The sequence below is a fragment of the Pandoraea eparura genome (assembly GCF_902459725.1).
Lineage (GTDB): Bacteria > Pseudomonadota > Gammaproteobacteria > Burkholderiales > Burkholderiaceae > Pandoraea > Pandoraea eparura.
The window spans coordinates 1-115,343 of record NZ_CABPSH010000012.1; the positions used below are offsets into that span (position 1 = coordinate 1).

General features: G+C 64.1%; 100 protein-coding genes (1 of these 100 running past the window's edge). 60 read left to right on the forward strand and 40 right to left on the reverse strand.

Annotated features, from left to right (window positions below; genetic code table 11):
• Nucleotides 1–82 precede the first annotated feature (82 nt).
• Nucleotides 83–1,633, forward strand: coding sequence for a gamma-glutamyltransferase family protein (locus PEP31012_RS19365; RefSeq protein ID WP_150591052.1), 1,551 nt, complete (start codon nt 83–85; stop codon nt 1,631–1,633).
• 59 nt (nt 1,634–1,692) lie between these two features.
• A complete protein-coding gene (locus tag PEP31012_RS19370; RefSeq protein ID WP_150590934.1) occupies nt 1,693–2,583 on the forward strand; it encodes a LysR substrate-binding domain-containing protein in 891 nt (296 codons plus the stop codon).
• Nucleotides 2,584–2,691: 108 nt separating this feature from the next.
• On the opposite strand, the gene PEP31012_RS19375 is transcribed toward PEP31012_RS19370, so the two are convergent.
• The 4 genes from PEP31012_RS19375 to PEP31012_RS19390 all read right to left on the reverse strand — a co-directional run bounded on the left by PEP31012_RS19375 (nt 2,692) and on the right by PEP31012_RS19390 (nt 5,882).
• Nucleotides 2,692–3,531 (reverse strand): bifunctional allantoicase/(S)-ureidoglycine aminohydrolase, encoded by an 840-nt coding sequence (locus tag PEP31012_RS19375; RefSeq protein WP_150590935.1) that lies wholly within the window; start codon nt 3,529–3,531, stop codon nt 2,692–2,694.
• A gap of 147 nt (nt 3,532–3,678) precedes the next feature.
• A complete protein-coding gene (locus PEP31012_RS19380; RefSeq protein ID WP_174978318.1) occupies nt 3,679–4,221 on the reverse strand; it encodes an AidA/PixA family protein in 543 nt (180 codons plus the stop codon).
• A 79-nt stretch (nt 4,222–4,300) separates the two neighbouring features.
• Complete coding sequence (locus tag PEP31012_RS19385) at nt 4,301–4,804, reverse strand: inclusion body family protein (RefSeq protein ID WP_150590937.1); 504 nt, start codon at nt 4,802–4,804, stop codon at nt 4,301–4,303.
• 424 nt (nt 4,805–5,228) lie between these two features.
• Nucleotides 5,229–5,882: a GntR family transcriptional regulator gene (locus PEP31012_RS19390; protein ID WP_150590938.1), complete on the reverse strand. Its 654-nt coding sequence runs from the start codon at nt 5,880–5,882 to the stop codon at nt 5,229–5,231.
• A gap of 253 nt (nt 5,883–6,135) precedes the next feature.
• On the opposite strand from PEP31012_RS19390, the gene PEP31012_RS19395 reads away from it, so the two are divergent.
• The 3 genes from PEP31012_RS19395 (at nt 6,136) to PEP31012_RS19405 (ending at nt 9,822) form a co-directional block, all read left to right on the forward strand.
• Nucleotides 6,136–6,603, forward strand: a complete 468-nt coding sequence (locus PEP31012_RS19395; protein WP_246171387.1) for a VOC family protein — start codon at nt 6,136–6,138, stop codon at nt 6,601–6,603.
• A 285-nt stretch (nt 6,604–6,888) separates the two neighbouring features.
• Entirely contained in the window at nt 6,889–7,938 is a 1,050-nt protein-coding gene (locus tag PEP31012_RS19400; RefSeq protein WP_150590939.1) for a porin, read from the forward strand.
• An 81-nt stretch (nt 7,939–8,019) separates the two neighbouring features.
• The gene (locus PEP31012_RS19405; protein WP_150590940.1) at nt 8,020–9,822 is read left to right on the forward strand and encodes an LVIVD repeat-containing protein; all 1,803 of its coding nucleotides are present in this window, start codon (nt 8,020–8,022) and stop codon (nt 9,820–9,822) included.
• A gap of 136 nt (nt 9,823–9,958) precedes the next feature.
• Here the strand turns inward: PEP31012_RS19405 and PEP31012_RS19410 are convergent, their stop codons facing one another.
• Nucleotides 9,959–10,942, reverse strand: a complete 984-nt coding sequence (locus tag PEP31012_RS19410; RefSeq protein WP_246171388.1) for a 2-hydroxyacid dehydrogenase — start codon at nt 10,940–10,942, stop codon at nt 9,959–9,961.
• 160 nt (nt 10,943–11,102) lie between these two features.
• On the opposite strand from PEP31012_RS19410, the gene PEP31012_RS19415 reads away from it, so the two are divergent.
• From PEP31012_RS19415 to PEP31012_RS19455, 9 genes are all read left to right on the forward strand, one after another.
• The gene (locus PEP31012_RS19415) at nt 11,103–12,059 is read left to right on the forward strand and encodes a fumarylacetoacetate hydrolase family protein (protein ID WP_150590942.1); all 957 of its coding nucleotides are present in this window, start codon (nt 11,103–11,105) and stop codon (nt 12,057–12,059) included.
• Nucleotides 12,060–12,096: 37 nt separating this feature from the next.
• Nucleotides 12,097–13,167, forward strand: coding sequence for an ABC transporter substrate-binding protein (locus PEP31012_RS19420; protein WP_150590943.1), 1,071 nt, complete (start codon nt 12,097–12,099; stop codon nt 13,165–13,167).
• A 34-nt stretch (nt 13,168–13,201) separates the two neighbouring features.
• Nucleotides 13,202–13,759 carry a VOC family protein gene (locus tag PEP31012_RS19425; RefSeq protein WP_150590944.1) on the forward strand — a complete coding sequence of 186 codons (558 nt, stop codon included), beginning with the start codon at nt 13,202–13,204 and terminating at the stop codon, nt 13,757–13,759.
• 28 nt (nt 13,760–13,787) lie between these two features.
• Nucleotides 13,788–14,531: an ABC transporter permease gene (locus tag PEP31012_RS19430; RefSeq protein WP_150549924.1), complete on the forward strand. Its 744-nt coding sequence runs from the start codon at nt 13,788–13,790 to the stop codon at nt 14,529–14,531.
• On the forward strand, nt 14,528–15,391 hold the full coding sequence (locus PEP31012_RS19435; protein WP_150590945.1) for an ABC transporter ATP-binding protein: 864 nt from the start codon (nt 14,528–14,530) through the stop codon (nt 15,389–15,391). The genes PEP31012_RS19430 and PEP31012_RS19435 overlap by 4 nt, the downstream gene beginning before the upstream one ends.
• Nucleotides 15,391–16,335, forward strand: a complete 945-nt coding sequence (locus PEP31012_RS19440; protein ID WP_150590946.1) for an alpha/beta hydrolase — start codon at nt 15,391–15,393, stop codon at nt 16,333–16,335. Before PEP31012_RS19435 ends, PEP31012_RS19440 begins: the two co-directional genes overlap by 1 nt.
• A 136-nt stretch (nt 16,336–16,471) precedes the next feature.
• Nucleotides 16,472–17,377, forward strand: coding sequence for a dihydrodipicolinate synthase family protein (locus tag PEP31012_RS19445; RefSeq protein WP_150590947.1), 906 nt, complete (start codon nt 16,472–16,474; stop codon nt 17,375–17,377).
• Between the two features lie 6 nt (nt 17,378–17,383).
• On the forward strand, nt 17,384–18,745 hold the full coding sequence (locus PEP31012_RS19450) for a porin (RefSeq protein WP_150590948.1): 1,362 nt from the start codon (nt 17,384–17,386) through the stop codon (nt 18,743–18,745).
• A gap of 30 nt (nt 18,746–18,775) precedes the next feature.
• The gene (locus tag PEP31012_RS19455) at nt 18,776–20,173 is read left to right on the forward strand and encodes an amino acid permease (RefSeq protein ID WP_150590949.1); all 1,398 of its coding nucleotides are present in this window, start codon (nt 18,776–18,778) and stop codon (nt 20,171–20,173) included.
• A 25-nt stretch (nt 20,174–20,198) separates the two neighbouring features.
• Here the strand turns inward: PEP31012_RS19455 and PEP31012_RS19460 are convergent, their stop codons facing one another.
• From PEP31012_RS19460 to PEP31012_RS19525, 14 genes are all read right to left on the reverse strand, one after another.
• Nucleotides 20,199–21,527, reverse strand: coding sequence for an NAD(P)/FAD-dependent oxidoreductase (locus PEP31012_RS19460; RefSeq protein ID WP_150590950.1), 1,329 nt, complete (start codon nt 21,525–21,527; stop codon nt 20,199–20,201).
• A 30-nt stretch (nt 21,528–21,557) separates the two neighbouring features.
• On the reverse strand, nt 21,558–22,325 hold the full coding sequence (locus PEP31012_RS19465; RefSeq protein ID WP_150591054.1) for an ABC transporter ATP-binding protein: 768 nt from the start codon (nt 22,323–22,325) through the stop codon (nt 21,558–21,560).
• A gap of 71 nt (nt 22,326–22,396) precedes the next feature.
• Nucleotides 22,397–23,167, reverse strand: a complete 771-nt coding sequence (locus PEP31012_RS19470; RefSeq protein WP_150591055.1) for an ABC transporter permease — start codon at nt 23,165–23,167, stop codon at nt 22,397–22,399.
• A gap of 67 nt (nt 23,168–23,234) precedes the next feature.
• The gene (locus tag PEP31012_RS19475; protein WP_150590951.1) at nt 23,235–24,239 is read right to left on the reverse strand and encodes an ABC transporter substrate-binding protein; all 1,005 of its coding nucleotides are present in this window, start codon (nt 24,237–24,239) and stop codon (nt 23,235–23,237) included.
• A 111-nt stretch (nt 24,240–24,350) separates the two neighbouring features.
• Nucleotides 24,351–25,313, reverse strand: coding sequence for a LysR family transcriptional regulator (locus tag PEP31012_RS19480; RefSeq protein WP_150590952.1), 963 nt, complete (start codon nt 25,311–25,313; stop codon nt 24,351–24,353).
• A 503-nt stretch (nt 25,314–25,816) separates the two neighbouring features.
• Nucleotides 25,817–26,779, reverse strand: a complete 963-nt coding sequence (hutG, locus tag PEP31012_RS19485; protein ID WP_150590953.1) for a formimidoylglutamase — start codon at nt 26,777–26,779, stop codon at nt 25,817–25,819.
• A gap of 26 nt (nt 26,780–26,805) precedes the next feature.
• Nucleotides 26,806–28,029 carry an imidazolonepropionase gene (hutI, locus tag PEP31012_RS19490; protein ID WP_150590954.1) on the reverse strand — a complete coding sequence of 408 codons (1,224 nt, stop codon included), beginning with the start codon at nt 28,027–28,029 and terminating at the stop codon, nt 26,806–26,808.
• Nucleotides 28,030–28,036: 7 nt separating this feature from the next.
• The gene (locus PEP31012_RS19495) at nt 28,037–29,416 is read right to left on the reverse strand and encodes an amino acid permease (protein WP_150590955.1); all 1,380 of its coding nucleotides are present in this window, start codon (nt 29,414–29,416) and stop codon (nt 28,037–28,039) included.
• A 141-nt stretch (nt 29,417–29,557) separates the two neighbouring features.
• The gene (gene hutH, locus PEP31012_RS19500) at nt 29,558–31,099 is read right to left on the reverse strand and encodes a histidine ammonia-lyase (protein ID WP_150590956.1); all 1,542 of its coding nucleotides are present in this window, start codon (nt 31,097–31,099) and stop codon (nt 29,558–29,560) included.
• A 40-nt stretch (nt 31,100–31,139) separates the two neighbouring features.
• Nucleotides 31,140–32,819, reverse strand: coding sequence for a urocanate hydratase (gene hutU / locus PEP31012_RS19505; RefSeq protein ID WP_150590957.1), 1,680 nt, complete (start codon nt 32,817–32,819; stop codon nt 31,140–31,142).
• 183 nt (nt 32,820–33,002) lie between these two features.
• On the reverse strand, nt 33,003–33,758 hold the full coding sequence (gene hutC, locus PEP31012_RS19510; protein ID WP_150590958.1) for a histidine utilization transcriptional repressor HutC: 756 nt from the start codon (nt 33,756–33,758) through the stop codon (nt 33,003–33,005).
• 197 nt (nt 33,759–33,955) lie between these two features.
• On the reverse strand, nt 33,956–35,113 hold the full coding sequence (locus PEP31012_RS19515; protein ID WP_150590959.1) for a DSD1 family PLP-dependent enzyme: 1,158 nt from the start codon (nt 35,111–35,113) through the stop codon (nt 33,956–33,958).
• Nucleotides 35,114–35,575: 462 nt separating this feature from the next.
• Nucleotides 35,576–36,871, reverse strand: a complete 1,296-nt coding sequence (locus PEP31012_RS19520) for an MFS transporter (RefSeq protein ID WP_150590960.1) — start codon at nt 36,869–36,871, stop codon at nt 35,576–35,578.
• A 61-nt stretch (nt 36,872–36,932) separates the two neighbouring features.
• Nucleotides 36,933–37,907: a LysR family transcriptional regulator gene (locus PEP31012_RS19525; RefSeq protein WP_150590961.1), complete on the reverse strand. Its 975-nt coding sequence runs from the start codon at nt 37,905–37,907 to the stop codon at nt 36,933–36,935.
• A 145-nt stretch (nt 37,908–38,052) separates the two neighbouring features.
• Between PEP31012_RS19525 and PEP31012_RS19530 the strand changes: the two genes are divergently transcribed.
• Together PEP31012_RS19530 and PEP31012_RS19535 are read left to right on the forward strand one after the other, a co-directional pair.
• Complete coding sequence (locus tag PEP31012_RS19530; protein ID WP_150590962.1) at nt 38,053–38,787, forward strand: SDR family NAD(P)-dependent oxidoreductase; 735 nt, start codon at nt 38,053–38,055, stop codon at nt 38,785–38,787.
• An 81-nt stretch (nt 38,788–38,868) separates the two neighbouring features.
• On the forward strand, nt 38,869–39,078 hold the full coding sequence (locus tag PEP31012_RS19535; RefSeq protein ID WP_150590963.1) for a tautomerase family protein: 210 nt from the start codon (nt 38,869–38,871) through the stop codon (nt 39,076–39,078).
• 69 nt (nt 39,079–39,147) lie between these two features.
• Here the strand turns inward: PEP31012_RS19535 and PEP31012_RS19540 are convergent, their stop codons facing one another.
• Nucleotides 39,148–41,340, reverse strand: coding sequence for a TonB-dependent receptor (locus tag PEP31012_RS19540; protein WP_150590964.1), 2,193 nt, complete (start codon nt 41,338–41,340; stop codon nt 39,148–39,150).
• A 304-nt stretch (nt 41,341–41,644) separates the two neighbouring features.
• Entirely contained in the window at nt 41,645–42,946 is a 1,302-nt protein-coding gene (locus PEP31012_RS19545; protein ID WP_150590965.1) for an aspartate aminotransferase family protein, read from the reverse strand.
• A 93-nt stretch (nt 42,947–43,039) separates the two neighbouring features.
• Here PEP31012_RS19545 and PEP31012_RS19550 point away from each other — a divergent pair, with 93 nt between their 5' ends.
• The 3 genes from PEP31012_RS19550 to epsC all read left to right on the forward strand — a co-directional run bounded on the left by PEP31012_RS19550 (nt 43,040) and on the right by epsC (nt 45,499).
• Nucleotides 43,040–43,930, forward strand: coding sequence for a LysR substrate-binding domain-containing protein (locus PEP31012_RS19550; RefSeq protein ID WP_150590966.1), 891 nt, complete (start codon nt 43,040–43,042; stop codon nt 43,928–43,930).
• Nucleotides 43,931–44,014: 84 nt separating this feature from the next.
• Nucleotides 44,015–44,242 carry a hypothetical protein gene (locus PEP31012_RS19555; protein WP_150590967.1) on the forward strand — a complete coding sequence of 76 codons (228 nt, stop codon included), beginning with the start codon at nt 44,015–44,017 and terminating at the stop codon, nt 44,240–44,242.
• A gap of 315 nt (nt 44,243–44,557) precedes the next feature.
• The gene (gene epsC, locus PEP31012_RS19560; RefSeq protein ID WP_150590968.1) at nt 44,558–45,499 is read left to right on the forward strand and encodes a serine O-acetyltransferase EpsC; all 942 of its coding nucleotides are present in this window, start codon (nt 44,558–44,560) and stop codon (nt 45,497–45,499) included.
• 62 nt (nt 45,500–45,561) lie between these two features.
• Here the strand turns inward: epsC and chrA are convergent, their stop codons facing one another.
• The gene (gene chrA / locus PEP31012_RS19565; RefSeq protein WP_246171393.1) at nt 45,562–46,722 is read right to left on the reverse strand and encodes a chromate efflux transporter; all 1,161 of its coding nucleotides are present in this window, start codon (nt 46,720–46,722) and stop codon (nt 45,562–45,564) included.
• Between the two features lie 437 nt (nt 46,723–47,159).
• Here chrA and PEP31012_RS19570 point away from each other — a divergent pair, with 437 nt between their 5' ends.
• From PEP31012_RS19570 to PEP31012_RS19600, 7 genes are all read left to right on the forward strand, one after another.
• A complete protein-coding gene (locus tag PEP31012_RS19570; RefSeq protein WP_150590969.1) occupies nt 47,160–50,471 on the forward strand; it encodes a deaminase domain-containing protein in 3,312 nt (1,103 codons plus the stop codon).
• Nucleotides 50,472–50,819: 348 nt separating this feature from the next.
• Nucleotides 50,820–54,581, forward strand: a complete 3,762-nt coding sequence (locus PEP31012_RS19575; RefSeq protein WP_150590970.1) for a nitrate reductase subunit alpha — start codon at nt 50,820–50,822, stop codon at nt 54,579–54,581.
• Entirely contained in the window at nt 54,578–56,104 is a 1,527-nt protein-coding gene (gene narH / locus PEP31012_RS19580) for a nitrate reductase subunit beta (protein ID WP_150590971.1), read from the forward strand. Before PEP31012_RS19575 ends, narH begins: the two co-directional genes overlap by 4 nt.
• 1 nt (nt 56,105) lies before the next feature.
• On the forward strand, nt 56,106–56,831 hold the full coding sequence (narJ, locus tag PEP31012_RS19585; protein WP_150590972.1) for a nitrate reductase molybdenum cofactor assembly chaperone: 726 nt from the start codon (nt 56,106–56,108) through the stop codon (nt 56,829–56,831).
• A gap of 24 nt (nt 56,832–56,855) precedes the next feature.
• Nucleotides 56,856–57,539, forward strand: coding sequence for a respiratory nitrate reductase subunit gamma (gene narI / locus PEP31012_RS19590; RefSeq protein WP_150590973.1), 684 nt, complete (start codon nt 56,856–56,858; stop codon nt 57,537–57,539).
• 92 nt (nt 57,540–57,631) lie between these two features.
• Nucleotides 57,632–58,435: a peptidylprolyl isomerase gene (locus tag PEP31012_RS19595; protein WP_150590974.1), complete on the forward strand. Its 804-nt coding sequence runs from the start codon at nt 57,632–57,634 to the stop codon at nt 58,433–58,435.
• 10 nt (nt 58,436–58,445) lie between these two features.
• Nucleotides 58,446–59,714, forward strand: a complete 1,269-nt coding sequence (locus tag PEP31012_RS19600) for an MFS transporter (RefSeq protein ID WP_150590975.1) — start codon at nt 58,446–58,448, stop codon at nt 59,712–59,714.
• A 22-nt stretch (nt 59,715–59,736) separates the two neighbouring features.
• On the opposite strand, the gene PEP31012_RS19605 is transcribed toward PEP31012_RS19600, so the two are convergent.
• Nucleotides 59,737–60,036 (reverse strand): DUF1488 family protein, encoded by a 300-nt coding sequence (locus PEP31012_RS19605; RefSeq protein WP_150590976.1) that lies wholly within the window; start codon nt 60,034–60,036, stop codon nt 59,737–59,739.
• Complete coding sequence (locus PEP31012_RS19610; RefSeq protein ID WP_150590977.1) at nt 60,026–61,483, reverse strand: MBL fold metallo-hydrolase RNA specificity domain-containing protein; 1,458 nt, start codon at nt 61,481–61,483, stop codon at nt 60,026–60,028. Before PEP31012_RS19610 ends, PEP31012_RS19605 begins: the two co-directional genes overlap by 11 nt.
• A gap of 285 nt (nt 61,484–61,768) precedes the next feature.
• Here PEP31012_RS19610 and PEP31012_RS19615 point away from each other — a divergent pair, with 285 nt between their 5' ends.
• The 5 genes from PEP31012_RS19615 (at nt 61,769) to PEP31012_RS19635 (ending at nt 65,533) form a co-directional block, all read left to right on the forward strand.
• Nucleotides 61,769–62,272, forward strand: coding sequence for a universal stress protein (locus PEP31012_RS19615; RefSeq protein ID WP_150590978.1), 504 nt, complete (start codon nt 61,769–61,771; stop codon nt 62,270–62,272).
• A gap of 4 nt (nt 62,273–62,276) precedes the next feature.
• Complete coding sequence (locus PEP31012_RS19620; RefSeq protein WP_150590979.1) at nt 62,277–62,744, forward strand: universal stress protein; 468 nt, start codon at nt 62,277–62,279, stop codon at nt 62,742–62,744.
• Nucleotides 62,745–62,910: 166 nt separating this feature from the next.
• Nucleotides 62,911–63,555, forward strand: a complete 645-nt coding sequence (locus PEP31012_RS19625) for a response regulator (protein ID WP_150590980.1) — start codon at nt 62,911–62,913, stop codon at nt 63,553–63,555.
• A 161-nt stretch (nt 63,556–63,716) separates the two neighbouring features.
• Nucleotides 63,717–64,505: a helix-turn-helix domain-containing protein gene (locus tag PEP31012_RS19630; RefSeq protein WP_150590981.1), complete on the forward strand. Its 789-nt coding sequence runs from the start codon at nt 63,717–63,719 to the stop codon at nt 64,503–64,505.
• A gap of 35 nt (nt 64,506–64,540) precedes the next feature.
• A complete protein-coding gene (locus tag PEP31012_RS19635; protein WP_150590982.1) occupies nt 64,541–65,533 on the forward strand; it encodes a zinc-dependent alcohol dehydrogenase family protein in 993 nt (330 codons plus the stop codon).
• Between the two features lie 6 nt (nt 65,534–65,539).
• Here PEP31012_RS19635 and PEP31012_RS19640 read toward each other — a convergent pair whose 3' ends face one another.
• Nucleotides 65,540–67,525 carry a PAS domain-containing sensor histidine kinase gene (locus PEP31012_RS19640; RefSeq protein WP_150590983.1) on the reverse strand — a complete coding sequence of 662 codons (1,986 nt, stop codon included), beginning with the start codon at nt 67,523–67,525 and terminating at the stop codon, nt 65,540–65,542.
• Between the two features lie 231 nt (nt 67,526–67,756).
• On the opposite strand from PEP31012_RS19640, the gene PEP31012_RS19645 reads away from it, so the two are divergent.
• Complete coding sequence (locus tag PEP31012_RS19645) at nt 67,757–68,599, forward strand: universal stress protein (RefSeq protein WP_150590984.1); 843 nt, start codon at nt 67,757–67,759, stop codon at nt 68,597–68,599.
• A gap of 76 nt (nt 68,600–68,675) precedes the next feature.
• On the opposite strand, the gene PEP31012_RS19650 is transcribed toward PEP31012_RS19645, so the two are convergent.
• Nucleotides 68,676–69,584, reverse strand: coding sequence for a ribose-phosphate diphosphokinase (locus PEP31012_RS19650; RefSeq protein ID WP_150590985.1), 909 nt, complete (start codon nt 69,582–69,584; stop codon nt 68,676–68,678).
• Entirely contained in the window at nt 69,581–71,185 is a 1,605-nt protein-coding gene (locus tag PEP31012_RS19655; RefSeq protein WP_150590986.1) for a thymidine phosphorylase family protein, read from the reverse strand. The genes PEP31012_RS19650 and PEP31012_RS19655 overlap by 4 nt, the downstream gene beginning before the upstream one ends.
• Before the next feature lie 422 nt (nt 71,186–71,607).
• Between PEP31012_RS19655 and PEP31012_RS19660 the strand changes: the two genes are divergently transcribed.
• The 6 genes from PEP31012_RS19660 (at nt 71,608) to PEP31012_RS19685 (ending at nt 77,814) form a co-directional block, all read left to right on the forward strand.
• The gene (locus PEP31012_RS19660; protein WP_150590987.1) at nt 71,608–72,018 is read left to right on the forward strand and encodes a hypothetical protein; all 411 of its coding nucleotides are present in this window, start codon (nt 71,608–71,610) and stop codon (nt 72,016–72,018) included.
• A gap of 181 nt (nt 72,019–72,199) precedes the next feature.
• Complete coding sequence (locus PEP31012_RS19665; RefSeq protein ID WP_150590988.1) at nt 72,200–72,907, forward strand: ABC transporter ATP-binding protein; 708 nt, start codon at nt 72,200–72,202, stop codon at nt 72,905–72,907.
• Entirely contained in the window at nt 72,904–73,989 is a 1,086-nt protein-coding gene (locus tag PEP31012_RS19670; protein ID WP_150590989.1) for an HlyD family secretion protein, read from the forward strand. Before PEP31012_RS19665 ends, PEP31012_RS19670 begins: the two co-directional genes overlap by 4 nt.
• Nucleotides 73,990–74,020: 31 nt before the next feature.
• A complete protein-coding gene (locus PEP31012_RS19675; RefSeq protein ID WP_150590990.1) occupies nt 74,021–75,163 on the forward strand; it encodes an ABC transporter permease in 1,143 nt (380 codons plus the stop codon).
• Between the two features lie 214 nt (nt 75,164–75,377).
• Nucleotides 75,378–76,415: an Acg family FMN-binding oxidoreductase gene (locus PEP31012_RS19680; protein ID WP_150590991.1), complete on the forward strand. Its 1,038-nt coding sequence runs from the start codon at nt 75,378–75,380 to the stop codon at nt 76,413–76,415.
• 76 nt (nt 76,416–76,491) lie between these two features.
• Nucleotides 76,492–77,814, forward strand: a complete 1,323-nt coding sequence (locus PEP31012_RS19685; RefSeq protein WP_425494977.1) for an NRAMP family divalent metal transporter — start codon at nt 76,492–76,494, stop codon at nt 77,812–77,814.
• A gap of 122 nt (nt 77,815–77,936) precedes the next feature.
• On the opposite strand, the gene PEP31012_RS19690 is transcribed toward PEP31012_RS19685, so the two are convergent.
• A complete protein-coding gene (locus PEP31012_RS19690) occupies nt 77,937–78,764 on the reverse strand; it encodes a universal stress protein (RefSeq protein WP_174978322.1) in 828 nt (275 codons plus the stop codon).
• A gap of 313 nt (nt 78,765–79,077) precedes the next feature.
• Here PEP31012_RS19690 and PEP31012_RS19695 point away from each other — a divergent pair, with 313 nt between their 5' ends.
• The 3 genes from PEP31012_RS19695 to PEP31012_RS19705 all read left to right on the forward strand — a co-directional run bounded on the left by PEP31012_RS19695 (nt 79,078) and on the right by PEP31012_RS19705 (nt 80,779).
• Nucleotides 79,078–79,731 carry a BON domain-containing protein gene (locus PEP31012_RS19695; RefSeq protein ID WP_150590993.1) on the forward strand — a complete coding sequence of 218 codons (654 nt, stop codon included), beginning with the start codon at nt 79,078–79,080 and terminating at the stop codon, nt 79,729–79,731.
• A gap of 66 nt (nt 79,732–79,797) precedes the next feature.
• Nucleotides 79,798–80,271 carry a pyridoxamine 5'-phosphate oxidase family protein gene (locus PEP31012_RS19700; protein WP_174978323.1) on the forward strand — a complete coding sequence of 158 codons (474 nt, stop codon included), beginning with the start codon at nt 79,798–79,800 and terminating at the stop codon, nt 80,269–80,271.
• Nucleotides 80,272–80,317: 46 nt separating this feature from the next.
• Entirely contained in the window at nt 80,318–80,779 is a 462-nt protein-coding gene (locus PEP31012_RS19705; RefSeq protein ID WP_150590995.1) for a universal stress protein, read from the forward strand.
• Between the two features lie 76 nt (nt 80,780–80,855).
• On the opposite strand, the gene PEP31012_RS19710 is transcribed toward PEP31012_RS19705, so the two are convergent.
• Nucleotides 80,856–81,815: a universal stress protein gene (locus tag PEP31012_RS19710; protein ID WP_174978324.1), complete on the reverse strand. Its 960-nt coding sequence runs from the start codon at nt 81,813–81,815 to the stop codon at nt 80,856–80,858.
• A 167-nt stretch (nt 81,816–81,982) separates the two neighbouring features.
• On the opposite strand from PEP31012_RS19710, the gene PEP31012_RS19715 reads away from it, so the two are divergent.
• Nucleotides 81,983–83,233 carry an MgtC/SapB family protein gene (locus PEP31012_RS19715; RefSeq protein WP_174978325.1) on the forward strand — a complete coding sequence of 417 codons (1,251 nt, stop codon included), beginning with the start codon at nt 81,983–81,985 and terminating at the stop codon, nt 83,231–83,233.
• 126 nt (nt 83,234–83,359) lie between these two features.
• On the forward strand, nt 83,360–83,788 hold the full coding sequence (locus PEP31012_RS19720; RefSeq protein WP_150590998.1) for an Hsp20/alpha crystallin family protein: 429 nt from the start codon (nt 83,360–83,362) through the stop codon (nt 83,786–83,788).
• Between the two features lie 60 nt (nt 83,789–83,848).
• Here the strand turns inward: PEP31012_RS19720 and PEP31012_RS19725 are convergent, their stop codons facing one another.
• Nucleotides 83,849–84,292 carry a hypothetical protein gene (locus tag PEP31012_RS19725; RefSeq protein ID WP_150590999.1) on the reverse strand — a complete coding sequence of 148 codons (444 nt, stop codon included), beginning with the start codon at nt 84,290–84,292 and terminating at the stop codon, nt 83,849–83,851.
• Between the two features lie 594 nt (nt 84,293–84,886).
• Between PEP31012_RS19725 and PEP31012_RS19730 the strand changes: the two genes are divergently transcribed.
• A complete protein-coding gene (locus PEP31012_RS19730; protein WP_150591000.1) occupies nt 84,887–85,534 on the forward strand; it encodes a response regulator in 648 nt (215 codons plus the stop codon).
• Nucleotides 85,535–85,599: 65 nt separating this feature from the next.
• Here PEP31012_RS19730 and fnr read toward each other — a convergent pair whose 3' ends face one another.
• Nucleotides 85,600–86,385, reverse strand: a complete 786-nt coding sequence (fnr, locus tag PEP31012_RS19735) for a fumarate/nitrate reduction transcriptional regulator Fnr (RefSeq protein WP_150591001.1) — start codon at nt 86,383–86,385, stop codon at nt 85,600–85,602.
• A 384-nt stretch (nt 86,386–86,769) separates the two neighbouring features.
• Between fnr and PEP31012_RS19740 the strand changes: the two genes are divergently transcribed.
• The 10 genes from PEP31012_RS19740 to PEP31012_RS19785 all read left to right on the forward strand — a co-directional run bounded on the left by PEP31012_RS19740 (nt 86,770) and on the right by PEP31012_RS19785 (nt 96,133).
• A complete protein-coding gene (locus tag PEP31012_RS19740; protein WP_150591002.1) occupies nt 86,770–87,396 on the forward strand; it encodes a phosphoribosyltransferase in 627 nt (208 codons plus the stop codon).
• Nucleotides 87,397–87,492: 96 nt separating this feature from the next.
• Nucleotides 87,493–89,283 (forward strand): DNA polymerase/3'-5' exonuclease PolX, encoded by a 1,791-nt coding sequence (gene polX / locus PEP31012_RS19745; protein ID WP_150591003.1) that lies wholly within the window; start codon nt 87,493–87,495, stop codon nt 89,281–89,283.
• 177 nt (nt 89,284–89,460) lie between these two features.
• A complete protein-coding gene (locus tag PEP31012_RS19750) occupies nt 89,461–89,835 on the forward strand; it encodes an ElaB/YgaM/YqjD family protein (protein ID WP_150591004.1) in 375 nt (124 codons plus the stop codon).
• A gap of 13 nt (nt 89,836–89,848) precedes the next feature.
• Nucleotides 89,849–90,226 (forward strand): TraR/DksA family transcriptional regulator, encoded by a 378-nt coding sequence (locus PEP31012_RS19755; protein WP_150591005.1) that lies wholly within the window; start codon nt 89,849–89,851, stop codon nt 90,224–90,226.
• Complete coding sequence (locus tag PEP31012_RS19760; RefSeq protein WP_425494978.1) at nt 90,223–91,020, forward strand: polysaccharide deacetylase family protein; 798 nt, start codon at nt 90,223–90,225, stop codon at nt 91,018–91,020. The genes PEP31012_RS19755 and PEP31012_RS19760 overlap by 4 nt, the downstream gene beginning before the upstream one ends.
• Nucleotides 91,013–92,281, forward strand: coding sequence for a putative glycoside hydrolase (locus tag PEP31012_RS19765; RefSeq protein WP_150591007.1), 1,269 nt, complete (start codon nt 91,013–91,015; stop codon nt 92,279–92,281). Before PEP31012_RS19760 ends, PEP31012_RS19765 begins: the two co-directional genes overlap by 8 nt.
• 330 nt (nt 92,282–92,611) lie before the next feature.
• Entirely contained in the window at nt 92,612–93,115 is a 504-nt protein-coding gene (locus PEP31012_RS19770) for a BCAM0308 family protein (RefSeq protein ID WP_174978326.1), read from the forward strand.
• A 15-nt stretch (nt 93,116–93,130) separates the two neighbouring features.
• Nucleotides 93,131–94,936, forward strand: a complete 1,806-nt coding sequence (locus tag PEP31012_RS19775) for an adenosylcobalamin-dependent ribonucleoside-diphosphate reductase (protein WP_150591008.1) — start codon at nt 93,131–93,133, stop codon at nt 94,934–94,936.
• 168 nt (nt 94,937–95,104) lie between these two features.
• Nucleotides 95,105–95,758 (forward strand): nitroreductase family protein, encoded by a 654-nt coding sequence (locus PEP31012_RS19780; protein ID WP_150591009.1) that lies wholly within the window; start codon nt 95,105–95,107, stop codon nt 95,756–95,758.
• Nucleotides 95,759–95,860: 102 nt separating this feature from the next.
• The gene (locus PEP31012_RS19785; RefSeq protein WP_246171389.1) at nt 95,861–96,133 is read left to right on the forward strand and encodes a dodecin family protein; all 273 of its coding nucleotides are present in this window, start codon (nt 95,861–95,863) and stop codon (nt 96,131–96,133) included.
• Nucleotides 96,134–96,167: 34 nt separating this feature from the next.
• Here the strand turns inward: PEP31012_RS19785 and PEP31012_RS19790 are convergent, their stop codons facing one another.
• From PEP31012_RS19790 to PEP31012_RS19830, 9 genes are all read right to left on the reverse strand, one after another.
• Nucleotides 96,168–97,778: a methyl-accepting chemotaxis protein gene (locus tag PEP31012_RS19790; protein WP_150591010.1), complete on the reverse strand. Its 1,611-nt coding sequence runs from the start codon at nt 97,776–97,778 to the stop codon at nt 96,168–96,170.
• Between the two features lie 329 nt (nt 97,779–98,107).
• On the reverse strand, nt 98,108–98,878 hold the full coding sequence (locus PEP31012_RS19795; protein WP_150591011.1) for an ABC transporter permease: 771 nt from the start codon (nt 98,876–98,878) through the stop codon (nt 98,108–98,110).
• Between the two features lie 3 nt (nt 98,879–98,881).
• Nucleotides 98,882–99,712: an ATP-binding cassette domain-containing protein gene (locus PEP31012_RS19800; protein ID WP_150591012.1), complete on the reverse strand. Its 831-nt coding sequence runs from the start codon at nt 99,710–99,712 to the stop codon at nt 98,882–98,884.
• 39 nt (nt 99,713–99,751) lie between these two features.
• Nucleotides 99,752–100,690 carry a DUF2950 domain-containing protein gene (locus tag PEP31012_RS19805; RefSeq protein WP_150591013.1) on the reverse strand — a complete coding sequence of 313 codons (939 nt, stop codon included), beginning with the start codon at nt 100,688–100,690 and terminating at the stop codon, nt 99,752–99,754.
• On the reverse strand, nt 100,690–101,892 hold the full coding sequence (locus PEP31012_RS19810; protein ID WP_174978327.1) for a DUF3300 domain-containing protein: 1,203 nt from the start codon (nt 101,890–101,892) through the stop codon (nt 100,690–100,692). The genes PEP31012_RS19805 and PEP31012_RS19810 overlap by 1 nt, the downstream gene beginning before the upstream one ends.
• Nucleotides 101,893–102,032: 140 nt before the next feature.
• Nucleotides 102,033–102,839 (reverse strand): polyphosphate kinase 2, encoded by an 807-nt coding sequence (ppk2, locus tag PEP31012_RS19815; protein WP_150591015.1) that lies wholly within the window; start codon nt 102,837–102,839, stop codon nt 102,033–102,035.
• Nucleotides 102,811–104,757, reverse strand: a complete 1,947-nt coding sequence (gene ftsH / locus PEP31012_RS19820; RefSeq protein ID WP_150591016.1) for an ATP-dependent zinc metalloprotease FtsH — start codon at nt 104,755–104,757, stop codon at nt 102,811–102,813. Before ftsH ends, ppk2 begins: the two co-directional genes overlap by 29 nt.
• Nucleotides 104,758–105,264: 507 nt before the next feature.
• Entirely contained in the window at nt 105,265–106,635 is a 1,371-nt protein-coding gene (locus PEP31012_RS19825; RefSeq protein ID WP_150591017.1) for an APC family permease, read from the reverse strand.
• 228 nt (nt 106,636–106,863) lie between these two features.
• Complete coding sequence (locus tag PEP31012_RS19830; RefSeq protein WP_150591018.1) at nt 106,864–107,784, reverse strand: LysR substrate-binding domain-containing protein; 921 nt, start codon at nt 107,782–107,784, stop codon at nt 106,864–106,866.
• Nucleotides 107,785–108,044: 260 nt separating this feature from the next.
• On the opposite strand from PEP31012_RS19830, the gene PEP31012_RS19835 reads away from it, so the two are divergent.
• The 6 genes from PEP31012_RS19835 to tcuC form a co-directional block, all read left to right on the forward strand.
• Nucleotides 108,045–109,469: an aldehyde dehydrogenase family protein gene (locus PEP31012_RS19835; RefSeq protein WP_246171390.1), complete on the forward strand. Its 1,425-nt coding sequence runs from the start codon at nt 108,045–108,047 to the stop codon at nt 109,467–109,469.
• Nucleotides 109,470–109,589: 120 nt separating this feature from the next.
• Nucleotides 109,590–110,918, forward strand: a complete 1,329-nt coding sequence (locus tag PEP31012_RS19840) for an NAD(P)/FAD-dependent oxidoreductase (protein ID WP_150591020.1) — start codon at nt 109,590–109,592, stop codon at nt 110,916–110,918.
• A gap of 170 nt (nt 110,919–111,088) precedes the next feature.
• On the forward strand, nt 111,089–112,042 hold the full coding sequence (locus PEP31012_RS19845) for a LysR family transcriptional regulator (RefSeq protein ID WP_150591060.1): 954 nt from the start codon (nt 111,089–111,091) through the stop codon (nt 112,040–112,042).
• 63 nt (nt 112,043–112,105) lie between these two features.
• Nucleotides 112,106–113,515, forward strand: coding sequence for an FAD-dependent tricarballylate dehydrogenase TcuA (gene tcuA, locus PEP31012_RS19850; RefSeq protein ID WP_150591021.1), 1,410 nt, complete (start codon nt 112,106–112,108; stop codon nt 113,513–113,515).
• A complete protein-coding gene (tcuB, locus tag PEP31012_RS19855) occupies nt 113,502–114,725 on the forward strand; it encodes a tricarballylate utilization 4Fe-4S protein TcuB (RefSeq protein WP_150591022.1) in 1,224 nt (407 codons plus the stop codon). The genes tcuA and tcuB overlap by 14 nt, the downstream gene beginning before the upstream one ends.
• 53 nt (nt 114,726–114,778) lie before the next feature.
• Nucleotides 114,779–115,343 carry the 5' end (the start) of an MFS transporter gene (gene tcuC, locus PEP31012_RS19860; protein WP_150591023.1) on the forward strand. 755 nt of this gene lie beyond the right edge of the window, so the window shows 565 of its 1,320 coding nt (coding positions 1–565); the start codon lies at nt 114,779–114,781; its stop codon lies off the right edge, out of view.

The window sequence follows — 115,343 nt, forward strand, 5'->3', positions numbered from 1 at the left end:
CGACGCCGCCCAAGCCGCAAACGCGGCCCACACCGACGCGCGCGCCGACGGCGGCCCGCGTCTCGCGCAATCGACGCGCGGCATGGTCACCAGTCCGCATGCGCTCGCGAGCGAGGCGGGGCTCGACGTCCTTCGCGCGGGCGGCAACGCCATCGAAGCCGCGATTGCCATCGGCGCCGTGCTGAGCGTGACGTATCCGCATTTCACCGGCCTGGGCGGTGATGCCTTCATGGTCATCAGCGACCGGCACGGCAACGTGCGCACGCTGTCGGGCATTGGACAAGCCGCCGCGCAGGTGCCTGCCTATCGCGGTGCCATCCCCGTGCGAGGTCCGCTGGCGGCGCTCACCACGGCGGCGACGGTCGCCATCTGGGACAAGGCATTCGAGATCAGTCGCCAGCAATGGGGTGGGCAACAGTCGTGGTCCTCGTTGTTCTCGCGCGCCACCGAATATGCAGCGAACGGCTTTCCGGTCACGGCGTCGCAACACTTCTGGCAGACGTTCCGTGCGGGCGAGCTGGCCGGCTGGGAAGGATTTGCCTCGGTCTTCATGCCGAATGGCCGCATTCCGCAGCCGGGCGAGCGCTTTTATCAACCCGCGTTGGCGCGCAGCCTCGATCGTATCGCCACCCACGGCGGGCGCGAGTTCTACGAAGGCGATCTGGCCGGTCGCATCGCGGCGGGTCTGAAGCAAGTCGGCTCACCGCTGCGCGCCGACGATTTGTCGAGGGCGCAGGCGCGCGAGGAAGTGCCGCTGCGCGTGGCGTATCGCGACGGTGAGTTGCTCGGGCTGCGTCCGCCGACGCAGGGGGTAACCACGCTGGAGATCATGGGCATTCTCGATCGCTTCGATCTGAAGTCGATGCCCGAGGGCAGCGCCGACTACTACCACGTGCTGGTCGAGGCGGTGAAGCTCGCATTCATCGACCGCAATCGCTATGTCGCCGATCCCGATTTCGTCGATGTCCCGGTGGATCGCCTGTTGGCGAGCGCGCATCTCGACGCGCACGCCCGCAGCATCCGCATGGATCGCGCCATGCCGTGGCCGCACGTGTTCAAGACCGGCGACACGGTGTACATCGGCGCGGCGGACGCCCAGGGCAACTGCGTGAGCATGTTGCAGACAGTCTACTTCGACTGGGGCAGCGGCGTGGTGCTCGGGGACACCGGTGTGCTGTGGCACAACCGGGGGGCATCGTTCAGTCTCGATGCCCGGAGCCCGAACGTGCTGCGCGGTGGCAAGCGTCCGTTCCATACGCTCAATCCAGGGATGTACCTCAAGCAGGGCCGCCCGCAACTGCTCTACGGCACGCAAGGCGCCGACGGGCAACCGCAGACGTTGGCCGCCGTGCTCACCCGCCTGATCGATTACGAGATGGATCCGCTCACCGCGCTGGGACGGCCGCGCTTCCTGCTCGGCAGGACCTTCTCCGACGGCCGCGACAGCCTCAAGCTCGAACAGGACGCCGGCGCCGGGGTGTTCGCGGCATTGGCGGCGCGTGGGCATGAGATGAGCGAGCTGCCGCCGCAGAGCCAGTTGGCGGGGCATCCCGGCGCGATTCGCCTTGGGGCGCAGGGGCAAATGAGCGGTGCGCATGACCCCCGCAGCGACGGCCGGGCACTGGGGCTTTGACGGTCGGTTGTCGCGCGTGATACAAGTGCTGACATCCATTGGCAATGTAAATACTTCACATGGCTGGCAGTGCAAAATCGAATCGCCCGCTCTTCGATCTGGATCTGCTGCGCGCGATCATCATGGTGGCCGATTGCGGCAGCTTCACGACGGCGGCAGCCCGCCTGCATTCGACACAATCCACCGTGAGCCAGAAGGTGCGGCGTCTCGAAGACCTGGTCGGGCACAAGTTGCTAGAGCGCGGCAATCGCGACATCCATGCCACCGATGCAGGCGAACGTCTGCTCGGTCATGCGCGTCAGATGCTCGCACTCAACGACCAGATGTTCGAGGCGCTCTCGGGGGCGGTGGTGGTCGTGACGGTGCGGCTGGGCGTGCCGGAGGATTTCGCGACGGGCGCCACGACGCAGGTCCTCGCCCGTTTCAACCGCCAGTATCCGCAGGTCAAGCTCGAAGTCATGAGTGGCCTGAGCCGTGATCTGCTCGCCAGCTACGATCGTGGCGAACTCGATCTCGTGCTGGTCAAGCAGCGTCGCGGCAGTCGCGAATCGGTGGCGAGCCGCCCCGAGAAACTGGCGTGGATCGACAGCGCAGCGCATCCGTCGTTCGGATGCGATCCGGTGCCGCTCGTGACGTTTCCTGCGCGCGGGTTATATCGCGACGACATGATTCAGGCGCTCGAGACGATGGGGCGCGACTGGCGCATCAGTTTCACCAGTTCCAGCCTGAGCGGCATTCAGGGGGCGGTGGCCGACGGGATGGGCATCAGTCTGGTGCCACCGCGCGCCGTGCTGCCGCGGCATGCGGTGCTTGGCCGGGCGCAAGGGCTGCCGGTCGTGGACGCCTTCGAGCTGGCGATCTTTCACCGGCCGGCGGCGGACGCCATGGTGATGGCGCTTGCCAAAGTGCTCGTGGGGATGCTGGCGGCGAAGCCGCGCGCGACGAAGTGAGCGACGCACGCGGAGATACGTGAAGGCGATGCGTGCGGGGGATGCGCGCTAACGGGCGCGCAACCGAGACGCCGACTTCGGCGCTTGTTCCAGCACCTGCTACGGCACCTATTTCAGCTGGGCGCCCAGCGTCAGGTTCATGTGACGGTTCACGTCCTTGTACAGCAAGTAACGGAACGGGCCGGGGCCGCCTGCGTAGCAGGCCTGCGGGCAGAAGGCGCGCAGCCACATGAAGTCACCGGCCTCGACTTCCACCCAATCCTGATTCAGGCGATAGACGGCTTTGCCCTCGAGCACATACAAGCCGTGCTCCATCACGTGGGTTTCCGCGAACGGAATCACGCCGCCGGGTTGGAACGTCACGATGTTCACATGCATGTCGTGGCGCATGTCCTGGATGTCGACGAAGCGCGTCGTCACCCAGCGGCCGTCCGTGCCCGGCATCGGAATCGGTTCGACGTCCTGCTCGTTCTTCACGAACGGCTCGGGTGCCGGCAAGCCCGCCACGGCTTGATAGTGCTTGCGAATCCAGTGGAAGCGGGCGGGGCTCTGGCTGTGGTTGCGCACTTGCCAGTCGGTCGCGGGCGGAAGGAATGCATAGCCGCCCGGGGTGAGGCGGTTTGCCTTGCCCTCGATCGTCACCGTGATCTCCCCTTCGACGACGAACAGCACGCCCTCGGCCTTCTCGTCCTGCTCGGGCTTGTCACTGCCGCCGCCGGCACCGACTTCCATGATGTATTGCGCGAACGTCTCGGCGAAGCCCGAAAGCGGACGGGCCAGCACCCACAGACGCGTGTTGTCCCAGAACGGCAGATGGCTCGTGACGATGTCGCGCATCACGCCCTTGGGAATGACGGCATACGCCTCGGTGAACATGGCGCGGTCGGTGAGCAGCTCCGTTTGGCCCGGATGCCCGCCCTGCGGCGCGTAATACGTAGTCTTCGACATGATTGATGGCTCCTGTGTCGATCGGGTCGCGGAGTTTCGTGGGGGCGAAACCATCGGGAAAGATGCACAAGATAGCGAACCGGCCATCCATCGACAAATTAAATATCGAAATGCGTGGCATTCGTTTTTTGAATGGAAGCCGGACGCTCAGGGCACGACCAGGCGCATCGGCCAGCGCAAGCGGCCGAGCACGTTGGCATCGCGGTCCGTGACGATGGCGTCGATGGTCAGTGCGGCCGTGCCACTGCCCACGACATCGGCTTGCCAAAAGGCGTCCGGGGCGTCGCGCGTGACGGGCGTCTGTAGTGAACCAGACTGCGGCGCGTAGCGCGTGGCGTGCTCACGCAAGTGCAATTGCAGGCCGCTCAGCGTTGTCTCGTCATTGAGGGATAGCTGGAGCAGCACGGCGTGTTCGCCACGCATGGCGAGCGGCGTCCAGCGCAGGCGCAAACCGTCGCCGGTGCGAACGGCGACACGCCATGGCGCCGCGTTGACGCCATCGAGTGCAGCGCTATCCGGCGCGAGTCCATAGCAGTCGTGGGCGTCGACGCTCACGGGCACGTCGGTCGCTTTGGCGGCGTCAGCCGCGTCGGGGTGCCGGTCGAGCAGTGTCACCGTATCGATGACCAGCAGGATGTCGATGATCGCGCGGCGTTCGCCGTCGCCGTCGGAAGTGTGTGCGTCGGACATGGGCATTCCTTGCCGTGGGCCGGAGCGGCCGCGATCGGGCGCCCGTGCTGGCGCGTCGTGGGTCGCGGCCCGGCGTTCGTCAATGGTTGCGAATGGTAATGAACGGGTCCCACTGGTAGCAGCCGCACAGATTGCCGCTGCGATCGAGGATCATGAACTGGAAGTGATAGGTGACGCGTCCGGTCTTGAGCGTCTCGCACGACCAGAAGTAGTTCGAACACGTTTGCTTCTTCGGATGCGTCGGATCGGGCGGATTCGGCACCGGGATCGTGACCTCCGCTTCACGCGGCGAGGGTGGCGAGATCAGGTCGTTGCCCTGGTTGCCGATGAACTTGTAGAAGATGCACGATTGCTCGAAGCCGAGCGACAGGGAGCATTCGCGCCAGCGAATGACGTCCCCGACCGTGGCGGCGACGTCCAGCTCGCCGCCTGCCTGTCCGCTCACCACATTGCCCTGCGCTACGATCATGAAGACGTGTTTGAAGTCGATGACTGGCGGATTCGCCATGCTGGAGTTCTTGCCATACCGGTCGACGATCGTCTTGGTGTCGATGCTGACCAGCACATCGGTAATTTGCGACATGTGTTTCTCCACGAAAGGCTGAGTTGAATGCCGTCCATCGGGCGATGGCGGTCTGCGAGCCAGCGGCCTGTGGGCCGCGCGCGAAACGCGGGAACGCGCTTCACCGATGGAGCCTAGAAACGGCGGAGGCAATGTTCAACCTCGCGAGGGGTGCGCCTTATGAGTGACATTTGCTGACCGAGCGGCGCCGCAACTGGCGTTGCGCGGCGCAGCGCGTGCGCACCAATCGCCGAATTGGAGCGGTACGACCAGAAATCATCGCGCGCGATCGCGAGGCGTGGGAGGCGTGGGGACGTGAGGGACGTGAGGGACGTGGGGGACGTGGGGGACGTGAGGGACGTGCGCGAGGCGACACCATCGGAAAAGTGCGGGCCGGTCGTGCGAACGACGCCGGCCTGGAAGCGGCGAGACGATCCGGCGGTGCTTAGGTTAGCTTACGGCTGTGTTGCAGGCGTTCGAGCACATGAATGCTCAGCCTCGCCGTGTGGCTGCGCATGGCGTTGTAGGCGGCTTCGGCATCGGCGGCGAGCACGGCCTCGACGACGCGCTCATGCTCGTCGAACGATACCGTGAAGCGTTCTTCGACATCGGCTTGCGCGGCGCGAAAGGGCGCCAGACGCTCGCGGTGACTGTCGATCAACGCCATCAACGTCTTGTTCTGCGTGCCTGCGCTCAGCAACTGATGGAACTCGCGGTTCAGGGCGAGGTAGCCCGCTTCGTCGCCCGCGTCCATGCACTGCTTGCTCTGCAGGTGAATCATCTCGAGCTGCTTCTTCTGCATCGCGCTCATGCGCTGGGCGCTCAGGCGGCAGCACAGGGCGTCGAGTTCGCACATCGCTTCGAGCATGTCGGACAGGTCGTCGACGCTGATGCTCGCGACGACGCCGCCCTTGTGCGGGGTGAGTTCAATGAGACCGCGTGCGTTGAGTTCGCGCAGCGCTTCGCGAATGGGCGTACGCGACGCCTTGAAGCGCTCGGCCAGCGCAACTTCCTCCAGCTTCTGTCCCGGCGGCAGGCGTCCGTCGATGATCTCGCCCGTCAACACCCGGCAGATTCGTGCGGCAATGGTTTCGGCCATGCTTGTCTATCTCGCTCCGTGGATGTGTCTTTCTGAACCGATTGTATACATGGCGATTATACGAGTATTTTCCGTGGCGATTATGTCTGGAGGCGTCATTCGCGAGGGCATTCTCTGATGGAAAGCACAGGGGGTTGGCGTTATTGCATCCAAAAATACGTTTTTGGATGCAATTTGCTGAGATAGTATACATGAGCGCTTGTCGGATGGTCCGACAAGCGTCGACACCTCAACTCGAAGGAGACATCTCATCATGGCCAAACTGCGTCACATTGCGCTCTCGGTGCCCGATCCGTGGAAGGCGGCGGAGTTCTATATGCAGGCGTTCGATTTCAAGAAAGTGGGCGAGACGGACTCGTCGCTCGCCCGGGGCGTTTATCTGTCGGATGGCGTCATCAACCTGGCGTTGCTCAACTACAAGAACGATGAAGCCGCCGGCGATCGTGGCCGCGAGTATGTCGGGCTGCATCACATCGGCATCTGGGTCGAGGATGTCGCGACCACGCGAGCGAAGATCGAAGCTGCCGGGGGCCGCTACTACATGGGCGAAGTGCCGGTGAAGAGCAACATTTTCTATGAAGTGAAGTTCTTCGATCCGAATGGCGTGATCTTCGATGTGACCGCCCACGGCTGGGGAGGCGCCTCGAAGGACGGCACCGGCAAGGACAACGCGCCGGCGCTGCGTCACGAAGGGCTGCAAGCCGATCGCACGGGACTCTGAAATCGCACCGTTCGCGCGCGGCGTCACGCGCCACAACGCTTGCCTCTGCCCGCCGGACGCTTCGCGCCGGCGGCGGCCAGTCCGCACGGATCGCACGGTTCACACGTCAGCGACCATCCGGGGTAACCCGCTATAAAAAAATCGGACGTTTGTATAAACAAATAGCAGTAGAAATTCAATTTCTTTGCTATGTATAATAATTCGACTGATTGTATACATGTAGCGCGGGCGGCAGACACCCAATCAGGGGCGCCGCGACGAAAACGAGAAAACTCAGGAGACAGCATGAAGAAGCGAGTGTTGTGTGCATTGTTGCTGGGCGCAATGCAGAGCGGTGCGTACGCGCAATCCACCGGGGGCGTGACGCTTTCGGGGTACGTGGACATGAACATCGAGCAGTTGTGGGGATCGGGGGCCAATGGCGGCAAGGTCGCGCGGGTCTCGAGCGGCGGGCTGAACAACTCTCGCTTCAATCTGAGCGGGTTCGAGGACCTGGGCGGCGGCAACCGCGCATTCTTCACGTATGAGCCCATGTTCTCGGCCGCGAACGGCACGCAATCGGCGCAGGCGCGCCAGTCGTTCGTCGGCCTGAAGGGGGCGTGGGGCGAAGTGTCGCTGGGCCGTCAATTCACGCCGTCGTATTGGATCGCCGGCTACGCCGATCCGAGCTGGGCGGCGGACTTCAGTATGGTCAACAACATGGAGTTCTTCTACGCGTCGTACCGCGTCGATAACTCCATTCAGTACAACACGCCACGCTGGCATGGGCTGATGGGCCGCTTCATGGCCACGACCGGTGTCGGCGATGGCACGCGCTCGGGCCGCTTCTATTCAGCCGGCCTCGATTACCGCAACGGCGGCATCTTCCTGGGCGCCGTCAGCGAGTTGCAATACACGCGCGACATCTACTCGTCGAGCCAGATCCACTCGTCGCGCGACAACTACTTCTCGGCCACCTACAAGTTCGGCAGCGTCGAGCCGACCCTGATCTATCACACGTACAACGGCTACTACGCGTACCCGCCGTATGTCGCATTCAACGTGCGCGGCTGGGACATTCAGGCCGGTGTGCGGTATGCGCTGACCGACCGTCATCGCTTCTACGCGAGCTTTGTCCATCGCCAGGACGACGACAACAAGGCGCTCTCGAACGGCAACGGCTTCGTGATCGGTTACATGTACGGCCTGTCCAAGCGCACCACGCTTTACGCCACCTATGCCCGCGTACAGCACAGCAACAACACGTCGGTGCATTACCCGGTGACGTTCCAGGTCACGCCGACCGGCACGCAGAACCCGTCGGGCGTGCAGTTCGGCATCCGCCACGCGTTCTGACGCGTTCGGATCAGTGATATCACGCCGCCAGCGCCTGACTGACGCGCCGGCGGGACGATTTTTGAGACGAAGGAGGAAGACATGTTTCGCAAGCAGACACTCGGCGTTTCGTTGAGCGCCACTGCGGTGCTCGCGGCGCTCACGATGGCGCTCGCGGCCCACGCGTCGGCGCCGGAAAGCGCGCCGGCGGCTCCCGCGGCCACGCCGTCTGACGCACAGCCCACCGGTACGCCCGGTGCGCCGAACGTCAAGGATCCGTACCTGGCGGGATGGTTGCGCCTCACGCCGGATCGCGAGCCAAAACCGCTCAAGGCGGGTGTCGATTACGGCATGGATCCGGCAACGGGCAAGTTCATCTGGCCGAAGGCCACACCGGAAGTCCACACCGGTCAGCGCTTTCCCGGCGAACTGACCTCGTGGGACAAGAAAAGCTACACGAAGAACGTGAAGGTGCTGGCGTTCTACCCGGGCGTCAATTCGCCGTTCCACGCGTGGAACAACATCGCCGACTTCAACGGCAAGCGTTATCTCTACATTCACGATCGCGACTACCTGCGCATCATGGATGTGACCGATCCCGCGCATGGCAAGGTGGTGTATGCGACCGGCGGCGTGTGGGGGCCGAAGGGATCGAGCGAGAAGTTCGATCCGAACAACGTGCATGGCTACCTGGGCGGCGCCACCATCGTGTGGAACAAGGCGCTGCGCAAGCCGATCCTCGTGGCATCGTTCGAAATCGGCCGCTACGGGTTGATGACCGACAAGTCGAAGCAGCCGGACAAGGTGGCCGCGCAACGCCACTACAACTCGCTCAAGGGTTTCAAGGTCTTCGAGATGAATGGCCCCTTGCCGTCCGACTGGAAGCTCATCGCCACGCGCACGACCGACTATCAGCATCCGAACGCACCGGTCGGGCAGCAGCAAGGCTCGGGCTCGCTCGATTCGCCGGAGTTCTACGGTGGCAAGTACATGATCCTCTCGTCCGCCCCGGACGACAGCTACGCGCTCACCGAATATCCCAACTATCTCTACTCGCCGGGCTATCAGGTGTGGGATATGTCGAACCCGGCCAATCCGAAGTTCGTCTCGCAGATTTCGGTGCCGGGGCAGATTCTCGGCAATGCGGCGCACGAGCAGGCCTATTTGCAGAATCCGCGGGCGGGCAACCGTACCTCGTGGATGGGCTCGCGCATGCCGATCTTCCTGCCCAAGCCGCTGGAGCAGGGCGGCAAGGTGGGCTTCGGCGCGATGGGCGGTCTGGGGCTGTGGTCGTTCGACTTGTCCGATCCGGCCCATCCGAAGGTGCTGGGCAACGTCAATACGGCACCGAGCTTCGCGGGCACCGAGTACGACAACGCGGACGTGAGCCAGTACGAGCGCACGGGGTATGTGTTGACCAGCGGCTACCCGATGAACCGCGACTGCTATGAGCCGTACAAGGACATCTTCGTGGTCGACGCGCGCAACCCCGCCAAGATGAAGGTTGCGGCAAAGCTGCCCGAGCCCGAGGTCCCCGAAGGCGCGCCGTTCACCAGCTTCTGCCAGCGCGGCGGCAACTTCGGTCCGAAGCGCTCGAACTCGATCGGCCAGCCGGGCACATGGCGCCAGGGCATCGTGCCGTATTCGTTCTACAACGCGGGCGTGCAGATCTTCGACGTGAAGGATCCGGCCAAGCCGCGCATTGCGGGCTACTTCGTGCCGGGGCTGGCCGACGAGACCGAATTGCCCGTCTACACGCTGGGCAAGGGGGTGTTCGCGATGTACACCGAGTACGACCGCAACATCATGTGGGCCTTCACCGAGAACGGCGCCTACGCGCTGTCGAGCCCGTTGCTGGGTGAGCCCGTGATGGGCGAGCCGGCGAAACCCTGGCCGGCACGGTAAGCACAGCGTCAAGGCGGCACGACACGTCGTGCCGTCGACGCTCACGACTTCACAGGGCCTCCAAAGCGTGAAGTGTTGAGGCGGGCAACCCCCGAAGGTCTCCTGGTTGCCCGCTTCTTTTTTTTACCTGAACGCATTATCGCGCGATGTGCCGCGCCACCGTATTGACGGGGGCCGCCAGCGGCGTGCCCATGAGATGGGCGTGAAGGCTGGCGAGCAGCGCGTCGATCTGTGCATGCAAGGCGGCCGGCGAGCGTCCCGAGACATGCGGCGTCAGCACAACGTTCTCCAGCATGCGCAATGCCGACGGCACCTCGGGCTCGTGCTCGAAGACGTCGAGCGCCGCACCCGCAATCACGCCGTCGCACAGCGCTTCGATCAGGGCCACGGTATCGACGACGCTGCCGCGCGACACGTTGACAAGAAATCCGTCCGCGCCGAGCCGCGCCAGCACATCGGCGCTCACGAGGTGATGCGTGGCGGCGCCGCCCGGACAGGCGAGCACGAGGAAGTCGCTCGCATCGGCCAAGGCGCCGATGTCACTGACATGTCGCCAGCGGCAGTCGTGGCGCGGCGTGCGTGTGTGATAGCTGACGGACATGCCGAAGCCTTCGGCACGCGTCGCAATCGCGTGACCGATGTGACCGAGGCCGACGATGCCGAGTCGCGCGCCATGCAATGTCGGGCGCGGTGCGCGGTGTTTCGCCCAACCGCCGGCCTTCACGGCGCGGTCGAGCGTGATGAGGCCGCGCGCGGTGGCGAGCATGAGCGCCAGGGCGTGATCGGCGACGGTCTCGCCGTTGGTGTTGGGCGCGTGCGCGACGGCGATGCCACGTGCGGTGGCGGCGGCGACGTCGATGTTCTCGTAACCCGCTCCGAAGGCGCAGACGAGTTCGAGCCGCGGTAGCGCGTCCATCTGCACGGCCGTGAGGCCTGTCGTGCCATTGGTGAGCACGAAGCGAACGTTGGACGCATTGGACATGAGGCGGATGGCGTCGGCCCGATCGACAGTCTCGCTGCCGGCGTCGATCTCGTGCAGACGCAAGCCTGCGGCGATCAATCGTGAGCGGGTGATCGGCGCAAGCGGGATGAGGGAGAGGAGTGGCGAAGCATCGTTCATGGCGGCCTTCATCGTAAGGATCGTTTGGATAGGAAAATAAAATACAAATCAGTTGCTATGTATACATATGCTATGTATTGTATCTTCACATGGCAATCAATAAAACGACCGATGCGCAACGCGCGACGTCGGTTCCCTGAGGGAAGACAAGGAGGAAGGTGTGACCTGGTTTGGACTTGCAACTTATGAATCGCTGGCGCCGGGCGCCGTTGCCGCGCGGCGTACGGCGCTCGTGCAACACGGGCACTTGTACGATCTGGAGGCTGTGCTGCGCCACGTGGGCACGGACATGGACGACGCGCTGCTGGCGGCGCACGATCTGACCGCGCTGCTCTCGGACTGGTATGTGCACGGCGAAACGATCAACGCCGCCGTGCACCGTGCGTTGGACGCGGGCGTACCGGCGAAGGTCGGCGCGCTGGCAAGCGATGCCTATCGCCTGTGCGTGCCTTATCAGCCGGGCCGCATCTTCGCGACGGCCTCGAACTATTACGAACACGCGGCTGAAATGGGCACGAAGCTCGCGCCGCGCAGCGAGAGCTCGCCGTACATGTTCATGAAGGCGGAGACGAGCGTGACGGCGACCGGCACGGACGTCGTGCTGCCGCCGCATGCGCAGCGCGTGGACTGGGAGGTAGAGCTGGCGGTCGTCATCGGCCGTCCGGGACGCCACATTCCGGTCGAGCAGGCGCATGAGTGGATCGCGGGCTACACGGTCATCAACGATGTCAGCGCGCGCGATCTGAACCGCCGCACCGACTATCCGTTCACGCACGACTGGTTTCGCGGCAAGAGTTTCGATACCTTCGCACCTCTGGGGCCGTGGTTTGTGCCGCGCGAGGTCATTCGCGATCCCCAGCAACTGCGCATGACGCTGTCGGTGAACGGCGAAACGATGCAAAACGACACGACGGCGGGGATGATCTTCAACATTGCGGAGCAGATCGCCTACCTGTCCGGCATTCTCACGCTCAAGCCCGGCGACCTGATCGCCACGGGCACGCCGACCGGTGTGGGTATGGGGCGTGGCGTGTATCTCAAGGCGGGCGACGTGATGGTGGCGGGCATCGAGGGCATTGGCACCATCGAGAACCGCGTCGTGGCGCAGCATCGATAACAACGGTCGCTCGGGTAGCGGCCAGGAGGAGGCGGCAATGGAGCAGTGGCAGTGGGCAAGGCGGTGGTGGACGGTGCTGGCGTGTGCCGGATCGATCGGTGTGACCGGCGCGCTGGGGGCGGTCAGTGCGATCGGTGCAATCGGTGCAATCGGTGCGGGCGCGATGTGGCCGACGCCGGCCGCCGCGCAGGAGAAGGTCAAGTTCAACCTCTCATGGCTGCCGCAGGGCAGCACCGGCGGCGTGCTCGTCGCCATCCACGAGGGCTTTTACCGCGAAGCGGGACTGGAGGTCTCGGCGATTGTCGGCCATGGCGGGCAACGCACCGTCAATGAAGTCGACCAGGGCCTGTTCGAATTCGGTTACGGAGATCCGATCAGCGTGATGCTCAATCGGGCGCAAGGCGGCAAGACGAAGATGGTCGGCGCGATCAACGCGGTCTGGCCCGGCGCGATCTGCTACCTCGTCAAACCGGGGCGGACCATTGCGAAGCCCGCAGACCTCAAGGGACTGTCGATGGGCGGTGGCGGGGCGTCGCCGTTGCAGAACATTGTGCCGGCCTGGCTCAAGGCCAACGGCCTGCCGCCGACGGCGGTCAAGCTGTTGCGGCTCGACCCGTCGACGATCAATCCGTCGTTCCTGCAAGGGCGCGTCGATCTGACCGAATGCTGGGAAGGGGCGAACCTGCCGGTGCTCAAGTCGCTCGCGGCGAAGCAGGGGCGCGAGATCGGGGCGCTGCGGTATCGCGACTTCGGGCTCGACATGGTCGGCAACGGCATCGTCACGACCGAGACGATGATCGCGCAGAAGCCGGACGTGGTGCGCCGCTTCGTGCAGGCTACCTATCGGGGCTATGCCTGGATGCGCGAGCATCCGGACGCCTCGGCGGGCGTGATCGTGTCGCAATACCCCATGCTCGACAAGCAGGTCATCGTCGAGCAAATTCGACAGATCGGCGCGCTGGAGACCGACCGCGAGACGCAGGGGCACAAGCCGGGCTGGCTGCTGGTGTCGCGCATGACGGCGACCGCCAAGTTCGTTCGCGACGCCTTCAACCTGCCGCCTGCGATCAAGGCCACCGATCTTTATACCAACCAGTTCGTCGAATGACGGTGGTGCAACCGACGCCATGCAAGGAATCGAGATGACAAGCCTCAAACCCAAGCTCAATCCGAAGCGCCTTGGCCACCTGGTGCTGGTGGTGCGCGATATCCAGAAGTCGGCGAAGTTCTACACCGACGTGCTCGGCCTGACGGTGTCCGACTGGATCGGCGACCAGATGGTCTTTCTGCGCGCGGGCAGCGATCACCACGACCTGGCGCTGTCGCAAATTCCGAAGGATTCGCCGGACATCGACGATCTGCCACGTTACAGCCGTCCCGGCATGGAGCACTTCTCCTACCTCGTCGAGAGTGTCGAGGAGATGGAGCAAGCCGTGGCGGTTCTGCGCGCTCATGATGTCGAGATCGTGCGCGGGATCGGGCGCCACGGGCCGGGTGCGAACTATTTCCTCGTGTTCAAGGACCCGGACGGCAACAACGTCGAGCTGTACTGCGAGATGACGCAGATCGACGACGACCACCCGTATGAAGCGAAGGTGTGGGAGCGCTCCATCGAGAGCTTCGACCGCTTCCGCTTCGAACGCTTTGTCGTGCCGCCCCCGCCGGGCATGGTCAAGGACAAGTCGGGCGGCAAGACCTAGCCACCCGAGATTCCGGAGGAGACAACGAATGAAACGCATCGCACAGACGATCGTATTTTGGGGCGTGCTGCTCGCCCTGTGGGAATTGGCCGTGACGTACTTCAAGGTGCAGTCGTACCTGATGCCACCACCGTCGGCGATCTTTCGCGCCGCCTGGGAAGTGCATCCGCAGATGCTGGACGACACCTGGGTCACGACGGTCGAAGTGCTGACCGGCTTCGTGGCAGCGGTGGCGGGCGGGCTCGTGATCGGCGTCGTCATCAGCTACAGCGCGTTTGCGCGTCGCACGCTCTACCCGCTCGTCACCGCCTTGCAGAGCATGCCGAAGATTGCGCTCGCGCCGCTGATGATCGTGTGGTTCGGGTATGGCTTTGCGTCGAAACTGGCGTCGACCTTCCTGTTCGCATTCTTCCCGGTCGTCGTGGCGACGATGGGCGGACTCGCCAGTGTCGCGCGCAACCTCGACGAGCATTTCCGCGCGTTGGGTGCGAGCCCGTGGGACACCTTCTGGCGCCTGTACCTGCCGGCCGCGCTGCCCGCGTTCGCCGATGGCCTGAAGATCGCCATGCCGCTTGCGGTGATTGGCGCCATCGTCGGCGAGTTCATCGGCTCGGAAGCGGGGCTGGGGCATCTGATCGTGTTCGCGTCGGCGGCGGCACGCACTGACGTGATGTTCGCGGCCATTCTCATGGTGACGCTGCTGGCGGTGGTGCTCTACTGGGTCATCGAGCGTCTGGCGCGCTTTGTCTGGTGGCGAGGGATCAACGTATGACTATCTTGACGAATACGGTGACGCCGTTTCCTGCGCCGTCGCGACTCGCCGGCGACACGGAATCGGCGCCGGCGGGCGCTGCGCAGGTTCAGGACGCGATGATCGAAGTGCGCCACATCGACAAGACTTTCGCCGCCAAGCAACGCAAAGCTGCGCCGGTGAGGATTCTCGACGACGTTTCACTGTCGATTGCGGATCGCGAGTTCGTGTCGATTCTCGGCGCGAGCGGTTGCGGCAAGAGCACGCTGCTGCGCATCGTTGCCGGCCTCGTGCCGCACGACGGCGGCGAGGTGCGTGTGGCGGGTCAGCGCGTGACGCGGCCGGTTCCCGAGATCGGCGTGGTGTTCCAGACGAGCAATATGCTGCCGTGGCTCACCGTGCGGCAAAACCTGCTGCTCGGCACGAGCCTGCGCAAGATTCCGAAAGCCAAGAGCGAGCCGCGCGTGGCGGCGCTGCTGGAGATGCTGGGGCTGGCCCAGTTCGCCGATCATCATCCGCATGAGTTGTCCGGCGGCATGCGCCAGCGCGCCTCGATCGGCCAGATCCTGGCGCTCGAACCGAAAGTGCTGCTCATGGACGAGCCGTTCGGCGCGCTCGACGCCCTCACGCGCGACAACCTGAACGTCGAACTGCTGCGCATCTGGCAGGAGCATCGGCAAACGGTGTTGCTCGTCACGCACAGCATCGAGGAGGCGGTGTTCCTGTCGGATCGCGTGATCGTTATGTCGGCGCGTCCGGGAAAGGTCCAGCAGGAAGTCGTGATCGATCTGCCGCGTCCGCGCTCGCCGCAGACGATCAAGCAGCACCCACGTTACGCCGGGTATGTCGCACAACTCTCACAATTGATGGGGGTCTATTGATGACCGGGCAGACGATGGCGGCGACCCTGGACGGATGGGCGAGCGCGCGGGCACGGATGCGCGCGCTGGGCCCGCGCTGGGCCGATGATATCGCTGCCGGACGGCGCCTCGTGCTGGAGACCTACACGCCGCTGCTCGCGCAGGCGTCGACCGACGCGTACACCGTTGTGCGTGATCTGGCGTATGGCCCGCATGCGCGACATCGGCTTGACGTCTATCGGCCGGCGTCGCGTCCACTCGGGACGGCACCCGTCGTCATCTTCGTGCATGGCGGCGGGTTCGTTCGCGGTGACATGAACGCCAATGCGCAGATCTACGGCAACGTGCCCCGGTATTTCGCGCGTCACGGTTGCGTGGCGGTCAACGTGGAGTATCGGCTCGCGCCCGAGGCGCCGTTTCCGGGCGGCGCGCACGACGTGGGCGCCGCCGTGCGCTGGGTGCGCGAGCACATTGGCGAGTATGCCGGCGAGGGCGGGGCCGACGTGAAGCGCATGCTGTTGATCGGCCATTCGGCCGGCGGCTCGCACGTCGCCAGCTATCTGTGCGACCCGCGGGTGCGGCCGGCGCAGCCCGAGGTGGCGGGAGCCGTGCTCATCAGCGCACGACTGCGTGCGGACGTGCTACCCGACAATCCGAACGCGCCTGGGGTGGTGGCGTATTACGGCGAAGCGCCGGCGCGCCACGAGGCCGACGCGCCGATGGCGCATGCCGAAGCCATGCCGGTGCCCCTGATGACCGTCGTGGCGGAGTTCGAGAATCCCCATCTCGACACCTATGCGCTCGAGTTCTGTCATCGGCTGTCCCTGCGCGACCGGCGGGCGTCGCGTTTCGTCCAGGTGCGCGATCACAACCATACGTCGGTGGTTGCGCACCTCGATTCCGGCGACGAGTCGCTCGGTCGCGAAATCCTGCAATTCCTGCACGACATCGACCCATCGCCCTGATGCGGTCCGCGCCTGCCTGCGTCGTTGCGCCGGTGAGCCCGTGAGCCGTTGATCGAATCAGCGGCGGATCAGCGGCAAATCGGCGGCGCTTGGCACAGGCAGCGCCGTTCATCTCTCCCTCCCTTTAGGAACTGTCATGGTCGATCACGAATTGACCGGGGCGTTTGCGCCCGTCGTCACGCCGTTTCAGGCGGATATGACGCCGGATGCCCCCCGTTTTCTCGCGCATTGCGAATGGTTGCTTTCACACGACGTGGGCCTGGCCCCGTTTGGTACGAACAGCGAAGCGAATTCTCTCGACGCCGGCGAACGCATGGCGTTGCTCGATCACCTGGTCGACAACGGTCTCGACGTGCGGCGCATGCTGCCCGGCACCGGCTGCTGCTCGTTGCCCGAGACCGTTACGCTCACGCGGCATGCAGTCGAGCGCGGCTGCGCGGGGGTACTCATGCTGCCGCCGTTCTTCTACAAAGGCGTCACCGACGACGGCTTGTATGACTACTACGCGCGTGTGATCGATCAGGTGAACGATGCGCGTTTGCGGCTGTACCTCTATCACATCCCGGCGCTCTCGGGCGTGCCCATCACGCTACCGGTGATCGAGCGGCTCAGGCGCAACTTCCCACAGACGGTAGCGGGCATCAAGGACAGCTCGGGTGACTGGAATCACCTGAATGCGATGCTCGACGCCTTCCCGGGATTCGGCATCTTTCCAGCGTCGGAGTCGTTGGTGTCGCGTGCGTCGGCCAAGGGCGCGAAGGGCTGCATTTCCGCGACGGTCAACATCAATGCGCCCATGATCGGGCGGTTGTGTCGCGAGTGGGCGGGAGACTCCGGTGCGGCGCTCCAGGCGCAGGCGGACGTCGTTCGCGGCATCGTGCAGTCGTTCCCGATGATTCCAGCGCTCAAGGCGGTGCTGGCGTCGCATCGCGACGATCCCACGTGGGCACGCGTGCGCGCGCCGCTCACGCCACTGACGAGCGACCAACACGCGCGGCTGCATGCGCAGTTGGCCGCTTGCGGTTTTACGTTGGCAGGGTAAGCCGACATGCGCGGCACGTTGCGGTATCCCGGGTCACGTCGCGGCTGGCCGTGTGCGGGCGCGGCACGGGCCCAGGCGGGGATTGCGGGCACGAGGCGGGCGGCGGCATTGGGGCTCACGCTGGCGCTGGGTCTGGGCGCTTGCGAGGCGACATACGCCCAGGTGCAAGTCTACGGCCACCTCACGCCGATGACCGACTGGGTCAGCGTGAGCGGGCGTCAGGCGAGCGCGTCTGCGCCGCGTCCGACCCAGGCGCCGTCGGGGGCGATCCATGCGCCGACAGCGAACGGCGCGCGCATGCTGTCGAGCATTTCGTACTTCGGCATGCGCGGCAAGGAGGATCTTGGTGGCGGGTATGCCGCGATCTGGCAGATCGAGACGCCCGTCGCGCTCGACGGCAAATCGACGGGCAGCATCGCGGGACGCAATACGAATGTGGGCCTGGCCGGGCCGTTCGGCACGGCGTTTCTGGGCAACTGGGACACGCCATATCAATGGTCGACGCTCGCGGTCGGCTCGCCGGTGCGCAATCCATACACCGGTGACCTGAGCACGATCCTGAGCAATCCCGGTTTCAACGTGCCGAACACGACGACGCAATCGGGGCGCCTGGGCAGTCCGGCCGATGCCACGTTCAATCGTCGGCAGGGCAACAGCCTTCAGTACTGGACACCGACGTGGGCGGGGCTGCATCTGCGGTTCTCGTACTCGCCGTCCAACAGCAAGGTCGTCACACCGGCGGGCGAGATCTCGCCACAGGTGTTCGGCGCCGGACTGGAGTACCTGAACGGCCCGCTGCGCGTGCGTTATGCGTACGCGCTGCACAAGGACTACTTCGGGCTGGCGTGGCTAGGCTCGCCGTCGTCGGCCAATCCGTCCAATGCCGGCTCGCGTGCCACCGGCTCGCGCGACGACGCGCACAAGCTGCTGATCGTCTTCACCTATGCGCAAACCAAGTGGGTCGCGGGCTGGGACCGGCTGACCTACCGCACGAACGACGGTACCGCCGGCAATCTCAACCGCTACCGGCGTGATGCCTTCTACGCCATGGTCCAGCACTGGTTTGGCGGCGGACGTCATTCGGTCTGGCTCGGCGGGGGCTACGCGATGAACGGCGCGTGTTCACGCACGGGCGGGGCGTCGTGCAGTACCGACGGGCTCGGCGCGACGCAGCTCAATCTCGGTTACCGCTACGACTTTTCGCGGCGCACCGACGTGTACGTCGCCTATTACCAGGTCATCAATCGCGCCTGGGGCAGCTATGGCGTGTCGCCGCGCCCGACGCTCAGCGCGGGCGCGACGGGCGCAAGCGCACCGCCGGGCGCGCATTACCGAGGCATCGGCTTCGGCATCGAACACAGCTTTTAAACACCACCATCCGACTCACAGGAGACGAAATTGAAGACGACACAAGCGGGCTTCGACAGCATTGTCGAGCGAGAAAAGGGGCTGCATCGCGGCCTGAGCAGCGGGCAATTGTCGATGATTGCCATTGGCGGTGCGATTGGCACGGGCCTCTTCCTGGGCAGTGCGTTCGCCATCGGCTTTGCCGGACCGAGCGTGCTGGTGAGCTATGCGATTGGCGGCCTGATTGCGCTGCTGCTGATGGGGTGTCTGGCGGAGATGACCGTGGCGCACCCGACCTCCGGGTCGTTCGGCGCCTATGCGGAGCACTACATCGGACCGCTGGCCGGCTTCCTGGTGCGTTACGGGTATTGGTCGTCGATCGTGTTTGCGGTCGGTACCGAGGTCACGGCGATCGCTGTCTACATGAAGTACTGGTTTCCGGCGGTGCCCGGCTGGTATTGGATCGTCGGCTTTTCTGCCGGACTGATCGGCATCAACGCGGCGAGTGTGAAGGTGTTCGGCGCGGTCGAGTATGGGTTCTCGATGCTCAAGATCGCGGCCATCGTCGTGTTCCTGATCCTCGGTGCCTACGTGGTGTTTCGGGCGCCGGTGGACAGCGGCATCGGGTTGGCCAACTACACGTCGCACGGCGGATTCTTCCCGAAGGGGGCGTGGGGCATGTGGGTCGCGGTGATCGTGTCGATCTTCAGCTATCTGAGTATCGAGATGATCGCCGTGGCGGCCGGCGAGGCGCAGGACCCGCAACGGGCGATCACGCGCGCTTTCCGGGCGACGATGTTCCGTCTGGTGTTCTTCTACTTGCTGACGCTTGCGCTGACGCTTGCCATCGTGCCGTGGAATGCCGCGGGGGAAGATGGCAGCCCGTTCGTCAAGGTGATGGCCGCGACGCACATACCGGGGGCGGCGGGGGTGATCAACCTGGTGATTCTGGTGGCCGCGCTCTCCGCGATGAACAGTCAGCTCTACATCACCACGCGGATGATGTTCAGTCTGTCGCGGGCCGGGTACGCGCCGCGCCGGTTCGGCGAGGTGAGTCGCAACGGCGTACCGGTCGCGGCGCTCATGCTCTCGACCATCGGCATTGGGTTGGCGGTCGCGCTCAACGTGTTCGTGCCGAAGGCGTCGTTCACGCTGATGATGTCCGTGTCGATGTTCGGCGCGATGTTTACGTGGCTGATGATCTTCGTCACGCACCTGTACTTCCGCCGTGCGCATGAGGCGTCGAAGCTGAGCTTTCGCATGTGGGGTTATCCGTATGCGAGCCTGGCGGGCGCGCTGCTCATGCTGGCGACACTCGTGACTACCTATTTCACCGACGAATTCCGCCTGACGCTGGTCTACGGCGTGCCGTTTGTCGTGGCGCTGTCGGTGATTTATGCGGTGTGGTATCGCCGGCGCGCGGACGTGGCGGCGGCGCAGACGCAATAAGCCGCGACCGCCGTTGTGCGTCGGCTTACCGTTCCCGTCCGGCGCGGTGCTTCTGATAGTGAATCGCGCAGAGGATCGCCACGCGTCGGATCGGCTCGGGCGGCAGCCACGTCGGCCGCTCGAACCCCAGCGCATCGGCGAGTTCGGGCGACTGCTGGCCGCAGGCCATCTCGCCGAGCAGCTTGCCGAACATGCTGCCCTTGAGCACTCCCGCGCCATTGCAACCGAGCGAGGCGAACAGGCCCTTGCGGATCTCGCCGAAGTAGAGCGCACCATTGCGAGTGAGCGCCGTCACACCGCCCCAGACAAACGCGAACTTGTGCGAGTCCATCTGAGGATAGCGACGCCGATACGCGTCGGTGAGCATGGCGCTCACCTCGGCCATCGGACGTTCCTTCTCGTACGAATAGGCGCTGCGCACGACAAAACGGCCGCCGTGGGTCTTGCGCAGCGTCGTGCCGAGCCGATTGGCCGGGATCACGCCCCATTCGCGCGCGGGGCCGAGCTTGGCCAACTCGTCGGCGGGCAGCACCTGGGTCATGGCCGCGTACGTGTAGATCGTGAAGACGCGGTCGCGCGCCAGACCGAGCTTGCGCGCGAAGCCGTTGTTCGCGACGATGACTTGCGCTGCCCTCAGCTGCGTGCGCGCCGTCGTCACGGTGAAGGGGCCGGTGCCGTCGAGCGACATGACAGGCTCGTTTTCCCACAGCCGGACGTTGGCGGGCAGGCTATCTGCCAGACCGCGCACGAGCGCGGCAGGCTGCACGAAGACATTGTTGTCCGAGTGATAGCCGTAGCCGTAATAGTCGGTGCCGATCTCGCTTTGCAGGGCATCGCGCGACAGTTCCCGGTAAGGCACCCCCCATTCGCGATACTGTGCGAGCGTGTCGCGCAGGCGCTGCTCACCATCGGGCGTGGCGGCCGCGTGGTACTTGCCGACCGGGTTCCAGTCGCAGTCGATGCCATGTGTGGTGACGAGTTCATGCAGCCACTTCAGGCCGATGTCATAAAGCCGGATCTGCTTGCGCGCGACCTCCATGGGGCTGCCGTGCCCGCCCATGCCCGTGTTGTGCGGGAGGTTGATGAGAAAGCCCGAATTGCGGCCTGCGGAACCATTGCCGACCGTGGTGGCGTCGATCACAAGCACCGACGCCTCGGGACGCAGTTCCGCGACGCGCCGTGCGGCGGCCAGTCCGGTAAACCCCGCACCGATGACGATGACGTCGAAGCTGCGGGCGATGGGCGGCTGCGTATGCGGCATGCGCGCCGGCAGCAGGGCGTTCCAGCCGGCCCCCGCCTGATAAGCCGGGGAAGTGTTCCGCGCGTCGCGGGAGGAAGTGACTTGATTGGACATGACGATAGAAGGACGGGGGCTTGCCGAGCGTTATGCGGCCTGGCTTTCCAGGCTGCGCATGACTTCGGTTTGCACGGTGTTCCAGATTTGCGACTTGAGTTCGTTGTAGCGCGGTGAGAGCTGAACCTGGGCGTCGCGCGGCATCGGTAGATCATTCGGCAGGTCGCAGGCCACCCGCCCCGGCCGCGCGCTCATGATCACCATGCGCGTCGACAGCATCAGGGCTTCATCAATGGAGTGCGTGATGAAGACGATGGTCTTGCCGCTCTTCTGATAGATCTGGAGCAACTCTTCCTGCAGCACCTGACGCGTCATCGCATCGAGTGCGGCAAACGGCTCGTCGAGCAGAATCACGTCCGGGTCGTTCGCGAGCACACGGGCGATCGACACGCGTTGACGCATCCCGCCCGAGAGCGCCTTCGGATAGCGATCCTCGAAGCCCTTCAGTCCAACCATCTCGATGAAGCGTCGTGCCGTGGCGTAGCGGGTCGCCTTGTCGATGCCCTTCATCTTCAGGCCGAACGCCACGTTATCGAGCACGCTCAGCCAGGGGAACAGCGCGTACTGCTGGAAAACCATGCCGCAATGCGGGTCGATGCCCTTGACCTCGCGGCCGTTCACGCGGATGTGCCCGGTTGTCGGGGCATCGAAGCCCGTGATGAGGTTGAGCAGCGTCGACTTGCCGCAGCCCGATGCCCCGAGCAGCACCACGAACTCGCCGCGGGCGATATTCATGTCCACGCGCTCGAGTGCCTGAAAATCGCCGTAACGCTTCGACACGCCATCGATGGCGATCATGGTCTCGGCGTGGCTTGCTGACGCGGCACCGGACGTGTGCGCCGCCCCCACGTGGGAATCGATTCGGTCGTTCATGCCTGCCACCTCAATACCTTGCGCTCGATGGCGCGAAATACGATATCCGTCACCAGCACGGTGACGCTGATCATCACCATGCCGAGCACGACCACTTCCGTCTGGAAGAACTCCTTGCCGTTCATGATGAGAAAGCCCAATCCCTCGCGCGCGGCAACAAGTTCGGCGGAGATCACGCACGTCCAGGACAGGCCGAGAATGATCTTCATCCCGCTGAGAATCTGCGGCAGACTCGCGGGCAGGATCACCTCTCGCATGACCTGCGCGTTGCTTGCCCCCAGGTTCTTCGCGGCGCGGATGAGCAGCGGATCGACATTGCGCGTGGCTTCGATGACATAGACGAGCGCCGGGGCGAACGTCCCCATGAACACGATGCTGTACTTCTGCGTCTCCGAGATGCCGAACCACAGTAGGGAGAGCGGAATCCAGCTCATCGAAGGCAGCGGTCGCAGGAACGACAGAATCGGGTCGAACGCCGCGCGGGCGTAGCTCGACGTGCCGAGCACGATCCCCAGCGGAATGGCCACCACGGTCGCGGCAATGAAGCCCGTCATCACGCGACGGGCAGAGGCGAGCACGTTCGCGAGCAGCGTACCGTCGGACAACATGGAAACGATGCGCCCGCCGACGGCCGACGGGGGAGGCAGGAACAGGGGGTCGACGATCCCGCTGCGGCAGGCCGCTTCCCAAGCAAGCAGGAAGACGACCACGGACACAAACCCCACAGCCAGCAGCGTGGCGCGGGACGGTTGATGATGACTCACAATCAGACTCCTCGAGCGTGCGCCGGCACCGCGATGGACCGGCACCGGCGCACTGATCCATCCGTGGGGCTTACAGATACGACGTGTTGATCCACTGGCGCACGGCCGGCGCCTTGTCGATCTGCTTGTACGTGACGAGCATCTCCGCCAGCCGTTGCAGGCCGTCGACATAGCTGCCCGGCGCCTTGAGCAACTGCGTTTGCTGGGCGAGGCCGTACCACTCCGCGCCCTTGATCGTCTCGACCTGATCGAGCGCTGACATGCCGGTCAGCGCAATCAGCGAGCGCGCGGCGTCGTCCGGCTTGTCGCGCAACATCTGGCAGGTATCGAAATACACCTTGAGGTACTTTCGAACGGCGTCGGCGTTCTTCTCGGCCCAGGCATTGCGAACGATGAGTACATCGGGGCCCGGCGTGACGTTGTACTTCTTGTAAAGCGAAAACTGCGTATCGTCGGCCAGCAGCTTCATGCCCGACATGGCGCGGATGCGATTGAACTGCGGCGTCCACGCGGCGGCGGCATCGATCTGGCCCGATTGAATCGCGCCGGGCAACTCAGGGGCGGGCACGTTGAGCACCGTGACGTCGTTCGACAGACCGGCGTTACCCAGCAGATCGAGCACGAGCAGGTGCGCGCTCGAGGCGAACGTGACGCCTAGCTTCTTGCCCTTGAGGTCCTGCAACGAATTCACTCCCTCGCGCACGAACAGCCCCTCGACGCGGCCGAAGCTCTCCGGTACCGCGACGATCGAGAAGTGTTTGGCGCCGCGCGCCATCAGCGCGAGCGCCGACACGATGCCGGTACAGGCGATATCGATGCCGCCTGAGAGCACCGCGCTCATGCGCGCCGACGAGGTGCCGAACGACTGCCATTGCTGGTCGATGCCTGAGGCGGCGAGCGCCCCCGACTTCATGGCGAGGTAGGCCGGGTAGTGGCCCAGCCATGCCGAACCGCCATACTGAACCGGGGTCGCGTTCGCCGCACGGGCGATACCCGGGAGGGACAGACCGCCCGCGGCGGCGGCGGCCGACAGGGCGGCACCGGTGTGAAGGAAGTTGCGTCGTGACAGGTTCATGCGTGTCTCCTTGGTAGGTTATGTGTTATTCGCGTTGAACGATGGGCGCGCTTCAGGTGAAATTCATCTGGCCCGGCGCCCGGGGCGGTGGCTGACAATCGTTGACCAGCCTCAGCAAAGCGCCAGCCGTTCTCCCAGCCAGGGCATGACGCGGCGCAGTTCCGGAAAAGCTTCCTGTGCGAGCGCCATGCGCCCGGCGAGAAAGCACTGCGAGGCCATCTCCGAGACTTCGCCCTCGCGCGATACCTGATAGATCGTGCGCGACAGGGCCGGGCCCGGCAGTGGCAATGCGGCCACCTGCGGCAGCGACGCACGGCCCTGCAACACGCACAGCGGCGTGGCAATCGTAAAGCCGAGGTCGGCGGCGACCATCGACATCACGACATCCGACGTATCGATTTCGAGATGCATGCGGGGCGAATGGCCGGTGCGGCGCAAGTGCCGTTCGATCACGGCGCCGAAGTGCGAGCGGCCCGAAAAGCGAATCAGCGGCAACGTGCGGATCAGCTCACTCAGATCGGCCTGCGCCAGATCGGCTTCGCGGGCCTTGGGCACGACGACGATGAACGGCTCCGTGAAGATCGGGCGGCGCACCAGGCGCTCCATGTCATGCATCGGATCGCTCGTCACGATCAGATCGAGCTGGCGGGCGAGCAACGCCTGCGCGTGGCCGTTGGCAAGGCCCGACCAGAGCAGCAGCTCGCTGGTGCTGTCCGACATCTGCCGCACGATGGACGGGCCGACCGTCGCGGCGAACGAATCGATCATGCCCACGCGCACGGCGGCACGGCTGGCGACGTCGGCGTCCTGCACCTGTGCGATGAGCCGGTCCATGTCGTCCACGATCTGACGGGCATGGCGTGAGAGCGCGAGCCCGGCCGGGGTGAGCTTGAGTGGGCGGCGCGACCGATCGAGCACGCGCGTGCCGACCGTCTGCTCGATTTGCGCGATGGCTTGGGAGATGGCCGATTGGGTGACGCCCAGGGCATCGGCGGCGACGGAGAGGCTGCCTGCCGACGCGACGGCCTCGAAGATTCGAAGCGATCTGACGTCGAGGTCTGCGCGCTTTTTCATCGGCATGTCTCCAGTTCGGGCGGTGCGTCTCAGCGGGCGGAAATGGCTTTTCTGGCGCGTCGCGACGAATCGATATAAGAATTTTTAAGAATTGTAGGGATTGGAGGCCATAAAACAAAATCAACATAAGAAAAACTAATACTTTGTATTAGGGCGAGAGGATTTTGGGCCAAAGGTGGCAACGGGTGCGGGACGTTCGTCTCGGTGTGTGAAAACCGTGGGCATTAGACGGAGGAGGTATCGGAGGAGGGCGTGGGGCGAGGCGGTGCGGTGAGCGGCGGTGCGGTGAGAGGAGGTGGGGTGAGAGGAGGTGGGGAGGTGAGAGAGACGGACCGGGGCCCCTTTCTGCAGCGAGTTGGGTCTATGTCTGAGAGGCGGAAAGGGGCTCCGGTCCGTCTGACTGTGGGAGTGTGAAGCGGGTGAAGTGGGTGAAGTGGGTGAAGCGGCCGCGGCGCCGCCGGGATGTGCCCCAACGCGCCGGCGACTGCATAGTGCAGACGTTGTTAGAGCAGACGATAAGCGAGCCGGGCGGCCACGCGAGCCCCTGCGCCCTGCGGGTCGAAGCGCGGGTTGTACTCGGCCAGATCGGCCACGCGCAGTTTGCCGGAGTGGTGCACATGCGAGACGATGGCTTCGACGACGGGCATTGGCACGCCGTACGCCGCGGGCGCGGAAACGCCCGGCATGACCGGCGCCGGAAGCACATCGAGATCGATCGTCAGATAGACGTGTGAGACGTCGGCAATCAATGCGTCAACCTGTGCGAGACGCGCTTCCAGATGCCGCTCTTGCATTTCGGTGTCTTCCACGTGGATCACGTTCAACTCGCGCGCCCGGTCGAACAGCGATGCTGTATTGCTCAACCGGCTCACACCCAGACACGCGTAGTCGAACGGAAGTCCGGCCGCTTCGCAGGCTTGCGCGATCTGATCGAACGGCGTGCCTGACGTGCCCGGACGCGCCGTGCGCAAGTCGAAGTGCGCGTCGAGATTCAGGATCAACACGCGCGAGCGATCGCCGCGGGCGTCGAGATGCGCGCGCAGTCCTTGCCACGTGCCCCACGCAATTTCGTGACCGCCGCCGAGTACCACCGGTTGCGCATTCGCGTCCAACTGACGACGGACCGCATCGGCGAGCGCGGTTTGGGCTGCCTCGAGGTCATCGCCTTCGCATGTGACGTCACCCGCGTCGAACAGGTGCGCGATGTCGTGCGCAGGCAGGTTCGCCAGCGCACGCCGGATCGCGTGCGGTCCCTCGGCGGCGCCAACTCGCCCCTGATTGCGTTTGACGCCGGCATCGCACGCGAAGCCGAGCAGCACGGGCGCACCGCTGGCCGCCACTTCCGTGCGCGAATCGATCTCGCGCACCACGTTGAAGAGCCGCCGCGTATCGCCGCGTTCGCCGGCATCCGTGCGCCCATGCCAGAGCGGGGGATCGCCGGGGATCGGCTTGAATGGCGTCACCATGAGAGTCTCCTGTTGGAAGGGACGGATCAAACCGCCGAAAGGTCGCGCCACTCGCCGTGGCGCACAGTACGCGAGGGCAGTTCGCCTCCCAGCCAGTAGGCCAGTTCCGCCGGCCGCTCGATGTCCCATGCCACGAAATCCGCGGTTTTCCCGGCTTCGAGCGTGCCGTGCGTGTCGAGCATGCCCAGGGCTTTGGCCGCATTGCGCGTGACGCCCGCCAGCGCTTCTTCCGGGGTCAGGCCGAACAGCGTACAAGCCATGTTGAGCATCAACCGCAGCGACAGCGCGGGCGAGGTGCCCGGGTTCAGGTCGGACGCCACCGCAATATCCACCCCGTGGCGGCGAAGCAGATCGACCGGCGGACGGCGCGTTTCCTGCAACATGTGGAACGCGCCCGGCAGCAGGACGGCGACCGTGCCCGCGCGTCCCATCGCGGCCGCATCGTCGGCGCTCATGTATTCCAGATGATCGGCCGATAGTGCCCCCAGTTCCGCCGCGAGACTTGCCCCCCCGAGCGGGGAGAGCTGCTCGGCGTGCAGCTTGACGGGCAGCTTCAGCTTCTGCGCACGCAGCAGCACGCGCATGACCTGCGACGGTGAGAACGCAATCGTTTCGCAGAACGCATCGACCGCGTCGACCAGACCCTCGTCGGCAAGCGCCGGCAGAACGTCATTGCACACGTAATTCACATACTCGTCGGCCTTGCCCGCGAACTCCGAGGGCACCGTGTGCGCTGCCAGGCACGTGGTTTTTACCGTGACCGGCAACGCCTCGCCCAGCCGACGCGCCACGCGCAACATCTTGCGTTCGCTGTTCAGATCGAGGCCGTAACCGGACTTGATCTCGACCGTGGTGACGCCATCGCGCATCAGCGCAAGCAGCCGTTTGCGCGCCGAGTCGAAGAGCGCATCCTCGGTGGCATCGCGCGTGTGCCGCACGGTGTGCTTGATGCCGCCGCCCGCGGCGGAGATGTCCGCGTAGCTCACCCCTTGCAACCGTTGTTCGAATTCGAGGCTGCGGTTGCCACCGAACACCAGGTGCGTGTGGCAATCGATCAGGCCGGGCGTGACCCACGCCCCTTGCAGGTCGATGCACGCATCGGCATCTGCGCCCGAGACCGGGCGCTCGCTGCGCGCGCCAATCCACTCGATGTGCTTGCCGTGCGTGACGATCGCGGCATCGTCGATGGCGTGATAGCGGCCGTTGCGCATCGTGGCGACGCGGCAGTGCTTCCAGTAGGTACGTTTCATGAGAGGCTCATTCCAGGCTCATCGGACTGCGCACCTGCGCTTCCTTGGGTTTGACGCCGAACTGATAGGCCGCCGACATCAGTACGATCCAGCTGGCACCGACATACAGCGCGACACGGGTGTCGTCCAGGTAGCCCAGCACCCCGATCACGAACAGCATGAACGCGATGGCCAGCGCCGGGCCGACCGGCCAAAGCGGCACCTTGAACTTGAGCGCGGCGACTTCCGCAGCCGACAGACGACGGCGCATCGCCACCTGCGAGAGGAGGATCATCAGCCACACCCACACCGTCGCGAACGTGGCAATCGACGCGATGATCAGGAACACGCCCTCCGGGATCAGGTAGTTGAGCACCACGCCGCCGAGCAGCGCGGCCGTCATCACGAGCACCGTGACCCACGGCACGCCATGACGCGACGTCGCCGAGAACGCGGCCGGCGCCTGACCGTGTTCGGCCATGCCGAACATCATGCGGCCCGCGCCGAAAATGTTGCTGTTGATGGCGGAGATGGCCGCGGAAATCACAATCACGTTGAGGATCGCCGCTGCGGACTTGATGCCGAGCCCCGAGAAGATCTGCACGAACGGGCTGCCCTGGCTGCCGATGCCGGTCCAAGGGAAGATCGCCATGAGCACGCACATCGTCAACACGTAGAACAGCAGAATGCGCATCGGCACGGCGTTGATGGCGCGCGGAATCACGGTTTCCGGATTCTTGGCTTCTCCACCGGTGATGCCGATGATCTCGATGCCGCCGTAGGCGAACATCACCACGGCCAGCGACGCCACGAGTCCTCCCCAGCCGTTGGGCAGGAAACCGCCGTGCGACCAGAGATTGCTCACCGCCGGCGCATGTTCGCTATGGAGTTGCACGCCGGCGAAAAGAATCACCCCGCCGCCCACGATCATCGCGGCGATGGCGAGAATCTTGACCAGCGCCAGCCAGAATTCCATTTCCCCGTACACCTTCACGTTGCACAGGTTCAGCCCGCAGATCAGCATCACGATGCCGAGTACCCAGATCCACTGCGGCACGTCCGGGAACCAGAACCCCATGTAGATGCCGAACGCCGTCACGTCCGCCAGACAGACGATGACCATCTCCAGGATGTACGTCCACCCCGTGAGGAACCCGGCCAATGGGCCGAGGTTGTCGCTCGCATAGCGGCCGAACGAGCCGGAAACGGGCTGGCGCACGACCATCTCGCCCAGCGCGCGCATCACCATGTAGACGGCGGCACCGCCCAGGATATAGGCCAGGATCACGGCCGGACCGGCCAGTTGGATGGCGGACGCCGAGCCGTAGAACAGGCCCGTGCCGATGGCCGAGCCGAGCGCCAGAAAGCGGATGTGCCGCGCGCTCAGATTGCGTTGCAGGGTTTTCAAGCTGTCTCCTGAAGGCGTGATGAGCCGGCCCGCGTTCGCGGGCGGCAAGGGAATGCGCGGGGACGGGTGACCCTGTCCCCAACCGCCGGTGGCGCGAATCGCAGTTCGCTTTGCCCCGGCGGGGGAAAACGGCTATGCGATTTAAACGACTGGCGCGCTAGGCAACGTACCGGCCGGCACCAAGTCGCTGAGCTGGCGCTGCGCGATCAAGGCGCTGGCCCCCTCGATGTCGGGCGCAAAATAGCGGTCCTTATCGTAGAACGGAACCGACTGGCGCAGCAGGGCGCGGGCGCGCTCAAGCGCCGGAGTCGACTTGACCCCCTCGCGGAAGTCCAGCCCCTGGCAGGCGCCGAGCCATTCGATCGCGATAATCCCCTTGACGTTATCGGCCATCTCCCAAAGCCGCTTGCCGGCGTTGGGCGCCATCGACACGTGGTCTTCCTGGTTGGCTGAGGTCGGCAGACTGTCGACGCTGGCCGGATGCGCCAGAGCCTTGTTCTCTGAGGCGAGTGCCGCGGCCGTCACCTGCGCGATCATGAACCCGGAGTTCACGCCGCCGTTAGCCACGAGAAACGCGGGCAACTGCGACATGTGCTTGTCCATCATCAGCGAGATGCGGCGCTCGCTCAGCGCGCCGATTTCGGCCAGCGCCAGCGCGAGATTGTCCGCGGCCATGGCGACCGGCTCGGCGTGGAAGTTGCCGCCGGAGATCACGTCGCCCTGTTCCCAGAACACGAGCGGATTGTCCGACACCGCATTCGCTTCGACGGCCAGCACTTCCGCGGCCTGACGGATCTGCGTGAGGCACGCGCCCATGACCTGCGGCTGGCAGCGCAGCGAGTAGGGGTCTTGCACCTTTTCGCAATGCGCATGGGATTCACCCACCTCACTCGTCTCGCCGAGCAGATGGCGATAGAGCGCGGCGGCATCGATCTGGCCACGTTGGCCGCGAGCGGCGTGAATGCGGGCGTCGAACGGGGCGCGCGAGCCGAGCATCGCTTCCACGGTCAAGGCACCGCAGACGCTGGCGGCGGCGAACATGTCCTCCGCTTCGAACAGCCCCCGCAGGGCGTAGGCTGTCGAGACTTGCGTGCCATTGAGCAGCGCCAGGCCTTCCTTGGCCGCGAGCGTGAGCGGCTCGAGTCCGGCCACCGCGAGGGCTTCACGGGCGCTCATCCACTGACCGCGATGACGTGCCTGGCCTTCGCCCAGCAACAGCAGCGACATGTGGGCGAGCGGGGCGAGATCGCCCGACGCGCCGACCGATCCCTTGAGCGGGATGCGCGGATAGACCTCGGCGTTCACCAGCGTGATGAGGGCATCGATCACCTTGCGACGAATGCCCGAGAGGCCACGCGCCAGGCTGTTGATCTTGAGCACCATGATGAGGCGCACCAGCGCGTCGTCGATCGGCGCGCCCACGCCGGCGGCGTGCGAGAGCACGAGCGAGCGTTGCAGGTTCTCGAGATCGTCTTTGGCGATGCGCGTCGTGGCGAGCAGACCGAAGCCGGTGTTGATGCCGTAAGCCGTGCGGCCTTCGGCAATGATGCTTTCCACGCAGGCCACGCTGTTGTCGATGGCCGCATAGGCGGACTCGTCGAGGGTCAGGGTGGTCGGGTGTTGATAGACGTCGCGCAGTTGGGCGAGCGTGAGCGCGCCGGGCGTCACAAACAGGGTTGCCATGGACGGATTTCCTTGATTCGAGAGGTTCTTGGGGGCTCGCTTACTTCGCGTCGCCCAGCATGGGCAGGTTCAGGCCGTGCTCGCGCGCGCAGTCGACGGCGATGTCATAACCGGCATCGGCGTGGCGCATGACGCCCGTCGCCGGATCGTTGTTCAGCACCCGCGCGATGCGCGCGGCAGCGGCGTCGGTGCCATCGCAGACGATCACCACGCCAGAATGCTGCGAGAAGCCCATGCCGACGCCGCCGCCGTGATGCAGCGACACCCACGTCGCGCCGCTAGCGGTATTGAGCAGGGCGTTGAGCAGCGGCCAGTCGGACACGGCGTCCGAGCCGTCGCGCATCGCTTCCGTCTCGCGGTTGGGGCTGGCGACCGATCCCGAATCCAGGTGGTCGCGGCCGATCACGACCGGTGCCGAGAGTTCTCCCGAGCGTACCATTTCATTGAAGGCCAGTCCGAGCTTGGCGCGCAAGCCCAATCCGACCCAGCAGATCCGGGCGGGCAGGCCCTGGAAGCTGATGCGCTCGCGCGCCATGTCGAGCCAGCGATGCAGGTGCGCGTCGTCGGGGATCAATGCCTTGACCTTCGCGTCGGTCTTGTAGATGTCTTCCGGGTCGCCAGAGAGCGCGGCCCAGCGGAACGGTCCGACACCGCGGCAGAAGAGCGGACGGATGTACGCGGGCACGAAGCCGGGGAAATCGAAGGCGTTCTCGACGCCTTCTTCCTTGGCCATCTGGCGGATGTTGTTGCCGTAGTCGAAGGTCGGTACGCCCATCGCCTGGAAGTCGAGCATGGCCTGGACGTGAACGGCCATCGACTGCTTGGCAGCCTTGACGACCTCGGCGGGCTTCGAGCGGGCGCGTTCGCGGTAGTCGTCCCACGTCCAGCCGATCGGCAGGTAGCCGTTCAGGGGATCGTGGGCGCTGGTCTGGTCGGTCACCATGTCCGGACGCAAGCCGCGGCGCACCAGTTCCGGCAGAATTTCGGCGGCATTGCCGCACAGGGCGATGGACACTGCCTGACCGGCGGCGGTGTATTTGGCGATGCGCGCGAGGGCGTCGTCGAGATCCGTGGCTTGCTCGTCGACGTAGCGCGTGCGCAGACGGAAGTCGATGCTGGCCTGCTGGCACTCGATGTTCAGCGAGCAGGCGCCTGCCAACGTGGCGGCCAGCGGCTGCGCGCCGCCCATGCCGCCCAGACCGGCGGTGAGCACCCAGCGACCTTTCAGGTTGCCGTCGTAGTGCTGGCGGCCGGCTTCGACGAAGGTCTCGTAGGTGCCCTGCACGATACCCTGGCTGCCGATGTAGATCCACGAACCGGCGGTCATCTGGCCGTACATGGCCAGACCCTTGGCATCGAGCTCGTTGAAATGTTCCCAGGTCGCCCAGTGCGGGACCAGATTCGAGTTGGCGATGAGCACGCGCGGCGCGTCGGCATGGGTCTTGAACACGCCCACCGGCTTGCCCGACTGCACGAGCAGCGTCTCGTCGTCGCCCAGCGTCTTGAGCGTTTCGACAATCTTGTCGTAGCACTCCCAGTTGCGCGCGGCGCGGCCGATGCCGCCGTAGACGACGAGCGCCTTCGGGTTTTCGGCGACGTCCGGGTCCAGGTTGTTCATCAGCATGCGCAGCGGGGCTTCGGTGAGCCAGCTACGGGCATTGAGCTGCGTGCCGCGCGGGGCGCGGATCGTGACATCGCGGTATCGGGTGGATTGGCTCACAACGGGTTCCTCTAATTCGGAGCGGAGAATGACTTGTACAGTATTGTATATACAAGTTGTCGTGAACTAGGGTTTTCACGCAGTGGGGTGACGCGTGGGAGGAGACGTTTCGGGACTTCGGAGGGGCTCGCTTGCAGCGATCGCTGGGTTGGCGCGAAGGTGCAAAGGCGCGTCGGCGCTGGCTTACGCCGGTTCGCCGAACCGTCCCTCGAGCCGATGGCGCGAGCCGGGGTGCAGCAGTCGGGCGACCGAGACGATGCGCTTGCCCGTCCAGGTGCGACGACGAATGAGCAGGCACGGTTCCGTGCGCGCAATGTGCAGCAGTTGCGCTTCCTCCGGCGTGGCCGTCACAGCTTCGACGACATGTTCGCCCGAGGTGAGCGGCGATAGCCGCTGCAGGTAGGCGTTGGGGGTGAGTTGGGTGAAGTCCTGCTCGAGATAATGCGGCGCGAGGGCGGGATTGACGAAGCGGTCTTCGATCTGCACCGGCACATTGTCCTGGTAATGGACGATCAACGAGTGGAACAGATTTTCACGCTCCTGCACGCCCATGGAGAGCGCACGTTCGGGGCCGGCGAGTTCTTCGCGCAGCAGCTTCACTTCGGCTCGATGTCGGTGGCCGTGTTCGGAGATCTCGTCGGCAATATTGTTGACGGCGAGCAGCGGCGAGTGCGATTTCGGCTCGGCGACGAACGTGCCGACGCCCTGCATGCGCACGAGCCGCCCCTCGGCGGTGAGTTCGCGCAGCGCGCGGTTGACCGTCATGCGACTCACGCCCGAGAGGTCGACCAACTCGTTTTCCGATGGCACGCGATGATGCGGCGGCCAGACGCCACTGTCGATCTGACGGCAGATGAACTGCTTGAGTTGCAGATAGCGCGGTGCCGGCCCTTGTTCGTTGAGCGTTTCGACAGTCGGTTGGGCAGATTGACGTGGCACCTTGATGGCTTCTCCGGTCACGGGCGTGCGGGTGGGAAAGCCTGAAGCATAAGCCAATCGCTTGCTGCGCAGGAGAAAAAAGCGGAGCGTCGCACAAGGCACTGAACCAGACGAGGTCGCGCGCGAGCCGCACCAAGACGTGCCCCGCGTCGAAATGCCCCCGCATCGAAACGCCACCCGATGACCGACTTTCTCGCTCACCAACCGTGCAATCGTGGCCAGACCGCCAGGTCGCGATCCGGGGCGATGGCGTGGTATTCCGGGAACTGCGCGCCTGTTGCGCAAGCGTGATTGGGCAGGATGCGCAACAGTGTGCCGATGGGGAATCGCGCGACGATGTCGAGGTCTGGTTCGCCTTCGCGCGACAGGATGCCGTGCTCCTGGTTCACGCCGCTCAACTGATATCCGGGCATGAGGCTGCCGTCGATGCGGCACACCTGTCCATAGCCGAAATCGCGCTTCTGCTTCTGCGTGCCCCGGTCGCGGCTCATGGCCATCCAGCCCGCGTCGACAATGGCCCATCCCTTGTCGGCCTGATGCCCGATCACGGTCGTGAGCACGCTCAGCGCCAGGTCGTCGGTCGTGCATACGCCGATGTTGTGCATGACGAGATCGAAGAACACATACACGCCCGCGCGCACTTCGGTCACGCCCTCGAGATGCGCGGCGGTGAGGGCGGTCGGTGTCGAGCCGACGCTGACCACCGGGCACGGCAGCCCGGCATCGCGCAAACGCGTGGCGGCGCGCACGCAGCCGGCGCGCTCCTGCTCGGCGATCGCGACGAGCGCTTCGGGCGTGTCGACGTCATAGCTGGAGCCGGCATGGGTCATCACGCCGCCGAGGTTTGCGCCGCCGTCATGGAGCACGCGCGCAACATCGAGCAGGGCGTCTTCGTTGGGCGCGATGCCCGAGCGGTGACCGTCGGTGTCGATCTCGATCCACACGTCGAATGTCGCGCCGAACTCGGCGCCGAACGCCACGATGGCCTGCGCCGATGCGACGCTGTCCGTGAGGATCTTGAGGTCGCAACCGCGGCGTCGCAGGGCGAGGGCGGCGGGCAACTTGCTGGCGACCATGCCCACGGCGTAGAGGATGTCGGTCACGCCATCGTCGAAGAAGCGTTCGGCTTCCTTGAGGGTCGAAACGGTGATGCCCGCGGCGCCCGCGTCGATCTGTGCACGGGCCACCTCCACGCACTTGCTGGTCTTGACGTGGGGACGCAAGCGTACGCCCAGCGTGTCCATGCGGGACTGCATACGACGAATGTTGTGCTGCATGCGGGGCACGTCGATCACGGCGGCCGGTGTGTTCAGCGTTTGCAACGAGGCCAGGGGAGCGTTTTGCTTCGTAGTCATGGTGATGAATCTCGGGCGATGGTGTGAACGTGACGAGGCCTTTTGCGCGCCGCGGCGAGCGCAGGGCGGCCATGACACCGGAAGCGTCTTGCCGTGCCGGTTGTCACCGTTGCGTCGCGCGGCTGAAAGCTGGCACGCGACGCTGTCGTCACGCGAGGCAGTGTAGGGACAACAGGGTGGCGCGTGGTTAAATGCCGCAACATCCAGCATTAAGCGCAAGTGAATGATCCAGATCGAGGACCTGCGTCTGGTCGAGGCGCTGGCACAGTCGGCGTCGCTCAGTGCGGCGTCACGCCGCCCGCGTTGTCGGCGCGCTTGAGACAGCGCGAAGCCACGCTCGGCTGGCGCTTTCATCGACGGGCGACGTCATCGGTCTCGACAGATTGGCGTGGATCGACGCCCAACAGTGTATGCGCCGCGCCCGCCTGCACGGGCAGCGATGGCAACGTGCCTGTTGCGCCCTCAGGCGAGTCGATGGGCGCGTTCGGCACTTCTGGTCCGCGCGCCGTTCGCCAACAGACTGCAAGCAAGGAGTAACGCTGCCGTCATGAAAAACACCGACGGTAATCCGAATGCGACGGCGATCTGGCCGCCGACGACGGGCCCGATCACCTGGCCGCTGAATTGTGCCGACTGAAGATAGCCGAGCATCTTGCCGGTGTCGCGCTCGCCGACCGCGTGACGGGCGAGTTTGCCGATGGCGGGCAGCAGTCCCGCGAGCGTCATGCCCATGAGCACACGCAGTGCGGCCAATTGCCACCATGTGGTGACGAACGCTTGCGGCACCATCACCAGTGCTGTCGCGACAAGGCATCCAACGATGACGCGCCAACTCCCGACGCGATCCGCGAGCGCCCCCAAGCGCGCTGCCGTGAGAATGCTACCCAGCGCCGAGCTTGCCATGACGACGCCGGCGACGCGCGTGAGATGCGCGCTGTCGACGCCCAATTTCGCGATGTAGACCGTAATGATCGGTTCGATGGACATGTTAGCCAGCAATACCATCATGGCCGTCGCGAGAATGGCCGCGATGTTTGCGGCGTGCGGCGAATGATCGTTGGTGAGCGTCGCCGATGGGGCGTGGCGTTTGCCGTCGCGCGACGCATCGAAGTCTTCGCGAACCCCGAAAATTGTCAGCAGTGCCGTGACCGCTATCATCGCGCCGCCGGCGAAGAAGGTGCCGCGAATCCCCAATAGCGGTGGCAGCAATCCGCCGACCAGCGGCCCGACCAGACTGCCAGCGAGGGCGCCCGTCGACAGAACGCCCAGTGCCCAACCTGCGCGTTCGCGCGGTGCCTGTGTGCCCACCATCACCGTCGCCGCCGACGCATAGCCGCCGATCAGCCCGGCGATCAGACGCAGCCCCACGAGTTGGTAGACGTTGTGCGCGACGCCGATGAGCGACATGACGATGGCCATGCCGACGGCCGCGCGGATCAGCATCGGCTTGCGGCCAAAACGGTCCGCGAGGTGGCCCCAGAGGGGCGCGGTCACGGCGGTGCCGAGAAACGTCGCACTGAACGCGACGCCCGACCACTGGATGACGGCGGACTCCGATGCAACGCCAAGCTGCTGGACATAGAGCGGCAGGAACGGCAGCAGCATGCTCAAGCTGACTAGCGTGGTAAATGACCCGAACACACCAATGACCAGATTACGGCGCCAGTACCGGGCGTTACGGTCGGTGTAACTGGCGGCACGGGGGGCGTGGGCGGTATCGGCACTGACGAATTGGGACGAGTCGGCGGGGGGCTTCACAGCAACCTCTGCATTGCGCAATGTGTTCGTGGATGACCGGGGAACGGCGCTACTGCCGAGTCTAGTCCGAGCCCCGCGGCGCTGGAATGGCCGCCGTGCGGAAGTCAGTGTTGCGAGGCGCGGACGAATGCGCCAACGTTTGCAGCAAGAAATCGACGAAGGCGCGGGCACGAGACGGCAACGTCTTGCCGTGCGGGTACATCAGACTCACCGGGCGCGAGCGCCCCCCGTAAGCGGCCAGCACCTCCACCAGGCGCGCGGCGGCCAAATCTTCCTCGACGATGAACCGGTAGGTCTGGAAAAGCCCGGCGCCGGCCTTGGCGAGCGTGACGCCAGAGAGCACGTCGTCACTGCAACGAAAGTTGCCATTCACCGCATGCTCGATGTCGCGGCCCGCCTCGCAGAACAACCACGGTATCGCTCGCCCCGTGCTCGGCAGGTCGAATTCGATGCAGTCGTGCTCGGCCAAATCGTCAAGCGTCCGCGGTGTTCCCGCGCGATTCAGGTAATCCGGGTGGGCGACGACAACGAGCGCGGCGTCTTCAAGCGGGCGGGCCACCATGCTTGACTCGGGTTGGGCGCGAAAGCGGATGGCGAAGTCGAAGCGCTCCTCACGCAGATCGACGTTGCGGTTGCTCACGTGCACGTGCACCTTGATGCGCGGATATTGCGCCTGGAACGCGGGCAACAGCGGCAGCAGGCGATAGTGCGCGTAGGTCGTCGGCACGCTGATGCGCACGGTGCCGGACGGCTGCGATTGGGCGCCCGAGACACGGTGTTCGGCTTCCGCGAGCATGCCAAGGGCGGAGCGGCATTCCTCGTAGTACGTGCTTCCGCCTTCGGTGAGGCGGATGCGTCGTGTCGAACGGACAAAGAGTCGTACCCCCAGGCGCTGCTCGAGACGGGCGATCGACCGGCTGACCGCGGCCGGCGTCACGCCCGCCAGGTTCGCTGCCGCCGTGAAGCTGCCCGCTTCGGCGGCGAGGCAGAACAACTCGATGCTGCCAAGCAGAATGTCGCCGAATTGCCGTTGCATATCGATTGGTTACATCATGTAAAAAGACAAGTGTATCCGCATGTGTTTTTTGTGTCTTCGTTCACGAATAGAGTGGTGCTCAACCCGCGGGGCGTGTGGATGCGCCGCCGTCCCGGCAGGCCACTTCAAGTTGAGGATAGACATCATGAGCAAGTCGGAACGCACGGTCATTATCACGGGTGCCTCAAGTGGCATCGGACTCGGGTTGGCGGAAGCTTTCCTGAAGGATGGTTTCAACGTCGTCGGTACGGGGCGCAGCAGTGCAAGGCTCGACGCGGCGCACACCGCGCTGGGTGTGGGCGAGCGATTCCTGCCGGTCGCGGGGGATGTTGGCGATCCTGCGGTAGCCGAAGCTGCCTTCGCCCGCGCCATCGAGGCGTTCGGTCACGTCGACGTGCTCGTCAATAACGCGGGAATTTTCTCAGCCAAGCCGTTCGTGGATTTCACGCCGGACGAGATCGACGAGCAGATCGCGACCAATTTGAAGGGCACGCTGTACTTCTCGCAAGCGGCGGCGCGTCACATGAGCGAGCGCCGTCACGGTGCGATCGTCAATGTCACCGCATCGATCGCCTTGCAGGCACACGCCGGGGTTCCCGCCTTGATGGCGGCCGCGCTAAAGGGCGGCCTCAATCAGGCGACGCGCGCACTGGCGCTGGAATTGGCGCCCTATGGTGTCACGGTCAACGCCGTAGCCCCCGGGGTCGTGGACACGCCGATGCATGCCCCTGAAACGCACGACGCGCTGGGGCAGATGCATCCGCTCGGACGCATTGCAGATGTCGCGGACATTGCGCGGGCAGTGCAGTACCTCGTGCAGAGCGACTATGTGACGGGGACGATTCTTCCGGTGGACGGCGGTTTTAGCGCCGGACGATGATCGACGCGGCGTTTTGCCGTGGTTTTGCATGGAACGACGGTCCGGCGGGTTCGCCGGCCGCGCCACTTTGAGGAGTCAGTCATGCCGTTCGTCAGCATTCGTATCACCCGGGAAGGAAATACCGCCGAGCAGAAAGCACAGGTGATCCGCGAAGTCACCGAAACGCTGGAGCGCGTGTTGCACAAGCCGCCACACCTCACGCACATCGTGATCGAGGAGATCGACACGGACAACTGGGGCTATGCGGGCCAAACCACGACGGTCGTTCGACAACTGCCACTCGAAGCGTGAGTCCTGTCGTAACGAGGCGGGCTACGCAACGCGCCGCCGCCCGAGCGGCGGGCAGCGGCGCGTGCGTCATCAGAACGGCTTGGACATGGCCAGATAGAACGTGCGGCGAGGTCCGAACTGCGGCGCCCCCACGCCGATGCCGGTGCCGTCGCGAAGCTCGTAGACACGGTCGAAGAGGTTGATGACCGAGAGCTTTACGTTGAAGCGGCCAAGCCCCGGCAGGTCCACCTTTTGCCCGACACCTAGGTTGATCTGGAGGTACGCCGGCAGGTGTTCCGCGTTGGCGAACCCGCTACGCAGGCCAGAGCCGAAGAGCGCGTCGGCCGAGAGCAGTGTCGGCCCCCACTGATACGACACGCCGGCCGACGCCGTCACTTGCTGGTCGTGATCCAGGTGCACCCAATGGCTGTTGATGTAGGCCAGTTCGTCGGCGTCGAAGTTGAATTGGCCTGTTTCAATGCCTTGCCCCATCGCGCGCGAGAGGGCCACGTTCAGATACGCGCCGACGTTGCCCTGACGATAGTTGAGTGTGCCTTCCACGCCGTAGATGCGGCCTTTGTTGTAGTTGAACGTGGAATAGATCAGGGCGTTGCCGAATTGCCCTTCGTCCTGCAGATGGCGCACGCGGCGGTAGTAGGCGTCGAGGCCGACGGTGATCGACGACGTCAGCTGATGCGAGATACCAAGATCGAAGTAGTCGGAGCGCTCGGCAAGCACTGCGGTGTTCGCGTCGGATGGCAACGCGTTGGTGGTGTTGAGGAATTTCGAGACCGAGGTCGTATCGATTTTCTCGGTGGCCGGCGGCGTGAAGTACCGGGCGTAGCCCGCATGAACCCGGGTGCGGCTTGTCAGGTCGTAGGTCAGGCCCAGTCGGGGCGATAGCTGCCCCTCGTCGGTGACCGTGTTGACGTGATCGTAGCGCGCGCCGTAGTTGACGGTGAGGCGATCGGTGGCCTTCCATTCATCCTGCAGATACATGCCGTAGGTGGTGCCACGCGCGCTGGCGTTGTCGACAATGGTCAGCGGGGTGCCGCTCGACTGCTGGCCGTCCACGGCAGGAAACACACTCGACGTATTGTTCACGCCGAACTGTTCCTGCTGCAAGAACAGACCAGAACGCAATGTGTGTCGATCGGTGAGCTTGTAGCTGCTGTCGGCTTGCAAGCCGTAGGCTTCATTGCGCCGCGCGATATTGGCCGCAACCCCGTTGTAGGCGAGATCGCCGATGGGATCGGGCGTGTAATCGACGCGGCTCGTACGGTGGAACAGCGAGATCTGCGTGTCAAGCTTCGACGACAGATGGCTCTGCCAGGACAGCACCTGGAAATCGGTGCGTTCCTGTTGATGGGCATTAAGACTTGCCGAATCGGGAATCGAGCCGTTGTCAAGCGTATACGCAGGTGCAACGCCCTGCAGGTTCGGGATCTCGAAGCGATTGTTGGCCGTGCCGAAGATGAAGGAGACGCGGTTATCGGTATTGAGCAGATAGGACATCACGCCGAACGCGTTCGTCTGATTCGTGTGGTCGTGAATTGCGTTGCGATCCCCTGTCGGATTCTCGATGCCCATGTCGTTGGCGGACACACGGGTGCTGAAGTAGTAGCTAAGCGCCCCCTTGGTCCCGTAGAGCTGTGTGTTGGCCTCGCGGTCGGCATGACTGCCGAACACGACACCGACTTCGCCCCCGAAGGCCTTGGGAGGCTCGCCCGTCTCATCTTCCAGGCCGGGGGAGCCTTTGGTGCGGATGTCGACGATGCCCGCCGTCCTATACCCGAACTGCGCGGGGAGCGCCCCGGTGATCAGGTTGATTTGCGACGCAATGCGAGCATCGATAGCTTGTCCGAAGCCGCTGATGGCCTCCGGAATGATCACGCCGTCAATGCGGTACTGCAGATTGGCGTGGTCGCCGCGCACGTGCAATTGACCATACGAGTCCTGCACCACGCCCGGCGCCTGCAGCATGACTTGATTGAGCGGGGTATTCGCGCCGAGCGGCAGCGTCTGGATATCCGTCTGGTCGAAGTTGTAGACGGAACTACCGGTCTCGGGTGAGAGCGCGTTGCGGGCTGCGTCGAGGCGCTTGGCCGAGACGGTCGTGGTCGCTAGGGAAGCGTTTGCGTTGCCCGTAGGCGTGGCGTCGGTGACCGTTGGTGGCGAAGCGGTTTGCGCGAATACATGGGTGGCCAATGTGGAAGCTGTCGCTGCAACGAGGGCGCGACGGGTGAGTGCGCCGAAGCGCGGACGTGTGGGGCTGGCAAGCATGCCGATCCTCAATGTGCTTTGGGTGTGGATGCCGTTCGCCCCGAACGCACACGCGAACGCGGGCGCGCCGGTCGCGGCGACGGCGAATGTTTTGATTCAGACGGGAAACGCGTGGCGGGAATAATATATGCAACTCAATTGCAATGCAACTGAGTTGCAAATTTTGGCGCAACCGCAGGAGCTTTGCCAGGTGCGCGAATCTGGATGCGAGAGAAAACGGAGGTGCGGGAGCGGGGCGGTGAATTATCGGGGGGTTAGGTGGCGTGGCGTTGGCCACGCGGACCATAGTGCGGGATGACGGGCGTTACAGTGAGTGTTCGATGGCCTGACTGAGCCGGGACAGTCCTAGATCAATTTCTTCCTCGCTGACCGTGAGCGGCGGGGCGATACGGAAGACCCCACCCATGCCGGGCAATTGCACGATGTTCATGCTGAGGCCGAGGTTCATGCATTCGCGGGTAATCTTTGCGCCGAGTTCGTTGGCGGGGGCTTTGGTGCGCCGGTCCTTGACGATTTCCATCCCGAGCAGCAAGCCGCGGCCACGCACATCTCCGACGCAGTCGAATTGTTGCATCAGGCCGAGCAATCCATTGCGCAAGCGTTCGCCCATGACGTTGGCGCGCGCCACGAGCGCGTCGCGGGCGACCACATCGAGCACGCGCAGGCCGACGGCGGCGGGCAGTGGGTCGGAGACGTGCGTGGTGTAGAAGAGGTAGCCACGTTCGTGGGCGCGCTCCTCGATCTCGGCAGACGTCACGATGGCGGCGAGCGGCAGTCCGGCGCCGAGGGTTTTCGAGAGCGTCAGGATGTCGGGAGTGACGCCGTGGCGCTCGAACGCGAACATCGTGCCGGTGCGGCCGACGCCGGTCTGCGCTTCGTCGAGAATGAGCAGCATGCCGCGTTCCTCGCACTTGCGCTTGAGCGCCGCGAGATAGCCCGGCGGCAGTTCGATGATGCCGCCCGAGCTGAGGATCGGTTCCGCGATGAAGGCTGCGAGGTTGCCGCTGGACTGTCGATCGATCAGGTCGAACGCGTAGTCCAGTTCGGCGAGGTAGTCGTACTGGCCGGCCGGGCCGAAGCGGGGACGAAAGGTGAACGGCGCGGGAATCGCAAACGAGCCGACGGCGGCCGGGCCTACGCCTTTGCGTCCTGCGCTGTAGGTCGCGGCGGCGGCGCCACCGGTCATACCGTGCCAGCTTTGCGCGAACCCGACGATTTCGAATTTTCCGGTGACGAGTTTGGCTATGCGAATGGCCGCTTCGTTCGACTCGGCGCCGGTGCTCAGCAGCATGACCCGGTCGAGACCCTCGGGGGTGATGTCGGCGAGCCGTGTGGCGAGATCGACCACGGGGCGGGAGAGCATGCCGCTGAACAGGTGATCGAGGGTGGCGATGGACTCGGTGACGACAGCGACGATGTCGGGGTGGCTGTGGCCGAGCACGGCGCTCATCTGCCCGGAGGTGAAGTCGAGAATCGCGCGGCCGTCGGCGTCGTAGACGAAGCTGCCTTGCGCCCGCTCGATGATCATCGGCTCGAAGGTGCCGCCGTAACGGATCAGGTGCTGCCGGGCGTTGCGCCAGAAGTCGGCGTCTTGGTTCTTGGACATGCAGGTGTCTCCGATGGGCGACGGCGATGGGGAGAGGCATTTACCGCTTGCAGTCTAGGCAGCGCTCTGATTTCATGGAAGCGAATAATGCTAATGAAAGCTAGAAGCGAGGCTAATATCTTGGGCCTGTCCCTCGAAATCGATCTGCTGCGTTCGTTTGTCGCCATTGCGCAGGCAGGGTCGCTCAGCGTGGCGGCGCTGCGCGTCGCGCGAACGCAGTCGGCGTTGAGCCAGCAGATGAAGCGTCTGGAAGCGATCGTCGACCAACCGCTGTTGCAGCGTACGGGGCGTGGCGTGGTGTTGACGAGTCCTGGAGAGCGTTTGCTGGGGCATGCCCAGCGGATTCTGCGGACGCACGACGAGGCAATGGCCGAGATGTCGGGCCGGGGGTTGCGCGGCACGATACGCTTCGGTTGTCCGGACGATTACGCTGCCGCGTTCTTGCCCCACCTGCTGCGTGAGTTTGCGGTGGCGCATCCGCTGGCGTTGGTCGAGGTGATTTGCGAACCGACGCCGCGTCTGGCGGAGCAACTGGCGCGTCATGCGCTGGATCTGGCGTTGATTTCGCTACCGGCGGGCGTGGACGAGGGCGGCGTTATCCGGCGAGAGCCGCTGGTGTGGATCGGTAGTCCGGGGCTGGAGGGGGTGATGTCCAACCCCGACGTGCCGTTGCCGCTGGCGCTATCGGACCCGGACACGCTGGATCATATGGCGGCATGCGAGGCGCTGACGCGGGCGGGCAGGGCGTACCGCATCGCTTATGCGAGCAGCAATCTGGCGGGATTGACGGCGCTGGCGCGCTCGGGGCAGGCGCTCGCGGTCATGACGCAGACGGCGGTGCCCGCGGATTTACGCATTGTTACAGGTGATACGTTGCCGACGTTGCCGTCGGTCGGGATTACGGTAAAGTTCGATCGCGCGCGTCCGAACCCGTTGAGTGTTGCGTTTGCCGATCACATCCGGCAGACGCTGGCGGTGTTGTAGGGCGGGGACGCGGGGTATTCACGTTTGCCCCGGTCCAGGCGAATTTGACGCACAATTGCGCAACGTTTTGAGGGGGGGGGAGTCGTGTCCCTGCTCATCAACAAGAAGCCGGGTGCCGGGCCTTGGGAGGCTCCGAGGGTGGCCGGAAACTCGTGGTTATTTCGTTTTTGTCTTGAGGTCGATATGTTGGCGCGTATTTTGGCGGTTTTCCTGGTGGTTGGTTCGCTGCTCTCGTTGGCGGGCTGCAATACGGTCGATGGCGTCGGGCAGGATATTTCGGGCGCGGCGCGCACCGTCAAGCGGGCGCTGTAAGGGGCGGCGCCGGGCGAGGGCGGGCGCTCCCGCCTTCGCCAAAATCGATCAGCATGCCGCGTCCGGCGTGAAACTGCTCGGCATGCTTGGTATTCACCCAACTTCCGCCGCCGTCATCGGTCCGTCCCCCTCCACGCCCGCTGTCCCTCCACCCAACGACTCAAGCCCCGCACCGTCCGGAGAAACCACTTCGACACTGGTGCTTTGGAAACCCGTTATCCTTCTTTGGTCCGTGCGCTTTCCGGCACTCCGTTTTCTTTCGCTTTTCGGCGACGACACCGTCCCCGGTACCCGCTTTTCAGGAGTTCCCCCCTCGTGGCCGCTTTCGACATCGACGATATCGTCTCCTCCCTGCATTCGGCTCGCCTGCGCTGGCGCGACGGCCAACGCCGCCTCCTCGAATCCGGCGGACGCGATCTGCCCTCCCGTGAACACCTCGCCGACATCATCGGCGCCCTAAAAGGCGTGCTCTTTCCGATGCGCCTCGGGCCGCCCGACCTGCACCAGCAAGGCGAGAACTATTACGTCGGTCACACACTGACCAGCGTGCTCAACGGCCTGGCCGAACAAGCCCGCATGGAATGGCGCCACAAGGCACGCCATGACGCCAACCTCACGCCCGCGCTCATCGAGGAACGCGCCCACGCCACCATTCAGCAATTTGCCCAACGGCTCCCGGCGATCCGCGAATTGCTCGACCGTGACGTGCTCGCCGCCTATCAAGGCGATCCCGCCGCCGGCAGCGTCGACGAGGTGTTGATCTGCTACCCGGGCATCCACGCGATGATTCACCACCGCGTCGCCCACGAACTCTATCGACTCGAATTGCCACTGCTCGCCCGTATCATCGCCGAGCAAGCCCATTCGGAAACGGGGATCGATATTCACCCAGGCGCCCAAATCGGCGCCGGCTTCTTCATCGATCACGGGACGGGGGTGGTCATCGGGGAAACCGCCATTCTCGGCGAGCGCGTGCGTGTCTACCAAGCCGTCACGCTCGGCGCCAAGCGCTTCCCGGCCGACGACGACGGCAATCCGCGCAAGGGCCTGCCGCGTCACCCGATCGTGGAAGACAACGTGGTCATCTACGCCGGTGCCACGATTCTCGGTCGGGTCACTATCGGACAAGGCTCGGTGATCGGCGGTAACGTCTGGCTAACACAAGACGTTCCGCCGTTCAGCAACATCACGCAAGCGCGATCGCGTACGGAGGCGGGCTCGCCCCCGGTGTCCGGCTGCGATAACGAATCGTCCTGATGCCTCCCGCGTGGCCCACGCCACGCACGGACCGGTCAGGCCGTATTCAACCTCGATGCCCGTCAGGCAAGTCCCGCCGCCCCCGCGACAGCGCATAGCGCAACGACGGCCAGCGGCGGGGCCTTCCAGCGCGTCAACAGCATGAAGGCAATGGCCGCTACCGCGAAATCTGCGGCACTGTGCACCGCGCTCGTCCACACAGGGGAGTACAACGCCGAGGCCAATATGCCCACGACGGCCGCATTCACCCCGGCAAGCATGGCCGCCGTCGACGCACGCTCACGCAACGCCTGCCAATGCGGCAGCGCAGCCACGACGAGCAACAGCCCGGGAAGAAAGATTCCCACCGTCGCCAGCACGGCCCCGAGCCACGGATGCGCAGGGCTCCCCGATAGCCACCCGAGATATGTCGCGAACGTGAAGAGCGGGCCAGGCACCGCCTGCGCCGCGCCATACCCGGCCAGGAAGTCGCCGTTCGACAGCCATCCCGTCGCCACGGTCTGCGCCTGAAGCAACGGCAGCACGACATGGCCTCCGCCGAACACCAGCGCCCCGGATCGGTAAAAGCCGTCGAATATGGCCACGGCCCGCTCGTCGGTGAGATGGCGCACGAATGGCAATCCCGCCAGCAGCGCGCAGAAGAGGATCATCGCCACGGCGCTCGCCGTGCGTGAGATTCGGAATCGCGCCGGCAACGGCAGCGGCAACGGCGGCGCCGCCATGGCATGGCCCGAGCGCAGCAGCAGAACCCCAAGCCCCGCACCCAGCACGATCACGATGAGCTGCGCAAACTGGGTGGTCGTCAACGCGAGCACTGTCATGGCGGCCAACGCGATCCCCGCGCGTCGCGTGTCGGGACACAGTCGTCGCGCCATGTCCCAGACGGCCTGCGCGACGACGGCGACCGCCACGAGCTTCAAGCCATGCAGCACGCCATCGCCCACCGGACCGCCCAGGTGCGGCGCCACAACGGCAAAGGCGAGGAGCAGCAGCACCGACGGCAACGTGAACCCGCACCACGCGGCGATGCCGCCCAGCCACCCGGCCCGCTGCAGGCCAAGGGAGAAGCCGACCTGGCTGCTCGCCGGCCCGGGCAGGAACTGACACAACCCGACCAGATCGATGAAGCTTGCGTCGTCGAGCCAGCGACGCCGCTCCACGAATTCGCGGCGGAAATAGCCGATGTGGGCGACCGGCCCGCCGAAGCTGGTCAGGCCCAGCATGAGAAACGCGCGTAGTACTTCGAGGGCGGCGCGAGGATGCGTCGTGGAGGGGCCAGGGACAGTCTCGATGTCGGTTTTCAAGGGTTCCAGCTCATGTTATCCAGCAGCACAAAGTTCGCCATCATAGCGCCGGTGCGGTGACCTCAGCATGACGTCGGCATGACGCGAGCACGCTGGGGGCATCGCAAGCTTACGCCACGCCAGCCGCAGGCGCTGTCGGTCAGCGCCGTTCATCGCAAGAATGAGATTGGCGGCACGGACGGCGATTTCCGAATTTCGCCCCAGGGGCGGTGACAGCGGTGAAGCCTGCCACAACCGCCGGTTCGTTTCAGGAATCGCCGCTTCGCGGGCCGCGTTAGCGTTCCCCCTCGCTGCGGATGTTGTCTTTCGCAATCTCGCGATCGCACAACGCCGCGGAATTCACGGAGAAACGCTGAATGACTCGATTGCATCATGCAATGCCGCACCACGCGCATCGACCGGCCGCCAATACGCACCCTACAAGACGGGGCATCGCTCGCCCCGCATTCGTCGACGATTGGCGGGCCGGTCTGTCGATGCCCTGTCGTCGCGCCGTCCAGACGCAGGCGCCTCTGCGTCCGGCCCCGCAACCGCTGTCGACCGAACCCGTCGCTCGCGCAGCGGTTGGCGCAACGCGCCGCGAGATCCCCAATGCGGCCTTCGCGCTGGGCTTGCTGGCCGTTGTCTGTACGACCGGCGTGGCGGTCGCGGCCGTCGCCCCGGGGGCATCCGTTGCCGGGCCACGGTCGATCAGTCGTAGAGAGGTTCGTATCGAAGCGGGTCCAGCCACCGCACCGATAGCATTGCCGCATTCGGACGCAGTGTCCGGCATTCATGCGTTGCTGCGCGTATGGCCTTACCGCCCCGACGGCGGTGGTGTGATGGCGCAGTGCCTGCCGGCGCCGCACGCCAGGTCGCTCGGTCGGCCGCCAGCGCCAGCCGACAGCCGCGAGGCCCTGAGAGCGGGGCTCGAAGCGTACCGAGGGGATATCCAGTGCGCCATCGTCGCGCTGATTCGGGAATCCGTCGCCGCGTCGGACGCGCAAACGCGTGCGGCGTTTGCCGATGCCGAGGTCCTGCGCCCAACCCGCAAGTCGATGTACGTCGAGCGTGCGCGGCGGCCGGGTTCGCCACCGAAGCTTATCGTCTACGACGCATCTCACGCGATTTCTCTGCACTTGCGGGGCGCGGACGGCATCTGGCGCGAGTTTGCGCTCTCGCTCTCGCACGACGCACCTGCGATCATCACACCGTTGCATAACGTCGGTTCGGCGGACAGCGTGGGTGAGAGGCGTCTTGCCGAGACTTATGGACCCATATTCTGGGGCGAGCGATGGTTGTCGATCGAGTCCCGGATCGGCGAAGGTGACAAGATCCGGTTCGCGTTGGCCGTCGCGGGCGCCACTGTCTCGGCGGGTTGGCCGCATCCCGATTCGTCGGTCCTGGATTCGCCGGACATGGAGGAAATCGCCGAGCTACTGATCGAAACCGTTGTGAAGCGTGCCCCTCGCGATCGCCGCCGCGTGTCGGACGTGCATGTCGAGACGCGCTCGCGTCGGCACGCGGCCGACGACATCGGCGGGCCTGCCGCATTGGCCTCGCGCCTGACGATGTCCGGGCTCGAGTGCCTGGCTGCCATGGTGCGCGCCGATACGCTCCATCAGGACGCCATCGCGCTGCTCCAGCACCTGTGGCCCGAGACGCCCATAGCAGCTTCCGCTCAGCCCACGCCGACACCAACGCCACCGCCGTTGCCGCGCTTCATCAAACACGAGCCATTCTCCGGCCCGCTGGGCCGCGGCGTGCAATGGTCGCTGCCGCCGAACGTCTATGTGGAATACCTCCCGGACCTGACGCAGAACGGCGTGAAGGTGTTCGACATCGATGGGGTGCTGTACGGGGCGACGGTGGCGCACACGCGCAAACACGCTTCCGACCTTCGGCCCCTTGACGACATCCGTCGCGAGCGCGCGCCGGAGGCGCTGTGCCGCATCTCGCGCGGCACCGGGATTGATATCGACGGTATGTGTCTCGAATGCCACTCCGAGCGCCCGGGCGAGATCACGGTCACGGAGCAGGGCGCAACCCTGACGCAGCATCAGGTGATGGATGCGTCGCCACTCGCGCGTCTGCGTGTCGCCGTTTATTCTCGCTTGTCTCGAGCGGAGGATGGCGGCCACGTGTTCTTTGCCTTTGGGCGCCTGGGGCGGTTGGACGAGCATGGCATACCGCACATCTCGCAGGATTCGCCGCTGGTCGATCCGTCGGTGTATACGCCGGAACTGGACGGCGAGTTGTCCTTCTATGAGCAGTCGACGACTGAGGGCCCTGTCGGCGGACGCCGCGTGCGCCTCACGCTAGGCGACATGCGCATCGCGGCGCCATTCGGAACGTATCGCGACCGAGATGGCGCGCTGCATGGCGTGGTGCGACTGTCGAGCGACGTCTATTACCGTTTCAACGTACCCGAGAACGACGAGGGTGAATCGTCACGTCGGGTGAGTCTGCACTTGCGCCCGGCGAAGCACCGCGACATTCGCGCATATCGCACGGCACAGCACCATCGCGCGGCGGCCGAGAATGCAGCGGTGCTGCCGACGATCGCCTACGGCGACGCGCGCACGTTTTTGCAGTTGTATCTCAAGCTCTGGCAGCAGGCACCGTCGCCGGCGGACGTCTGGCGCGGGCTTGAGGACATTTCGCTGTCCGTGATCGAGGCGCGGCAAGCGGTTCGGGACCTGACGCAAGCGATCGAACACCGGGTAGCCGCCTCCAGAACGCCACCGGCATCGCCCGGCGCCAGCGGCTTCTCTCAGCCGCCCGGCATCGATGCGTCATTGATGCCGATGTTCAACCGACTGTGGAGCCACTGGCAGCACTACCCGGCACAAGCCGACGCGTTCATCAATGCGATTGCGAGGGACTTTGTCTCGCGTCCCGCCCCGTTGGCCGTATGGTCGCAGTTGCCCTTCGTCGGCGACGTGGAAACGACGCGCGATGTGTTGTCGATATTCGAGACGCTGTTTCCCGGCATGTCGGGGATCCAGGCGCTGGCCGGCGGCACAGTGCGCGCGGCACGCGATGTGGGCGACCGGATGCGCGCGGTTTCGCGCAACGCGAATATCGCGGTGGCGGAAGTGACGCTCGTCGACGGCACGAGAACGATCTACTACTGTCTGTCGGGCCTCCAGCGCACCACGCTGCACACGAATACGCCGAGTGTGCGCATCGTGGACGCAGGCCGGGCGTATGCACGGCGAGACCACAACGTCATCGCCCAACGGCGTACCGCTGCGCGCTCGGGGCAGGAGGTCATTTTCACCGAGCCGCCTGAACTGCGTCTGGCGATGGCCGACGCGGACCTGCCGACGTTCAACGCCGCCACGGGCGGAGTGCAGTCCCGCACGCTCGATACGGAGCGGATGATTCTGGCGCAGATCTATGCGGATTACCCGGTGGGCGAGAACGTCGTTCGTTCGATCGTGCTGTGCTCGCGTCTGCCGTTCTGCGACTCGTGCGCCATCAATCTCGCCATGGTGCCGTACCACTATCCCGACGCCGAGTTGCGCTTCTACTACGTAGCACCATCGCCGCGCGATCGCCGAACGCAACCCGACACCACACCGGCGCCCCTGGCAGTGACGGCGTCGGCCGCGGCAGCCGGGCAAGCGAGAACCCACGCGCACGCGCGCGACCCGGACGATCGGCACGCGCACTCGAGCCTGTAAGCGCGATCAGGTGTTCACCCGCCGGACCGGGCCCGAGCCGCTATATCAAATCGGATATAGCGGCTCGGGCCACCGACTGGCGCGTCCAACCGCAAGCAGAATCAGGGCTCGGCTTATATAGCACTACACGAAATATCGACACGTGTTGAGCCAACGCAAACCTTCGATGCGACGCGCTTTACATGTCACAGGCGAAGGGGAATAATCGCCTCGTAATCGAAGACCCGACTGCGCAGTCGTTGCCTTAAGCCGGCGGGAACGGCCCCCAACACTTCGGAATCGTGTGGCGTTCCCGCTCTCGCTCGCCTGTCGGCGCTGTCATGCGCCGGCTCACGCCAGGGAAACGCCATGAGTCACTTCGTTGACCGTCTTCGTTTTTTCACGTCGTCGCGTCCCCAGTTCTCCGAGGGGCACGGTGCCACGACCGATGAAGACCGCCACTGGGAAGACGCTTACCGTCAACGCTGGCAGTTCGATAAGATCGTGCGCTCGACGCACGGGGTCAATTGCACTGGGTCCTGCTCGTGGAAGGTGTATGTCAAAGGTGGCATCGTCACCTGGGAAACGCAGCAGACCGATTACCCCCGCACGCGCCCCGACATGCCGAACCATGAGCCGCGCGGCTGTTCGCGCGGCGCGTCATACTCCTGGTATCTCTACAGCGCCAATCGCCTCAAGTATCCGCTCGTGCGCAGCGCACTGGTATCGCGCTGGCGCGAAGCGCGCAAGTCGCTCGCGCCGGTCGAGGCGTGGGCCTGCCTCGTGGAAAACGAGGCGTCGCGCCGTGCCTATCAGACGCGTCGCGGCCTGGGCGGCTTTGTGCGCGCTTCGTGGGATGAGGTCAACGAAATTGTCGCCGCCGCCAACGTCTATACCGTCAAGCGCTATGGCCCGGATCGTGTCACCGGCTTTTCGCCGATTCCGGCGATGTCGATGGTGTCGTACGCCGCGGGCGCGCGCTATCTGTCGCTGATCGGCGGCGTCTGCCTGAGCTTCTACGACTGGTATTGCGATCTGCCACCGGCGTCGCCGCAAACGTGGGGCGAGCAGACGGACGTGCCCGAGTCGGCCGACTGGTACAACTCGACGTTCATCGTGATGTGGGGCTCGAACGTGCCGCAGACGCGCACGCCGGACGCGCACTTCATGACCGAGGTGCGCTACAAGGGCACGAAGATCGTGTCGATCTTCCCCGACTATGCGGAAGGGGCGAAGTTCGGCGACCTGTGGCTGCATCCGAAACAGGGCACCGATGCCGCGCTGGCGCTCGCCATGGGACACGTGATCCTCAACGAGTTCCATCTGGCCGGCAAGAGCGATTATTTCATCGATTACTGCCGGCGTTTCACGGACATGCCGTGTCTCGTCCGGATGGTCAAACAGGGCGACGGCTATGTGCCCGAGCGCCAACTGCGCGCGGCCGATTTCGACGGCGCGCTGGGCCAACCGCACAACGCCGACTGGAAGACGGTGGTGATTGACGAGTTGAGTGGTGAGTTCGTCGCGCCGGTGGGCTCGATCGGCTATCGCTGGGCACAAGGCGACAACGCCAACCAGGGCAAGTGGAACCTGCGCGAAGAGGGCCCGGACGGTAAGCCGATCCAGCCGCGTCTCTCGCTGGTGGCGGGCCACGACGAGGTCGTGCCCGTGCTCTTCCCTTACTTCGGCAACCAGCCGCACGCGCATTTCACGTGCACGTCGCACGCCTCGGTGCAACGCCGCAATGTCGGTGTGCGCCGCGTCCAGACGACCGAAGGCGAAGTGCTGGTAGCGACCGTCTACGACCTGTTCATTGCGAACTACGGGCTCGATCAGGGCCTCGGCGGCGAGCATATTGCGCACACCTACGACGACGACGTGCCGTACACCCCCGCATGGCAGGAAGCCATTACCGGCGTCAAGCGGGAAGACGTGATTTCGGTGGCGCGCCAGTTCGCCGAGAACGCCCACAAGACGCAGGGCAAGTCGATGGTGATCATCGGGGCCGGGATCAATCACTGGTTCCACATGGACATGTCGTACCGCGCGATCATCAATATGCTGGTGATGTGTGGGTGCATCGGGAAATCCGGCGGCGGCTGGTCGCATTATGTCGGCCAGGAGAAACTCCGCCCGCAAACGGGCTGGACGCCGCTGGCGTTCGGTCTTGACTGGCACCGTCCGCCGCGCCAGATGAACGCGACGTCGTACTTCTATGCGCACACCGACCAGTGGCGCTACGACAACAGCGATCCGTCGGGCCTGCTCTCGCCGCTCGCGGACAAGACCCCGTTCCACGGGCGCCCCATCGACTACAACGTGCGCGCCGAGCGCATGGGCTGGCTGCCGACGGCGCCGCAACTGCAAACCAATCCGCTCGATGTCGGCCGCTCGCTGCCCGATCCGTCCAAGGCCGGGCAGCATGTGGCGAGCGCTCTCAAGGACGGCTCGCTGCGCATGGCGTGTACCGATCCGGACCATCCAGACAACTTCCCGCGCAACTTGTTCGTGTGGCGCTCGAATCTGCTCGGGTCGTCGGGCAAGGGGCACGAGTACTTCCTGAAGCATCTGCTGGGCACCACGCACGGCGTGCAGGGCGACGACATCGGCAAAAGTCACGGCGCCCGTCCGGAAGAAGTCAAATGGCGCGACGACGCGCCCAAGGGAAAGCTGGACCTGCTCGTGACGCTGGACTTCCGGATGTCCACCACGTGCATGTACTCCGACATCGTGCTGCCCACGGCCACGTGGTACGAGAAGGACGATCTGAACACGTCCGACATGCATCCGTTCATTCACCCGCTCTCGGCCGCCGTCGACCCCGCGTGGCAGGCCCGCAGCGACTGGGAGATATTCAAGGGCATCGCGAAGCGCTTCTCGGAACTGTGCGACGGCCATCTCGGCGACGAGACGGACGTGGTGCTCGCGCCCATCGCCCACGATGCGCCCGGTGAACTTGCCCAGCCGTACGAGGTGAAGGACTGGGGCGCGGGGCAGTGCGACCCGGTGCCGGGCAAGACGGCGCAAGGTGTGGTCGTCGTCAAGCGCGACTATCCGAACACTTACCGGAAGTTCACGTCGCTCGGCCCGCTGATGGATTCGCTCGGCAATGGCGGCAAGGGCATTCAGTGGCAGACGCACGAGGAGATCGACCTGCTCGGCAAGCTCAACTACCCAGTCTCGGATGACGGGGTATCGAAGGGCCGGCCGCGCATCGACTCGGCGCTCGACGCCGCCGAGGTCATCCTCACGCTCGCTCCCGAGACCAACGGCGAGGTGGCCGTGCGGGCGTGGCAGGCGCTCGGGAAAGTGACGGGCCTGTCACACGAGCATCTCGCGCAATCAAGGGCAGACGAGAAAATTCGCTTCCGCGACATTCAGGCGCAGCCGCGCAAGATCATTTCGTCGCCCACCTGGAGTGGGATCGAATCGGAGCACGTGTCGTACAACGCCGGCTACGTCAACGTCCATGAACTCGTGCCATGGCGCACGTTGAGCGGGCGCCAGCAGCTCTACCAGGACCATCCGTGGATGCGCGCATTCGGCGAGTCGCTGTGCGTGTACAAGCCGCCCATCGACACGGGCAGTTACGCGCACATGCTCGGTCAGCGCAGCAACGGCAATCCCGAAAAGGTGCTCAACTTCCTCACGCCGCACCAAAAATGGGGCATCCACAGCACCTACACCGACAACCTGCTGATGCTGACGATGTCGCGCGGCGGACCGATCGTGTGGATGTCGGAGAACGACGCCCGCGAGCTGGACATCGTCGACAACGACTGGATCGAGTGCTTCAACGCGAACGGTGCCTTGTGCGCCCGTGCGGTGGTGAGTCAGCGGATTCCGAGCGGGGCGGTGATGATGTATCACGCACAGGAGAAGATTGTGAACACCCCGGGTTCGGAGATTACCGGTACGCGCGGCGGCATTCACAACTCGGTCACGCGCATCAGCGTCAAGCCGACGCACATGATTGGCGGCTATGCCCAGCTCTCGTACGGCTTCAACTACTACGGCACCGTCGGTTCGAACCGCGACGAATTCCTGGTAGTGCGCAAGATGAATCGTATCGACTGGCTCGACGATACCGCCGACCAGGTGCTCGTGCCCCCGACCGGAGAACGCCAATGAAAGTGCGTGCGCAGATTGCCATGGTGCTCAATCTGGACAAGTGCATCGGTTGCCATACCTGCTCGATCACCTGCAAGAACGTCTGGACCAGCCGCGAGGGCATGGAATACGCCTGGTTCAACAACGTCGAGACCAAGCCGGGCATCGGCTACCCGAAGGACTGGGAGAACCAGAAGCGCTGGCGCGGCGGCTGGACGCGCAAGGCCAACGGCAAGCTCGAACCGCTGCAGGGCGGCAAGCTCAGGCTGCTCGCGAGTCTCTTCGCCAATCCGCATCTGCCGGAGATCGACGATTACTACGAGCCGTTCACGTTCGACTACGGCCATCTGCAAACGGCCTCAGAGGCAAAAGCCATGCCGGTGGCGCGGCCACGCTCGCTGGTCACCGGCGAGCGCATGGAGAAGATCGAGTGGGGACCGAACTGGGAAGAGATTCTCGGCGGCGAGTTCGCCAAGCGCTCGCAGGACTACAACTTCGAAGCGGTGCAAAAGGATATCTACGGCCAGTTCGAGAACACCTTCATGATGTACCTGCCGCGCCTGTGCGAACACTGCCTGAACCCGGCATGTGTGGCATCGTGCCCGTCCGGCTCGATCTACAAGCGCGAGGAAGACGGCATCGTGCTCGTCGACCAGGACAAATGCCGCGGCTGGCGCATGTGCGTGTCGGGCTGCCCTTACAAGAAGATCTACTACAACTGGCACAGCGGCAAGGCCGAGAAGTGCATCTTCTGCTACCCGCGCATCGAAGCCGGCCAGCCGACTGTCTGCTCGGAGACGTGCGTGGGCCGCATCCGCTATCTCGGCGTGCTGCTCTATGACGCGGACCGCATCAGCGAGGCGGCGGGCGTCGCCGACGAGAAAGACCTGTACGAGTCGCAGTTGTCGGTGTTTCTGGACCCCAACGATCCGGCAGTGATCGCGCAGGCGAGGCTCGACGGCGTGCCCGACGCGTGGATCGAAGGCGCCAAGGCGTCGCCCGTGTACAAGATGGCGGTCGATTGGCGCATCGCGTTCCCGCTGCACCCGGAATATCGCACGTTGCCGATGGTCTGGTACGTGCCGCCGCTCTCGCCGATCAACGCCGCGGCCAACAGCGGCGACCTCGGCATGAACGGCGCGCTACCCGACGTGGCATCGCTGCGCATTCCGCTGCGCTATCTCGCGAACTTGCTGACCGCCGGCGATGAAGCGCCCGTCAAGCTGGCGCTCGAGCGTCTGCTCGCCATGCGCGCGTTCATGCGCGCACGGCATGTCGACGGCGTGCAGGCGGACGACGTGCTGGCCCAGGCGGGCCTGTCCGTCGCCCAGGTGGAGTCGATGTACCGGTATCTGGCGATCGCCAACTACGAAGACCGGTTCGTGATTCCGACCGCCCACCGCGAATACGCCGAAAACGCGTTCGACATGCATGGCGAGTGCGGCTTCTCGTTCGGCAACGGATGCTCGTCGGGCAACGACACTGGCAACCTGTTCAACCCGGTCAAGAAGAACAAGCGGACCATTCCGATTCAGGAGATTTGACATGTCCGCCCCCGATACCCCGCTCGGCTTGCAGTGCCGCCTGCTCGGTGCCTTGCTGCACTACCCGGACGACGAGGTGGCCCTCGCGTTGCCCGAGATCGAGCAGACATTGCTCGACAGCCCCCGCATTGGCGGCGCCGCACGGCGCGAGCTTGATGCGTTCTTTGCCTACTGGCGCGAGCGCGATTTGCTCACGCTGCAGGAGAACTACGTGGCGCAGTTCGACCGTGGCCGCGTGACGTCGCTCTACCTGTTCGAACATGTCTACGGCGAGTCGCGCGATCGCGGGCAGGCGATGGTCGACCTCATGCAGACCTACGAGCGCAGCGGCATCTATCTGTCGCCCGGTGAACTGCCTGACTATTTGCCCGCGTTTCTTGAATACGTCGGGATTCTGCCGGAATCGGAAGGCCTGGCGCGTCTGAAGGACATCGAGCATCTTTTGCAGGCCATCGACGCCGGGCTGGCGAAGCGCGGATCCCCCTATGCCGGACTCACGCGCGCGCTGCTCTGGCTGACGGGGGCGACAACGGCGCAACGCGAGCCACAGGCGTCACCTGAACATGTCGACGACGCCTCGCACATTCCGCGAGCGGCGGACTACGAGGCCATCGATGCCAGCTATCAAGATGCCCCCGTGCGCTTCATGGGCGCCGGCCATCCAGGCGGTCAGGGCAGCACCGTTGGCGAACCGATCCAGTTTCATGCGCGTCGCCCCGGGCGCTGAGTCCGGAACGCAAGGAGTGTGACCATGCAAGCATTCTTTCATCAGTTTCTGTTTGGCATCTATCCGTACATTTGCCTGACGGTGCTGCTCATCGGCAGCCTGATCCGCTTCGATCGCGAGCAGTATTCGTGGAAAAGCGATTCGTCGCAGTTGCTCAAGCACGGCATGTTGCGCCTGGGCAGCAACCTGTTCCACTGGGGCGTACTGGTTGTCGTCGCGGGGCATTTCGCCGGGTTTCTGGCACCGCACTGGCTCGTCTCGCCGTTCCTGACGGCGTCGCAGCACCAGTTGATCGCGATGGTCGGCGGCGGGGCCGCGGGCGTGGTTGCCATCATCGGCCTGACGATTCTCATTGCCCGTCGCATCGGCACGCCTCGCGTACGTGCCACGAGCCGGACCTGGGACCTCGTCATCGTGTTCATGCTCTGGATTCAGCTCGCGCTTGGACTCGGTACGGTGTTGCTCTCGATGCGGCACATGGACGGCGCGATGTTCGAGCAACTGACCGATTACGTGAAAGGCGTCGTGACGTTCCAGCCGGGCGTGGCCGCCCTGCTCGAAGGCGTGCCGCTGACCTACCGCGCGCATATCGCGCTCGGCTTCACGATCTTCCTCGTGTCGCCGTTCACGCGCATGGTCCACATCTGGAGCGGGCTGGCCTCGGTGGCCTATTTGATCCGGCCGTATCAACTGGTGCGCAAGCGCTAAGGCGCGGCGCGCTTTACTGTCATCACCGGTCGATCCGGTCGACCTGCGTGGATCCACGTCGATAGCCGCCCCGGCGGCCAAGGACCTTCAACATGCCAACCTTGTTGACAGACGTACGCACACCGCTGCGCGTGAACGGTGTCGAGATTCTCGCGAGCGCCATTGACGAGGCGGTGGCGGAACTCGCCGCCGCCCCGGCCGAGGGCGTCGCCCCGACGGCCGATGCCGAGACGACGGCCCGCTACGCGCTCGCGATTCGCGAGCTGTTGCGGCAACGCGCCGTCGAGCTGGGCCTGGCGGTGGACGCCGACCGGCCCGACGCGATGGCCGATGCGGTATTCGCGAAGGAAGTCGCCACGCCCGTGGCCACCGTCGAGGAGTCGCGTCGCTATTACGATCAGCATCGCGAGCGCTTCACCAGCGGCGAACTGGTGCACGCAAGCCATATCCTGTTCGGTGTGACCGGCCGGGCGCCGCTCGCGTTGGTGCGCGCCAAGGCAGAAGAGACGCTCAACGCGATCCTGCAAGCGCCTGACCAATTCGAGGCGATGGCCGCCGAGCGGTCGAACTGTCCGTCCGCGCAAGTGGGCGGGAGCCTTGGGCAGCTCGAGCGCACGAGCTGCGTGCCGGAGTTCGCGCAAGGCATATTCGATTCGGACGAGCTGGGCGTGCTGCCGCGTCTGATCAAAACCCGCTTCGGGTTTCATCTGGTGCGAATCGATCACCGGGTGCCGGGTAGGTTGATGCCGTTCGAAGCCGTGCAGGACGACATCGCCACGATGCTCACGGAGCAGGTGCGCCTGCGCGCCACGCGCCAGTACGTGCAGTTGCTTGCCGCGCAAGCCGACCTGGAAGGCGTGAGCTTTGCGGGCGCCGACGGGCCGCTCGTTCAATAACGGAGTCTCCATGGATACCGCACACGTCAGCGCGTCGCCGTCTGTCGCCGCTCATCAACCCGCGCCGGGCGCCAAGGCGTACTCGGTGTTGTTCGTGAGTACGTTCGCTTTTCTCGTTTGCTTCGTGGTCTGGATGATGTTTGGTGTGCTGGGCATTCAGTTGCGCGAAGATCTCGGCCTGAACAGCACGGAGTTCGGTCTGCTGACGGCCACGCCGGTGCTGACCGGTGCGGTGATGCGCCTGCCGCTCGGTATCTGGACGGATCGCTTCGGCGGACGCATCGTGATGACGGTGTTGCTGGTGACGTGCGCGATTCCCGTGTATATCATCAGCTACGCGACGCAGTTGTGGCAGTTCCTCGTCATCGGGCTGTTTCTTGGGTGCGTGGGCGCATCGTTCGCGGTGGGCACACCCTATGTTGCGCGCTTCTTCCCACCGGCCCGACGCGGATTCGCGATGGGCTTTTTCGGGGCGGGCACGGTTGGCGCGGCCGTCAACCTGTTCATCACGCCTAGCTTGGAGGCCGCGTACGGTTGGCGAGCGGTCCCACGCATCTACGCGGTCGTGCTGCTCGCGACGGCTGTGATCTTCTGGCTGGTGTCCGCACCGGACCCAGGCGCCGGGAAGAAGGGCGGCTCGATCCTGGCGTCGTTCAAGGTGTTGGGCAATGTGCGCGTGTGGCGGCTGTGTCAGTACTACTCGATTACCTTCGGCGGTTTCACGGCATTGTCGCTGTGGATTCCCCAGTATCTCAAGGCCGAATACGGCATGACGGTGGTGATGGCGGCGGCGGTGGCAGCGGGGTTTTCGCTGCCCGGCTCGGTGTTGCGCGCGGTCGGTGGCGTGCTCGCCGACAAATTCGGCGCGCATGCGGTCACCTGGTGGTGCCTGTGGGTGGCGTGGATCTGCTTGTTCGTGCTGTCGTATCCGAAGACCGATTTCGTGATCTACACGATCCAGGGGCCGCAAACGTTCCACATCAGCGTGTCCGTGGTGGGGTTTGTGATGCTCGCATTCGTGCTGGGCGCTGTGTTCGCGTTCGGGATGGCATCGACGTTCAAGTACGTGGCCGACGAGTTTCCCGAGACCATGGGCGTGGTAACCGGTATCGTGGGGTTGGCCGGCGGTCTGGGCGGCTTTCTGCTGCCGATTCTGTTCGGCGCGCTGCTCGACATTCTCAAGATCCGCTCGAGCTGCTTCATGCTGATGTACGGCGTCGTGTGGGTCTCGCTGATCCTGATCTATCTCGCTGAAGTGCGGCGCGCACGGGTGATGTAGGCGGGGCGGGTGTGCGCTCGCGCTAGACATCCCGGGACGGCGGACACTCCATGCCCCACCGGAAATGGCCGCTGCGCAGCAACACCGGCGCGCCCAGGCACAGCCCAAGATAGCGCTCGGTCATTTTCTCGATGGCCGGGCGATTCGCTCGGAACGCGGCCATCAGATCGTCGACGTTGCACGACTTCGCGCCAAAGTGATCCTCCAGCGCCTCGGCCGAGATCGCACAAATCACACGCTTGTGGTTAAGATCGGCCGCGAACTCGATCGTCAGGTCGTCGCCGTTATAGACCGGCGCGACGCGCGGAAACTCAATCTTCATCACCCAACTCCTCGGAGGTGCGAGGGCGGCGGTGGCGCGCGTCAGACTCGCCAGTCACGACGGGCGCGTGACTCTGGAGCGCTTCATCTCCCTCCAGGTAAGCCTGCTCCATCGGTTCCACGACATGGCAAGGCCAGCCAAGGCGCTCCGCAATGCGCCGGCGCAGGCTGTCGGACGCGGCGGGCTCACCATGATTGAGAAAGATGTGGCGAATGGGTTTGTCGAACTTCGAGAGCCAAACCAGCGTTTCGTTGTAGTCGGCGTGGGCCGACAAGGTATCGAGCTGAACGACTTCGGCGCCCACATGGACATAATCACCGAAGATCTTGACCTCGCTGTCGCCGCTGACCATCGTCGCGCCGCGCGTTCCCGGGGCCTGGAAGCCGGTAAAGAGCACAGTGTTGCGCCAGTCGCCCGCCATCGCCTTGAGGTGGTGCAGCACGCGCCCCCCGGTGGCCATCCCGCTGCCCGCAATGATCACCCGCGGGATCGTGCGGGTATCGAGCCATTTCGATTGCTCGACATCGGTGACGAACGTGGCCGCACCGCACATGGCTTCGCATTCGACGTGGCCAAGACGGTGATCTGCCCGGTGCGCCACGTAAGTCTTTGTGACGTTGATCGCCATCGGGCTGTCGAGATAGACCGGCACGTCCGGAATGCCCCCTGACGCCTTCTCGCGCGCAATCCAGTAGAGCAGGCTCTGCACACGCCCGACGGCAAACGCCGGCACGATCACGGTGCCGCCCCGGGCGAACGTTCGGTTCAGAATCTCCGCCAGTTGCGCGCCGGGATCGGTCCGATCATGCAGCCGATCTCCGTAAGTCGATTCCAACACCAGGAAATCGGGCGTCTTGGGTACCGCCGGCGCCAGCATGATGGGATCGTCCTGCCGTCCCAGATCGCCTGAAAACAGCAGCCTTCTGCCACCGACATCGAATTGCGCCATCGCCGCCCCGAGAATATGGCCGGCATGCCAGAAGTGCAGCGTAATCTCAGGGAACAGGTCGAACGGGGCGTCGAAAGGCAGCGGCTTGAGCAGGGCAATGGCTCGACGGGCATCTTCTGCAGTGAAAAGCGGAAGCGCAGGCGTGTGCTTCGATTTGCCGTGACGGTTCACGAACGCCGCTTGCTCTTCCTCGAGGTGCGCACTGTCGAGCAGCAGGATCTCGCACAGATCGCGCGTCGCGGACGTGCAATAGACCGGGCCCTTGTAGCCGTAGCGGACCAGCACCGGCAGATAGCCGCTGTGGTCGATATGGGCGTGTGTGAGCACCACGGCGTCGAGACGCTGAGCGTCAAACGCCGGCGCCGCCCAGTTGCGAGCGCGCAGGTTCTTCACACCCTGAAAGGCGCCGCAGTCGATCAGGACTTGCCTGCCGGCGGCCGAGAGCAGGGTCTTGGAACCGGTCACCGTCCCGGCGGCCCCCAAGAAGCGCAACTGCATGAATGCACCTCGCACAATGTCCGGGCGGCAACATGGCGCCTGGTAATGGCAGGATAGTCCGCCCGTGACGGCTCGCCGTCAGGCCTGACGGTGGACGTTGACGTGTATCAAGGACCCGGTTCGTGTTTGCCCACCTGCCACCCGTCTGCGGCTACCGTGTAAGCGCCACGATGGCAAACGGTTGCCCCGGCCCGCACACGGACTTCGCCGCCAGGGCCGATCTCACGCGCGCGGTGCGCCGACGTGCCGTCGATTTTCCACATTGCCCCTTGTGAGGACGATGCCATGCCTCATCGAATCCTTCTTGCCACAGACGGTAGCGAGACGTCGTGGCGTGCGCTGCACGAAGCGATCCGTTTCGCCATGCCCGACGACGTCGTGCGGGTAGTGAGCGTGATCGACGATCCGTTCGTCCACTATCAGTCGGCCTTCGCCTCCCATATCGATCTGGAGGCGGTTCGCGACGGCATGGTCTCGGAGAGCCAGCGGACATTGAGCGATACCTACAAGACGCTGCACGACGAAGGCATCCAGGCCGACACGCGCGCCATCGATCTTCGCGCCTGGGGCGGAACGATTGCCGATGCGATCGTCCGTGAAGCCGAACGGTGGCACGCCGACCTTCTGGTGCTTGGCACGCACGGACGCAAGGGCGTGCGACGGCTCCTGATGGGTAGCGTTGCCGAGGAGGTGCTTCGTCAAACGCATCGGCCGGTCATGCTGGTGACCGGGCCGGCCCCGTCACCACAGAGCTCGGACGCGGCGGCCTCCGTGACCGACAAGGGGTGAGATCATGTTCAAACGTATTCTGGTCGCGATCGACGGCAGCCCGACGGCCGACAAGGCATTTGACTACGCGCTGACGATCGCCAAGGCACGCAACGCTCACGTGCATGTCCTGTATGTCGTCGATATTCCGGTGGCCTACGTGGCCGATGCCGATCCCTTTCCCTTCATCGAGGCGATGCGGTTGCAGGGCAAGGCGATTCGCGAATCGGCCACGCAGCGGCTCAAGGGGGCGGGCGTCGACGGCGACGTGGAGATCCGCGAACTCCTGCCGCTCGGGGGCGATGTCGCGCACCAGATCAACGTGTCGGCGGACGAAGACCAGGCCGATGTCATCGTCATCGGCACGCACGGCCGGCGGGGCTTTCGACGAATGGCGCTGGGTAGCGTGGCAGAGAATTGTGCGAGACAGGCACAGCGCCCGGTGATCCTCATTCCGCCGACCGAGGCCGAAGCCGGTAAAGATGTGCTGTAGGTCTGCGATTTTCCGAGGGGAAGGTCGCACAGGCACCGTAAGACGCGAAATGCGCGCAAACCCGCCAGGCGAGTAGAATCGGCGGGACGGATGTGCGATCTGACACACCCGCGCGTGTCGCGAAGGCGATACCTCCGAACGAAGCACCCGACGCAGGGGCCAGCGCATGACTCGCATCATCGTTGCGGACGATCACACGCTGGTGAGGGCCGGGTTGCAGCGCATTCTGGCCGGCAGCGAAAACCTGGAGGTGGTGGGAGAGGCCGCCAATGGCGCGCAGGCGATGGCGCTACTGGAACAAACGCCCTGCGATGTCCTTCTGCTGGATCTGTCGATGCCCGGACGCAGCGGCATCGACCTGATCGTGCAGATCAAGGCGTCGTTTCCCCGTCTGGCGATTCTCGTGCTCACCATGCATGGCGAAGAGCAGTACGCTGTGCGTGCGCTCAAAGCCGGGGCCGCCGGTTACATGACGAAGGAATGCGCGCCGGCCGAGCTGGTGCTGGCTGTCAGGAAAGTCGTTGCCGGTGGCGTGTATCTGAGCCTGGCGATGGCCGAGCGGATTGCGTCGGAGCTGGCCACTTCCACGGTCGATACGCCAGGGTACCGGCGCCTGTCCGATCGGGAATTCGATGTGTTCCTGATGTTGGCGCGGGGGCTCACCGTGAGCGATATCGGCGATAACCTGTGTGTGAGCGCCAAGACCGTGAGCACCTACAAGGCACGCGTGATGCAAAAGCTCGATCTCAGGAGCCAGACCGAGCTGGTGCATTACGCCATCAAGCACAACCTGTTGCGTGACGAACTCTGAGCGCGCGGCCCGTCATCGACCCTGTCAGTCCCCTGTCAGCCACGGCCTACACGGCGCCGTCGCGGCTGACAAAAGATCGCGTCGCCCCCTTATTTTTTTTCCGGTGTGCGTCTCCAATACTGAAGGCGTCAATTGCACAGGCCAGCGCGCCGGAGTCCGCCATGTATGCTTCCTTTCGCTCGCTCGATCCCACGCCCGAGGCCGACCTGCAGACCATTCGCGTGCATCGGGCTTTCAACGATACCGAGGGTGGTGTGCCGCGGTGCAGCACGTGTCTTTTGCGCCAGCTTTGCCTGCCCGAAGGCCTTTCCGACGCGTCCGCACGCGGTCTGGACGGCGTGACCCGGGTGCGCCGCACAGTCCGCCGGGGCGAGGTGCTGTTCAGGCCCGGCGATCCGTTCGAGCACCTTTACGCCGTGCGTGCCGGCTCATTCAAAACCGTCATCATGCATCCGGACGGCAGGGAGCAAGTCACCGGGTATATGTTGGGCGGAGAACTGCTTGGGCTGGGGGCCATCGCCAGTGGCCGACACGTGTCGGAAGCGGTGGCGCTGGAGGACAGCCAGGTCTGCGCAATCAAGTTCGCAGAACTCGAAGCCGTGGCCGGGCAAGTGCCCATGATCATGCGCCAAATGCATCGATTGATCGCGGCAGGCATTGTACGAGAGCAGAACCAGTTGCTGCGCCTGGGCACCGCCCGCGGGGAAGCACGGCTCGCCAGCTTCCTGCTGGATGTCTCGGCCAGACTCGCCGCGCGCGGATATTCTCCCAGCTCCTTCCTGCTGCGCATGACGCGCGAGGAGATTGGCAGCTACCTGGGCCTGCAACTGGAAACGGTGAGCCGAATGCTCTCTCGCATGCAGGCGCAGAACGCGCTGCGCGTGCGGCAACGCGAAATCACGCTGCTTGACACCAAGCGCCTGGGCGAGATGGCGACCCTGTCGCATTAGCCACGCCCCGATCCCCCGTCGCGCGGGAGGCCAGCATGCGGGCAATGCAGTTGTCAAAAAAGGACGGCACGCTGACGCTCGTGGATATCCCGATCCCTGTGCCAGGGCCCACCCAGGTTCTGGTTCGCGTGAGCGTATGTGGGGTGTGCCGCACCGACCTGCATGTCGTGGACGGCGAGCTGCCCGACGTTCCCGACGCGATCATCCCGGGACACGAGATCGTCGGGACGGTGGCGGCGCTGGGGGCTGACGTTCGCGAACTGGCGATCGGCGAGCGGGTCGGCATCCCGTGGCTCGGGGCGACTTGTGGCAGTTGCCGGTTCTGCCAGAGTTACCGGGAAAACCTGTGCGAGGCGGCGCGCTTTACCGGCTATACGCTTAACGGTGGCTATGCGGAATACGCGGTGGCCGAGGCCCGTTTCACCTTCAAGTTGCCTGAACGCTACGACGACGCCACGGCCGCGCCGCTGCTGTGCGCCGGTCTGATCGGCTATCGCTCGCTCAGCATGGTGGGCGATGCACGACGCATCGGCCTGTACGGCTTCGGTGCCGCCGCCCATCTGATTGCCCAGATCGCCCAAGCCCAATCGCGGGAAGTCTATGCTTTCACACGCCCCGGCGACGACGCGGCGATGGCCTTCGCGCGGGCAAACGGCGCATGTTGGGCGGGGGCCAGCGACGCGCCGGCACCGACGCGTCTGGATGCGGCGATCCTCTTCGCCCCGGTCGGCGACCTCGTCCCGCAAGCGCTGGCGGGCGTGGATCGGGGGGGCATCGTCGTATGCGCCGGCATTCACATGAGCGATATTCCCGGGTTCCCCTACCGGCTGATCTGGGGAGAACGACAGGTCAGGTCGGTGGCCAACCTCACGAGGGCCGACGGGCTGGCGTTTCTCGCGCTCGCCGAACGGATCGCGCTGCACGTCACGACGAAAGCCTACCCGCTCGAGCAGGCAAACGTGGCGCTGAGCGATCTGCGTCGAGGTGCCTTTTCGGGTGCCGCGGTGCTCCAGGTTCGCACATCATAGCCCCGGTCACGCGGCGGGTGAGTCGTCCGGTGGCGACGCCTCCAGTGGAATCACGGCCGTGACGACCGTGCCCCCCTCGGATGGGCTGCGAACTTCCAGCGTGCCCCCCAGCAAGCGCGCCCGTTCCCGCATGCTGATAAAGCCCAGCGAATCCGATTTTGGGCGCGTGGGCGGAAGACCGCGGCCGTTGTCGGTAATGCGCAGTCGGCACTCTCGATCGCATGAGAGTTCGATGGTGACCGACGTCGCCCTGGCGTGTTTCGCCACGTTATTGAGCGCCTCCTGGACAATGCGGAACAACGCCGTCGCCACGATAGCGGGAATCGGGGGCAGACTGTGCGCCTCGGAAAAGTCGACCGCCACGCCATAACGGCGCGCAAAGTCCCGGGTGTACCACTCGATTGCGGGGCCGAGCCCCAGGTCATCGAGCATTGGCGGGCGCAGGTCGGCGGCCATTTGGCGAACGGCGGCCACCATGCCGTCGATCGATTGTTCAATTCGTTTGACGTCGCCGCTCACGCTCGTCTGGTCGCCCAAGGCGCGCTTGAGCAGGGCCGTGTCCATTTTCAACGCAGTAAGACGCTGGCCGAGGTCATCGTGCAACTCGCGTGCGACTCTCAGCTTTTCCTCCTCGCGAACCGCCTCGAGGCGCGCGTTCAGCTTTTCGAGTTCGTTGCGAGAGGTTTGCAGCGCGTTGGCAATCTGTCGTTGCTCGGTCACGTCGCGCAGCACCACCGTATAGAACTTGCCGGCCGCGTCCGCGCTTTGCGAAATCGACGCCTCCATCGGAAACTCCTCGCCATCCGAGCGCAATCCCCAGAGCGGCCTGCCGCGCCCCATCAGGCGCTCTGACACGCCGGTCAGGCCGAAGCGCTCGATGTGCTGATAATGCGCATCCCGAAACCGTTCCGGGATGAATCGCGCGAGCGGCGCGCCAATCGCTTCCATGGCGCTGCACCGGAAGACGCTTTCGGCGGTGGGGTTGAAGATCTGGATACGCTGCTGATCGTCGATAGTGATGATGGCCTCGCGCACGGACTGGATCACGCTGAAAAGGCGGCCTTCCGATCGACGCTTTTCGATCGCGCCATGCTCGCTAAGCCGCTGCGCGCGACGCCGCGCCAGCAAGGCGAGGGCCCACGCGAACACCGTCACCGCCGTCATGAACAGCCCCAACCCGAGGGCCCAATTGGCCACGCCGGCCCCGCGCAGCGAGGCAAATTCGTCGGACGCCGTGAAGGTGAGGAACAGAACGGCTTTTTCCCCGTACGGCAGACTCGCGTGCGCCTGATAATCGACGGGCGGTCGGGGTTCGCCGGGCGCCCGGGGATAGAGGCTGTCGAAGACGGGGGCGGGTTGGTTTGCGCCGTCTTGCAGACTCACCGTCAGCGTAATGTCATGCAGGAGCGGCCCAATCGCCACGTGCACGAGTGTGTCGATGTCCGCAACGGCGTAGGCGCATGTCGACGGACGGCTGGTGTCGGACAGGAACACCAGATAGGGGCGGCCCGTCGACGGCGCGCTGCGCGTGAAGACAGTCCCCGAGGTCGGTGTGCCACGTGGCACTGCCATGGATCCGCTCGGTCCGAGCACGGCCTCGTTGCCAATCGAATAGGCGACGACCCTGTCGATCGTGTCGCCCGTCCGCTCACATCGGGCGAAGGTCACCAAGCCCGGCAATCGCTCCGCCAGCCGCATGCTTTGCGCATACGTCCGCCAAGCGCTTTCGTCGGGCCGGGGCGCCAACGCCAGGCGGTCAAGCGCGCTATGCAAGGTGTCGCGATAAGCAGAGAGGGCGATCGCGAGCTTGTCCGCCGCCGCCGTCGTACGCAACTCGAATCGCGCGTCGACGTTGCTCTGCATGGTGGTGCGTACGGCGAGCCAGTTCCATGCCGCGAGCGCGAGACAGATCGCACACAGCAGGGCAAGGGTGATGCCATCGGTCTGCTGCGAAAGCGATTGTATTGCACGGCGAAACGTCAACTTGGCCATCTACGCTGCCCCCTATCGGTTCTCGTGCCGAGCATTCCGTCTTTGTAACACTGCCGGTGCAATTTTCCCAGCCTAGTCACTACGTAAGGGATCGCGAAAGACGACGGCAAGACGCCGGACCACGGACGCACAACCGGCACCGTCGCCAAGTCCGGCCTTGATCCGCGTCAACGGCGGCGCCCCGACGTCGAACTAGAGTAGAAAGCGATCGCCCCCATTTGGAGAGTCACCATGACCTACCGGACGCTGCTTGTACACGTCGACAACAGTCAGCAATGCCGCGCTCGCGTCGAGCTTGCCGTGGATTTTGCCTGTCGGCTACCGGCCCACCTGACGGGAATTTACTTGCCGTTCCACATGCCGTTGTTTTCTGACGTCACCGACATCGGGGGCATGGGGGTGCCGCCACCGTCGTCGCCGGAGAGCGATGCCAAGCGCCTTGACCAAGCGGAGCAGATGTTCATGGAGATCTGTCGCCGTCAGGCGGTCAGCCCCGAATGGCTGACGCCGCAATATGACACGAATGGCGAGATGCGAACCCATGCGCGTTACGCGGATCTGGTGATCGTCGGACAAGAAGACCCCGACGACCCGGAAACGATACCGGCGATGGGATTCGTCGAGTCGGTCGTGCTCGCCGGCGGTCGGCCTGTGCTGATCTTGCCGTATGCGGGCAAGGTACCGCGTTCGTTCAATAACATTTTGCTCGCCTGGGACGGCGGACGCGAAGCGGCACGCGCCGCGGCCGACGCCATGCCATTCCTGAAGGCGGCGAAGACTGTCCATGTGATGCACGTCAGTCGAGGAAACAAGACAGACGTCCTCGGCCCGATCCCCGGGCTCGACATCGCCATGTTCTTCGCCCGCCATGGCGTCAATGTGCGCGTCACGCCTGAGCGCGGCGCCAACGACGTCGCCGTAGGCGAGGATCTGCTCTCCCGCGTGGCCGACATGAACATCGACCTCATCGTGATGGGGGGCTACGGCCATTCGCGAATGCAGGAATGGGTGCTCGGCGGCGTGACCCGAACGATGCTCGAAACCATGACGGTGCCGGTATTGATGTCGCACTGACGCCACGCGGTTCCGCCATGCGTTGAGCGGCGCTCGGCATGGCAGTGCGGATGTCTCGTCCGCCTGCCGTCGCCTCTCATGGATTTGTCGGCAACGTATCGAGCAGGTCGCGCAACGCTTCGGCCAGCGCCGGCGTCACGTCGATCGCGTTGGACGCATGCGGCACCGTGTTGGCGGTCACGACCCGGCCGGCCCCAGTGGCGATGAGATCGTCGACGCTGATGCCGTCGAACAGTCCGTGGACGGCAATGCAGATGGGGTTGCCGAAGCCGCTGCGGACCAGCGCCTTGACGGTGGCCACCATGGTCTGCCCGCTCGCCAGGATATCGTCGACGATGACCGCCGTGCGTTTTGCAAAGGTCGACGGCACGTGCAACCGGACGCTGACCTTGGCATCCGCCTCGCGGGTCTTGTGCGCGACGACTGACGGCGCGCCGATGCGCTCGCCGATTTGTGCTACCCACGCTTCGCTTTCGTCGTCCGGCCCCACGATGAGCGGATGCGGCACATTGGCCGCGATCCACTCGGCCATGGCGACGACGGCATGGGGGGAACGTACGGGAACGGCATAGGCTGCCGATAGCGACGGCAGCCGGTGCAAATGTGGTTCGATCGTCACCAGGCCGTCGATGTGCGCGCTGAGCAGCCTGCCAAAGCTATAGGCCGACACGGATTCGCCGGGATGGAAGCGCGCATCCTGACGCAGGTAGCACAAGTACGGGGCGACCACGACGACATCTTGCGCCCCCAGGTCTCGCGCGGTGTCGGCGGCGAATATCAGCGGCAGTATCTTGGCGTCCGGGCGATGCAGTTCGCTGACAATGACGACCGATTTCCCGCTCAGTGGCCCCTCGAGCGCCACCCGTTGCTCGCCATCGGGAAAGCGATGAATATTCAGACGCTGCACCGGACAATTGATGGCATGGGCAAGCGATCGTGCCAAGGACTCATTCCCGGGCAATGCATAGATCACAACGTCTTTCATGATTCCCCCACGGCGACGATGGCGGGGAAGCGGTGAGCGTACTCGTACGCATAGTCGAGTTCTCCCTCGCTTTCCGCATAGATGGTGAACAGGGGTTGTCTGGCCGCCACGTGCGTGCCGATCGGTGTTTCGAACACGACGCCCGCCCTCGGTGCGCGCGGCGCACCCGCCAGCTTGGCAACCCGTGCCAGATGGCGATTGTCGATGGCCGTGACCACGCCGCTGTGGCGTGCCGTCACGGGTTTGCTATGCCGACCGACCAAGGGCTCGCGCATGCCGCCTTGTGCCTCGCAGATTCGCTGGAACTGCCGCCAGGCCAGACCGCTGGTCAGTATGCGGCGCGCGCACGCCTGACCTTCGCCCGGCAGGGCCTTGCCGCCCATTTCCAACAGTCTGCCGGCGATATCCACGCTTTTGTCCGCGAGATCGGCCGGGGCGTTGCTGCGATTTTGCAGCACGGACAGCACGTCGCGCGCCTCCAGACTGGGGCCAATGCCGCGGCCGACCGGTTGGTCGCCTGCACAGACATAAGTCGACACGTCGAGTCCGAGCGCCCGACCGATCGTGCGCAAGCGCTCGGAGAACAGGGTGCTGGCGTATTGGGACCGAATCTTGGCGGTCAGGCCGACCGGCACGTCGATCAGTACGTGCGTGGCGCCGGCGGCGAGCTTCTTCGACAGGATCGACGCCATCATCTGCGCTTCGCTGTCCAGATCGAGCGGGCGCTCCACCTGGATCAAAATGTCGTCGGCCGGGCTGAGTCCGGCCGCGCCGCCGAAGACGATGCAGCCTCCCACGGCGTCCACGACCCGGCGCATCTCTTCGACGCGCAGATCGACCGGCGCCAACGTCTCCATGGTGTCGGCAGTGCCCGCCGGCGACGTGATCGCCCGAGACGACGTCTTCGGCATGATCAGCCCTTGCGACGACACGATGGCGACCACGATCGGTGTGGTGCGATTGCCCGGCAGGCCACCAATGCTGTGTTTGTCGACGATGCAGTCTGCGTGCCACTGCAGCGTTTCGCCCGTGGCGACCATTGCGCGCGTGAGGGCGATAATCTCCTCGTCCGAGAGCCGGTTGCCGGTGCAGGCGGTCAGAAATGCCGAGATATGGATCGAGGAATAACGGCCGGCGGCAATATCGCCGATCACTTCATTGAGTTTCGCGGGCGTAAACGCTTCGCCGAACATGCGGCCTCGCACATGGCGAAAGGACTCGATGGGCGGCATGTGACGCACGCGAACCCATTCGCCCTCGGTGACATCGAGGGCTGCCAGGGCGGCTTCACTCAAGCCGATCTCGTCGAGTTCCACCCAGTCGCCGGTGACGGTCTGCAGCGTTGCGACGACGCTCGCCGTCCCGTATTCGAGCTGCAGGCGCGTCTGCGCTGCGAAACCTTCCGAGCGGCAGATCAGACTGTCGCGCCGGAGGTAGGCGACGGCTTCGCGCAACGTGTCGATTTGCACGCGTCGCGCGCGCAACCGGCGCCCTGTGAGCGGAAGGTCGGCATTGCCATTGGCGTCGCCCGATGACGACGCGCGCACGTCGGGGTGACCGAAGGCCTCAACTTCCGGTGACTTCTCGATATCGTCTGACACAGTGCGAGTTCCTTGCAGAGCGCGACGGAGGCGCGTCCCGTCGGCGCGGATTCAGAGCCGATTCCCGTGATGCCTTAGCTTCCCAGCGTAGTGCCGGTTGAGACGGTGCACAGCGGGTGTCCGGCGAGACGTTGACGTGCATCAAACGGCGCATCGCCGCCGGTATCGCGTGAGCAACGCCTTGGCCGACGTTGAGATATGTCAAGGCCTGGCTCGCGGTGGCGGAGTATCGTGAAGACATCGCCGGTATTGACACCACCGACGCAAGCAACACCCGATCTTGCCGGTCCTCCGGCACTTGCGTCTGGATACGGCCCCGTTCCGAGCGCAGGCAATTGGGTTTCTGCCCGCTTCGGCGGGCGATTTTTTTCGCGCGTTGCGGTCACGTCGTGTGGCCCGCAATCCACTCGGGAGACGCGACGATGTCCAAAGAACTGATTCCCTCCCTGGGCTTGTGCAAGGCGCAGATGTTTGCCGTTCTCGATGCCCACAGGCACTGGGTCGAGAACGTGCAATGTCTGCGGCAAATGCAGCTCAAGGCTGACGAAGGGCTGCTCGACGCGGACAGGGCATTCGCCAGCGCACTCGACAGCGCGCCGGATTTCAGTGCGGTGCTCAATAGCCAGCTCGCCTTCGTGAACCGTCAGTTGGCGATGCAAAACCTGATCTGGCAAGGGCTGGTGAAAATGAGTGCCCGAGGGCCCACGATCTGGGCCGAACAGTACTGCGCGGCGCAGAAGGCATGGCAACACCTGTTCTCCGAGGCGGCGGCCGATACAACCGATGCCCAAGGCCCCGCCAATTGGTGGACGGCATGGGGCGAAGTGACCTAAACGGCGATGAGCGCGTTCGGTTCGCTCCCGGATCAGGTCAATTAGAGCGCGGCCCGGGCGACACCGGCGGCGTCTGCGCGTAACGCCAACCGGGGATGATGGGGCGCGCAGGGACGCTGTTGCGCCGATGCCCTACGTGTCCTGACGCCGTATGATCCGATACGTCTGGAGTGTTCTGCCTATGTCCAGTGCCCCCGCCACCGAAGCCATCGTCGCCACCGGTCTGACCAAGGGGTTCGGGGAAGGGGCGGCGCGGACGACGGCCGTCAATGCGGTCGACCTGGTCGCCCACTTTGGCGAAATCCTCTTTATCGTCGGGCCATCGGGAAGCGGCAAGACCACGCTCCTGAGCCTGCTCTCCGGCATCTTGCGGCCTGATGCGGGCAAGGTATGGGTTGGCGGCAACGATATCTGGTCGTTGTCAAAGGACGATCTGGCCGATTTTCGACTGAACACGATCGGATTCGTGTTCCAGGACTATCACCTGTTCCCCAGGCTGACGAGCGCGGAAAACGTGGCGATACCGCTCATTCTCAAGCACGAGGATTGGAACGACGCGCTCGCGGCGGCCCGCGAGAGTCTCGCGATCGTCGGCCTGAAGGACCGTGCCGAGGTACTGCCCGTCAAGCTCTCGGGCGGCGAGCAGCAACGCGTAGCAATTGCCCGGGCGATTATCGGCGCTCCTCGGATACTGGTGCTCGATGAGCCGACGGCGTCGCTGGACGGCGACACGGGCCGGATGATCATCGCATTCGTCAAGCAGAAGATCCTCGACCGGAACCGATGCATCGTCATCGTCACGCACGACGCCCGCATCAACGAATACGCGGACCGGATCGTTCATATGGAGGACGGACGCATCGTCTCCGCAAATGGGAGGCACGCGTGAGGAACAAGTGGCTCTTCATTCTCTCGGGCGCGGGCATTCTGGCCGCGCTGATGGGCGCTTATGTGTTCTCGCTCGAACGCAAGCCGGAAGCGCCCGTCTTCACGCCGGTGAGCAACCCGTATCCGGCCGCCATCTACGCGACCGGCATCGTGGAAAGCGAGCAGGGCGGGGGCGCCAACATCAATCTGTACCCAGAGGTCTCGGGCGTCATCACGCAGGTGCTCGTGCATGAAGGCGACAAGGTACGGGCGGGAACGACACTGCTGCGGATCGACGACACGGTACAGCGAGCGACGACTGAACAACTGCACGCCCAGATGCTCGCGGCAGGCATCGTACTCGACCAACTCAAGGCTGAGCCGAGGAAGGAAACCCTGGCCGTTGCCAAGGCGCAGGTCGACCAGGCACGCGCGAATCTGAAGGCGGCTCAGGACCAGTTCGACAAGCGGCGGGCGTCTTACGAGGCGGACAGCCGGTCGATCAGCAAGGACGTGCTCGACACGGCGCGCGATGCCGTCGAACAAACGAAAGCGGCGCTGGAAGTCGCGCAAAGTCAGTTTGACCTGACGCGTGCAGGCGCATGGCGCTACGACGTGGACAATCAGGCGCGCCAGTACGACGCGCTGTCTCAAGCGTATAGCGCGGCCAACGCGCTATTGCAAAAATATGCGATCACTGCCAAGACGGACGGCGTGGTGCTGGCCCTGAACGCCGCCGTGGGGAGCTCTGTCTCCTCGCAGGGCGTCTACGATACCTACACGGCCGGGTTCGATCCCTTGATCGTGATGGGGGGGCCGCAAGACTATCTGGCGGTGCGTTGCTACGTCGACGAAATCCTGGTGTCGCGGCTGCCGGCCCCCGATCACATTCGCGCGCAACTCTCCGTGCGCGGCACCGATCTGAAGGTGCCGCTGGAGTTCGTTCGGGTGCAGCCGCTCGTGTCGCCGAAGATCGAGTTGGCCAACCAGCGGCGGGAAAAGGTCGACCTACGGGTCCTTCCCATCATTTTCAGGTTCAAGACGGCAGACTTGCCGACGATCTATCCGGGACTCCTCGTCGACGTCTTCATTGGACCGCAATGAGGGACGCCGCCAAGCCCCGGGGAGGGTAAACATGCAGTCCACCGGCATCATGCGCATCGGCTTCCGGTTGCTCGTCAACGACAAGGCCAAGTTCTCGGCCCTGTTGGTCGGCATCGTGTTCGCGGTATTCCTGATGACGCAGATGACGGCAATGTTCGCGGGCATCCTGAACCGTGCCTATTCGACCGTGACGAATGTCGGCGCGCAGATGTGGGTTATCGATCCTGCGGTCAACACACCGAACGCCGCCTTTCCGTTACCCAATTTCCTGCTGGACGCGGTGCTCAGCATGGACGGCGTCAAATATGCCGCCCCGCTGTATATCGGTGGCGCCCAGGTCAAGCTGGCCAGCGGCGTCTACCAGTCGGTGAGCGTGGTTGGGCTTGACGATGCGAGCCTGTTCGGCCGTCCGCATATGGAACAGGGGGACATTCTGGACATCTACGCCGACAACGCGTTCGTGGTCGTCGACGATCCGGAAATCGCCAAGCTGGAGCATCCGACAATCGGCACCACGTTCGAAATCAACGACTTTCGCGGCGTCGTCGTGGGCCTGGCGAACGTCTCCGCGAACGGTTTGAACGGCGTTCCAACGCTCTATACGACCTACAGCCGGGCCGTCGAATACATCCCGGGCACCCGATTCACCATCTCGTACATTCTCGTTCAGCCCAAGTCGCCGGCGGCGATCCCCGGCATCAAGCGGGAAGTGGCCAAGCTGGGCTATATCGCACTCACCAAGGACGAATTCAATCAACGAATCGCGAATTTCTATACCTATCAGACGGGCATCGGCACCAATATCCTGCTGATGACCGTCATCAGCTTCATCGTGGGTGCGTCGGTTTCGGGCCAGACGTTCTATACGTTTGTGCTTGAGAATCTGGAGAAATTCGGCGCGCTGAAGGCGATCGGCGCCAAAGGCAGCGAACTGGTGAAGATGATCCTGTTCATGTCTGCGTTCACCGCGTTGACAGGCTATGGCATCGGCGTGGGCCTGGTCACGGTGGTGATTGCCCTTGCCAAGCGCACCTTGCCCAACTATGCGGCCGTCACCACGTTCTGGAATCTCGCGTTCTCCTTCACGATGGTCGTGCTGATCGCGGCGATTTCCAGCTATATCGGCATTCGCAAAGTGTTGCGAATCGAGCCGTTCGATATTTTTCGCGGATAGGTGGGCATAGGTGCGCTCAAGTGCAAATATGCAGCGAGACCCGCGCGGGCGGCGCTGCCACCCATTGACGTTCGTCAATGCGCAACCGCGCCCGGTGCACCAGACTTCAGGCATTACGCGCAATACGCGCTACACGCTGACTCACCGAGCCGCTGTCGGGCCAACGTTGCGGAGTCGTTCGCGCGTCGTGGCCCTCAGACTGAAGGAGGCTTTCGTGCCCCAATCCAATGACAATTTGCTCCGGGCGTGGGCCGTCGACGATCAGGCCTTTGCCCGAACCGCGACGGCCGCCGAACGGCTACGGTTCTGCCTGCAATACGCGATCCTCGCACCGTCCACGCACAACACGCAGCCGTGGCGCTTCGTGATCAGCGACGATACGGTTCTGTTGTGCGCAGACCGCACCCGGGCGCTGCCGGTCAGCGACACTTACGATCGCGAATTGGCCATCAGTTGCGGCGCGGCATTGTTCAACCTGCGCGTCGCCCTGAGCCACTTCGGTTGCCCGTATGTGATTAGAATCATGCCGTCGAGCGCCGACCCGGACGTGCTCGCCAGCGTCCAAATCTCGGACGAGGGTTTCGTGGACGGGCAAATCGCGGCGCTGTTCGCCGCCATCCCGAATCGGATGACCAATCGTCAGGCCTTCGACCCGGCGCCGGTGCCGACGACGACGATCGCGTCGTTGCAGGCCGCGGCCGAAGCGGAAGGCGCGCAACTCGCCCCGACGGCGAACGACGCCGAGCGCTTGCGTCTGGCCGACCTGATAGACGAGGCGGATCGGATTCAATTGGGGGATCCACGCTTTCGCCGCGAACTGGCACTGTGGGTCAATGCCTCGCGTCGCGACGACGGTATGGCGAGCTACTCGGCAAGCGCCGCGAGCCTGCTCGATTTCGCGTCGCCGATTCTGGCGACTGTCGTGCGCACGTTTGACGTCGGCGGTGGTTTGGCGGCAAGCCACCGTCGTCTCGTGGAAGGTTCGCCCCTGCTCGTGTGCCTGGCAACCCGCTCGGACGGTCCGGAACATTGGTTGCTGGCCGGTCAGGCCATGCAGCGGGTGTTGCTCACGCTCACGGCGCAGGGGTTCGATGCGTCGTTCCTCAACCAGCCCATCGAAGTCGAGACATTGCGCGCCGCCATCGGCGCGATGACGGGCAGCGGCGACTACCCGCAGATCCTGCTGCGTGTGGGCCGAGGCCCCTCGCAGGCACACGCGCCACGCCGCGCGCTCGAATCGGTCGTTTCGTAAGCGCGCAACGTTGCCCGAAATCACGAGCGCGCGCCAAGGGCTTGCGCGCGAGGCGTCTTGAGTCGCGAGGGCGGGAATGGGGCCGGAAACACAGGGTGAGCAGGGCGCGCGGCCGTCGATGCTGCTGCAGGCGCTGCGCAAACGGCTGGGCGAACATCCCCTCAGACGCCTGGGTCCGGGGCTCATCACAGGCGTCGCAGACGATGATCCGAGCGGTGTCGTCACCTACACTCAGGCAGGGGCGCAGTTTGGTTTCAATATGCTGTGGACCATGCCGCTCGCGTTCCCCTTGATGGCGGCCATGCAGTTGATCTGTGCGCGCATTGGCCGAGTCACGGGCAAAGGGCTGGCCGCCAATATCGAGACGGCGTTCCCGCCGTTCGTCCTGCGGGGCGTGGTGATCCTGCTCGTCGTTGCCAACACGCTCAATATTGCCGCCGATCTGGCCGCGATGGGCGAGGTGGCGGAGCTGACCAGCGGTATCGATCGGCACTGGATGGGCATTGGCTTTGCCCTCGGGTCGTTGCTCCTGCAGGTCTTCGTGCCATACCACCGCTACGTGGTCTTTCTGAAGTGGCTGACCGTGTCGCTGCTCGCCTACGCCGCCGTTCTGCTGACGGTGCATGTGCCATGGCGAACCGTGGCGCTGCGCACGCTGTGGCCCGACCTGACGATCGATTCGGCGAGCGCGGCCGTCGTTGTCGCGGTGTTCGGCACGACGATCAGCCCCTATCTCTTCTTCTGGCAGACCTCGGAGGAGGTGGAGGAGATGGAACAGGATCCCGCAGCGTTGCCGCTCAGGGACGCCAACGTGGCCGCCGTAACCGCGACCGGCGAGCTTCGGCGCATCGGATGGGACACCTGGACAGGCATGTTCTACTCGGACATTACCGGCTATTTCGTCATCCTCGCGACTGCCGTTACGCTTCACGCAAGCGGCATCCAAAGCATTGACACTGCGGCGCAGGCGGCCAGTGCGTTGCGACCGCTGGCGGGAGACCTTGCGTATGCGCTGTTCAGCATCGGCATCGTCAGTGTGGGCCTGATCGGTGTGCCTGTGCTGGCCGGATCCGGTGCGTATGCCATCGCGGAGGTCATGCACTGGGAAGAAGGCCTCGAGCGCAAGCCCGCTGCGGCGCACGGGTTCTACGGCATCATCGCGCTCAGCATGCTGGTCGCCACTGGTATTCAGTATTCGCCGATCAGCCCGATGAAGGCGTTGTTCTGGAGTGCCGTCATCAATGGCGTGGTGGCCGTGCCGCTGATGATCGTGGTGCTGCTGCTGGCCGCGAGACCATCGGTGATGGGCCAATTCACGGCGAGCCGGCCCATTCTCGCGTTGGGCTGGATCGCTACTGCGGTAATGGGAGCGGCCGTGATGGCGATGTTGCTGATGTAGCAAGTCGGCAAATCAGCGGGGCAGAGGGGCAAAGGGTCAGCGGGTCAGCGGGTCAGCGGGTCGACGACAGCGCGCGACAGCCGCAGGCGCGGGCGCGCCGACGACTGTCGTGCAGGGTGACGTCAGTGCGAGAGCAGCACCGGCGTGGACATGTGCTTGAGCACGGTGCGCGTTGCCCCGCCGAAGACCCGTTCGCGCGTCGGGCCGTGTCCGTAGGCGCCCATGACCAGCAAGTCCGCCTCGTACTCTTCGGTGACCGACAACAACTGCACTCCGTCGCTGGCTTCGGTGTCCTGTCGGACCGATACCGGCTTGGCGCGCAACCCATGCTTTTCCAGCAGATGTACGATCTGCGCCAGTGACGGGTCGTCGCCCGCCGGCGAGCGATTGATACCCACCACGAAGATGTCCTGGGCGCGCCCGAGCAGTTGCCACGCGTCGCCGATCGCGCGTCGTGCTTCGCGCGACCCGTTCCACGCGATCACAATGCGCCGGATTTCCTGCGGCAGGGTCACGTTGTGCGGAAGGCCGAGCACCGGCACGCCTGCCGAGACGATGACCTCCCCAAGGCCATCCACACCGAGTGCGGCGACCCCACCCGGCGCGTCGGGCTGACCCACGATGCAAAGATCCGTGGCCTTGGCAAAATTGGACAGAATCGTTGTCGGCGCACCGAACGGGGCATGCCAGTCGCCGACGATCTCGTGTTCGGCACAGACTTCCTGGAAAAGCTTCTCCGCGGCGTGCAACGCCGCCTGTGAGCGTGCCTCCGTTTGGAAGTGCTCTCCGGACGACTCACGTTGGCCCGAATGCACGGCACCCGGCCGGTGTGGCACATAGAGTCCGGCGAGACTGGCATCGTGCTGGCGCGCAAGCAGCCCGCTGAAGCGCAGGCGTGCGGCGCTCGTCGCGGTGTCGTCCACATGGACACAAATTCTCCGTAAGCTCATTTCCTTCCTCCTCGCATGGGTCAACTGCGCTTGCGCCTGCGACAAGGCGGATTGCCGCGCAGGCATGATTTGTTATACCGCGGCAAATCCACTCGGCGGCGAGATTCACGCGCGCGAGTTGATGCGAATCAAGATCGCGCGCCTTGCCTGCGGCGCGCGTGGCCCCGCGTGAAGTTGATGTCGGTCAAGCGCTGCCGAGAGAAGCGGGCAAGGCACCCGGCAAGGCGCTAAGGTGAAATGACTCGGCGCCATCGCCACAAGCGTCAGAAACGTTTGCGACGGCGCTACCGATTTCCCGGCACGGAGTTCCCCCATGAAGACAGATGCTCAACTGCAACGCGACGTGATGGACGAACTCGCTCGCGATACCAACGTTCACGCCAGCGAGATCGGTGTCGAGGTGCGAGACGGCATCGTCACGCTCTCGGGCGAGGTCGCGAGTTTCTTTGAAAAGTGCGAGGCTGAGCGCATCGCAGCCAAGGTCGCGGGGGCGCGGGCGATTGTCATCGGCCTCGAAGTCGTGCCCATGTCGAAGGACCGCCACACCGACGCCGACATTGCGAGAGCCGCGCTTGCCGTGTTGAAGTGGCACGCCGGCCTGCCGGACGATGGCATGCACGTCAAGGTCGAGAACGGCTGGGTCACGCTGGCGGGCGACGTCGAGACTTACACGCAGCGCGTGTTGGCGGAGAGCGCCGTTCGCACGTTGCGTGGCGTCAAGGGCGTCATCAACGACATCAAGGTGCTCAGCGGCCCGCATCGCACGGAAATCGTCGGGCATATCGCCGCCGCGCTGGCGCGTCAGGCGCAGCGTGAAGCGCGTCACCTGGAAATCTCGATATTGGGCAATGGCGAGGTGCTGTTGACCGGCACGGTGCATTCGCTCGCGGAAAAGGAAGCCATCCGGGGGGCGGCTATGAGCACGCACGGCGTATGCGCCGTGGTGGATCGGCTGACGGTAGAGTAAGCGCGCCTCGTGATGGCCATGGCGCGGCGCCCGCCACGCGGGCACGATAGACGCAGGAGAAGCCTGATGAACGCAGACCTGGAGGCCGTCATTCTGGACGTGCTGGACACGTGCCGGGAGTTGTCGCTCGCGACGCTCATGGCGGATGGGAACACGCAGTCCGACATCGTTTGTTTTGTCCATCACGGGCTCGACATCTATTTCGCCACCGGACGCGATAGCCGCAAGATGGCGAACATCGAGCGCGCGGCGCAAGTCTCGTTCTGCCTTTACAAGCCCTATGTCGGCTGGCCGGACATCAAGGCGCTGTCGGTCCACGCGTTCGCCGAAATCCTGCCGGACGAATCTGCCGAGCGGTCATTGGCGATGCGACTGCTCGACGAGCGCTTTCCGGACGCCTGGACCCGCGTTCCCGAACACGGATCGAGCCGCTCCACCATCGTCAAGCTCGAATGTTGGGCGATTCAGGTGCTGGACTACAGCCGTGGGTTTGGCCATGCCGATATCGTCACCGTGCCATCGAAACGTCGCTGCGAATAGTGGCCGACTCGCTGGCTGAATCATCGCAAATGAGGGGGAAGGGATCATGTACCGCAACATTCTGGTGGCATTCGATGCCAGCCCGCCCTCCGAGACTGCCCTGATTCACGCCGCCAGGCTCGCGAAGGCGCTGGGCGCGAGCCTTCGCGTCGCTTACGTCGAAGTCGACCCGGCGCTGTATTTTCCGTTGATGGCTGCAGCGCTGCCGTCGGTCGCCGACATGCAGAAGGCGCTCGATGCCGAGACGCTGGCCGTTCGGGAAGCCGCCCTGGACATTCTGGCACGCGAGGGCGTGGCGGCCGATTTCGCGACGCTGCCCTTGATGGACAGCCATATGCACATCGCCGATCGGGTGTTGGTCGAGGTTCGGCGCGTAGACGCCGATCTCGTGGTCACCGGCTCGCACGGCCGCCGGGGCCTCGCGCGCATCACGCTCGGCAGCGAGGCCAATCGCGTGCTGCAGCGCGCCGACCGGCCCGTGCTCATCGTGAAGTCGCCCAATCCGTAGGGGCTCGATAGGGTATCGATAGCCCTTTTGGGGGGCGCCTGCGTCGCCGAATACCCGGGGCGCAGGCGGATGCGCGTCAGCCGGCCTGATTGACAACCAGCAACGGACGATCGATCACGCGGGCCACCCGTTCGTTCTCATGACCGTTGAACCACGAGAACAGCCCGTGACGATCCTGAGCGCCCACGACCACGAGATCCGCATCCCATTCCTGCGACTCCCGGAGCAGGGCTGCGGCCACGTCTTCCGTCAGGCGCGTGTGCGACACACGGCTCTCGATCTCGCCCTTGGCACTCAGTTCGGTCATGATCGTCGTGGCCTGTCTGAGCGCGCTTGCGGCCTGGAGAACCTCGGGCGCCCCCGAGAGAAGCGATGCCTTCAGTTCCGACACGTCGACCCCGCGGTCCTCCACATAAACGGCCAGCAGGCTGGCATGCGGCGGCGCGACTTGCATCCCCACGCGCACCGCGTGCAGCGATGCCTCGCTGCCGTCGACCGCGAACAGGATCCGGCGCGCATGGTGTAGCGACGATTCGGTCGCTTGCTTGGGAATCATGAGGATGGCGCGATGCGTTTGCTCGGCCAGCGCCGCAGACACCTTGGTCGCCAACAGCGTGGCAATGCCGGCGGCAGGTTCCGCGCCGACGACGACCAGATCCGCTTGCCATTCTTCGGCGACGCGGGCAATGCCCGCCGAGATTTCCCGGTTGCCCAGCGCAGGCCCCAGCAAACGCTTGTGCACCTGTGCGCCGGTGCGCTGCAATACTGCCTGCGCGCCCTCCAGCGCCACAAGTTCGTCGCGCCGGAGTTCGTCGAACGCCGCACTGACATCGGCTGGCGTGCGCGAGTGCGGCGTCAGGTACGCCTCGGGGTCTTCGAAGAACCCCAAGACCAGAACTTGCGTGTCCGGCGAACAAAAGTGGGCGGTGTATGGAATGGCGTTCAGCGACGCGCCGCTGGGATCGACGGCAACGAGGATGCGCCGGAATGGCTTGGGAAAGCCATGCGGCGACAGCAGTTGGGAGACAGGTTCCATGGTCGAAGTCGCCTGATAGGGCGATCCTGGTCGATGAATGCTTAATAGCATAGCGGGTACAGGGGCGGCGCCATTGCGCTCGATCAACGATCCACGCCAAGACGCGCAGCCGACCATCCGCTTCGCCTATGCTATACCGAGCACTGAGCGTCATGAACGGGTGCGCGATGACCGAATCCATGCTCGAAATCCTGCCATATGCGACCGCCCTGGCGATCGGCTTGCTCATCGGTGCCGAGCGAGAGCGCCGCAAGGGCACGACCCATGAGCGTGCGGCGGCGGGCATTCGGACGTTTGCGCTAACGGCCGTTCTCGGGGCAGCGGCCGAGGCGCTGGGGGGCGTTTGGCTGTTAGCCGCCGTGGTGCTCGCGCTCAGCGCCGTGTTGATCGCGGCGTACCTACGTCCCCACGACGACCCCGGGATCACGACGGAGGTCTCGTTGGTCTTGACGCTGCTGCTCGGCGCGATGGCGCAACGCAACCCCGCCCTGACGATCGCCATCGCCGTGGCCGTCGCGAGCGTGATGCAGGTGCGGTTTCACCTGCATCGCCTGGTGACGCGCGTCGTGACGGAAGCCGAATTACAGGATGTCCTGCTGCTCGCGGTGGCCGCCCTCGTGATACTGCCGATCCTGCCGAATCGGCCTATCGACGTCTTCGATTCGGTCAATCCGTCCACAATATGGCGCTTCACGGTCGTCATGCTCTCCATTGCCGTAATCGGCCATTTTGCCCAGCGCGCGCTGGGGCCGGGTGCGGGGTTTCCGGTCACGGGGTTTGTCTCCGGGTTCGCCTCCAGCATCGCCACCATCAGCGCGATGGGCGCGCAGGCCAGGCAGAACCCTGCCTTGTTGTTGCCCGCTGCGGCGGGGGCCGTGCTCTCCAGCGTCTCGACCATGGTGCAGTTGGCCATCGTGATCGGGACGATCTTCCCGGCCGTGTTGATCCAACTTGCGCTGCCGCTGGGCGCCGGTGCCGTTGTCGCCATGTCGTACGGCTTTTTAGCACTTTGGCGTGCGAGCCGAAGTGCCGCGCCGCAAACGGTGCACATCGGGACCGCCATCGATTTGAAGTCAGCGTTGGTGCTGACCCTGAGCGTCTCGCTGGTCATGTTGGCTTCCGGGGCGCTCTCCCATTGGTTCGGGAAGTCCGGCTTGCTGGCAGTCGCCATGGTGGGGGGCTTGGCCGACGCGCATTCCGTTGCGGCCAGCGCCGCAGCACTGGCCGCACAAGGCAGGCTGAGTGTCGCGGACGCCGGCCTTCCGATATTGGCCGGTGCGTCGACAAACGCCATGGTCAAGGGGATTGCGGCGCTGGTATCCGGGGGACCACGTTTCGCGAAGCTCGTCGTGCCGGGCATCGTGCTGGTGATGGCCGCCGTCTGGCTCGGCTATGTCTTTGCGCCGTCGATTCCGTGACCGGCGCCACGTCGTCTCTTGATGTCAGTCAATTCGTCGGCGCTTCCGCGATCTAGATTAGACAACGTGCGACATGGGTCGCAGCCCCCCTGGGCGCGCAGCGCCCGTCATCTCACGGAGTCAGTCATGGCAAACCTCACCCGATTCGATCCATTGAATTTCGACGAGCCATTCGAGAACCTCATTCGCAACGCGTTCTGGCGTCCGCTCGCGCTGGAGAGTTCGAAGCGCATGCAGATCAAGCTCGATGTCACGGAAGACGACAAGCAATTCACGGTGCGTGCCGATATGCCCGGCGTGAGCAAGGAAAACATCAAGGTGGCCCTCGACGGCAACCAGGTGTCCATCAGCGCGCACGTCAGCGACACGACGGAAAAGAAGGACAACGGCAACTTCGTGCACCGGGAGCGCTATGAGGGCGATATGTATCGCAGCTTCTCGCTGTCACAGGCGGTCGACCGAGACAAGGCCGTGGCGAACTATCGCGACGGCGTGCTGGAACTGGTGCTGCCGAAGCGTGCCGATGCCGGCCAGCGCGAGTTGACCATTCAGTAAGCCGCCTCGGCGACATGGGAGGGTGCCGCTCGGGCACCCTCGCGGCAGACAAATTCAGCGCTAGTGCAGCGTTTGCGGAAGCGGGATGAACGCAACGCCACGCGGCATGGATTCAAACTCGGGTGGCCGCAGCCCGTCAATGACCTGACACGCATAATCGATCGCGCATCGCAGTGCGCGGTATGGATCTGAATCCAGCCGCTCGTTCAAGGTGATCTGGATCACGACGCCTTCGTTCGGCGGGTCATCCGACAGAGTGCAGCCGTTCTTGCCCGTCGCGCTGCGCACGATGGCCACGGGCAAATAGCGCCGATCCCGGCTCGGTACGGCATACCCTCCGCAACCGACAAGTTGCGCGTGAGCCTCGATAACGAATGTCTTGTAATGTTGTCGCAGCATAGACATGAGAACCTCATTGACACTTGGGATCGCCAGCCCGATCCGGTGAGATGGAAGGGCAAGTCCGTACTTGCCATTTATAAGCCTGCGCTGGGCAAACGCCATGACCCAGGTCAATTCGTCACGCTGTGGATTCGATGACGCATCGCCCACTGGGCGCAACGATGGCACCAGCGTTTTGAACGAAAGGCGTCTGCGCTCTCGGCGGCGCATCGTCTCGGCGGATTGACGACTCCCATTCGTCTATCCGCTGGCCTTGGTGTTCTCATTCGTAGTGATTCTCCCGCGGGACGGGCGGAACCGCTGATGAAGGCTCGCTTAACCAAGACAATCGCGCCGGGCATTCCAATCCCTACCGCGTTTGGAAGGATTCCTCTCATCTTTTTGGCGGATGGGCGACCGACCGATAACGGTAATATCTCTTGAAAATTGAGCAAAATGCACTTTAGTCAAAGGAGTCGCCGTGGGCTCGACAAGGCACGCGGGCCCCGTTGAAAAGGCCCAGTCCGAGCGGGTGGCTTGCGCTCGACGATGGCAGGGCTATAGTGGGGCCATAAGTCACTGTATGGCTCGTGTTGGTAACGACGCGGATCAACCGTAACGCGCCGCCGCCTCGACGGTGTCGCGGGGGACGCGAGTCGAAGGCGTTGCCGGGTAGCCTCGTCAGGACGAGGCTGCCACCAGATTCGGAGGCAAGGCATGACGCGTGTCATGATCGCGGACGATCACGCCGTAGTACGCGACGGGTTGAAACACATCCTGGAGGATGCAGGAAAGTTCGACGTCGTGGGTGAGGCGGCGGACGGCGCCCAGATCCCCTTGATGGTCAACGATTGTGCGCCCAACGTGTTGCTGCTCGACCTCTCGATGCCGGGACGAAGCGGTCTGGAGCTAATCCGGCTGCTGCGCGATTCCCATCCCGCGTTGCGCATACTGGTGCTCACCATGCACTCGGAAGAGCAATACATCGTGCGTGCGTTCCAGGCCGGCGCGGCGGGATATCTGACCAAGGAAAGCGCGGCGGACGAGCTGGTCACGGCCATCAATCATGTGGCCGTGGGCGGCACCTATGTCAGCCAGTCGATCGCGGGCAAGTTAGCGTCGAGCTTCCAGGGCAATAGCGACGACATGCCGCATCGCCGCCTGTCCAACCGAGAACTTGAAGTCTATCGACGCCTGGTCCGCGGCGAACCGCTTACCACCATCGCCAATGCGCTGTGCGTCAGCCCCAAGACCGTCAGCACCTACAAGATGCGTCTCATGGAGAAGATGCAGATGCCCAACGAGGTGCAACTGGTGCGCTACGCGCTTCGCCTCCATCTCTTTGACGAGGGCGACAACCTCTGACGCGGGCACGTCCGGGCCTCGATCGCGACGCGGCGCGTGTACGACGCCCTTTGCCGCAGCCGACGTCAGCACGTGCCAAGTGCTTCGCGGTTCAACAGCGTAATGCGCTTTCCCGAAACCAGAATCAATCCTCGGCGCTGGAACCGCGAGAGCGATCGGCTGACCGTCTCGAGCTTCATGCCGAGATGGCTGCCCATGTCTTCGCGCGTCATTCGCAATGTGAATTCGCGCGGCGAGTAGCCCCGCAGCGCGAAGCGGCTTGAAAGATTCAAAAGGAAGGCCGCCACCCGTTGATCGGCGGTCATGCTGCCCAGCATGACCATCTGCGCCGTCTCACGTACGATCTCGGCGCTCATGAGCCGATGCACATGCTGCTGAAGCGGGGACAACTCGCGGCACAGCACTTCCAGGGACTGGAATGGGATCACGCAGACGGCGCTATCTTCGAGGGCAAACGCATCGCAGGGGTGCGACTCGGCGACGATGCCGTCCAGGCCGAGCAGGTCGCCGGGAAGCGAGAATCCCGACACATACTGGCGGCCCAGCGAATGCTGCGCCACGGTCTTGAATGATCCCGAGCGGACCGCGTAGAGACTCTGGAACGCATCGCCGGCCCGGTAAAGGGCGTGTCCCTGCCGGACCATTCGCCACGTGCGCACGACGGATTTCAGGCGCGCCGCCTCGTTGTCGTTCAGTGTCGACGCCACACAAAGATGTCGCAACACGCATGTCCCACACTGCGACGCGGGATGCGCGATCAGCGCCCTCGACGCGGCGTCGCCCGCCATGGGGAACGCATCAACGGCGCCGAAGTGATGTCCGGCATTCGCCAAAGCCTGTGATTCGTACATCGCCGTCTCCCGGCCAGCCAGCGGCCCGCATGCACCGATTGCGCGCGCGTTACGCGCGCAACGCCCAGCATGCATGGAACGCGTCGGTTGTCTCCCTGCGTGTGCCTGCCCGTGCTCGCGCGCTGCCTGGCGCTGCCTTCAAGAGGCACGTTCTGTCGTTCGGGTAGGGGCTTGATGCCAAGTATCGCGACGCTGGCGTCGCAGGGAAAGCAGGCGTGGCTGATATCTCTGTAGGCAGACGCACGACCCGTGTCAGGGAATCCTTACGCTGACGGTCTTGCTTGAGCGCGAGACGGGAATGCTTGACATTGGCTAAACCGGCGCGCCGCGCGGTGGCTACCATGGACGTATGGGGCTCTCGCCCGCAGTCCGAGGAGAACGTCAATGCCATTTGTCGATCGGGCCGATGCCGCACGCCGGCTAGCCAAGGCACTCAACGAATTTTCGGGCAAGCACCCGCTGATCCTGGCGGTACCGCGCGGCGGGGTGCCCATTGGCGCCATCGTGGCCGATGCCCTCGGCGGCGAACTGGACGTCGTCCTGGTGAGAAAGCTGGGCGCTCCCGGGAATCCCGAGTTGGCGGTCGGCGCCGTGGATGAGAGCGGCTGGACCTACCTGACACCGTACGCGAGGCGGGTAGGCGGCGATAGCACCTATATCGAGCACGAGCGGCTGGTGCAACTCGACACCCTGAGGCGTCGCCGGGCTCGCTTTACGCCGGGACGACAGCGGGCGAATGTAGCGGGCCGTGTGGTGATCGTCGTGGACGATGGCATTGCCACGGGCGCCTCGATCATCGCGGCCTTGCATTCGGTGCGACAGCTTGCGCCGGCGCGGTTGGTTTGCGCAGTGCCCGTGGCCCCGCCAGATGCCTTGCGGCACATCGCCGCCTATGCGGACCAGGTGGTCTGCCTGGAGACACCGGTCGATTTCGGCGCGGTAGGCGCTTTCTACCAAAAATTTCCCCAGGTCAGCGACGACGAAGTCGTTGCCTGCCTGCGTTCACGGTGATGGCCCACGTATTGGCTACGTATTGCCCGCGAATCGCTCGCGCATTGTCCGTCGTCGTGCGCGCCGTGCCCGTCCCGAGTATGCCGGAGCCAAGGCATGAAAGAACCGTCAGACAAACCTGAAGCCCTCGCCAACGAGATCGCCCTGGCTGCCGGCTCACGCGTCGGCGCGACGAACGAGCGGATCGTCGCGATCTTTGACGAGATCGCCGATCTGCTCGACGTGGAGAACGCGAATCCGTTCAGGGTGCGGGCATATCGCAATGCGGCACGGTCGATCGGCGCGCTGACCGAGGACGTCGGTGCCATGCTGGCACGCGGGACCGACCTTGCCACGCTGCCGGGCATCGGCACCGATCTCGCGGGGAAGATGCGCGAGATTGCCGAGACCGGGGGAAGCGAACTGCTGACGCGTCTGCGCCGCGAAACGCCCGGACAAATTCAAATGCTGCTCAGCTTGCCGGGGCTGGGGCCGCGCCGTGTGCACCGGCTAGAGCACGACCTGAACGTGCATACGATGGAAGATCTGGCCGCCGCAGCGCGCGAACATCGCGTTGGCATGTTGCCCGGATTCGGGCCACGTACGGAACAGCGCCTGCTTGACGCCGTGCAGGCCCGGCTCGACCGGCATCGCCGTTTCAGCCTCGATGTCGCGATGCGTGCCGTCGATCCGCTCATGGCGCATCTCCGGTCGTGCGGCGCCGCGCAGGATCTGGCGGTCGCCGGCAGCTACCGGCGGGGAAGGGACACAGTGGGGGACCTGGATATCGCGGTGGCATCGGGTCGTCCGCAAGCCGTCATTCACGCATTCTTGGCCTATGGGCAAACTCGCTCCGTGATCTCGGCCGGAAGCACACGGGCCAGCACGGTGCTGATGAACGACATGCAGGTCGACTTGCGGGTGGTGCCCGCGTCGAGCTACGGCGCGGCGCTCGTGTATCTGACGGGGTCCAAGGCGCACAACGTGGCGCTTCGCAAGATGGCGCAGGCACGCGGGCTGAAACTCAACGAGTATGGGGTATTCCGGCAAGGGCGCAAGATCGCTGGCCGCGACGAGGCGTCGATCTACGAAGCGCTCGGCTTGCCATGGATTGCGCCCGAACTGCGAGAGGACACGGGGGAACTCGACGCGGCGCGCGACGGCAAGCTGCCGCATCTTGTCGAAGCCCGCGATATCCAGGGCGATCTTCACGTCCACACGAATGAGAGCGACGGTGTAGACAGCCTCGAAGCCATGGTCATGGCCGCCGGCCGCGACGGCCTTCAGTACCTGGCCATCACGGATCACTCGCCCCGGCTGGGTATCACCCACGGGCTGAATGCCAGTCGTCTCGCCGCGCAGTCGGACGCGATCGACGCGCTCAACGCCAAGGGCGGATTGCCGACGATTCTCAAGGGCATCGAGGTCGACATTCTCGAAGACGGCTCGCTCGATCTTCCCGACGCGGTGCTCGGCCGGCTCGATCTCGTCGTGGGCGCGATCCACAGCCATTTCGATCTGCCTGCCGACAAGCAGACCGCGCGTCTGTTGCGCGCCATCGACCACCCGCACTTCAGCATCCTCGCGCATCCCTTTGCTCGCTTGATCGGCGAGCGCGAGGCTTGCCGGTTCGACGCCGTGCGCGTTTTCCGGGCGCTCGCCGAGCGCGGTGCCTGCGTGGAGGCCAACGGACAGCCTCGCCGGTTGGATGTCTGGGACACCGGCTGCCGGCTGGCGAAGTCGAGCGGCGTGCAGGTGAGCATTGCCTCCGACGCCCACCGGAGCGCCGACTTTCGGAATCTGGCATGGGGTCTCACCCAGGCCAGACGCGGCTGGCTCGAAGCCGCGGACGTACTCAACACCCGGTCCCTTTCCCGTCTGCGGGCAATCCTCAAGAAGACGATGTAGCGCACTGAAGCGCCTGCAGCGCGTGGCAAGGCTTCATGACGATTGCCCCCAGAAGCCCCGCGCACGAACATCACACGGATTTGCGCCATGTCATGGCGTGCCACGCGCAGATGTCTATAGTGAACGAGGCTGGCGCCGACCAAGGCGGCGCATGGATGAACTCGATGGGAGCGAAAGATGAACGACATTCGTACGGACTTCATGAATCACCGGCAGACCCTCGTCAACGATGCCGAGGCCCTGCTTGCGGATATCAAGGCCCTGTTGCGCGATCTCGCCGACGAGGCGAATTCGGCATCCGACGAAGTGCGTCCCGCACTCACTGCCCGGCTCCAGCAACTGACCGCCCAGCTCGACACCCTGCGCAACATGAGCCAGCAGCGCGTCTCGGGATGGGTGCGGACCACCGATCACTACGTGCATGAGCATCCCTGGCAGAGCGTAGCGGCAGCGGCATCCATCGCCGCGCTGGCGGCTGTCGTGGGCGCCGTGATGGTCCCCGTGATCGCTCGAGGCCGGCATGCCCCGTCGGATTCCGACCTGCGCCTTTGATGGGAGATCAAGGATGGAACGGCTGAAAAACCCTGGACTTGGCGCGCTGGAGGGGCTGATGGACACGGAGGAAAGGCGCATTCGCGACTTGGTGGGCGACGCCGATTCCCCGCTCGCCGACCTGATAGCACCGGAGCCTCGCGACGATGTCGACCTGGCGAGCGAGGAGGTCGACGAACGTCTGCAAGATGCCATGCTCGACCACTATCGTGCACAACTCGCAGATATTGAAGCGGCGCGCGATCGCATACGCCGCGGTGAGTACGGCATCTGCATCGATTGCCGCCAGAGTATTCCATATGCACGGCTGAAGGCGTATCCGACAGCGAAGCGATGTGCGGTCTGCCAGCATCGCCACGAGCAACTGTACGCAGCCGATCGCGCGAAGTGAAGGGTATTAGCAGGCGCGCGCTTACCCGTCTGGCCAGCGCACTGGCGCTGTTGACGTACGCAGGCGGTGCGCTCGCCGACCCCGCGCAGCACGACGTGCTGATTCTCGTGTATCACCGCTTCGCGGCAAGCGTTACGGACTCGACCACCGTGCGCACGGATACCTTCCGCTCGCAACTTCGCTTTTTCGAGGACAACGGGTATCGGGTGGTACCGCTGTCCGACGTCATCGCCTGGCACGCCGGCAGGCAGGACAACCTGCCGCCGCGCGCGCTCGTCCTGAGCGTGGACGATGGCCATCGATCCGTCTACGAGGTGCTTTGGCCGATGCTGAAGGGCCGCTCGGTGCCCGTCACGCTGTTTATCTATCCGTCGGCCATCTCCAATGCGTCATATGCCATGACGTGGGATCAGTTAAGCGCGCTTGTGCAATCCGGGACATTCGACGTCGAGTCTCACACCGAGTGGCATCCGAACTTCAAGACGGAGCGCGCGCGCTTGACGCCGGACGCGTATCGGCGCTTCGTGCACGATCAGCTTCGCCGTTCCCGCGCGCGAATCGAGGGCGAACTGCACCGGCCCGTCCGCCTGCTGGCATGGCCATTCGGAATTTACGATACTGAATTGGAGGCCATCGCACGCGACGAGGGCTACACGAACGGGTTCTCGCTCGACGCCAAACCCGTCACGCCGCAGTCGAATGCCATGGCGTTGCCGCGATACCTCATGACGCAGCACTGCGACATGACGTGCCTGCGCGGCATGTTACGCAATGCACAAGCGCATCATGATTAGCCGATGGATTGTCTGGAGCCTCTCGCTGCTATGCCTGCAACCCGTAGCGTCGGCCACGGCAGACACGCTCGCGGTGACGGTTGTCGATGCCGCGACCCATGCGCCGATTGCGGGCGCGACGCTCGTGAGCGGGGATCTCGCCTGGATCAGCGGGCGCGACGGCGGGATCGCGCTGCCCGATACGACGCCGGGGGCGCCGATGGCCGTCTCGGTGCGCGCGCCGGGGTATGCGCGGGTGCAAGCGTCGATCGGGGCGGGCGCGCACGAGACCGTCGCCATGACGCGCCTTCGCCCCAAGGCCATCTACCTCTCGGTGTACGGCATCGCAAGCCGGACGTTGCTCGACGCGGCGCTGGCGTTGCCCGCCCGCACCGCCATCAACGCGGTGGTGATCGATGTCAAAGGCGATCGTGGCATGACGCCGTATCGTAGTCATGCGCGGGAGGGCATCGGCGCACAAGCGTATGTGCCGGCGAACGCGCCACGGGTGAAGAACCTGCCGGCGCTGGTGAAATCGCTGCATGACCGCGGTTTGTACCTCATCGCCCGCATCGTGGTGTTCAAGGACGATCCGTTGGCGCGGGCCCATCCGGAGTGGGCCGTGCGCGATGCCGAGGGCAATGTGTGGCGTGACCGAGAGCAGCTTCGATGGATCGATCCGACGATCTCCGCCGCATGGGCGCACAATCTCGACGTCGCCGAGGAGGCGGCGCGCATGGGCTTCGATGAGATTCAATTCGACTACTTGCGATTTCCGGACACCCCGGGGCTGGAATTTCACGAGACCAACACTGCCGAGCACCGGGTCGGCGCCATTACCGGATTCCTGAGCGCCGCGCGCGAGCGCCTGCTGCGCTACAACGTCTACCTGTCGGTCGATATCTTCGGCTATGTGTGCTGGAACCTCAACGACACGGCGATCGGACAGCGGCTCGAGACCCTCGGCGAACAGGTCGATTACATCGCCCCCATGCTTTATCCGTCGGGATTCACGTGGGGGCTGCCCGGATACGACCCACCCACGCAGTATCCGGGCGAGATCGTGTCGCGCTCGCTCGCGCAGGCGATGCGCCGCACGGGATTGCCCGGGGTGCGATTCCGACCGTGGTTGCAGGCCTTTCGTGACTACGCCTTCGATCGTCGCAATTTTGGCGCCGCCGAGATTCGTGCGCAAATCGAAGCCGCCGACGCGGCGGGGACCGACGGTTGGATGCTGTGGAATCCGCGCAACCGATACGAGCCGACGACTTTACCGCGCTGAATGCGCCGATCTTACCAATCGCGGCAATCTCGCCGATCTCGCCGATCTCGCCGATCTCGCCAATCTCGCCAATCTCGCCAATCTCGCCAATCTCGCCAATTGTCGGCGAAAAGCAGGCGCCTGGGCCCAAGCTGAACGATGCCTCGCGCGAGATATCGCGCCATTTGATCCAGGCCAAGTTACGGCGCGCGCCACGGCTTACTGTATCTATATCTGGCGGGCACACACGGTGCGTAGCGATGATGTCGAGCGCGTGGCATCCTCCCGTGGCCGTCGGTGGCGGACACGCATTCGACGCCAGCCTGTGCCAGCGTTTCAAGGAGTCACACCATGAAAGTCAGAGCTAGGTCTGCCATGGTCCGGCCCACGAGGTGGGATCGCTTTCCGGACGAGCATGTGCCCGACAGTTACAAGCAACCGTCAGCCGCCCCCGCGCTCGCGGCTTGCCCGGTGTGTCACGCCGTCTATCTGCGCGGCCATTGGCAATGGCGCGCCGTGCCGGCCGACGCGGCGGCCGTCATGTGCTCGGCCTGCCATCGCAGCGCCGACGGCGTGCCCGCGGCGCGCTTGTTGCTGGACGGCGCCTTCGAGGCGGCGCATCGACAGGAAATTCTCGGCCTGGTGAATCACCGTGCGCTGCGGCTGCACCGGGAACATCCGATGGAGCGCGTGATGGCGATCACGTCGGGCGAGGACGGTACGGCGATCACGACCACCGGGATGCACATTGCACGCGACATCGGCAATGCCATTCGCCACGCCTATGGCGGGAAGCTGGATCTCGACTATGGGCACGCCGAATCGGAGTTGCACGTGCGCTGGCACCGATCCTGACGTAGGCGCCACCCCATGTCGGTCATTCACGAATCGGCGTCGACGGTCTGCGATGCGGTGCTGGCGGATCGCTATCTTGCGCCGGGGGAGACGGCGCGCGACGACGTCTTCCGACGGGTCGCGCGTACGCTGGCCGAGGCAGAGCCACCGGATCGACGTCGGGAGGCGGCACGGCAGTTCTACGGCAACATGCTGCGGGGCGCGATCGGCGCGGGCCGGATCATGGCCAACGCCGGCACGGGCAAACACGCGACGATGGTGAACTGCTTCGTGCATCCGATCGTCGCTCCGGACGTGCCGGTGGCCCGTGAGGCAGACATCGCCCGCGCCCTCGCGCAGGCCACGATCACGCTGCGCATGGGCGGCGGTGTCGGCTACGACTTCTCGCCGGTGGCGCCGGCCGACGCGCTGGTGTCGGCGTCCGACAGTGGGACGGGCGACGTCTGCGATGTCATCGAGCGGTTCGACCTTGCCTGCAAGGCGCTGGCCATGGCCGAGACGCGCGGCGGGGCGCAGATGGCCGTATTGCGGTGCGACCACCCGGATCTGGATGAGTTTGTCAATGCGAAGCGCGGACGCCGGCGCTGGACGACATTCAACGTATCGGTGGCGGCGAGCGCCGAGTTCATGGAGGCTGTCGCCCGCGACGGCGAATGGCGGCTCCAGCATCGCGCCGCGCCCAATCGGCAGCGACTGGCGGCGGGCGCGTACTTGCTCGGCAACGGCAACTGGTGCTATGCGACAGTACCCGCGCGGCGCTTGTGGGTGCGAATCGTGGAAGCGGCCCATGAGAGTGGCGAGCCCGGATTGCTGTTCATCGACACGATTCGCGACACCAACGACCTTGCCGATATCGAATCCATCGTTGCGACGAATCCGTGTGGTGAACAACCGCTTCCCGCGTGGGGAAGTTGTGTGCTCGGGCCCATCGATCTGTCGAGGCGTGTCAAGCATCCGTTCGGTGTCGGGGGGACGCCGTCGTTCGACTTTGCCGGTCTGGCGCGGCTCGTCCATGTCCAGGTCAGAATGCTCGATAACGCGATCGACGTCACGCGATGGCCATTGCCCGAGCATGGGCACGAAGCCCGAAGCAAGCGAAGGATCGGCGTGGGCGTCACGGGGCTGGCTGATGCGCTGACCATGATGTGTCTGCGGTACGACGCACCGCAGGGCAGGGACCTCGCCAGCGCCATCGGGCGATGCCTGCGCGACAACGCTTATGCGGCGTCGGCGGCATTGGCGCGTGAACGCGGCGCGTATGCGCTGTTCAGCGGCGAGCGCAGTCTGTCGCCGGGACGCTTCGCGTCGGCGTTGCCGGATGCCGTGCGCGACGAGATTGCGCGTCATGGGCTGCGCAATAGTCATCTGCTGTCGGTAGCGCCCACAGGAAGCGTCAGTCTGGCATTCGGCGGCAACTGTTCCAGCGGCATCGAGCCGGCGTTCGACTGGGCGTATCAGCGTCAACTGCGCTTGCGGCATCAGGCCCCGCGCGCCTGCCGCATCGAGAATCACGCCTACCGGTGCTTCCGCGCCTTGTGTGGCGATCGGGCGGTGTTGCCGGACTACTTCGTCACGGCCAGTCAGGTGAGCGGTGACGATCACCTGCGCATGGTGGCGGCGATGCAACCGTTCATCGATGCGGGCATCTCGAAGACGGTGCTGGTGCCCAGCGGTGTGTCGCGCGAGCGGGTCGGAGATCTGCTCTATCGTGCGTGGCAATTCGGACTCAAAGGCGTGACGATTTTCCGGCCTGAGCGTGCCGCCGACGAGGTGCTGTCGGTGTTGCCGGCGTCGGCAGGGCGGCCGGCATGTTTTTGCTGAGCCGAATGCGCCGAATGTATCGAATGCGCTAATGGTGCGATCCGGGGCTCGAAGCCCGCTGCGGCGGTGCCGCTCGTTGACCCGCATCAAGGCCAACCGAGAACGGCTGCCTATGCTCCAAGCAGCCGGGCAGGATTGCCCGCCAACCGTCTTTCGAGGGTTTCCGCGATGAATGAGGCCAAGCTTCCTGTGTACGCTGTCGTGCGCAATGCATCTCCTGTTCCGGCCGCCAGCGAGTCACTGCCGGTCATTGCGCTGCCACCGCCGAGTCTCGAGGGTGGCGCCACGTTGATGATTTCATTGGCACGTCGCAAGAGCGTGCGCGACTTTGCGCCAACCGCGCTTTCCCGCCAGCAACTCGGCGATCTGCTGTGGGCGGCGGACGGTGTCAATCGCGCCGACACCGGCGGGCGCACGGCGCCGTCGGCGCGCGGCGTGAACGAGATCGACGTGTACGTCGCCCTGCCCGAGGGCGTGTATCGCTATGACCCGGCGTCGCACCAACTGCACCTCAAGCATGCCGTCGATGCGCGCAATCTCACTGGCTACCAGGACTTCGTCGGTCAGGCGCCGCTCGATCTGGTGTACGTGGTCAATCACGCCCGCGCCGACGCGTTTCCTCAGTCACAACGGGATTCGTTCGCTGGCATCGCCGTCGGCGCGATCGCGCAGAACGTGTCGCTGTATTGTGCGTCGGCTGGGTTGGCGTGTGTCGTGCGAGGCTGGTTGAATCATCGGATGCTGGCCAACGCCATGTCGCTCAACGAAGACGAAATACCGGTGCTGGCCCAGACCGTGGGCCATCCGACGGTGACGGGATAACGCGCGCGTCGGTGCCGCTGGCGTGATAGGGCGGGGAAGCGGCGAGCGGATTCGTTTGACATCGGTCAACACGGCGGATGCAGCAGCGACCATGCTTGGCTCATGGCAGCCGCGCATCCTGGCCGGGAGACATCCCATGAGCTGCCACTCGCCTTCGCGGGAGCCGTCATGTCAAAAAACATCGTCAAAGTTATCGAAGTGCTTGCCGAATCCCCCAAGAGCTGGGAGGACGCCGCGGCGAAAGCCGTCGCCGCGGCCCAAAAGTCCCTTCGCGATGTCAAATCGATCTACATCAAGGATTTTTCGGCCGAGGTAGCCGAAGGTAAGATCGTCAACTATCGAATTACCGCAAAGCTGAGTTTCAAACTCGAGTAGCGACCGGTCGACCTCGCCTGGGCGACCTCGGGCCTTACGCTGCCAGCCGTTTTCCCCCGACAAGATAGGGACGCTCGGCGACGCGGACCGGCACGGCAGCGGGTGCGATCTGGAACTCGGTCACCGCCCCTTGCAGGCGCGTTGCCTGCTCTTCCATTGACGAGGCGGCGGCCGCGGCCTCTTCGACCAGGGCGGCGTTCTGCTGCGTGACCTCGTCCATCTGCGTGACGGCGCGATTGACCTGTTCGATGCCGTGGCTTTGCTCGCTGGAGGCCGCGGAGATCTCGCCCATGATGTCCGTGACCCGCTTCACTGCCTGGACGATGTCCGTCATCGTCTGGCCAGCCTGCTCGACCAGCATCGAGCCTTCGCGCACTTGTTGAGCCGAACTCTCGATCAGCGCCTTGATCTCCTTGGCGGCTGCCGCGCTGCGCTGCGCCAGCGTTCGGACTTCGCCGGCGACCACGGCGAAGCCGCGGCCCTGTTCACCGGCCCGCGCGGCTTCGACTGCAGCGTTCAGGGCAAGGATGTTCGTCTGGAAGGCAATGCCGTCGATCACGCTGATGATGTCGACGACCTTGCCGGAGCTGTCGGAGATCCCATGCATCGTGCCAACCACCTGCCCGACGACGTGACCGCCTCGTTGTGCGATCTCCGAGGCATTCACCGCGAGTGTGCTGGCCTGCCGCGCATTGTCGGCATTTTGCTTGACGGTGGCGGTGAGTTGCTCCATCGACGATGCCGTTTCCTCCAACGACGCCGCCTGTTCTTCGGTGCGTGCCGACAGGTCGGTGTTGCCCGCGGCGATTTCGCGCGCGGCCGACGTGATCGATTCGGTGCCGCTGCGAATGCGCTGGACGGTGGACGAGAGGCTTTCCTGCATGGCGCGCATGGCGGCAAGCAGGCTGGTCGTATCGCCGGGTTGTGTTTCGATCGTCATGGCAAGATCGCCCTGGGCAATGCGCCCGGCAATCTCGACGGCGTAGTTCGGCTCACCGCCCAGACTCTTCTTGATGTTACGAATGATCACCAGCATCGCGGCCGACACAATGCCACCGAGCACCACCAGCAGCCCGGCCCATTCGGCCAGCGAACGGAAGAACGCGCTGTTGATGTCGTCCATGTAGACGCCGCCGGTAATACACCAGTCCCACGGCGCGAAGTATCCGACCCGGCTGATCTTGCCGACCGGCTTGTCGTGACCGGGCTTTGGCCATTGGTAAGTGAAATACCCGCCGCCGTTGCGGCCGACGTTCGAGATTTCGCGGAACACGTATTGGCCGGTCGCGTCCTTGAAGTTGGAGAGATTCTTGCCGTCGAGTTCCGGCTTGATGGGATGCATCACGACATTCGAGTGCGTGTCGGAAATGGAGAGATAGCCGTTGTCGCCAAAACGGATGGCGCGCACTTCGGCGATTGCATCGCGTTGGGCATCGGCTTTGGTGAGCGTGCCTTTGTCAGCGGCATCTGCATATTTTTTAATCACGCTGGTCGCCGAATCCACGACGTTCTTGAGGCCGAGTTCGCGCTCTTCGATCATTGTCTGGCGCATGTTGAACGAGCCCCAGGCGCAAATGACCAGAAGGCTGATCCACATCAGGCCCAAGGCCAACAGCAGTTTGGTGTTCAGGGTAAAACGGTGCACGACGACCTCCAGGACTGGCAGTGGGGGGCAAAGGGTTGACTTTGGGACCGGCACGCTAGGGCCGAGCATCATGGACGGCGAGCAAGGTGCGGCACGATGCAATGGTCGGTGCCGGCAACGACGTCCACGGGCGGCGATGCTCCTCAAGTCAGTTGGCCGACACTTTATCTACGGTTGACGCAATCGTCTGCCGGTGTTTTCGCTCATTGAATCGCCTCGGGATTTAAGAACGCGGCAACGTCTGCGTTGCCACGCACTCAAACGTATCGGAACTCGCTGGCGGCAACCTTGGCAAGGGTTTTCGGTTGGGAGCGGGCTCGATCACGCGTTCAGCTTGCAAGGCTCGGATAAAGGCGTGCGCCGATGAACAGCAACACCGCGAAGACGGCGATCATGACGCCGAAGCTGGTCGTCAGCGCGTAGTTGTTCATGCCACCGACGATCATTCCGCTTCGCAGCGTGTCCACAAGGTAAGTCAGCGGATTGATCGTTGCGATCACCCTCAACCACGGTGGCATCAGATCTAGGGGGTAGATCGCGTTCGACGCGAAGAACAGCGGCATCGTCAACACTTGCCCGATCCCCATGAACCGCTCGCGCGTTTTCACTATGCAGGCAATGACCAGCGAAAACGTGGAAAAGATGCACGCGCCGACACATACGCTGCAAATCACGGTGATGATCGCCAGCGGCTGTAGACGAATGGAGACGTGCAACGCGGCGGCAATGAGGTAGACGACCAACGTCTGCACAAGACCGCGCAGCGTAGCGGCGAGCGCCTTGCCAAGCACCAATGCGCTGCGGTGCGCAGGTGTGACAAGAAGCTTGTGAACAATGCCCAGGTCGCGCTCCCAGATGATGGCGATGCCGTAGAAGATCGATGAAAACAGGATGCTTTGCGCCAGAATGCCCGGTGCCATGTAATCCAGATACCGCAACTGCCCGGTTGGAATACCGCGCACCGCACTGAACACTTGTCCGAACACGACAAGCCACAACACCGGCTGAATCGCTCGGGAAAGCAGCTCAGTGGGATCGCGACGCAGCTTTCGCACCTCTGCATCAGCAATCGCGAGACTCTCGTATAGAACGGCGAACATTGTCTACCCCAATCGTTGAATGGTGCTTCGACTTTCACGGATGGTTCGATAGCTGCCGCCGTGTTCTATCACTGCCCCACTAAAGTGGGCGAAAACGTCATTCAGATCGGCGTTTGGACCAACCATTGCCTTGAGTTCCTTCGGGCGTCCAATGGCTGCCATGCGCCCCTCGTGAAGAATTGCGAGTTGATCGCAAAGCACGTCCGCTTCTTCCATGTCGTGCGTTGTGATGAGAACCGTCACCAGTTGATCTCGGCGGAGTTGCTCAAGTCGCTCCCAAACCGTTTTACGTGCGACCGGGTCCAGACCGATCGTCGGCTCGTCGAGAAACAGAATCTCCGGGCGGTGCAGGGTTGCCTGTGCCACTTCCAGACGCCGGATCATACCGCCTGAATAAGTTCGAACAAGTTGGTCGGCCGAGTTGAGTAGTCCCGAAAACTCAAGCGCCTCGCGTACCTGCGTCACGCACTGCGCACCGAAAATCCCATATAGACGAGCAGACAGCGTCAGATTTTCGCGAGCCGTCAGTGCACCGTCTGCGGACAGCAGTTGCGGCACATAACCTATTCTGCGGCGCACCTCGACTGGCGCCTTCGCGACATCGAAGCCGGCCACTTCGGCGTAGCCCGAACTGGCGTTGAGAAGCGTCGTGAGAATCTTGATCGTCGTGCTCTTGCCCGCGCCATTAGGGCCGAGCAAGCCGAATATCTGACCTTTGACCACTGTCAGGGAGAGTTGGTCCAGGGCAATAAGGTCGCCAAAGTGCTTGGACAGCTTCTTTGTGACGATCGCCGAGGCATCTGCCGCGTCCTGCTGGGAGCGAAGACTGTTCATGAGATGTCCGTTGAGGTGGCGCGACGTTTTCGATGGGTGTCAGGGCAGCGCGGGCGTCCAACTGTCATCGGGATCATAGGCACGGATCCTGCGCACGACGTCAGCCGTGTGCGGACCGAGATTCTTCTGGTAGACAACGCCGTTGCGATTGACGACAAAGGTCATCACACCGGAGACGCCGTACGCGGCCGGGAAAGCGAGCAGGGCGAACCCGCCGGTCATCTGACCGTCAACGATGTAGGTTTGCGCCCCCCCCGGTGCATGCTTGCCCTGCGAGGTCAGCACACGAAAGAGATAGCCACGAAACGGCTGCGCGGGCATCCCCGACGCCCCATGCACATCGGCAGCGGCGAGAAATGGCCCCAACGGGCTCTCCTGATCGCCGCCCGATGTCACCCAATAAAGCCCGTCATGCTTGCCAGGCGAACTGGCGATTCGCGTCGCAAACGTCTGGCGCCCGCTTGGGGTTCGATGGGCATCGCCGTAGCTCAGTTGGGCTTCAACATATGCGCGGCAGACCTGGATCGCGTGAATCTCGTGGTAGCCAATGCGCCGGTCGATGATTTGCTGCGCGCCCGCGGGGATATCAAAGTGCCAACGCGCGTTTTCTCGCGTCAGAGGAATCGGATATGGCCAATCGTCCTTGCCGAGCACGATCACCGCGTGACCTGCGCCATCGTCCTCAATCTGATGCGCTTCGTCATATGCTGCGGCCAATCTGCGCCGAGCGATTCGCTCTCCTTCCGGGTCGCCGGAGCGGGTAAGCGCGGCCGCACTTTGACCGAACACCGCGAGAAGGGCTGCTGTGTTGCCGGCGTGCCAGGCCGAGGCCAACGCTTCGGCAGCATCCTCCGGCGAAGAATACGTCGGCTGCGAGATCTGTTCGGCCCACGACGGGATGCCGGTCAGGCAGACAATGATCGCGCCAACAAGGTTGCGCCATCGCCGGACGTGCCGCGCTTTGCCTATCTGACGCATTATCGTCTCCCATGCCCGCCTGAGGGGGCGACTTGTGGTGTCATGCTCCTGCCGGAGCTCCCGTTCTGGTGCGGCGGTGAGCTCGACATACGACTGGCCTGACCACGCAGCGCCTGATTGCGCACGCTTGCGCCGCGCCCGAACGACTCGAACGATGGTGGAACCCCCGGCGACTGCGAACCTGTGGCAGGACGTGCTGCGGGGGGCGGAGGAGGCGTTCGTTGCGGAGATGGGTAGGCGGGGCGCGCAGGAACGGTGGGCGTCGATCGAGCAGACGGTGCGGGTGGTGTCGCTGACGGCACGGAATATCCCCGGAAGGTACGCTGCAAATCGGGTGATACGGCTGGGACGCCAGCGCGACGCGAGGGTGTCACGTCGCTGTATGGCACGCCGTGGCGATGTGCTGGATCGTGCTCCCACATGCTCCCGGAATAGGCACCACTGCGATGGGTATTACCGAAGCGCCCCCGAACCACGTCGATGCGGTGGTCATGCCAGTTGCAATAGCTCCACCCCCATAGCGGGAGGACGACGCTGAAGCCGACCCAACCGAAGCCAAGGTCGCCGATGGACACACCGCCCCAGATTCCGGGAAATGCAACGGGAGGATAGGCGGGGTACGGCCAAGGTCCGTAGACTATATGAGGGTCATAGACCGGCACGTAGATCAACGCTGGATCGGCCGGCGCGATCACGATGGCGCCGTCCTCATCGGAAACCGTCGATCGCTCTGTACTCGCCAATTTGCCGGCGGCTTTCGCACGGCTGCGCAGCCGCTGGATCGCGTCCATGACGGCGGCTTCGTTAGTAAGGAACGCATTGCCCAGGCGCTCCGTCCAGTCGAGGTTGTCGTCCATCATGTACAAGATTCGCGGAAACGGCACCAACGACTTGACGCTAGGATCCCAAGGGAGGGGGGCCAGCGCATCGGCCAACTGATTGCCTCTGAGCACTGCATTCCCGGGCGCTCGCAGCCACCTATCCGCTTGTACGACTTCGAGCGGATAGGTGGACGCCATCAGCATCTGGGACAAGAGCGCATCGGGATAGAGCGCGATGGGTGCCAGCATTTGATCGAGTTGCTCGGGCGCATAGGGAAGTACACGGCCGTCGGGCGCAGCTTGCTGCGAAAATAGCCTGGCAGAAACTGCCACCACGAGGATCCCCGCAATCGCCAGCAACTTTGCAAGTTTTATTCCCATCGGCTGCCCCTCAGGAGAGCAAGACCTCCACAACGCCCCGGCGCAACCCGTTCTCATAGACTACATACTGGATCAGCGCGCATTTTTGTAATTGACATGCGTCAATGGGGTGCGCCAATGAGAGTAACTACGGTACCCCCTCACTTCGCGATCGCGCCGGTCAGCAGATGCGCCTCGGCATACGGAAACACGATGTCCGGATTCGGACGAATTAGCTTCGTGTTCTTGCCAGCGTAATGAAGGCGCGTGAGCAGATCCTTGATGACATTCAGGCGCGCGACCCGCTTGTCGTCAGCCCTGACAACATTCCACGGCACCCCGTCATTCGTCCGGGCGAACATCTCGTTTCTCGCCTTGCTGTACTTCTTCCACAGCGCCACGGCTTGTTCATCGACGGGGCTGACCTTCCACTGCTTGAGGGGGTCCCGACGCCGCGACGCAATGCGCCGTTGTTGTTCGTCCTTGGTGATATCGAGGTAGTACTTGATGAGGTGTATCCCCGAGCGCACCAGCATGCCTTCAAATGCCGTGACGCTCGACATGAACTCCTCATATTCCGCGTGGGTACAGAAGCCCATGACGTGCTCCACGCCCGCGCGGTTGTACCAACTGCGATTGAATAGCGTAAATTCGCCTGGGGCGGGAAGTTCGGCAACGTATCGCTGGAAGTACCACGAGCCACGGTCACGGTCGGAGGGCTTTCCGAGCGCGACCACGCGTGTCTCCCGAGGACTGAGATGCTCGACGATCCGTTTGATGGTGCCGTCCTTGCCAGAAGCGTCTCGTCCCTCGAAGATCACCAGGATCCTGTCGTTGACGTGACTGAGGAAATGCCGCTGCAGCTTGACCAGTTCAATCTGCAGCAGTCGCAGTTCCCGCTCGTAGTCATCGACCGTGAGCGAACTGATCTCCCGCTCATCAGGATAATCGTGTGTCTTCGCCTTCATGCTGTTGCCCTGATTCGCGCGGCACCGGGGCCACGGGCACCGACGGCCTCGTGGGCGACAGTTGGGTCACCTTTTCGGAGAGCAGAAGTTCAAGCTCGCTGCGTCCGACCACTTCCTGCGCGAGGAGGCGCTTGGCCAAGGCGTCGAGCTTGGGGCGACAAGCCAGGAGCGTTTGTCGCACACGCTCACTGGCCTGCGCCAGAATCTTGCGGACCTCTGCGTCGATCAGCCGTGCGGTTTCCTCGCTGCACGTCTTGCGCTCGCGCGGCACCATGCCGATGCCGTTGAAGAGCGGATTCGGCATGTCCTCGTAGGTCGCCAGCCCAAGCTGCTCGCTCATGCCGAACTGGGTAATCATCTGCCGCGCAATATCGGTCGCCCGCTGGAGGTCGTTCTGGGCGCCGGTGGACACATCGCCGAAGACAATCTGTTCGGCCACGCGTCCGCCGAGCAGCACGTCGAGCCGGTCGAGCAGCTCACTTTGCTTGAGCAGATACCGATCCTCGGTTGGGGTCTGCTGGGTATAGCCAAGCGCCGACACGCCACGCGGAATGATGGACACCTTCGATACGCGGTCGGCATGCGGGCGCAGTTCCGCCACGATGGCATGACCGGCCTCGTGGTAAGCGATGGTCTCCTTCTCTTGCGGATTCATCACCCGATTCCTCTTTTCCAGGCCGCCGACGATGCGGTCCAGCGCCTCGTCGAAGTCGACCATTTCCACGGCGTCCTTGCCCTTGCGCGCGGCCAGCAGTGCGGCCTCGTTAACGAGATTGGCCAGTTCGGCGCCGGCGAAACCGGGCGTGCGCGCCGCCAGCGTAGTCAACTCGACGCTGGGCGCCAGGACGACGTGCTTCACATGGACCTTGAGAATCTGTTCGCGCCCCTTCAGGTCCGGCCTGTCCAGCGCGACGTGGCGGTCGAACCGGCCGGGACGCAATAGCGCCGGATCCAGAATTTCCGGTCGATTGGTGGCCGCCATGATGATGACGCCCTTGTTGGTATCGAAACCGTCCATCTCGACCAGCAACTGGTTCAGCGTTTGTTCGCGTTCGTCGTTGCCGGTAAAGGTGCCCAGGGCGCGGGTCTTGCCCAGCGCGTCGAGTTCGTCGATGAAGATGATGCAGGGGGCCTGGGCCTCGGCCTGGTTGAAAAGGTCGCGGACCCGCGCGGCCCCGACGCCTACAAACATCTCCACGAACTCGGAGCCGCTGATGCTGAAGAACGGTACGGCCGCCTCGCCCGCGACTGCCTTGGCCAGGAGCGTCTTGCCGGTGCCGGGCGCCCCGAGCAGCAATACCCCTTTGGGGATCTTGCCGCCCAGTCGCCGGTAGCGCTCGGGATCTTTCAGGAAATTGACGATTTCGGCGAGTTCTTCCTTGGCTTCGTCGATGCCGGCGACGTCGGCGAAGGTCACGCCGGTCTCCTGCTGCATATAGACCTTGGCCTTGCTCTTTCCGATCTCCAGCATCCCGCCGGCAGCACCCCCCACGCGCTTGATGAGGAAGCTCCAGACGGCAAAGAAGAGCAATGCGGGGACAACCCATGACAGCAACGCGCCAATCCACTTGTTGTCTGCCTGACCGACGAAGCGCACCTTCGCCGCTTCGAGTTCCTGAACCAGCGCGGGGTCATTGACGCGAACGGTCGAGAAGGCGTGGTCTGCCTTTCCCGCATGCTGCATCGCGTCAGCCTCGGCTTTGGGCAGAAGCGTCTCGATGCCGTCGGTCGTTAGCGTCCCCGTGATGGTGCCTTCCCCGAGGGTGATGTCCTTGATCTTGCCCGCCTTCAATAGCACCTTGAAGTCGCTGTACGGCAGCGGCTCGACATCGGAAGGCGTAATGAAGCTCTGAAGGATCAACATCGCCGTGACGGCCGCGAGCAGGTACCAAAGGGAAAACTGTTGACGGGTTTCCATGGGCGCTTTCCATCTTGCGGTCAAATCCATCATAGGCAGCGCGCCAAGCGCACCGGTTGACAGAGGTCAAGCCGCGGCGCCGTTCGCAGGGAGATTCCCCCGTTGACCGCACCTGTCACCGACCTGATCGGCGCGTTGCTCCCTGAACGGGCGGCCGCCCTGAAGCAAAAGAGGGCGAGCCGTCATGGCCGAGAAGGGCAGCCGGATCGGGGGGACTGATGTCGCGAGAATGGAAGGCCGTGTGCCGGCCGATGGAAGCCGCCTTTCGGCGAGGCGAATAAGAAGCGAGTGTCGGCGTCGAGTCCGTCGGTCGGCTTCTGCGGCAATACTTTCCGGCACAAGGCATCGGCAAGCATGCGCCGAGCGACAAGCCCGTGGTCTTGTCACGAGACAAGGAGGCTGATCGCTACGCATGGGAGTGTGTCGAATTGAGGCGTCCACCGCTCGCACGAGTCAGCGAGTGACCCGCGCGGGCAATGTCAGCGGTGCGTCAGGGACCCAGCCGGCTCAACTCTGCCGGGCCACCCAGATTTTTTTGCGATTCATCAGCAGCGGCACGATACCGATGACGATGCCGCCCATCCCGACGACATTGGTCGCCCAGTCGAAGGTCGGGATGCTGTAGACCGCAATGAAGAAGAGGAACAGCCCGCTTGCGACCGGCCAGATGACATGGGTCACGGCGGCCCAGGGCCCCTGCGTCAGCACCTTGCGGTAGTACCAACCGCAGGCCAGGCCGGTCAGCCCGAGATAGAAGCAGATCTGGAAGCCGATGGCAGTGATCGAATCCTGCAGGATGACGTTGATGGTCGGCAGATAGGACGACATGAACAGCAGCGCCAGCCCGATGATCCAGATGAAGAAGATGGCGACGTGGGGCGTTTGCCAACGCGGATGCAGTCGCGCATAGCGATGGTGGAGGGCGCCGTCGCGGCTCTTGGCGAAGAGCGTGCGCGTGAACTGCAGCATCTGTGTCTCGACCGTGCCCACCGTGCTCAGCAACACCGCGATGATCGCGACGTAGCCCCAGGTCGGCCCGAACAGCTTCTCGGCAATGGCGAAGATGATATTGGTATTGAAGTGCTGGATCTCGGCGTCCGACAGCCCCAGCAAGGCGATGACGATGAAGACGAGGAAGAACACCATCAGGAACACCATCGACCAGAACGCGGCCCGGCCCGGGATGCGGTTCGAATCGCGCGTCTCCTCGCTGAGGTTCATGGTCACGTCCCAGCCGTAAAAGAAGAAGATCGCCACCAAGGCACCGCTGGCGAACTGCGCGGGGGTAAACGCAAGAGGCGAGAACCAGTGCCACGAGAACGCGTGCTGTTGTGCGTGCGGGAACACGAAAAAGCTCGCGACGATGATCACCAGCAGGATGATGCCCTCGATGATGGTCATCACCACCTGCACGTAGCTGGTCAGCTTGACACCCTTGACGACAATCGCACTGACGACCGTGAGCCACGCGGCCGCGATCAGCGTCACGTAGTGCACATTGTTCATCATGGGCCGATCAAAGATGAGCAGTGTGGCATTCGCCGCCGGAATCATGGCGGACACCATGAACACGCAGCACAGCACCAGAAGCGCCCAGCCGGCAAAGAAGCCGAGCGTGCGTCCGAAGACCATGCTCACCCACGAATAGGAGGTACCGGCACTGGCCAGGGCACGGTTCATGTTGATGAACGCGTACGCGATGCCAAACATGATGAGCCCGCACACGAGAATGCTCGCCGGGGACAGCGTGCCGGCCGTCCCAATGATGGTGGACGTCGTGATCTCGACACTGTAGGCCGGCGCGGTGCCGGCGATGCCCATGATCACCGATTCGACGATGCTCAGCGAGTCGGCGTTGAGTTTGGCGGGTTGGTCCATAGGCGTGCGGTTCTAGACTAGGTTGACATGGATGGATCGACCTTTTACTCCATGCCGGATGTCCAGGCAAGAGGGGGATGTCATTCTTGCGTTCGCCGTTGATTTTCCGGTCCCGGCGGGTCGCAATTCGCTGTCGTGCCGGACTTGCCTGGCCTTCCTGGGGGCACCCGTGGTCCACTTTGGTGCAAGGTGCGCTGAACCACGGGGTGTGTGGGCGTTGTCAGAGCGTCACCGACGCCACGGCGGCGGATCGAAGGCACGCTTCGCCGTCTCGAGAAACACGCGCTGACGGCCCGAAAGTCCGTGGCGCGTTGGCACCAGCGCCATGATGGGGGCGGGCGCCAAGCGCCATTCCGGCAGTAGGCGAACCAGTTTTCCAGCGGCAATCAGTCGCGCGGCGTCCCACTCGGACCGCTCCATCATGCCAAGTCCGGCGACCGCCCAATCGCTGATGACCGTGCCGTCGTTTGACGACAATGCGCCGGTCATTCGAATGGTGGTGGCCTTGCTTGCCCCCGTTCCGCGATCGCTATTACGCATGAATCGCAAATGCGTGGCGTCTTCGTCGTTCTCGCGCAAGCATAGACATTCATACCGATCGAGCTCGGACGGATGCACGACGGCCGGCAGGCGGCGCGCAAACGCGGGAGACGCGCATAGATATCGTTCATTGGGCGCCAGGTAATGACCCACCCAGGAAGACGCTTTGACGTTGCCAATGGAAATGACGACATCCGCGCCTGACGCTGCGGTGAGCGGACTGTCGGCGAGCACCAGTGAAATCGAAAGGCCTGGGTGTGCCCGATGAAGCTCGCGAACCAAGGGCGCAATGTGCGCGCGACCAAAGCCAAGCGGCGCAACGATGCGCAGATTGCCGGTGAGGCTGCCGGGTTCGCCCGACACTCGGGACGGAATTGCGTCTATACGTTCAAGCAGTTCAGACGCCTCATGCAAAAAGCGCTGACCTTCGTCGGTCAGCGAGATACCTTTCGCGCCACGTACCGCAAGGCGTACACCCAGCCGCTCCTCCACGCGCTGCAGACGGACGGTGACCGCGGGGGGCGTCAGGTTCAGCAAACGCGCTGCGGCGGCGAGCGATCGCGAAGCGCCCAAGGCACGGAACAGACGCAGATCGTCCAGGTCGATCATTAAATCACCATTAATGTCATGTTCCCTCGATATTACACAGGACAAAATCCTGGTGGCGCTTGCGATGCGAATCGGCGGCCGCCGACGGCGCGAGATCCTGGCTGGATGGTGCGTCCATTAATAAAGATTTAATGTCGCATTTACCGCGTGTTACACACCGCACCCGTTTGCTTCCTTATCTTGAGCCCATCTGAATCACTTTCCGCTTTTGAGAGGTCGGAATCATGACTCGCACAGCTACGACTATGGACAACGTTGCAATGGACAGCACGCGCACGCTGTACATCAATGGCGAGTGGTTGGCGCCGGCGAATCCCCGGACGGTGCCCGTCGTCAACCCGGCGACTGGCCACGCGATTCGCCAGCTGGCAGTCGGATCGCGGGAAGATGTCGACAAGGCGGTCGCCGCGGCCCGAAGGGCGTTCGTTCCATGGTCCGACACGCCGGTGGCGGATCGCGTCGAGATCCTGAACCGAATGTATCGCCTCGTTCTTGACCGAAAGGAACTGCTCGCACAGACGATCATGTCGGAGATGGGCGCACCGATATCGTTCGCCCGTGCCTCGCACGTACCGTTTGCCGCGGAGCATCTTCGTGTGGCAAGCGAAATCGCGGCTGGCTACCCTTTTCTCAAGGTTGACGCTCACACGGCCATTACACGTGAGCCCATTGGGGTCTGTGCGTTGATCACCCCCTGGAACTGGCCGCTGTACCAAATTACGGCAAAGGTGGGGCCCGCGCTTGCCGCAGGATGTACGGTGATTCTCAAGCCCAGCGAGTTATCGCCCCTGAACGCCGAGATATTCACGCAGATCGCTCACGATGCCGGGGTGCCGGCGGGGGTATTCAACCTTGTGCAAGGCAGCGGCCCGGAAGTGGGCGAAGCCCTCGCGGCGCATGAGCAGGTCGACATGATCTCGATCACCGGCTCCAATCGGGCCGGCGCGCTCGTGGCGAAGGCGGCGGCAGACTCGGTCAAGCGGGTCACACTGGAGCTGGGAGGGAAGTCACCGAACGTCCTGCTACCGGATGCCGATTTTGGGCGGGTAGTGGCCTTAGGCGTCATGGCCGCGTTTCGCAATGCAGGGCAGTCGTGCAGTGCGCCCACGCGAATGATTGTCCCTCGCGATCGTCTCGCCGACGTCGAACGCATGGCCTGCGCCACCGTTGAGTCGATGGTCGTTGGGGATCCAGGTTCGGCGCAGACAACGCTCGGGCCGATTGCAAACGAAGCACAATTTCACCGCGTACGGGCCATGATCGATGTGGGTATCGCACAGGGTGCAAGGCTCATCTGCGGTGGTCCCGGATTCCCGCCAGGTTTGAGCCACGGTTACTTTGTTCGGCCGACGATTTTCTCCGACGTGACGGCCGACATGCGCATCGCACAGGAGGAGATTTTCGGGCCGGTCCTGAGCCTCATGGCGTACGACACCGTCGATGAGGCGATTGCGATCGCGAACGATACGAAGTACGGCCTGGGTGCGCACGTCCAGAGCGAGAACCTGATGCATGCGCGAGCGGTTGCGTCGCGCATCCGGTCGGGCCAAGTGCACATCAACCATCCGGCGTGGGACGCCCATGCGCCGTTTGGCGGCTACAAGCGCTCGGGAAACGGTCGCGAGTACGGCATCCATGGATTCGAGGAGTACCTCGAGACGAAAGCGATCCTGGGTTACGCCTGATGGCGATCGCCGAGCGCGTCGCATGCCATTCCGAATCGCGCAACGTAGGGAAGGGAATGCGGCACACGGGTCGCCCTGAGGCAAAGGGCGGCGGACAACGGAACTTCAAGCAAGATATCCATGTTGCAAATCGACAGAGTCAGCGATAGTCCCGTGATGCCCACCGATGTGGACGTGATCATCATCGGCGGAGGCATCATTGGTACCACTTCCGCCTACGAGTTGGCGCGTCAGGGGGTATCGGTCGCCCTGGTGGAGAAAGGGTTCATCGGCGCCGAGCAGTCCGGGCGCAACTGGGGGTGGGTGCGTCAGCAAAATCGCAGGCATGACGAATTGGTCATGGCAATGCGTAGCTTGACGCGATGGTCGGAGATCGGAAATGAGATCGGTCGCGATCTCGGCTTCCGCCGTCAGGGCAGTCTGTATGGAACGACGGTTGAGGCAGACGTTGCGAGATGGGAAAAGTGGGCGGTCGGCGCAAAGGCGATTGGCTATTCGTTCGATCTTCTCTCGGCAGCGGAGCTCAAATCCCGCATTCCGACGGGGACGGCGCGGTGGGTGGGTGGTCTCTGGTCGCCGTCGGACGGGTTGGCCGAACCGAGCAAGGCTGCGCCTGCCATCGCCGAGGGGGCAAAAGGACTGGGCGCCTATGTGTTGCAGACATGTGCCGCGCGAGGATTCGACATCAGCGCTGGCCGTATCACCGGTGTGTGGACGGAACGCGGTCTCATTCGCGCGGCGACGGTCGTGTGTGCCGGAGGCGCGTGGAGTTCGCGCTTGTTGAAACGCCACGGCGTTGAGTTGCCGGTCGCCAATGTGGTGGGCACCGCGATGCGCACGTCGCAAGTCCCGGCATTGCCCGGAGGCACATTCAACGGTCCCGGGTTTGCGTTGCGTCGCCGTCTCGATGGAGGATACACGCTTGCCGTACCTGGCTATGGCCGTGTCGAACTGGCCCCACAAGGGATGCGGTACGCCTTGAAGTTCTATCGGACCTATCGGTCCGCGCTGACGAAGAAGCTGAAGATTCGCATCGGCAAGAGTTTCTTTCACGGGCCAGAGGCGTCGGCAAGCTGGGCGCTTGACGACATCTCGCCGTTCGAGCGTATTCGCGTACTGGAGCCGGCCATCGACGAAGAATGGTTGGTGCAGGCGGTCAACAACCTGACGACCTGCTTTCCTCAAATGAAAGGCGTGCGGATATTGCAGGCGTGGGCGGGCCTCATCGATACGACGCCGGATCTCGTTCCGGTGATTTCAACCGTAGATGAAATCCCGGGTTTGATCGTCGCCTCAGGGTTCAGCGGGCATGGGTTCGGTCTAGGCCCAGGGGCCGGCTTGTTAGTGTCTGAAATGGCGCAGAATAAAACGACCTATTCCGACATCACACCGTTCAGTCTGAACCGATTCAAGAAGGGCGGGCAGCTCCTTCGTCCGGAGATGATGTAGGTTGAATCCGGGTGTCAATCAAGCCGTTTTTCGCGACCGGGTTCAATGACGCTGTGGTCCTGCCATCAAGTCGGCAAGGCCAGAGTTCTCACCGGGCGGCGGGGCATTGCGACTTGCCAAGTCGGTAGCCTTCGACGCATGCTTACCGAAACTTCTTGGCTGATCGCGAAATGGAATTGAGACAACTACGGTATTTTGTGAGCGTGGTGGAACACGGAAGTATGGGACGGGCCGCGTTGGAACTCGGTGTGGTCACCTCCGCATTGAGCCAGCAGATCAGCCGTCTCGAAGGCGAACTTTCGACACGACTTTTGCAGCGCACTTCCGCCGGCGTCGTGCCAACTGACGCCGGCATGGCCTTTTGGCGCCAGGCACAACTCGCGCTGCGCCATATTGACGACGCCGCGGTTGCCGCGCGCTCCGCCCGTTTGTCTGGCCATGTGAGCGTCGGCATGGCGCCGAGCACGGCGAGCGTGCTCGGCGTCGCATTTGCACAAGCCATGCGTGCGCGTTATCCCGATGTTCGGCTGCGCATCGTCGAAAGTCTCTCCGGCTATCTCGCTCCCATGCTTAGCGCGCGCCAGATCGATCTCGCCGTGCTCTTTCGTGAGGAACCCGCGCAACGGTGGAGTGTGATGCCACTGCTCGACGAGCAGCTTTTCCTCATCGGCGTTAGAGAACTCGATGGTATGCCGACGGGCGCGTCCGTCAGACTGAAGCACCTCGGCAGGCTTGCGCTGATCCTTCCCAGCGGCACGCATGGGCTCCGCGCGCTGCTGTCGTCGGCGTTCCGGCGCGCCGCGTATGAACCGAACGTGGTCGCCGAAGTAGACGGCCTAGCACTGCTCATGGACTTGGTTCGAACCGGCATGGGGGCGACGATACAGCCCGGCGCGGCGCTCGCACGATCCGCGAACGGTGTGCTGGCCAGTGTGCAAGTCGCGGAGCGCTACGCCACGCGGCCCAACATGATCGTCAGTGTCTCCGACGATGAACTGTCTCCCGCCGGTCTTGCCGCACGTGTCGTCCTCGCCGATGTCGCGCGTCAACTGGTGCACGAAGGCCGTTGGCCCGGCGCGCGGCTGCGCGTGCCGCAGCCTTCACAAACTGTGAAGACCCCTTGAGGGCTAGCGACTGGCAGCGCAGGCTTGGCATCCCTATGATGCGTCCGAAAGGAGCCAAGTCAAATGGTCGATGTACTGGTAATCGGAGGGGGCAATGCCGCGCTATGCGCGGCGTTGATGGCGCGTGAGGCCGGCGCGTCGGTCCTGCTTCTCGAATCGGCACCGCGCGAATGGCGCGGGGGCAACTCGCAACACACGCGAAATTTGCGGTGCATGCACGATGCGCCACAGGACGTCCTCGTGGATGCCTATCCGGAAGAGGAATTCTGGCAAGACCTGTTGAAGGTCACTGGCGGCATCACCAACGAACCCCTTGCACGGCTGACGATCCGCGCCTCGTCATCCTGTCGGGCGTGGATGCGGCGACACGGCGTGCGCTTTCAGCCCCCCCTGTCCGGTGCGCTGCACGTGGCGCGTACGAATGCGTTCTTCATGGGCGGCGGCAAGGCGCTGGTCAACGCGTACTATCGCAGTGCGGAAGCACTCGGCGTGGACATCCGCTACGAAACCCCCGTCGATTCGCTGGAACTTGATGGCGCGCACTTCGTCGCTGCGCGCAGCGGTGACAAGCGGTTCGAGGCACGCGCGTGCGTTCTCGCCGCGGGCGGCTTTGAATCGAATCGTGCTTGGCTGCGCGAAGCCTGGGGCCAAAACGAGCGCGGCGAATGGCCGGCAGACAACTTCCTGATTCGCGGCACGCGATTCAACACGGGGGTGCTGATCCAACATATGACGGATGCCGGCGCGGACCTGATCGGCGAACCGTCGCAATCCCACTGCGTTGCCATCGATGCGCGTGCGCCGCTCTATGACGGCGGCATCTGCACCCGCATCGACTGCGTGTCGCTGGGTGTCGTGGTGAATCGCGACGGCGAGCGCTTCTACGACGAGGGTGAAGACTTCTGGCCCAAGCGCTATGCGATTTGGGGACGGCTCGTCGCGCATCAGCCGGGCCAGATCGGCTACTCCATCATCGACTCGAAGGCGATCGGCCGTTTCATGCCGCCGGTGTTTCCCGGCGAGAAGGCCGATACGCTGCCGGAACTTGCGCGCAAGATGGGGTTGCCGGAAGCGCGATTCATGGAAACGATCACACGCTACAACGATGCATGTCGCATCGGTACCTTCGACCACACCGCGCTCGACGACTGCCACACCGAAGGCCTTACGCCGGCCAAGACACACTGGGCACGCCGGATCGATACACCACCGTTTTACGGTTATGCGCTGCGTCCGGGCATCACGTTCACCTACCTCGGTCTGAAAACCAACGAGCGGGCACAGGTTCACTTCGGCGGCGTGGCGAGCGAGAACCTGTTCGTCGCAGGCGAAATGATGGCCGGCAACGTGCTCGGCCAAGGCTATACGGCCGGCGTTGGCATGTCGATCGGCACGGCGTTCGGACGCATTGCCGGCACGCAGGCCGCGCGCGCCGCACTCAAGACAACGGAGGCTCTCAGTGCAGCAGTCTGACGTGCTCACCCCCGAACGCACGCGGACCGCGTCGCCGTTCGATACCCCGAAAACCAAACACGACGCGTCGGGCAGCGCCGCGCGAGTGATCCCCATTGTGCCGTTGAGCCATAGCGAAGCGGAAGTGGCGAGGCAGATGCAGATATGCAACGCATGCCGCTATTGCGAGGGCTTTTGCGCCGTGTTTCCGGCCATGGCGCGACGTCTGGAATTCGGCAAGGCGGACGTCAACTACCTGGCGAATCTCTGCCATAACTGCGGCGCGTGCTATCACGCGTGCCAGTATGCACCACCGCACGAATTCGCCGTGAACGTGCCCAAGGCGATGGCGCAAGTCCGCCTCGAGACGTACACCGAGTATGCGTTTCCCGCGGCGTTGGGCGCGCTGTACAAGCGTAACGGCCTGACGTTGTCGGTCGCGCTGGCAACAGGTCTCGCACTCTTTCTGATGCTTGGTCTGGCGTTGCGCAGCGGTCTTTCGGCGCACGCCACATCAGCAAACTTCTATGCAATATTCCCGCACAACCTGCTCGCGGCAATGTTCGGCACGGTGTTTCTGTTTGCGATGCTGGCGCTCGGCGTGGGCGTAACGCGATTCTGGCGCGACGTCGCGGCGGGAACGTCGAGCGTAAGCATGCCGGCCGCCGCAGAAGCGGCAAAGCACGCGCTCACGCTTAAGTATCTCGATGGTGGCCACGGCGACGGCTGCAACGAATCGGACGATGCATTCACGCTCGCGCGACGCCGCTTCCATCACCTGACCTTCTACGGATTCCTGCTGTGCTTCGCGGCGACCGCGGTTGCAACGCTATATCACTATGCGTTCGGATGGGAGGCGCCGTATCCGTACCTGAGCGTGCCGGTGCTGCTGGGCACGGTCGGTGGCATCGGACTTCTCGTCGGGCCGGCAGGGTTGTGGTGGCTGAATCTCAGGCGCGATCCCGAACGCACCGACGTCCGCCAACGTCCGATGGACCGGGGTTTCATTGCGCTGTTGCTGTTGACGAGCGTATCCGGTCTCGCGTTGCTAGCGTTTCGTGCAACGCCCGCGATGCCGTCGCTTCTCGCGACCCATCTGGGCATTGTCATGGCGCTGTTCGCCACGCTTCCCTATGGAAAGTTTGCCCACGGCATTTTTCGCTCGGCGGCATTGCTCAAATCGTCGATCGAGAAGCGTCAAGGTCGTTCGTTAGGCCTGGGTTCGGAATAGCTTTCTCAGGGCGCCGCCGGCGCCCCTCACCTACAAAATAATCAGGAGACACCATGACCCCCACAGAATCGATCTCCGCCATTGGCGGCGGCTCGCGAGCGAGCCGAGCCGCTGCCGTGCTGCGAGTGACAAGCGGCAACTTTATCGAGCAATTCGATTTCTTTCTGTTCGGCTTCTATGCGACGTCGATCTCGAAGATATTCTTCCCGTCGACGAGCGACTTCGCCTCGTTGATGCTCACCTTCGCCGTATTTGGCGCAGGTTTTCTGATGCGCCCGCTTGGCGCGATCTTTCTCGGTGCTTACATCGACAAGGTCGGGCGGCGCACCGGTCTGATCGTTACGCTGTCGATCATGGCGAGCGGCACCATCCTGATCGCGTGCGTGCCAGGATATGCGACCATCGGGCTGCTCGCGCCAGCGCTCGTGCTGCTCGGGCGCCTTTTACAGGGCTTCTCGGCCGGCGCGGAGCTGGGCGGAGTCTCCGTCTATCTCGCGGAAATGGCCACGCCTGGCAACAAGGGCTTCTATACGAGTTGGCAGTCGGCAAGTCAGCAGGTCGCGATCGTGATGGCGGCTGCGATCGGCTACGGGTTGAACCGGTGGCTTACCGAACATC

What these genes read in the sequence shown, in the direction of transcription:
- PEP31012_RS19575 (WP_150590970.1), top strand. Translation starts at nt 50,820, where the DNA reads ATGAGTCACTTCGTTGACCGTCTTCGTTTTTTCACGTCGTCGCGTCCC.
- PEP31012_RS19445 (WP_150590947.1), top strand. Translation starts at nt 16,472, where the DNA reads ATGGTCGATCACGAATTGACCGGGGCGTTTGCGCCCGTCGTCACGCCG.
- PEP31012_RS19695 (WP_150590993.1), top strand. Translation starts at nt 79,078, where the DNA reads ATGAAGACAGATGCTCAACTGCAACGCGACGTGATGGACGAACTCGCT.
- PEP31012_RS19605 (WP_150590976.1), bottom strand. Translation starts at nt 60,036, where the DNA reads ATGAAGATTGAGTTTCCGCGCGTCGCGCCGGTCTATAACGGCGACGAC.
- PEP31012_RS19845 (WP_150591060.1), top strand. Translation starts at nt 111,089, where the DNA reads ATGGAATTGAGACAACTACGGTATTTTGTGAGCGTGGTGGAACACGGA.
- narJ (WP_150590972.1), top strand. Translation starts at nt 56,106, where the DNA reads ATGTCCGCCCCCGATACCCCGCTCGGCTTGCAGTGCCGCCTGCTCGGT.
- PEP31012_RS19380 (WP_174978318.1), bottom strand. Translation starts at nt 4,221, where the DNA reads ATGTCCGACGCACACACTTCCGACGGCGACGGCGAACGCCGCGCGATC.
- PEP31012_RS19780 (WP_150591009.1), top strand. Translation starts at nt 95,105, where the DNA reads ATGAATGAGGCCAAGCTTCCTGTGTACGCTGTCGTGCGCAATGCATCT.
- PEP31012_RS19635 (WP_150590982.1), top strand. Translation starts at nt 64,541, where the DNA reads ATGCGGGCAATGCAGTTGTCAAAAAAGGACGGCACGCTGACGCTCGTG.
- PEP31012_RS19740 (WP_150591002.1), top strand. Translation starts at nt 86,770, where the DNA reads ATGCCATTTGTCGATCGGGCCGATGCCGCACGCCGGCTAGCCAAGGCA.
- PEP31012_RS19405 (WP_150590940.1), top strand. Translation starts at nt 8,020, where the DNA reads ATGTTTCGCAAGCAGACACTCGGCGTTTCGTTGAGCGCCACTGCGGTG.
- PEP31012_RS19705 (WP_150590995.1), top strand. Translation starts at nt 80,318, where the DNA reads ATGTACCGCAACATTCTGGTGGCATTCGATGCCAGCCCGCCCTCCGAG.
- PEP31012_RS19370 (WP_150590934.1), top strand. Translation starts at nt 1,693, where the DNA reads ATGGCTGGCAGTGCAAAATCGAATCGCCCGCTCTTCGATCTGGATCTG.
- PEP31012_RS19715 (WP_174978325.1), top strand. Translation starts at nt 81,983, where the DNA reads ATGACCGAATCCATGCTCGAAATCCTGCCATATGCGACCGCCCTGGCG.
- PEP31012_RS19570 (WP_150590969.1), top strand. Translation starts at nt 47,160, where the DNA reads ATGACTCGATTGCATCATGCAATGCCGCACCACGCGCATCGACCGGCC.
- chrA (WP_246171393.1), bottom strand. Translation starts at nt 46,722, where the DNA reads ATGCTGGGCCTGACCAGCTTCGGCGGGCCGGTCGCCCACATCGGCTAT.
- PEP31012_RS19440 (WP_150590946.1), top strand. Translation starts at nt 15,391, where the DNA reads ATGACCGGGCAGACGATGGCGGCGACCCTGGACGGATGGGCGAGCGCG.
- PEP31012_RS19765 (WP_150591007.1), top strand. Translation starts at nt 91,013, where the DNA reads ATGATTAGCCGATGGATTGTCTGGAGCCTCTCGCTGCTATGCCTGCAA.
- PEP31012_RS19665 (WP_150590988.1), top strand. Translation starts at nt 72,200, where the DNA reads ATGTCCAGTGCCCCCGCCACCGAAGCCATCGTCGCCACCGGTCTGACC.
- narH (WP_150590971.1), top strand. Translation starts at nt 54,578, where the DNA reads ATGAAAGTGCGTGCGCAGATTGCCATGGTGCTCAATCTGGACAAGTGC.
- PEP31012_RS19475 (WP_150590951.1), bottom strand. Translation starts at nt 24,239, where the DNA reads ATGAACCTGTCACGACGCAACTTCCTTCACACCGGTGCCGCCCTGTCG.
- PEP31012_RS19750 (WP_150591004.1), top strand. Translation starts at nt 89,461, where the DNA reads ATGAACGACATTCGTACGGACTTCATGAATCACCGGCAGACCCTCGTC.
- PEP31012_RS19630 (WP_150590981.1), top strand. Translation starts at nt 63,717, where the DNA reads ATGTATGCTTCCTTTCGCTCGCTCGATCCCACGCCCGAGGCCGACCTG.
- PEP31012_RS19465 (WP_150591054.1), bottom strand. Translation starts at nt 22,325, where the DNA reads ATGATCGCCATCGATGGCGTGTCGAAGCGTTACGGCGATTTTCAGGCA.
- PEP31012_RS19395 (WP_246171387.1), top strand. Translation starts at nt 6,136, where the DNA reads ATGGCCAAACTGCGTCACATTGCGCTCTCGGTGCCCGATCCGTGGAAG.
- PEP31012_RS19430 (WP_150549924.1), top strand. Translation starts at nt 13,788, where the DNA reads ATGAAACGCATCGCACAGACGATCGTATTTTGGGGCGTGCTGCTCGCC.
- PEP31012_RS19410 (WP_246171388.1), bottom strand. Translation starts at nt 10,942, where the DNA reads ATGAACGATGCTTCGCCACTCCTCTCCCTCATCCCGCTTGCGCCGATC.
- PEP31012_RS19795 (WP_150591011.1), bottom strand. Translation starts at nt 98,878, where the DNA reads ATGTTCGCCGTTCTATACGAGAGTCTCGCGATTGCTGATGCAGAGGTG.
- PEP31012_RS19800 (WP_150591012.1), bottom strand. Translation starts at nt 99,712, where the DNA reads ATGAACAGTCTTCGCTCCCAGCAGGACGCGGCAGATGCCTCGGCGATC.
- PEP31012_RS19425 (WP_150590944.1), top strand. Translation starts at nt 13,202, where the DNA reads ATGACAAGCCTCAAACCCAAGCTCAATCCGAAGCGCCTTGGCCACCTG.
- PEP31012_RS19525 (WP_150590961.1), bottom strand. Translation starts at nt 37,907, where the DNA reads ATGCAACGGCAATTCGGCGACATTCTGCTTGGCAGCATCGAGTTGTTC.
- PEP31012_RS19595 (WP_150590974.1), top strand. Translation starts at nt 57,632, where the DNA reads ATGCCAACCTTGTTGACAGACGTACGCACACCGCTGCGCGTGAACGGT.
- PEP31012_RS19610 (WP_150590977.1), bottom strand. Translation starts at nt 61,483, where the DNA reads ATGCAGTTGCGCTTCTTGGGGGCCGCCGGGACGGTGACCGGTTCCAAG.
- PEP31012_RS19785 (WP_246171389.1), top strand. Translation starts at nt 95,861, where the DNA reads ATGGCAGCCGCGCATCCTGGCCGGGAGACATCCCATGAGCTGCCACTC.
- PEP31012_RS19625 (WP_150590980.1), top strand. Translation starts at nt 62,911, where the DNA reads ATGACTCGCATCATCGTTGCGGACGATCACACGCTGGTGAGGGCCGGG.
- PEP31012_RS19775 (WP_150591008.1), top strand. Translation starts at nt 93,131, where the DNA reads ATGTCGGTCATTCACGAATCGGCGTCGACGGTCTGCGATGCGGTGCTG.
- PEP31012_RS19620 (WP_150590979.1), top strand. Translation starts at nt 62,277, where the DNA reads ATGTTCAAACGTATTCTGGTCGCGATCGACGGCAGCCCGACGGCCGAC.
- polX (WP_150591003.1), top strand. Translation starts at nt 87,493, where the DNA reads ATGAAAGAACCGTCAGACAAACCTGAAGCCCTCGCCAACGAGATCGCC.
- PEP31012_RS19675 (WP_150590990.1), top strand. Translation starts at nt 74,021, where the DNA reads ATGCAGTCCACCGGCATCATGCGCATCGGCTTCCGGTTGCTCGTCAAC.
- PEP31012_RS19840 (WP_150591020.1), top strand. Translation starts at nt 109,590, where the DNA reads ATGTTGCAAATCGACAGAGTCAGCGATAGTCCCGTGATGCCCACCGAT.
- ppk2 (WP_150591015.1), bottom strand. Translation starts at nt 102,839, where the DNA reads ATGAAGGCGAAGACACACGATTATCCTGATGAGCGGGAGATCAGTTCG.
- PEP31012_RS19640 (WP_150590983.1), bottom strand. Translation starts at nt 67,525, where the DNA reads ATGGCCAAGTTGACGTTTCGCCGTGCAATACAATCGCTTTCGCAGCAG.
- PEP31012_RS19805 (WP_150591013.1), bottom strand. Translation starts at nt 100,690, where the DNA reads ATGCGTCAGATAGGCAAAGCGCGGCACGTCCGGCGATGGCGCAACCTT.
- PEP31012_RS19700 (WP_174978323.1), top strand. Translation starts at nt 79,798, where the DNA reads ATGAACGCAGACCTGGAGGCCGTCATTCTGGACGTGCTGGACACGTGC.
- ftsH (WP_150591016.1), bottom strand. Translation starts at nt 104,757, where the DNA reads ATGGAAACCCGTCAACAGTTTTCCCTTTGGTACCTGCTCGCGGCCGTC.
- PEP31012_RS19540 (WP_150590964.1), bottom strand. Translation starts at nt 41,340, where the DNA reads ATGCTTGCCAGCCCCACACGTCCGCGCTTCGGCGCACTCACCCGTCGC.
- PEP31012_RS19600 (WP_150590975.1), top strand. Translation starts at nt 58,446, where the DNA reads ATGGATACCGCACACGTCAGCGCGTCGCCGTCTGTCGCCGCTCATCAA.
- PEP31012_RS19830 (WP_150591018.1), bottom strand. Translation starts at nt 107,784, where the DNA reads ATGATCGACCTGGACGATCTGCGTCTGTTCCGTGCCTTGGGCGCTTCG.
- PEP31012_RS19450 (WP_150590948.1), top strand. Translation starts at nt 17,384, where the DNA reads ATGCGCGGCACGTTGCGGTATCCCGGGTCACGTCGCGGCTGGCCGTGT.
- PEP31012_RS19730 (WP_150591000.1), top strand. Translation starts at nt 84,887, where the DNA reads ATGACGCGTGTCATGATCGCGGACGATCACGCCGTAGTACGCGACGGG.
- hutI (WP_150590954.1), bottom strand. Translation starts at nt 28,029, where the DNA reads ATGAAACGTACCTACTGGAAGCACTGCCGCGTCGCCACGATGCGCAAC.
- PEP31012_RS19545 (WP_150590965.1), bottom strand. Translation starts at nt 42,946, where the DNA reads ATGTCCAAGAACCAAGACGCCGACTTCTGGCGCAACGCCCGGCAGCAC.
- PEP31012_RS19480 (WP_150590952.1), bottom strand. Translation starts at nt 25,313, where the DNA reads ATGAAAAAGCGCGCAGACCTCGACGTCAGATCGCTTCGAATCTTCGAG.
- PEP31012_RS19685 (WP_425494977.1), top strand. Translation starts at nt 76,492, where the DNA reads ATGGGGCCGGAAACACAGGGTGAGCAGGGCGCGCGGCCGTCGATGCTG.
- PEP31012_RS19385 (WP_150590937.1), bottom strand. Translation starts at nt 4,804, where the DNA reads ATGTCGCAAATTACCGATGTGCTGGTCAGCATCGACACCAAGACGATC.
- PEP31012_RS19420 (WP_150590943.1), top strand. Translation starts at nt 12,097, where the DNA reads ATGGAGCAGTGGCAGTGGGCAAGGCGGTGGTGGACGGTGCTGGCGTGT.
- PEP31012_RS19710 (WP_174978324.1), bottom strand. Translation starts at nt 81,815, where the DNA reads ATGGAACCTGTCTCCCAACTGCTGTCGCCGCATGGCTTTCCCAAGCCA.
- hutH (WP_150590956.1), bottom strand. Translation starts at nt 31,099, where the DNA reads ATGGCAACCCTGTTTGTGACGCCCGGCGCGCTCACGCTCGCCCAACTG.
- PEP31012_RS19660 (WP_150590987.1), top strand. Translation starts at nt 71,608, where the DNA reads ATGTCCAAAGAACTGATTCCCTCCCTGGGCTTGTGCAAGGCGCAGATG.
- PEP31012_RS19550 (WP_150590966.1), top strand. Translation starts at nt 43,040, where the DNA reads ATGAAAGCTAGAAGCGAGGCTAATATCTTGGGCCTGTCCCTCGAAATC.
- PEP31012_RS19530 (WP_150590962.1), top strand. Translation starts at nt 38,053, where the DNA reads ATGAGCAAGTCGGAACGCACGGTCATTATCACGGGTGCCTCAAGTGGC.
- PEP31012_RS19375 (WP_150590935.1), bottom strand. Translation starts at nt 3,531, where the DNA reads ATGTCGAAGACTACGTATTACGCGCCGCAGGGCGGGCATCCGGGCCAA.
- PEP31012_RS19755 (WP_150591005.1), top strand. Translation starts at nt 89,849, where the DNA reads ATGGAACGGCTGAAAAACCCTGGACTTGGCGCGCTGGAGGGGCTGATG.
- PEP31012_RS19720 (WP_150590998.1), top strand. Translation starts at nt 83,360, where the DNA reads ATGGCAAACCTCACCCGATTCGATCCATTGAATTTCGACGAGCCATTC.
- PEP31012_RS19535 (WP_150590963.1), top strand. Translation starts at nt 38,869, where the DNA reads ATGCCGTTCGTCAGCATTCGTATCACCCGGGAAGGAAATACCGCCGAG.
- PEP31012_RS19835 (WP_246171390.1), top strand. Translation starts at nt 108,045, where the DNA reads ATGGACAGCACGCGCACGCTGTACATCAATGGCGAGTGGTTGGCGCCG.
- PEP31012_RS19645 (WP_150590984.1), top strand. Translation starts at nt 67,757, where the DNA reads ATGACCTACCGGACGCTGCTTGTACACGTCGACAACAGTCAGCAATGC.
- PEP31012_RS19460 (WP_150590950.1), bottom strand. Translation starts at nt 21,527, where the DNA reads ATGTCCAATCAAGTCACTTCCTCCCGCGACGCGCGGAACACTTCCCCG.
- PEP31012_RS19515 (WP_150590959.1), bottom strand. Translation starts at nt 35,113, where the DNA reads ATGACTACGAAGCAAAACGCTCCCCTGGCCTCGTTGCAAACGCTGAAC.
- hutG (WP_150590953.1), bottom strand. Translation starts at nt 26,779, where the DNA reads ATGGTGACGCCATTCAAGCCGATCCCCGGCGATCCCCCGCTCTGGCAT.
- PEP31012_RS19770 (WP_174978326.1), top strand. Translation starts at nt 92,612, where the DNA reads ATGAAAGTCAGAGCTAGGTCTGCCATGGTCCGGCCCACGAGGTGGGAT.
- fnr (WP_150591001.1), bottom strand. Translation starts at nt 86,385, where the DNA reads ATGTACGAATCACAGGCTTTGGCGAATGCCGGACATCACTTCGGCGCC.
- PEP31012_RS19390 (WP_150590938.1), bottom strand. Translation starts at nt 5,882, where the DNA reads ATGGCCGAAACCATTGCCGCACGAATCTGCCGGGTGTTGACGGGCGAG.
- PEP31012_RS19400 (WP_150590939.1), top strand. Translation starts at nt 6,889, where the DNA reads ATGAAGAAGCGAGTGTTGTGTGCATTGTTGCTGGGCGCAATGCAGAGC.
- PEP31012_RS19725 (WP_150590999.1), bottom strand. Translation starts at nt 84,292, where the DNA reads ATGGCGTTTGCCCAGCGCAGGCTTATAAATGGCAAGTACGGACTTGCC.
- PEP31012_RS19365 (WP_150591052.1), top strand. Translation starts at nt 83, where the DNA reads ATGGTCACCAGTCCGCATGCGCTCGCGAGCGAGGCGGGGCTCGACGTC.
- PEP31012_RS19810 (WP_174978327.1), bottom strand. Translation starts at nt 101,892, where the DNA reads ATGGGAATAAAACTTGCAAAGTTGCTGGCGATTGCGGGGATCCTCGTG.
- PEP31012_RS19650 (WP_150590985.1), bottom strand. Translation starts at nt 69,584, where the DNA reads ATGAAAGACGTTGTGATCTATGCATTGCCCGGGAATGAGTCCTTGGCA.
- PEP31012_RS19435 (WP_150590945.1), top strand. Translation starts at nt 14,528, where the DNA reads ATGACTATCTTGACGAATACGGTGACGCCGTTTCCTGCGCCGTCGCGA.
- PEP31012_RS19690 (WP_174978322.1), bottom strand. Translation starts at nt 78,764, where the DNA reads ATGAGCTTACGGAGAATTTGTGTCCATGTGGACGACACCGCGACGAGC.
- tcuA (WP_150591021.1), top strand. Translation starts at nt 112,106, where the DNA reads ATGGTCGATGTACTGGTAATCGGAGGGGGCAATGCCGCGCTATGCGCG.
- narI (WP_150590973.1), top strand. Translation starts at nt 56,856, where the DNA reads ATGCAAGCATTCTTTCATCAGTTTCTGTTTGGCATCTATCCGTACATT.
- PEP31012_RS19615 (WP_150590978.1), top strand. Translation starts at nt 61,769, where the DNA reads ATGCCTCATCGAATCCTTCTTGCCACAGACGGTAGCGAGACGTCGTGG.
- PEP31012_RS19825 (WP_150591017.1), bottom strand. Translation starts at nt 106,635, where the DNA reads ATGGACCAACCCGCCAAACTCAACGCCGACTCGCTGAGCATCGTCGAA.